The organism is Asticcacaulis excentricus (assembly GCF_003966695.1).
Classification (GTDB): Bacteria; Pseudomonadota; Alphaproteobacteria; order Caulobacterales; family Caulobacteraceae; genus Asticcacaulis; species Asticcacaulis excentricus_A.
Window position 1 is genome coordinate 451,075 of sequence record NZ_AP018827.1, and the last position, 114,381, is coordinate 565,455.

General features: G+C 59.1%; 105 protein-coding genes, 2 tRNA genes, 2 pseudogenes and 1 riboswitch (2 of these 110 cut by a window edge). Of the genes and pseudogenes, 69 read left to right on the top strand and 40 right to left on the bottom strand.

Going from position 1 to position 114,381, the window contains the following annotated elements:
* Window positions 1-395, bottom strand: the 5' portion of a protein-coding gene (locus EM6_RS02225) for a MarR family winged helix-turn-helix transcriptional regulator (protein WP_126419967.1). 55 nt of this gene lie to the left of the window's left edge; only the first 395 of its 450 coding nucleotides appear in the window; it begins with the start codon at window positions 393-395; its stop codon lies beyond the left edge, outside the window.
* Window positions 396-554: 159 nt separating this feature from the next.
* Here EM6_RS02225 and EM6_RS02230 point away from each other — a divergent pair, with 159 nt between their 5' ends.
* Window positions 555-1,013 (top strand): organic hydroperoxide resistance protein, encoded by a 459-nt coding sequence (locus tag EM6_RS02230; RefSeq protein ID WP_126419969.1) that lies wholly within the window; start codon window positions 555-557, stop codon window positions 1,011-1,013.
* A 58-nt stretch (window positions 1,014-1,071) separates the two neighbouring features.
* On the opposite strand, the gene mgrA is transcribed toward EM6_RS02230, so the two are convergent.
* Entirely contained in the window at window positions 1,072-2,136 is a 1,065-nt protein-coding gene (gene mgrA / locus EM6_RS02235) for an L-glyceraldehyde 3-phosphate reductase (protein WP_126419971.1), read from the bottom strand.
* A gap of 70 nt (window positions 2,137-2,206) precedes the next feature.
* Between mgrA and EM6_RS02240 the strand changes: the two genes are divergently transcribed.
* Window positions 2,207-2,872 (top strand): GNAT family N-acetyltransferase, encoded by a 666-nt coding sequence (locus EM6_RS02240; RefSeq protein ID WP_126419973.1) that lies wholly within the window; start codon window positions 2,207-2,209, stop codon window positions 2,870-2,872.
* Here EM6_RS02240 and metB read toward each other — a convergent pair.
* Both metB and metX read right to left on the bottom strand, forming a co-directional pair.
* Window positions 2,869-4,032: a cystathionine gamma-synthase gene (metB, locus tag EM6_RS02245; RefSeq protein ID WP_126419975.1), complete on the bottom strand. Its 1,164-nt coding sequence runs from the start codon at window positions 4,030-4,032 to the stop codon at window positions 2,869-2,871. The two genes, EM6_RS02240 and metB, sit on opposite strands and share 4 nt — an antisense overlap.
* A gap of 36 nt (window positions 4,033-4,068) precedes the next feature.
* Entirely contained in the window at window positions 4,069-5,067 is a 999-nt protein-coding gene (metX, locus tag EM6_RS02250) for a homoserine O-succinyltransferase MetX (RefSeq protein ID WP_126419976.1), read from the bottom strand.
* A gap of 86 nt (window positions 5,068-5,153) precedes the next feature.
* A riboswitch (SAM riboswitch) is annotated at window positions 5,154-5,259 on the bottom strand.
* A 118-nt stretch (window positions 5,260-5,377) separates the two neighbouring features.
* On the opposite strand from metX, the gene EM6_RS02255 reads away from it, so the two are divergent.
* Together EM6_RS02255 and EM6_RS02260 are read left to right on the top strand one after the other, a co-directional pair.
* Entirely contained in the window at window positions 5,378-5,908 is a 531-nt protein-coding gene (locus EM6_RS02255) for a chalcone isomerase family protein (protein WP_232037072.1), read from the top strand.
* On the top strand, window positions 5,905-6,654 hold the full coding sequence (locus EM6_RS02260) for an SDR family NAD(P)-dependent oxidoreductase (RefSeq protein WP_126419978.1): 750 nt from the start codon (window positions 5,905-5,907) through the stop codon (window positions 6,652-6,654). Before EM6_RS02255 ends, EM6_RS02260 begins: the two co-directional genes overlap by 4 nt.
* On the opposite strand, the gene EM6_RS02265 is transcribed toward EM6_RS02260, so the two are convergent.
* A complete protein-coding gene (locus EM6_RS02265; RefSeq protein ID WP_172961107.1) occupies window positions 6,651-7,547 on the bottom strand; it encodes a DMT family transporter in 897 nt (298 codons plus the stop codon). The two genes, EM6_RS02260 and EM6_RS02265, sit on opposite strands and share 4 nt — an antisense overlap.
* Before the next feature lie 162 nt (window positions 7,548-7,709).
* Between EM6_RS02265 and EM6_RS02270 the strand changes: the two genes are divergently transcribed.
* The 4 genes from EM6_RS02270 (at window position 7,710) to EM6_RS02285 (ending at window position 11,366) form a co-directional block, all read left to right on the top strand.
* Window positions 7,710-9,389 (top strand): homoserine dehydrogenase, encoded by a 1,680-nt coding sequence (locus EM6_RS02270; protein ID WP_126419981.1) that lies wholly within the window; start codon window positions 7,710-7,712, stop codon window positions 9,387-9,389.
* A 49-nt stretch (window positions 9,390-9,438) separates the two neighbouring features.
* Complete coding sequence (locus EM6_RS02275) at window positions 9,439-9,795, top strand: MmcQ/YjbR family DNA-binding protein (RefSeq protein ID WP_126419982.1); 357 nt, start codon at window positions 9,439-9,441, stop codon at window positions 9,793-9,795.
* Entirely contained in the window at window positions 9,792-10,646 is an 855-nt protein-coding gene (gene rlmJ / locus EM6_RS02280; protein WP_126419984.1) for a 23S rRNA (adenine(2030)-N(6))-methyltransferase RlmJ, read from the top strand. The genes EM6_RS02275 and rlmJ overlap by 4 nt, the downstream gene beginning before the upstream one ends.
* 120 nt (window positions 10,647-10,766) lie before the next feature.
* Window positions 10,767-11,366, top strand: coding sequence for a hypothetical protein (locus EM6_RS02285; protein WP_126419986.1), 600 nt, complete (start codon window positions 10,767-10,769; stop codon window positions 11,364-11,366).
* Here the strand turns inward: EM6_RS02285 and EM6_RS02290 are convergent, their stop codons facing one another.
* Both EM6_RS02290 and EM6_RS02295 read right to left on the bottom strand, forming a co-directional pair.
* Entirely contained in the window at window positions 11,367-12,287 is a 921-nt protein-coding gene (locus EM6_RS02290; RefSeq protein ID WP_145987676.1) for an endonuclease/exonuclease/phosphatase family protein, read from the bottom strand.
* A gap of 3 nt (window positions 12,288-12,290) precedes the next feature.
* Window positions 12,291-12,608, bottom strand: a complete 318-nt coding sequence (locus tag EM6_RS02295) for a heavy metal-binding domain-containing protein (RefSeq protein WP_013478693.1) — start codon at window positions 12,606-12,608, stop codon at window positions 12,291-12,293.
* An 85-nt stretch (window positions 12,609-12,693) separates the two neighbouring features.
* Here EM6_RS02295 and EM6_RS02300 point away from each other — a divergent pair, with 85 nt between their 5' ends.
* Both EM6_RS02300 and EM6_RS02305 read left to right on the top strand, forming a co-directional pair.
* Entirely contained in the window at window positions 12,694-13,194 is a 501-nt protein-coding gene (locus EM6_RS02300) for a DUF4112 domain-containing protein (protein ID WP_126419990.1), read from the top strand.
* Between the two features lie 64 nt (window positions 13,195-13,258).
* Entirely contained in the window at window positions 13,259-14,722 is a 1,464-nt protein-coding gene (locus EM6_RS02305; protein ID WP_126419991.1) for a DUF2793 domain-containing protein, read from the top strand.
* Window positions 14,723-14,772: 50 nt separating this feature from the next.
* Here EM6_RS02305 and EM6_RS02310 read toward each other — a convergent pair.
* Window positions 14,773-14,847: transfer RNA gene (locus EM6_RS02310), tRNA-Thr, on the bottom strand.
* 117 nt (window positions 14,848-14,964) lie between these two features.
* Here EM6_RS02310 and EM6_RS17280 point away from each other — a divergent pair.
* From EM6_RS17280 to EM6_RS02355, 10 genes are all read left to right on the top strand, one after another.
* The gene (locus EM6_RS17280) at window positions 14,965-15,108 is read left to right on the top strand and encodes a hypothetical protein (RefSeq protein ID WP_172961108.1); all 144 of its coding nucleotides are present in this window, start codon (window positions 14,965-14,967) and stop codon (window positions 15,106-15,108) included.
* Window positions 15,109-15,228: 120 nt separating this feature from the next.
* A complete protein-coding gene (murA, locus tag EM6_RS02315; protein WP_126419993.1) occupies window positions 15,229-16,530 on the top strand; it encodes a UDP-N-acetylglucosamine 1-carboxyvinyltransferase in 1,302 nt (433 codons plus the stop codon).
* Between the two features lie 5 nt (window positions 16,531-16,535).
* A complete protein-coding gene (locus EM6_RS02320; protein ID WP_126419995.1) occupies window positions 16,536-16,988 on the top strand; it encodes a DUF2948 family protein in 453 nt (150 codons plus the stop codon).
* Window positions 16,989-16,990: 2 nt separating this feature from the next.
* A complete protein-coding gene (locus EM6_RS02325; protein ID WP_126419997.1) occupies window positions 16,991-17,446 on the top strand; it encodes a UPF0262 family protein in 456 nt (151 codons plus the stop codon).
* Between the two features lie 293 nt (window positions 17,447-17,739).
* Window positions 17,740-18,267, top strand: a complete 528-nt coding sequence (locus tag EM6_RS02330; RefSeq protein ID WP_126419999.1) for a porin family protein — start codon at window positions 17,740-17,742, stop codon at window positions 18,265-18,267.
* A gap of 259 nt (window positions 18,268-18,526) precedes the next feature.
* Window positions 18,527-18,748, top strand: coding sequence for a translation initiation factor IF-1 (gene infA / locus EM6_RS02335; protein ID WP_041658556.1), 222 nt, complete (start codon window positions 18,527-18,529; stop codon window positions 18,746-18,748).
* Between the two features lie 32 nt (window positions 18,749-18,780).
* The gene (locus tag EM6_RS02340; protein WP_126420001.1) at window positions 18,781-19,353 is read left to right on the top strand and encodes a Maf family nucleotide pyrophosphatase; all 573 of its coding nucleotides are present in this window, start codon (window positions 18,781-18,783) and stop codon (window positions 19,351-19,353) included.
* Window positions 19,350-20,360, top strand: a complete 1,011-nt coding sequence (locus EM6_RS02345) for a ribonuclease E/G (protein WP_126420003.1) — start codon at window positions 19,350-19,352, stop codon at window positions 20,358-20,360. Before EM6_RS02340 ends, EM6_RS02345 begins: the two co-directional genes overlap by 4 nt.
* An 18-nt stretch (window positions 20,361-20,378) precedes the next feature.
* Window positions 20,379-20,627, top strand: coding sequence for a DNA gyrase inhibitor YacG (locus tag EM6_RS02350; protein WP_126420005.1), 249 nt, complete (start codon window positions 20,379-20,381; stop codon window positions 20,625-20,627).
* A gap of 109 nt (window positions 20,628-20,736) precedes the next feature.
* A tRNA-Phe gene (locus EM6_RS02355) sits at window positions 20,737-20,812 on the top strand.
* Window positions 20,813-20,929: 117 nt separating this feature from the next.
* On the opposite strand, the gene EM6_RS02360 is transcribed toward EM6_RS02355, so the two are convergent.
* On the bottom strand, window positions 20,930-22,324 hold the full coding sequence (locus EM6_RS02360; protein WP_126420007.1) for a tyrosine-type recombinase/integrase: 1,395 nt from the start codon (window positions 22,322-22,324) through the stop codon (window positions 20,930-20,932).
* Complete coding sequence (locus EM6_RS02365; RefSeq protein ID WP_126420009.1) at window positions 22,321-22,518, bottom strand: hypothetical protein; 198 nt, start codon at window positions 22,516-22,518, stop codon at window positions 22,321-22,323. The genes EM6_RS02360 and EM6_RS02365 overlap by 4 nt, the downstream gene beginning before the upstream one ends.
* A gap of 467 nt (window positions 22,519-22,985) precedes the next feature.
* Between EM6_RS02365 and EM6_RS02370 the strand changes: the two genes are divergently transcribed.
* The gene (locus EM6_RS02370) at window positions 22,986-23,333 is read left to right on the top strand and encodes a hypothetical protein (RefSeq protein WP_126420011.1); all 348 of its coding nucleotides are present in this window, start codon (window positions 22,986-22,988) and stop codon (window positions 23,331-23,333) included.
* A complete protein-coding gene (locus tag EM6_RS17285) occupies window positions 23,323-23,490 on the top strand; it encodes a hypothetical protein (RefSeq protein ID WP_172961109.1) in 168 nt (55 codons plus the stop codon). Before EM6_RS02370 ends, EM6_RS17285 begins: the two co-directional genes overlap by 11 nt.
* Here the strand turns inward: EM6_RS17285 and EM6_RS02375 are convergent.
* The 12 genes from EM6_RS02375 to EM6_RS02430 all read right to left on the bottom strand — a co-directional run bounded on the left by EM6_RS02375 (window position 23,487) and on the right by EM6_RS02430 (window position 28,513).
* Window positions 23,487-23,942, bottom strand: coding sequence for a hypothetical protein (locus EM6_RS02375; RefSeq protein ID WP_126420012.1), 456 nt, complete (start codon window positions 23,940-23,942; stop codon window positions 23,487-23,489). The two genes, EM6_RS17285 and EM6_RS02375, sit on opposite strands and share 4 nt — an antisense overlap.
* A 110-nt stretch (window positions 23,943-24,052) precedes the next feature.
* Window positions 24,053-24,499 carry a hypothetical protein gene (locus EM6_RS02380; RefSeq protein WP_126420014.1) on the bottom strand — a complete coding sequence of 149 codons (447 nt, stop codon included), beginning with the start codon at window positions 24,497-24,499 and terminating at the stop codon, window positions 24,053-24,055.
* A 3-nt stretch (window positions 24,500-24,502) separates the two neighbouring features.
* The gene (locus EM6_RS02385; protein ID WP_126420016.1) at window positions 24,503-24,712 is read right to left on the bottom strand and encodes a hypothetical protein; all 210 of its coding nucleotides are present in this window, start codon (window positions 24,710-24,712) and stop codon (window positions 24,503-24,505) included.
* 107 nt (window positions 24,713-24,819) lie between these two features.
* Window positions 24,820-25,239: a hypothetical protein gene (locus EM6_RS02390; RefSeq protein WP_126420018.1), complete on the bottom strand. Its 420-nt coding sequence runs from the start codon at window positions 25,237-25,239 to the stop codon at window positions 24,820-24,822.
* Between the two features lie 3 nt (window positions 25,240-25,242).
* The gene (locus EM6_RS02395; protein ID WP_197723582.1) at window positions 25,243-25,617 is read right to left on the bottom strand and encodes a hypothetical protein; all 375 of its coding nucleotides are present in this window, start codon (window positions 25,615-25,617) and stop codon (window positions 25,243-25,245) included.
* Window positions 25,618-25,619: 2 nt separating this feature from the next.
* Window positions 25,620-26,030 carry a hypothetical protein gene (locus tag EM6_RS02400; RefSeq protein ID WP_126420020.1) on the bottom strand — a complete coding sequence of 137 codons (411 nt, stop codon included), beginning with the start codon at window positions 26,028-26,030 and terminating at the stop codon, window positions 25,620-25,622.
* A 98-nt stretch (window positions 26,031-26,128) separates the two neighbouring features.
* On the bottom strand, window positions 26,129-26,377 hold the full coding sequence (locus tag EM6_RS02405; protein WP_197723583.1) for a hypothetical protein: 249 nt from the start codon (window positions 26,375-26,377) through the stop codon (window positions 26,129-26,131).
* Complete coding sequence (locus EM6_RS02410; RefSeq protein ID WP_126420022.1) at window positions 26,361-26,666, bottom strand: DUF6948 domain-containing protein; 306 nt, start codon at window positions 26,664-26,666, stop codon at window positions 26,361-26,363. The genes EM6_RS02405 and EM6_RS02410 overlap by 17 nt, the downstream gene beginning before the upstream one ends.
* 103 nt (window positions 26,667-26,769) lie before the next feature.
* Entirely contained in the window at window positions 26,770-27,147 is a 378-nt protein-coding gene (locus tag EM6_RS02415; RefSeq protein WP_126420024.1) for a hypothetical protein, read from the bottom strand.
* 2 nt (window positions 27,148-27,149) lie between these two features.
* The gene (locus EM6_RS02420) at window positions 27,150-27,377 is read right to left on the bottom strand and encodes a hypothetical protein (protein WP_126420026.1); all 228 of its coding nucleotides are present in this window, start codon (window positions 27,375-27,377) and stop codon (window positions 27,150-27,152) included.
* A complete protein-coding gene (locus EM6_RS02425; RefSeq protein ID WP_172961110.1) occupies window positions 27,377-27,796 on the bottom strand; it encodes a helix-turn-helix domain-containing protein in 420 nt (139 codons plus the stop codon). Before EM6_RS02425 ends, EM6_RS02420 begins: the two co-directional genes overlap by 1 nt.
* Window positions 27,797-27,886: 90 nt before the next feature.
* On the bottom strand, window positions 27,887-28,513 hold the full coding sequence (locus tag EM6_RS02430; protein ID WP_172961111.1) for a LexA family transcriptional regulator: 627 nt from the start codon (window positions 28,511-28,513) through the stop codon (window positions 27,887-27,889).
* Window positions 28,514-28,556: 43 nt separating this feature from the next.
* Here EM6_RS02430 and EM6_RS02435 point away from each other — a divergent pair, with 43 nt between their 5' ends.
* From EM6_RS02435 to EM6_RS02465, 7 genes are read left to right on the top strand one after another with little or no spacing between them, the layout of a single operon-like run.
* Entirely contained in the window at window positions 28,557-28,787 is a 231-nt protein-coding gene (locus EM6_RS02435) for a hypothetical protein (RefSeq protein ID WP_126420030.1), read from the top strand.
* A gap of 22 nt (window positions 28,788-28,809) precedes the next feature.
* A complete protein-coding gene (locus EM6_RS02440; protein ID WP_126420032.1) occupies window positions 28,810-29,370 on the top strand; it encodes a hypothetical protein in 561 nt (186 codons plus the stop codon).
* A gap of 1 nt (window position 29,371) precedes the next feature.
* Window positions 29,372-29,767 carry a hypothetical protein gene (locus EM6_RS02445; RefSeq protein WP_126420034.1) on the top strand — a complete coding sequence of 132 codons (396 nt, stop codon included), beginning with the start codon at window positions 29,372-29,374 and terminating at the stop codon, window positions 29,765-29,767.
* Window positions 29,764-30,108, top strand: a complete 345-nt coding sequence (locus EM6_RS02450) for a hypothetical protein (protein ID WP_126420035.1) — start codon at window positions 29,764-29,766, stop codon at window positions 30,106-30,108. Before EM6_RS02445 ends, EM6_RS02450 begins: the two co-directional genes overlap by 4 nt.
* 44 nt (window positions 30,109-30,152) lie before the next feature.
* Window positions 30,153-30,557: a hypothetical protein gene (locus EM6_RS02455; RefSeq protein WP_126420037.1), complete on the top strand. Its 405-nt coding sequence runs from the start codon at window positions 30,153-30,155 to the stop codon at window positions 30,555-30,557.
* The gene (locus EM6_RS02460; RefSeq protein WP_126420039.1) at window positions 30,541-31,596 is read left to right on the top strand and encodes a DUF7146 domain-containing protein; all 1,056 of its coding nucleotides are present in this window, start codon (window positions 30,541-30,543) and stop codon (window positions 31,594-31,596) included. The genes EM6_RS02455 and EM6_RS02460 overlap by 17 nt, the downstream gene beginning before the upstream one ends.
* Window positions 31,593-33,608 carry a hypothetical protein gene (locus tag EM6_RS02465; protein WP_126420041.1) on the top strand — a complete coding sequence of 672 codons (2,016 nt, stop codon included), beginning with the start codon at window positions 31,593-31,595 and terminating at the stop codon, window positions 33,606-33,608. Before EM6_RS02460 ends, EM6_RS02465 begins: the two co-directional genes overlap by 4 nt.
* A gap of 11 nt (window positions 33,609-33,619) precedes the next feature.
* On the opposite strand, the gene EM6_RS02470 is transcribed toward EM6_RS02465, so the two are convergent.
* From EM6_RS02470 to EM6_RS02480, 3 genes are all read right to left on the bottom strand, one after another.
* Window positions 33,620-33,847 (bottom strand): hypothetical protein, encoded by a 228-nt coding sequence (locus EM6_RS02470; protein ID WP_126420043.1) that lies wholly within the window; start codon window positions 33,845-33,847, stop codon window positions 33,620-33,622.
* A 208-nt stretch (window positions 33,848-34,055) separates the two neighbouring features.
* Window positions 34,056-34,442, bottom strand: coding sequence for a hypothetical protein (locus EM6_RS02475; protein WP_126420044.1), 387 nt, complete (start codon window positions 34,440-34,442; stop codon window positions 34,056-34,058).
* The gene (locus EM6_RS02480; protein ID WP_126420046.1) at window positions 34,439-34,738 is read right to left on the bottom strand and encodes a hypothetical protein; all 300 of its coding nucleotides are present in this window, start codon (window positions 34,736-34,738) and stop codon (window positions 34,439-34,441) included. Before EM6_RS02480 ends, EM6_RS02475 begins: the two co-directional genes overlap by 4 nt.
* Before the next feature lie 715 nt (window positions 34,739-35,453).
* Here EM6_RS02480 and EM6_RS02485 point away from each other — a divergent pair.
* Both EM6_RS02485 and EM6_RS02490 read left to right on the top strand, forming a co-directional pair.
* The gene (locus EM6_RS02485) at window positions 35,454-36,050 is read left to right on the top strand and encodes a hypothetical protein (protein WP_126420048.1); all 597 of its coding nucleotides are present in this window, start codon (window positions 35,454-35,456) and stop codon (window positions 36,048-36,050) included.
* 444 nt (window positions 36,051-36,494) lie between these two features.
* Entirely contained in the window at window positions 36,495-37,844 is a 1,350-nt protein-coding gene (locus EM6_RS02490; RefSeq protein ID WP_126420050.1) for a hypothetical protein, read from the top strand.
* A gap of 33 nt (window positions 37,845-37,877) precedes the next feature.
* Here the strand turns inward: EM6_RS02490 and EM6_RS17290 are convergent, their stop codons facing one another.
* Window positions 37,878-38,033 (bottom strand): hypothetical protein, encoded by a 156-nt coding sequence (locus EM6_RS17290; protein WP_172961112.1) that lies wholly within the window; start codon window positions 38,031-38,033, stop codon window positions 37,878-37,880.
* Window positions 38,034-38,048: 15 nt separating this feature from the next.
* On the opposite strand from EM6_RS17290, the gene EM6_RS02495 reads away from it, so the two are divergent.
* From EM6_RS02495 to EM6_RS02585, 19 genes are all read left to right on the top strand, one after another.
* Window positions 38,049-39,746 carry a portal protein gene (locus tag EM6_RS02495; RefSeq protein WP_126420052.1) on the top strand — a complete coding sequence of 566 codons (1,698 nt, stop codon included), beginning with the start codon at window positions 38,049-38,051 and terminating at the stop codon, window positions 39,744-39,746.
* A 9-nt stretch (window positions 39,747-39,755) separates the two neighbouring features.
* On the top strand, window positions 39,756-40,181 hold the full coding sequence (locus EM6_RS02500) for a hypothetical protein (protein ID WP_126420054.1): 426 nt from the start codon (window positions 39,756-39,758) through the stop codon (window positions 40,179-40,181).
* Window positions 40,174-41,040, top strand: a complete 867-nt coding sequence (locus EM6_RS02505) for a hypothetical protein (protein WP_126420056.1) — start codon at window positions 40,174-40,176, stop codon at window positions 41,038-41,040. The genes EM6_RS02500 and EM6_RS02505 overlap by 8 nt, the downstream gene beginning before the upstream one ends.
* Before the next feature lie 176 nt (window positions 41,041-41,216).
* The gene (locus EM6_RS02510) at window positions 41,217-42,188 is read left to right on the top strand and encodes a phage capsid protein (protein ID WP_126420057.1); all 972 of its coding nucleotides are present in this window, start codon (window positions 41,217-41,219) and stop codon (window positions 42,186-42,188) included.
* Between the two features lie 75 nt (window positions 42,189-42,263).
* On the top strand, window positions 42,264-42,755 hold the full coding sequence (locus tag EM6_RS02515) for a hypothetical protein (RefSeq protein ID WP_126420059.1): 492 nt from the start codon (window positions 42,264-42,266) through the stop codon (window positions 42,753-42,755).
* A gap of 108 nt (window positions 42,756-42,863) precedes the next feature.
* Entirely contained in the window at window positions 42,864-43,454 is a 591-nt protein-coding gene (locus EM6_RS02520) for a hypothetical protein (protein ID WP_126420061.1), read from the top strand.
* A 44-nt stretch (window positions 43,455-43,498) separates the two neighbouring features.
* A complete protein-coding gene (locus EM6_RS02525; RefSeq protein WP_126420063.1) occupies window positions 43,499-45,724 on the top strand; it encodes a hypothetical protein in 2,226 nt (741 codons plus the stop codon).
* A complete protein-coding gene (locus tag EM6_RS02530) occupies window positions 45,724-46,116 on the top strand; it encodes a hypothetical protein (protein WP_126420065.1) in 393 nt (130 codons plus the stop codon). Before EM6_RS02525 ends, EM6_RS02530 begins: the two co-directional genes overlap by 1 nt.
* Window positions 46,109-46,720, top strand: a complete 612-nt coding sequence (locus EM6_RS02535; protein ID WP_126420066.1) for a hypothetical protein — start codon at window positions 46,109-46,111, stop codon at window positions 46,718-46,720. Before EM6_RS02530 ends, EM6_RS02535 begins: the two co-directional genes overlap by 8 nt.
* A complete protein-coding gene (locus EM6_RS02540; RefSeq protein ID WP_126420068.1) occupies window positions 46,721-49,078 on the top strand; it encodes a hypothetical protein in 2,358 nt (785 codons plus the stop codon).
* A complete protein-coding gene (locus EM6_RS02545) occupies window positions 49,078-51,939 on the top strand; it encodes a transglycosylase SLT domain-containing protein (protein ID WP_126420069.1) in 2,862 nt (953 codons plus the stop codon). Before EM6_RS02540 ends, EM6_RS02545 begins: the two co-directional genes overlap by 1 nt.
* Entirely contained in the window at window positions 51,939-52,232 is a 294-nt protein-coding gene (locus EM6_RS02550) for a hypothetical protein (protein WP_126420072.1), read from the top strand. The genes EM6_RS02545 and EM6_RS02550 overlap by 1 nt, the downstream gene beginning before the upstream one ends.
* The gene (locus EM6_RS02555) at window positions 52,232-54,688 is read left to right on the top strand and encodes a hypothetical protein (protein ID WP_126420074.1); all 2,457 of its coding nucleotides are present in this window, start codon (window positions 52,232-52,234) and stop codon (window positions 54,686-54,688) included. The genes EM6_RS02550 and EM6_RS02555 overlap by 1 nt, the downstream gene beginning before the upstream one ends.
* 68 nt (window positions 54,689-54,756) lie before the next feature.
* Window positions 54,757-57,294, top strand: a complete 2,538-nt coding sequence (locus EM6_RS02560; RefSeq protein ID WP_126420076.1) for a hypothetical protein — start codon at window positions 54,757-54,759, stop codon at window positions 57,292-57,294.
* Complete coding sequence (locus EM6_RS02565) at window positions 57,291-57,986, top strand: N-acetylmuramidase domain-containing protein (RefSeq protein WP_126422833.1); 696 nt, start codon at window positions 57,291-57,293, stop codon at window positions 57,984-57,986. Before EM6_RS02560 ends, EM6_RS02565 begins: the two co-directional genes overlap by 4 nt.
* Window positions 57,986-58,291: a hypothetical protein gene (locus EM6_RS02570; protein WP_126420078.1), complete on the top strand. Its 306-nt coding sequence runs from the start codon at window positions 57,986-57,988 to the stop codon at window positions 58,289-58,291. The genes EM6_RS02565 and EM6_RS02570 overlap by 1 nt, the downstream gene beginning before the upstream one ends.
* Window positions 58,292-58,397: 106 nt before the next feature.
* Entirely contained in the window at window positions 58,398-59,378 is a 981-nt protein-coding gene (locus tag EM6_RS02575) for a hypothetical protein (RefSeq protein WP_126420079.1), read from the top strand.
* A 214-nt stretch (window positions 59,379-59,592) separates the two neighbouring features.
* Window positions 59,593-60,021 (top strand): hypothetical protein, encoded by a 429-nt coding sequence (locus EM6_RS02580; protein WP_126420081.1) that lies wholly within the window; start codon window positions 59,593-59,595, stop codon window positions 60,019-60,021.
* Between the two features lie 329 nt (window positions 60,022-60,350).
* A complete protein-coding gene (locus EM6_RS02585; protein WP_126420083.1) occupies window positions 60,351-61,574 on the top strand; it encodes a tyrosine-type recombinase/integrase in 1,224 nt (407 codons plus the stop codon).
* 61 nt (window positions 61,575-61,635) lie between these two features.
* On the opposite strand, the gene EM6_RS02590 is transcribed toward EM6_RS02585, so the two are convergent.
* Complete coding sequence (locus EM6_RS02590) at window positions 61,636-62,142, bottom strand: antirestriction protein ArdA (protein WP_126420085.1); 507 nt, start codon at window positions 62,140-62,142, stop codon at window positions 61,636-61,638.
* Window positions 62,143-62,511: 369 nt separating this feature from the next.
* Here EM6_RS02590 and EM6_RS02595 point away from each other — a divergent pair, with 369 nt between their 5' ends.
* The 5 genes from EM6_RS02595 to EM6_RS02615 all read left to right on the top strand — a co-directional run bounded on the left by EM6_RS02595 (window position 62,512) and on the right by EM6_RS02615 (window position 72,744).
* Window positions 62,512-65,901: a helicase-related protein gene (locus tag EM6_RS02595; RefSeq protein WP_126420087.1), complete on the top strand. Its 3,390-nt coding sequence runs from the start codon at window positions 62,512-62,514 to the stop codon at window positions 65,899-65,901.
* 2 nt (window positions 65,902-65,903) lie between these two features.
* On the top strand, window positions 65,904-69,347 hold the full coding sequence (locus tag EM6_RS02600; protein WP_126420089.1) for an Eco57I restriction-modification methylase domain-containing protein: 3,444 nt from the start codon (window positions 65,904-65,906) through the stop codon (window positions 69,345-69,347).
* The gene (locus EM6_RS02605) at window positions 69,337-69,873 is read left to right on the top strand and encodes a hypothetical protein (protein ID WP_126420091.1); all 537 of its coding nucleotides are present in this window, start codon (window positions 69,337-69,339) and stop codon (window positions 69,871-69,873) included. Before EM6_RS02600 ends, EM6_RS02605 begins: the two co-directional genes overlap by 11 nt.
* Window positions 69,870-70,607, top strand: a complete 738-nt coding sequence (locus EM6_RS02610; protein ID WP_126420093.1) for a hypothetical protein — start codon at window positions 69,870-69,872, stop codon at window positions 70,605-70,607. Before EM6_RS02605 ends, EM6_RS02610 begins: the two co-directional genes overlap by 4 nt.
* Window positions 70,608-71,043: 436 nt before the next feature.
* A complete protein-coding gene (locus EM6_RS02615) occupies window positions 71,044-72,744 on the top strand; it encodes a GmrSD restriction endonuclease domain-containing protein (protein WP_126420095.1) in 1,701 nt (566 codons plus the stop codon).
* A 182-nt stretch (window positions 72,745-72,926) separates the two neighbouring features.
* Here EM6_RS02615 and mobF read toward each other — a convergent pair whose 3' ends face one another.
* From mobF to EM6_RS02640, 5 genes are all read right to left on the bottom strand, one after another.
* Window positions 72,927-75,701, bottom strand: a complete 2,775-nt coding sequence (gene mobF / locus EM6_RS02620; RefSeq protein ID WP_126420097.1) for a MobF family relaxase — start codon at window positions 75,699-75,701, stop codon at window positions 72,927-72,929.
* Complete coding sequence (locus EM6_RS02625) at window positions 75,701-77,533, bottom strand: type IV secretion system DNA-binding domain-containing protein (protein WP_126420099.1); 1,833 nt, start codon at window positions 77,531-77,533, stop codon at window positions 75,701-75,703. The genes mobF and EM6_RS02625 overlap by 1 nt, the downstream gene beginning before the upstream one ends.
* Window positions 77,530-77,931 carry a hypothetical protein gene (locus EM6_RS02630; protein ID WP_126420101.1) on the bottom strand — a complete coding sequence of 134 codons (402 nt, stop codon included), beginning with the start codon at window positions 77,929-77,931 and terminating at the stop codon, window positions 77,530-77,532. Before EM6_RS02630 ends, EM6_RS02625 begins: the two co-directional genes overlap by 4 nt.
* A gap of 237 nt (window positions 77,932-78,168) precedes the next feature.
* A complete protein-coding gene (locus tag EM6_RS02635) occupies window positions 78,169-78,600 on the bottom strand; it encodes a hypothetical protein (RefSeq protein ID WP_126420103.1) in 432 nt (143 codons plus the stop codon).
* Between the two features lie 53 nt (window positions 78,601-78,653).
* Window positions 78,654-78,842, bottom strand: coding sequence for a helix-turn-helix domain-containing protein (locus tag EM6_RS02640; protein WP_197723584.1), 189 nt, complete (start codon window positions 78,840-78,842; stop codon window positions 78,654-78,656).
* A gap of 439 nt (window positions 78,843-79,281) precedes the next feature.
* On the opposite strand from EM6_RS02640, the gene EM6_RS02645 reads away from it, so the two are divergent.
* The gene (locus EM6_RS02645; protein ID WP_126420105.1) at window positions 79,282-79,947 is read left to right on the top strand and encodes an Abi family protein; all 666 of its coding nucleotides are present in this window, start codon (window positions 79,282-79,284) and stop codon (window positions 79,945-79,947) included.
* A 49-nt stretch (window positions 79,948-79,996) separates the two neighbouring features.
* On the opposite strand, the gene EM6_RS02650 is transcribed toward EM6_RS02645, so the two are convergent.
* Window positions 79,997-80,617 carry a hypothetical protein gene (locus EM6_RS02650; RefSeq protein WP_126420107.1) on the bottom strand — a complete coding sequence of 207 codons (621 nt, stop codon included), beginning with the start codon at window positions 80,615-80,617 and terminating at the stop codon, window positions 79,997-79,999.
* 447 nt (window positions 80,618-81,064) lie between these two features.
* On the opposite strand from EM6_RS02650, the pseudogene EM6_RS17710 reads away from it, so the two are divergent.
* The 4 genes and pseudogenes from EM6_RS17710 to EM6_RS02665 all read left to right on the top strand — a co-directional run.
* Window positions 81,065-81,589, top strand: a pseudogene (locus EM6_RS17710) (tyrosine-type recombinase/integrase); the annotation flags it as partial.
* A 45-nt stretch (window positions 81,590-81,634) separates the two neighbouring features.
* A complete protein-coding gene (locus EM6_RS02655; protein WP_232037107.1) occupies window positions 81,635-83,389 on the top strand; it encodes a tyrosine-type recombinase/integrase in 1,755 nt (584 codons plus the stop codon).
* 312 nt (window positions 83,390-83,701) lie between these two features.
* Window positions 83,702-83,959 (top strand): DUF736 domain-containing protein, encoded by a 258-nt coding sequence (locus EM6_RS02660; protein WP_126420112.1) that lies wholly within the window; start codon window positions 83,702-83,704, stop codon window positions 83,957-83,959.
* Window positions 83,960-84,387: 428 nt separating this feature from the next.
* Window positions 84,388-85,341, top strand: a pseudogene (locus tag EM6_RS02665) (DUF932 domain-containing protein); the annotation flags it as partial.
* A 187-nt stretch (window positions 85,342-85,528) separates the two neighbouring features.
* Here EM6_RS02665 and kdgD read toward each other — a convergent pair.
* Window positions 85,529-86,488, bottom strand: a complete 960-nt coding sequence (gene kdgD / locus EM6_RS02670) for a 5-dehydro-4-deoxyglucarate dehydratase (protein ID WP_126420114.1) — start codon at window positions 86,486-86,488, stop codon at window positions 85,529-85,531.
* 296 nt (window positions 86,489-86,784) lie between these two features.
* On the opposite strand from kdgD, the gene EM6_RS02675 reads away from it, so the two are divergent.
* Window positions 86,785-88,125 (top strand): MFS transporter, encoded by a 1,341-nt coding sequence (locus tag EM6_RS02675; RefSeq protein WP_126420116.1) that lies wholly within the window; start codon window positions 86,785-86,787, stop codon window positions 88,123-88,125.
* Complete coding sequence (locus EM6_RS02680; protein WP_126420118.1) at window positions 88,125-89,966, top strand: hypothetical protein; 1,842 nt, start codon at window positions 88,125-88,127, stop codon at window positions 89,964-89,966. Before EM6_RS02675 ends, EM6_RS02680 begins: the two co-directional genes overlap by 1 nt.
* Here the strand turns inward: EM6_RS02680 and EM6_RS02685 are convergent, their stop codons facing one another.
* From EM6_RS02685 to EM6_RS02705, 5 genes are all read right to left on the bottom strand, one after another.
* The gene (locus EM6_RS02685) at window positions 89,967-90,863 is read right to left on the bottom strand and encodes a LysR family transcriptional regulator (protein WP_126420120.1); all 897 of its coding nucleotides are present in this window, start codon (window positions 90,861-90,863) and stop codon (window positions 89,967-89,969) included.
* 157 nt (window positions 90,864-91,020) lie between these two features.
* The gene (locus tag EM6_RS02690; protein ID WP_126420122.1) at window positions 91,021-93,807 is read right to left on the bottom strand and encodes a TonB-dependent receptor; all 2,787 of its coding nucleotides are present in this window, start codon (window positions 93,805-93,807) and stop codon (window positions 91,021-91,023) included.
* 297 nt (window positions 93,808-94,104) lie between these two features.
* The gene (locus EM6_RS02695; protein WP_126420123.1) at window positions 94,105-95,013 is read right to left on the bottom strand and encodes a BadF/BadG/BcrA/BcrD ATPase family protein; all 909 of its coding nucleotides are present in this window, start codon (window positions 95,011-95,013) and stop codon (window positions 94,105-94,107) included.
* 10 nt (window positions 95,014-95,023) lie between these two features.
* Window positions 95,024-95,806, bottom strand: coding sequence for a copper homeostasis protein CutC (locus tag EM6_RS02700; RefSeq protein WP_126420125.1), 783 nt, complete (start codon window positions 95,804-95,806; stop codon window positions 95,024-95,026).
* Between the two features lie 6 nt (window positions 95,807-95,812).
* Window positions 95,813-97,345: a tryptophan halogenase family protein gene (locus EM6_RS02705; protein WP_126420126.1), complete on the bottom strand. Its 1,533-nt coding sequence runs from the start codon at window positions 97,343-97,345 to the stop codon at window positions 95,813-95,815.
* Window positions 97,346-97,746: 401 nt separating this feature from the next.
* Here EM6_RS02705 and EM6_RS02710 point away from each other — a divergent pair, with 401 nt between their 5' ends.
* The 7 genes from EM6_RS02710 to EM6_RS02740 all read left to right on the top strand — a co-directional run bounded on the left by EM6_RS02710 (window position 97,747) and on the right by EM6_RS02740 (window position 113,852).
* A complete protein-coding gene (locus EM6_RS02710) occupies window positions 97,747-100,413 on the top strand; it encodes a TonB-dependent receptor (protein ID WP_126420128.1) in 2,667 nt (888 codons plus the stop codon).
* A 243-nt stretch (window positions 100,414-100,656) separates the two neighbouring features.
* Window positions 100,657-103,338 carry a beta-mannosidase gene (locus tag EM6_RS02715; RefSeq protein WP_172961113.1) on the top strand — a complete coding sequence of 894 codons (2,682 nt, stop codon included), beginning with the start codon at window positions 100,657-100,659 and terminating at the stop codon, window positions 103,336-103,338.
* 23 nt (window positions 103,339-103,361) lie between these two features.
* Complete coding sequence (locus EM6_RS02720; protein ID WP_232037075.1) at window positions 103,362-105,944, top strand: glycoside hydrolase family 3 C-terminal domain-containing protein; 2,583 nt, start codon at window positions 103,362-103,364, stop codon at window positions 105,942-105,944.
* Window positions 105,945-105,961: 17 nt separating this feature from the next.
* Window positions 105,962-107,803, top strand: coding sequence for a glycoside hydrolase family 35 protein (locus tag EM6_RS02725; protein ID WP_126420132.1), 1,842 nt, complete (start codon window positions 105,962-105,964; stop codon window positions 107,801-107,803).
* A gap of 5 nt (window positions 107,804-107,808) precedes the next feature.
* Entirely contained in the window at window positions 107,809-109,239 is a 1,431-nt protein-coding gene (locus EM6_RS02730) for a glycoside hydrolase family 125 protein (RefSeq protein ID WP_126420134.1), read from the top strand.
* A 45-nt stretch (window positions 109,240-109,284) separates the two neighbouring features.
* The gene (locus tag EM6_RS02735; protein WP_126420136.1) at window positions 109,285-111,573 is read left to right on the top strand and encodes a GH92 family glycosyl hydrolase; all 2,289 of its coding nucleotides are present in this window, start codon (window positions 109,285-109,287) and stop codon (window positions 111,571-111,573) included.
* The gene (locus EM6_RS02740; RefSeq protein WP_232037076.1) at window positions 111,459-113,852 is read left to right on the top strand and encodes a hypothetical protein; all 2,394 of its coding nucleotides are present in this window, start codon (window positions 111,459-111,461) and stop codon (window positions 113,850-113,852) included. The genes EM6_RS02735 and EM6_RS02740 overlap by 115 nt, the downstream gene beginning before the upstream one ends.
* A gap of 17 nt (window positions 113,853-113,869) precedes the next feature.
* On the opposite strand, the gene EM6_RS02745 is transcribed toward EM6_RS02740, so the two are convergent.
* On the bottom strand, window positions 113,870-114,381 hold the 3' portion of the coding sequence (locus EM6_RS02745; protein ID WP_126420138.1) for an alpha-L-fucosidase. The gene runs 1,570 nt beyond the window's last position; 512 of the gene's 2,082 nt are visible here — the last part of the coding sequence; its start codon lies off the right edge, out of view — the gene reads right to left on this strand; the stop codon is at window positions 113,870-113,872.

The window sequence follows — 114,381 nt, forward strand, 5'->3', positions numbered from 1 at the left end:
AGGTGCGGCAGGTCCATATTGCCCATGGCGCACAGCATGGCCTGCGGAATGGATTGCCCTTGTTTAGCCAGCGCCTTGCCCTTATCCGTCAGGGTGATGCGGGTGACGCGCTCGTCTCTGGGGTCGCGAGTGCGGTCGATTAGCCCTTGCGTCTGAAGGCGTTTGAGCAGTGGCGTCAGCGTGCCGGAGTCAAGAAACAGCGGCGTGCCCAGTTCGCTCACCGACCGGTCGTCCTTCTCCCACAGCAGCAGCATGACCAGATACTGCGGATAGGTCAGGCCCAAGGGTTCCAGCAGGGGCTTATAGGCCTGTGCAAAGGCATGGGCGGCGCTGTGAACGGCAAAGCAGATTTGATTTTCAAGCCGCATTTCCGCGGGGATGAGGGACGAGGACATGATTTTCTCCTGACTTGGCAAAGGGATAACATAATAATCAATTAAAACCAATTAAATTGTGCACAATGCAATTGACAAAAGATTGTGCGCAATCTATCTAGGTTTCAGACACGCCACTGGCTGTTCTTCATCGACTTCAACCGCAAAGGAAATCTGATCATGACCACCTCGATCACCGCGCTCTACACCGCTCACGCTACGGCCACCGGCGGCCGCGAAGGCACCGCCTCCACCCCTGATGGCCGCCTGTCGGTCAAGCTCTCAACGCCGAAGGAACTGGGCGGCGGTGGCGGGGAAGGCACCAATCCGGAGCAACTGTTTGCCTCTGGCTACGCCGCCTGCTTTATCGGTGCCCTGAAATTTGTCGGCGGTCAGAAGAAGGTCGCCGTTCCCGCCGACGCCTCGATCGACGCATCGGTCGGCATCGGGCAGATCCCCAACGGGTTCGGGCTTGAAGTCACGCTGAAGGTCAACCTGCCGGGCGTCCCGGACGAGGCGGCGCGCGACCTGATCGAAGCCGCACACGTGGTCTGCCCCTATTCGAACGCGACGCGCGGCAATATCAACGTCACCCTGATCCACAAGGCGACGTCTGGCGAAGTCATCGTCGCGCAGTAGGTTTTGCGCCTAACGGATTTAAAATAAAAGCGTCGGAGGTGTCTCCGGCGCTTTTTTTTCAGGCTTTGAAGTGCGGGTTGTCGATCAGGTCCTGACCGGTGGATTTGGGCGGGGCGGTGAAAATGCCGGGCAGGGCGTCGCGGGTTAGATGATCCAGTTGCGTCAGTTCCGCCTCGCTGAAGCTGAGATTGTCCAGCGCGCCGAGGCTGTCGGTCAGTTGCTCGACCGTACGCGCTCCAATCAGGGCCGAGGTGACCCGCGCGTCCTTCAATGTCCAGGCCAGAGCCATGCGCGCCAGAGATTGCCCGCGCGCCTTCGCCAGTTCATTGAGCCGACGGATCAGGGCCAGCTTGGCGTCGGTCAGCCCCGCGCGCACCCAGTCGAGGCGGGCAGCGCGTGACTCTTCGGGCAGACCGCTCAGGTATTTGTCGCTCAGAAAGCCCTGCGCCAGAGGGGAAAAGACGATGGTGCCGACGCCATTGCGCGCATTGGTCTCCAGCAGCGCCGGTTCGATCCAGCGATCCAGCAGGCTGTAGTTCGGCTGGCTGATCAGCAGCGGCACGCCCAGAGATTTGAGACTATCGGTCGCCTTTTGCGTCAGGTCCGGCCCATAGTTGGAAATGCCGACATAGAGCGCCTTGCCCTGCTGGACCAGCGTCGCCAGTGCGCCCATGGTTTCTTCCAGCGGCGTGTGCGGGTCCGGGCGGTGCGAATAGAAAATATCAACATAGTCGAGCCCCATGCGCTTCAGGCTCTGGTCGCATGAGGCCATCAGGTGCTTGCGCGTACCTGTCATGGAGCCGTAGGGGCCGTCCCACATTTGCCAGCCGGCCTTGGACGATATGATCAACTCATCACGATAAGGCTTGAAATCTTCGGCGAAAATGCGCCCAAAGTTCACCTCGGCTGAGCCCGGCGGCGGGCCGTAATTATTGGCCAGATCGAAGTGAGTGATGCCCCGGTCAAAGGCGGCGCGCAGCAGGGCGCGCTGCGTATCGAGGCGGTCGATATCGCCGAAATTATGCCAGAGCCCCAGCGATATGGCGGGCAGTTTCAAACCCGACGTGCCACAGCGGCGATAGGGCATGGCGTCATAGCGCGTGTCGGCGGCGGAATAGGTCATGGGGCGCTCCCGGTTTTCATTGCCGCTAGGGTTAGGATGGTTTAGGGCGGTTGGGAAGTAGGGATAAGCCATGAGTCTTGAAAACTGGACGCCGCGTCCGCGACCGGCGGCGAAGACCTTTGTGGGCCGCTATGGCCATCTTGAACCGCTCGACTGGGCGCGTCACCTGTCGGGGCTTTATGCCGTGGCCGGGGGTGAGGCCAATGGCGACCTGTGGCGTTATATGCCGCTCGGTCCCTATGTGGGTGAGGCCGTTTTTCAACGCGAGTACGAAGCCAAACGCGCTCAGGAAGGCTGGGAAACGCAGGTCATCCTCAATCCGCGCGGGGTGGTCATGGGTATGGCCTCTTTCATGCGTATCCGTGAGGCGCAAGGCAGTGCCGAAATCGGCGCCGTGCTGTTTGGGCGCGCCTTGCAACGCACGGCACTGGCCACCGAAGCTGTGTTTCTGATGGCGCGCTATCTGTTCGACGAACTGGGCTATCGGCGCTTTGAATGGAAGTGCAATGCGGCCAATCGGGCGTCTATGCGGGCGGCGGAACGGTTCGGTTTTACCTATGAAGGCACCTTCCGCAACGACATGGTGACGAAGGGCGAAAACCGCGATACGGCGTGGTTTTCAATCATTGACTCAGAATGGCCGCGCATTCGCTCTGCCTACGAGGCCTGGCTCGACCCGGCCAATTTCGATGGCACGGGTCGCCAGATTTTCCGCCTCAAGACCAAACAGGGTTAGGCCACTCGCAAGGCGCGGTCGAGGGCGGCGATCAGGTCGGACGGGTCTTCGAGGCCAATCGACAGACGCAGCAGGCCCTCGGTGATCCCCGCCGTGGCCTGCGCTTCCGGCGACATGGCCGCATGGGTCATCGACCCTGGATGCACGATCAGGCTTTCGACGCCGCCCAGACTTTCGGCCAGACTGAACAGTTCGATCACGTCAAACACGCGTTTGACGGCTTCAAGCCCGCCCGCCAGTTCGAAGCTCATCATGGCGCCGAAGCCCTTTTGCTGACGCTTGGCCAGTGCGTGCTGCGGGTGTGAGGGCAGGCCGGGATAGAAGACGCGCGATACGGCGGGGTGGGCATCGAGGAATTCGGCAATGGCCTGCGCCGACTCCTGCTGCTGCTTGACGCGCACCAGAAGGGTGCGCACGCCGCGCAGGGTCATGTAGGAGTCAAACGCGCCCGGCGTCGAACCGAGGCAGTTGGCCCACCAGCGATAGGTGGTGACGTCTTCTGCCGTCGTGCAGACCAGCGCGCCGCCGATGACGTCCGAATGGCCATTGATATATTTGGTCGTCGAATGGATGACGAAATCGGCCCCGAAGGCGATGGGGTTTTGCAGGGCCGGGGACAGAAAGGTGTTGTCCACGGCGACCTTTGCCCCGGCGGCGTGGCCCAGCGCGATCAGCTTTTCGAGGTCGATAAGGCGCATCAGCGGGTTGGACGGCGTTTCCAGCAGCAGCAGGCTCGCGGGCTGCGACAGGGCGGCTTCGATAGCGGTATCGTCGCCCTGATCGACATAGACGACTTCGATCAATCCTTGACGATGGCGGGCATTGAGCAGGCGCTGCGTGCCGCCATAGCAGTCGTGCGGCACGATCACGCGCTTATTGAGCAGGTCCTGCCACAGAAGGTCCAGCGCCGCGAGGCCGGAGGCGGTCATCACGGCACCCGCTCCGCCTTCCAGTTCGGCAATCACGTCGGCGATGATGTCGCGCGTCGGATTGCCGGAGCGGGCATAGTCATAGCCACGTTTTTGACCAAAACCGGCGAAAGAATAGTTGGACGACAGGTAGATCGGCGGCATGACCGCCCCGTGCGCGCGGTCGCTGTCGATACCGATGTTAATGACCTTGGTGCCGAGTTTGGCGTCTTTGAGATAATCTTTTGACATTTTCGTTCCTGCCGGCGCTCGCTTTGGGGACGCCGGCTAATCTTTAAGTGAGGTGCGAACTATATCGGACACCAGACGGATTTCTTTCAGGAAAGCATCGTGTCCATAAAGTGAGGGAAAGTCGATAAAGACGCTGTCCGTCAGCGTCTCATGCAGGGTCTGCATGTCCGAATAGGGAACCAGCCGGTCCGTCGGCACGGCGGCCAGAAACACCCTGGCCTTGATCTTTGCCGGATCGACGCGGTGACGATCGAGCGAGTCCGACATGGATATCCAGCGATTGGCGTTCGACGTATAGGCGTCGCCGCGCGCCCGCAGATAACCGCACACCGTATAGTTTTCGCCCGCCCAGTCGGGTGCCGGGCCATCAAAACGCTCGGAAAATTCGGCTTCCGAGCGATAGGTGGTCATGGCCAGTTGCCGCGCCAGTGAAATCCCTTCCTGTTCGCGGCCCGTGTCGAGCCCGAACTTCAGCAGACGGCGTTGCAAGCCACGCATGGCCGTGGCCATCGGGTGCGCGCGGTGCGCCGCCGAAATGCAGCAGACGCGGTCGATATAGTCGGGATAAAGCTCAGCAAAGGCCAGCCCGATCATCGCCCCGTAAGACGCCCCGATAAAGGCAAACACATGAGCCACCTCAAGGTGATCGAGGATCAGCTTCACCAAACGCGCCTGATCGTGCGTGGTGATGGTATAGACCTGAGAGGCGGGCAGGCGCGGCGCAAATTCGATGGACAGGACGCGAAAAACGTTGAGATCGAGCGCCTCATCGGGGCCCGCTACGCCCTCCCACCAGCCGGGGGCGGTGTCGGTCGAATCCTCCTTGGCGAACAGGATGCGCCCGGCGGAAATGCCCCCCGCGGCCACCACCACACGGCCATCGGCCGGGCCGTAGAGGCGCGCCACGACGTCGGTCTGCTCCAGCCTTTGCCCGCTTTGCAAACGGAACTCGTCCGGAATATCGACGCGGATGTCTGTCCCCATAAGATCAGGAACCGTCAGATCGGGCTGGGTGTGCGGTTTGATAAAGCTCATAGCGGTAAAAGCTCGGTGGTCCGGTGCAAAACAGGGGCTCAACGGACCAGTCGGGAGAAGACACGGCCACACCGCCGCTGTCGCTTCTCTCATCTGTCGGAAGCGCACTTCCGCAGGAGTTGGCACCATTCCGAAGGTTCGGCGGTTGCCCCAGCGTCGTCGGGCCTGTCCCTCGGCTGGTCTCGATGAGTTATGTGCGCTTATGCGCCGAAGCCGGCTTTGTCGTCAAGAGGGGGATGGAGATGAGGCGTATCGCATAAGACGCGCATAAACAGGTCATCCGGTTGCGACCTTCGTGCGTAGTGACGTTATGACCCAAATCAAACGTCGCGCCGTTCTGGCCTCTCTGGGTGCCCTGCCCCTCTCGATCACTGCCTTTGGCGTGTATGCTGAGGTTCCGGCAGGCGTGCCTGACGGCAAGCTGGTTGGTAAGGGCCGCTACAGCGTGCTGGGCCTGTCAATCTTTGACGCCAGCCTCTATGCGCCCAATGGCCGCTACGATCCGCAAAAGCCGTTCGCCCTGCGGCTGGACTATCTCCGAAACATCACCGCGAAGCACATTGTCGATCATTCGGTGGCCGAAATCCGCAAGCAGGGTTATTCGGACAAGGCCAGGCTTGAAGAGTGGCGACAGCAGATGAGCGCCATTTTCCCGGATATTCGTTCGGGCGCCTATATTACGGGTGTACGCACCGCCGACGGTCACGCCCAGTTCATTCACAACGGCCGTTCGATCGGCACCATCCGTGATACGCAATTTACGCGCCTGTTCTTCGATATCTGGCTGGGCAGCCGGACCTCGTCGAAAGCGCTGCGCTCCAAACTACTGGGGGATGCATGAGCCCGCGCAAGACACCCAAACGCACCTGGATCATCGGTGCTTCCAGCGGCATAGGCGAAGCTCTGGCCGAACGGCTGGCGGCGCGAGGCGAGGAAATCATCCTGTCAGCGCGCAATGCCGAGGCGCTGGAGACGATCTGCAAGCGGCTTAAAGGCCGGGGGCATCGCGTCCTGCCGCTCGATGTGTCGGATGGTCCGGCGGTGGCCCGCTCAGCCACATGGTTGAAGGACACGGTGGGGCCGCTTGATCGTGTGTTGTTTTTTGCCGGTGCCTACACGCCGATGAAGCTGGGGCAGATCGACCTCGGTGACATGGGACGTATCGTCGATACCAACCTCAAAGGAGCCTTTTACGTCGTGGAGGCCGCCCTCCCGGTCATGGCGGAAAAAGGTCAGATCGCCCTGTGTGCCTCAGTGGCGGGTTATCGTGGCCTGCCCAATGGTCAGCCCTATGCGGCCACCAAGGCGGGTGTGATTTCGCTGGCCACGTCTCTGCGCGCCGAACACGGCGAGCGGCTGGATATCAAGGTGATCAATCCGGGCTTTGTCAAAACGCGCCTGACGGACAAGAACGGTTTTGAAATGCCGATGATGATCACGCCGGAAAAGGCCGCCCGCGCCATTGCCCGCGAACTGGACAGCAAACGCTTCGAAATCCACTTCCCCAAGGGCTTTACGCGGATGGTCAAGCTTCTGGCCTTGCTGCCCGACGGACTTTATTTCAATGCCGTCAAAGGGATGCGTTAGGTAGGTTGCGAGGCTTTCGGGCGGCCCCATTCGGCCAGCACGATACCGGCAATGACCAGAGCCAGTGCCCAGAAGTGAAACCCGTGCAGCGGCTCGCGCAGGATCAGCACCGACAGGATCACTCCGAACAGCGGGATGGTGTTGATGAACAGGCCGGCCCGGTTGGCCCCGATCAGTTCGACGCCCCACACATAGCATACCTGTGCCACCAGTGACGGCAGCAATCCCGTATAGAGTACGATCAGCCATCCGGTGGTATCGGGCCAGACAATGCCGGTGTCGCGCGACATCCACAGCAAATAGGGCAGGGCGGCCCCTATGGCCCCGAGGGTCGGAATGGCCATCAGGCTTTGCCAGTGGATCGCCGGCTTATAGCGCAAGGCGATCGTATAGGCCCCGTAATTGATGACGGCCAGCAGCATCAGGACGTCGCCGAGATTGAGGTCCAGCCGCACAATATTGCGCAGATCGCCATGCGTGGCCGTCAGCATGACGCCGATGGCGGTAACGCCAAAGCCCGCCACCTGCGCCCAGGACGCTGTGATGCGATACAGCGCGTAGTTCAGCCCCATAATCACCAGAGGAATACCGGCGTCTTCGATCACCACATTGATGGCGCTGGTGTGCTCCAGCGCGGTGTAGAGCAGGATATTGAAAGACGCGAAACCGAAGAAGCCATAGGCCAGAAGCAGGGGCAGGTGCTGACGGATGACGGGCCAGTCGCGGCGGAGCGGTTTCACCGAGAGGGCAAAGATCACCAGTGCTGCCAGTATCCAGCGCGCGGCCGACAGCATGGCCGGGCTGATGTGTCCCACGGCCAGCTTGCCCGACACCATATTGCCCGCCCACAGGATCGAGGCGATCAGCAGGCAGGCATAGGCCCTAAGGCTCACGGATGATTTTAGATACTGTTGCAACGATTTCTCTCCGTCGTTGCGCGCTTATCACGAAAAACGGGGCGCGCCTTATCTTTTTTCTTTGAATTCGTTGAAAAGACTTATAACGCCATCCTTACCCGCCTGCCGTAAGGGCGATAGGAATAAGGATCTGAAAACATGTCTACCCTTGTCGTGAAATTCGGTGGTTCGGTTCTGACCTCCGAAGCGGCCCTGCACCGCGCCGTGTCCGAGGTCTATCGTTATGTGCGAGACGCGCACAAGGTGATTGCCGTCATTTCGGCCTTCAAGGGTGAGACAGACCAGCTTATGCGTCTGGCCGTTGGCTATACGCAGGCCTCGGCCTCTTCAGCGACGCCGCACCTGCTGGCGACGGGCGAGATGAAGGCCTCGACCCTGTTCGCTATGGCCTGTGAGCGGTCGGGGATCGTGACGCGCTTTCGTTCGGTGGCCGAAATCGGCCTGACCGCCGAAGGGGACCATTTCAATGCCCAGCCGGTCAGCCTGAAGACCGAGGTCCTGATCAACGACCTGAAGGCCTGCGATCTGGTGGTGGTGCCGGGTTATGTGGCCGAAAATGCCGCCGGTGAGCCCGTGCTTCTGGGGCGGGGGGGCTCGGACCTGACCGCCGTCTTTATCGGCAAGGCCTTGCGTGACGTCGGCGTCGAGGCGCGCGTGCGTCTCAACAAGGACGTCGATGCGGTCTATGATATCGACCCCAATACCTATCCCGATACAGCCAAGCCCTATGCCGCCCTGTCGTGGGATGAGGCCGAAAAGATCGCCTTCCCCGTCGTGCAGGCCAAGGCCATGAAATACGCCCACGAGCACGGGCTTGAGGTCGAGGTCGCGGGCATGGCGCGCGGCTATGAGACCGTGCTGGGGGCCAAGACGGCGGAACGCAAGACGCCGGGCTTTGCGCGTAAGATCCGCGTGGCCGTGATGGGGGCGGGGGGCGTCGGCTCAATGTTCCTGCAACGCTGTCTGGAATGGTCGGACCTGATCGAGGTCGATCGCGTGCTGGTGCGTGATCCGTCGAAGCGCCGCGACCATCCGCTGGCGGGTAAGTTTACCTCGGATGCGCGTAACTTTGCCCGTGCGGATGTCGATGTGTTTGTCGATATCGGCACTGGCGTGTCGCCTTCGGCGGAACTGCTGGAGCAGTTTCTCAAACTGGGCGTCGGCGTAACGTCCGCCAACAAGCAGGCCGTGGCCGCCGTTCAGGGCAAGCTGAAGGACGCGGCGAGGGCATCGGGCGCGGCGCTGACCTATTCAGCTTCGGTCGGTGGCGGGGCCCCGGTCATCGAAGCCTTGCTGCGCGCCGTCAAGTCGTACAAGATCAAGAGCATTGCCGGGGTGGTCAACGGCACCTCCAACTTCGTGATTGATCAGGTCGAGGCGGGTAAGACCTTCGATGCGGCCATGGATGAGGCGCGCCGTCTGGGCTTTGCCGAGCCGGACTCCACGGCCGATCTCGATGGGACGGATGTGGGGGCTAAGCTGCGCCTGCTGCGCGAAATCGCCTTCCCAGGCGTGACGCCCGTGCACGTTGAGGTCGGGGCCATCACGGCGGAGTCGCTGGTCATCCCCAAGGGCAAGGGCCTGCGCTACGTGGCGCGCGCCATCATGACGCCTAAGGGCCTTGAGGTGTCGATGAAGCTGGAGGAACTTCCCGCCGATCACTATCTGGTGGGGGCCAAAGGCGAGCAGAACCGCGCCATTATCGAGCTGGAAAACGGTGAGTTCTGGTATGTGACGGGTAAGGGGGCCGGTGCCTGGCCGACGTCGGAATCGCTGCTGGCCGATACGCTGGAGATCGCCCGCGGTTTGAAGGGGTGATGTTTTAAGCGCCTCCCTTGAAATAGGAGGAGGTGCTATATGTGACGTCATGACCCTCGATGACCTCAATCGCTTCTGCCAGTCGCTCACCGCTGCTACCCATGTGGTGCAGTGGGGCGAACACGATGTGTGGAAGGTGGGGGGCAAGGTCTTCGTCATTGCCGGCACACAACCCGACGGGCATGTGTCGTTCAGCGTCAAGGTCTCTCCCATGACGTTTGAAATCCTGCGCGATCATCCCGATTGCCGCCCGGCTCCCTATCTGGCGTCGCGCGGCATGAGCTGGATACAGTATTATACCGGGGATCAGATGTCCGACGAGGCGTTGCGTGGTCTGATGACCGACTCGCATCGTCTGGTCGCCGACGGCCTGTCGAAAAAGAAACAGAAGGAATTAGGGCTTTGAACTATCGCCACGGCTTCCACGCCGGGAACTTCGCCGACCTGTTCAAGCACGCGGTCCTGCTGAATTTTCTGCGCGCCCTGCGTGAGACGGGGCAACCGCTTCAGGTGGTGGATAGCCACGCCGGGGCGGGCCAATACGACCTGTCTGATCCGACCTTTTCGCGCTCCAAAGAGGCCGAGGCCGGAATCGGCTACCTGCTGGGGCGCGACGTGCCGCCAAGTCTCATCCCCCTGTCGGACTATGTGTGGGCCAAGAACCGCGCGGCCGGGTTCAAAACGCGCATCGGCCTCTATCCCGGTTCGCCGCTTCTGGTGCTCGATCATCTGACGGCGGAAGGCCGCTATATGGGCTGCGAGCTGCGCAAAGACGATTACGAGCGCTTGCGGGAGACGGTGACGCCGCGCGGTAAGGCGCGCCATACGGATGGCTACGAGGCAGCGGTCGAAATGGCCGAACCGGACAAGGATTTCTTTCTGCTGATCGACCCGCCGTTCGAGCAGTTCGAGGATTATGAGCGCATCAATCTGTGCCTGCGCGACGTGCTGAAAAAACAGCCCGCCGCCAAGGCCCTGGTGTGGTTGCCGCTGAAAGACCTTGAAACCTTCGACCGCTTCCTGCGCCATATGGAATGCGAGCTTCTGGAGGACCAGACGGGGGAGGGCGGGCCGGACATTGCCGTGGCTGAGCTGCGTTTGCGCCCGCTGACCAATCCGTTGAAGATGAATGGTTGCGCGCTGGTGACGGTCAATGCGCCGGCGTCGGTGGTCGAGGCCATGCGCGACATTGCTGACGATCTGGCTCAGGTCTTTGCCGAACCGGGCGGCAAGGCGTCGGTGTGGACGTTGGATTAATCACTGATCACGCGAATTTGCCTGCTTAGGGCGATGGGTCGCATAGGCGCCTGTGGATTTCTGTGTTAGTTTTGTGCGCTGCAATATTTTTTGAGCGCACGAGGCCACGAGATGTTGACCATGACGCAATCCGATCTGCCCCCGTTTTCCCTGCCCACCTCCGAAGAGATGAAGAGCGCGACGGAGCGCCTGACCCATTTCTGGATCGGGGCCTGTTCGCCGATGTGGGTGCCGTTTTTTGCGGCGACCAGCTTTGGCGTTTCGGCGTGGATGCTGTCCGGCGTGCCGGCGCGCCGCGCAGGCGGCAGCGACCTCTATAAGGACCTGCCCAAGGGCTTTGTCGATATGATGAGCCTGCGTCAGACCTGGTACAAGGCCAGCGAAGACGCTGCCCATGTGTTGGAAGAGGTCAATGAGGCCGTGCGTGAGGTCGCCGTTGCGCCTGTGATGGCGGCTATCGAGGTCGAGGACGCGGTGGTCGATGCCTTTACCGAACGGTCCGAGGCGACCGGAAGCGAGGCCGCGCCGGTCGCAGAGTTTGCCCCGGAGCCTGCGCCTGAAATGGATGCCGCCGAGGCGGTGGAAACCGAAATCGCATCTGCGACGCCCGAAGCGGAAACCATTGAAGATGTACTGCCGGAACCGGTCGTCGAGCCCGCCTTTGAGCCGGTGCCGGTCGTCAAATCCGCGCCGAAGCGCCGCCCGGTGCCGCGGAAATAGTTATCCTGCGGGGTAAATATCCACCCGGATCGGACGGTGGTCGGAGCCGTAATAGGGGCCGGCCTTGCGATTGCGCAGGCTGAGCGCCTGACCGGCAAAGGCATTGTCGATGCCGATACGCAAGGGGGCGGGCAGGACCGCAGGCCACGTCCCGACCGCCGCTGGGGCCGGCAAAAGACCCAGACTGCGACTGAAATCCATAAGGCCTGAGGCTGAGGGGGTGGTGTTGAAATCCCCGACCAGCACTGTGCGCTCCGGCTGTTCGTCGCGCAGGTCTGCACTCAGTCGCTCCAGTTGGCGCGGTTGGTCGCCCGGTGCGCTGAACGGCCACGGGCGCGTCAGATGCGCCACGGCCAGATGAAACGCCCCGGCAGGTGCCGCGACCTCTACGGTCAGCAGGCTGTAACCAATGGGGCGGGCGCGTGGGCGCGTCAGCGGGTAACGCGAAAAGACGAAGGTGTCGTAGCGGCGGGCCATGTGGGGATAGGTCTGGCGCAATTTCGCGGCCAGTGTCGCTTCGGCCAGAGGCCCGGCTTCGACGATGGCCACGACATCGGGGTTTTCCGTCCTGACCCAGTCGAGCAGTCGCTGCGGCGTCTCGTTCTTGACGTACAGGTTGGCGAAGATCAGCCGCACCGGGGTCGCCTTCGTGTCCGTTGGCGGCTGGGGCGGGTTGATCTGCGGCCAGAAACCCACCCCCAAAAGACCGGCCGCCAGCAGGCTGATGAGGGCCGAGGCACGCTGACGCAACTGAATGAGCACAAAGGATGCCGCTAAGGCCACGCTGAGCAGGGGCGCGGTGAAAATGTCGATCAGATAGCCGCGTGCGCCTTGCGGGTCGAGCAGGCACGTCGCCCCCATACCCAGCAGAGCGAGGCTAAGGATGAAGGACAAAAACGAAAACAGTCTGAGAACCAGCAAGACTTAGCGCAGGACGACGGCGGTCCCGGAACAGGTGACCATCAGCATGGTGCCCTGAGAGACGGTTTCATAGTCGAGATCGACGCCGACAATGGCGTTGGCCCCACGTTGCGCAGCTTCTTCCTGCATTTCCTTCAAGGCGGCTTCGCGGGCGGCGCGCAGCACTTTTTCGTAGGAGCCGGAACGGCCGCCAATAATGTCGCGGATACCGGCAAACAGATCGCGGAAGATATTGGCCCCCAGAATGGCTTCGCCCGTAACGACGCCGATATAGGTGTCGATGCTCCGGCCTTCGACGCTGGGTGTGGTGGTGACGATCATGGTGAATTCCCCTAACGCATGTGATTGACGCATAACCCTGCTACAGGCAATGTCTAGCCATAACGGGCGAAGGGGAGCAAATGACATGTTTGTCAGGTCGGCCTATGACGTGCAGAAGGTTTATGACTCGGTTGGCACAATCAAACGCCTATCGGATCGTATTATCGGTATCGGCCCGTTCAACCTGATCGGTCTTGACGGCCTTTTGGCGTGGCTCCCGTTTCCGATCGTTGGGGCGGTCTATTCGTTCGGGGCCTCCGCCTATATTCTGCTGAGCGGGTTTCGCGCCCGCATCAGTCCAGTCGCCTGGGTGCAGGCGGCCGTTGTTCTGGCGCTCGATCTGGGGATCAGCGGACTGGAGGAGGTGGCGCAACTTATCCTCCCGTTTTTCCCGGTGGGGGCGGTGGCCGATACCCTCTATCAGGGACACCTCTACGCCTCGCACATTGTACAAAAAGATATCGAAAAAACCCTTTATATCGAAGAAAGTGGCCGTGATGCCCACGCTTCGGGCCGCCACAAAGAGCATCTGGCGACGATGAAGGCGACCAAGGGCAAGAAGCGCCTTGTCTATCTTTTGCCCTGAAATCTATCCCCGCCGTGACATTTGGGCGGACACTGACAGGCACCATTGTCGATGAGGCCCGAACGTGTCCCTGCAAAACACCCCCGCCCTTGGCCTGCCCCTGCTGCAAGCGGGACAGGCGCAAAAACATATCACTTTCAATGAAAGCCTGTGGCGGCTCGATGCCCTGATACAGGCGCGCGTCAAAAGCCGCGCGGTGGCCACTCAACCCGCCACGCCGCAGGAGGGCGACGCCTATATCCTGCCCGCAGGCGCATCCGGCGTGGCCTGGGATGACTTCGATGCCGGTGATTTCGCCGTCTATCAGGGTGGTTACTGGGACCTCCTCAGCCTGCCCGAAGGGGCGCTGGTGCACGTGGCCGATGAAGGCGGCTTTGTGGTCCGCGTGACGAGCGGCTGGGTGCGGCTTCAGACCACGTTTGACGCCCTGCAAAACCTTCAGCGGCTGGGCGTTGGCGCAACCGCGGATGCAACCAACCGGTTATCGGTCAGTAGCCCGCAGGTCCTGTTCAACCACGCCGGGGCGGGCTGTCAGGTCTTTGTCAATAAGGCGACCAGTACGGGGGATGCCGCCCTCGTGCTGCAAAAGGACTTTTCGAACCGCGCGATTATGGGGGTGCTGGCGGATAGCCCGGATGCCCTGACGATCAAATGTTCCAGTGACGGCGCTCATTTTGGAACCCTTCTGCGGGCCACCCGCTCGGTCGCCACCTTTTGCCCTCAGGATGAGGGGGGGCCTGCCTTTGTATATATGGGGCCTCATCAGATCGGAACGCCCTTTGTCTCAGGCTATCCCGCTATGGAGGTGTCTGAGGGTATTGCGGGCGACCGCTATGCCTTCTTTGACTTCCACGCCAGCGACGCACAGCCGGATCATTCCAGCCGTTTCATCCGCAATCCCGGTGAGAACGGTGATTTCGTTGTGTCGAACGTCGGTACAGGGAATATAAACCTGCATTCAGGCGGGAATGTATACCTGTTTGCGGCCACGGTTCCGCGCTCCGTGCAAACCGCGTCGGCCTTCATTCCCAATGCCGATAATGCCTACGCACTGGGCGGGGCCAGCAACCGCTGGTCGGCCATATGGGCAGCCAATGGCGTCCTTCAGACCTCGGATCAGCGTGACAAGATTGTTGAAGCGACGCTCGAAGGTCCGCAGGCTCTGGCCTTTGTTGAATCCGTCAATCCGGTCTTTTTCAAATGGCGGTGTGGCGGGCAGGCAGTGGTTGAAACCGGTCGCCATCAGGTCTTGCTGAACCCCGACGATGAGGGCAGCAAAAAGACCTGGGTGGTAGACTCTGAAACCGTAGCCGTAGCGGGTAAACGTACCCATGCGGGCTTTCTGGCGCAGGAGGTGCGGGCGGCGATGAGCGCGCTCGGCCTTGATTTTGGGGCGTGGGGTCTCGAAGATATGGATGACCCCGACAGTCGGCAATGGCTCAGGCCCGATCAGCTTATCCCCATTCTGTGGGCGGCGGTCCAAAGCCTCAGTGACCGCGTGACGAGGCTGGAATATCCGACGGTTTAACGCAGGCCCAGATATGGCGAAGGCCCGGTCGTTTCCGAACCGGGCCTTCATGGTGCCGTATGGCAGGATTGAACTGCCGACCTCAGCCTTACCAAGGATGCGCTCTACCACTGAGCTAATACGGCTGAACCGGTGTGAACACCGGCTGAGGACGGGGCTAATACCCAAACCGGTGCGAAACGCAAAGCGAAAAGTGCATTTTTCGCTCGCTTTTTGTGGATGGAACGCTAAATCACCGCCTTATGAGCGACTCTCCGAATAAAAATCCCAAGGACGAGAAGGCCGAGCGCCTCAATGCCGCCCTGCGCGCCAATCTCCAGCGGCGCAAGGCTGCCGCGCGGCGGCCGGAGCCTGCACCGATCCGTGAGGACGACGTGAAAAACTAGCTGTTGCACCTGCGGCCCGGTGATGTAGAACGCGAAATCCATTTCATTTCCAAAGCCCTGAATCGGGGCGGCCCTGTTGGCAGAAATGAAAGTTCAGAACATTCGGATCAGGCGTACTCAATGGATCGTATTGCGTTGGAAGGCGGCGTGCCGCTCAAGGGGGATATTCCCGTCAGCGGAGCCAAGAATTCCGCGATCAAGCTGATGGCGGCCTCGCTGCTGACCTCTGAGCCGGTGCGCCTGACCAATATGCCGCGTCTGGCCGATACGCGCCTGCTGGGTCGCCTGCTGCAACGCTTTGGCACGCAGATTACCGAAACCAACGGACCGGACGGGCATCAGGAAACCCTGCTGCATACGCCGGAAATCACCTCGGCCTTCGCGCCCTACGATCTGGTGCGTCAGATGCGCGCCTCGTTCAATGTGCTGGGGCCGCTTCTGGCGCGCACGGGCCATGCCAAGGTGTCACTGCCCGGCGGCTGCACCATCGGCGCGCGCCCGGTCGATCTGCACCTCAAGGCGCTGGAGGCGCTGGGGGCCCATATCGACATGCACGAAGGCTATGTCTTTGCTCAGGCACCGCGCGGCCTTAAGGGGGCGGAGATCGAATTCCCCTTCGTTTCGGTCGGCGCGACGGAGCACGCCCTGATGGCGGCGGCTCTGGCGCACGGCACGACGGTGTTCAAAAATGCGGCCTGTGAACCGGAAATCGTCGATCTGGCGAAATGTCTGAACGCCATGGGGGCGAAGATCAGCGGGGCCGGGACGCCGACCATTGTCGTCGAAGGCGTCACTGCGTTGAAGGGCACCGACTGGGCGGTCATCTGCGACCGTATCGAAGCCGGCACCTACGCGCTGGCCGGGGCGGCCATGCCGGGCAGTGAGGTGCGCCTGACGAAGGTGCGCCCGGAGCTGATCGGTATTTTGCTCGACAAGATGCGTGAGGCGGGCTGCGAGATCGAAACGACGGCCGATACAGTGACCATCCGTCGCGGCCAGGGTCGCCTGAAAGCCGTCGATATCACAACCGAAGTCTATCCGGGCTTTGCCACCGACCTTCAGGCGCAGTTTATGGCCCTGATGACTCTGGCCGAAGGCGAGTCCACGGTCCGCGAAACCATCTTTGAAAATCGCTTCATGCACGTGCCGGAACTGGGGCGCCTGGGGGCCAGTATCTCGGTCCAGCACGGCGGCGAAGCGAAGGTGACGGGCGTTGAGGAACTGCGCGGGGCGCAGGTCATGGCGACCGATCTGCGCGCTTCGGCTTGTCTGATCATCGCCGGTCTGGCGGCGCGCGGTGAGACCGTCGTCAACCGCGTCTATCACCTCGATCGCGGCTTTGAGAACCTTGAGGGCAAGCTGTCGGCCTGCGGGGCCAATATCCGCCGTATCAAGGGCAATGACCCGATTGAGGAAGAATAAGCCTCATGTTTGGGTGGTTTCAAAACAAGCCGAAACCGCTCCGTCTTCTCGCGCAGAGCGAAGAGGACGTGGTGCCGCTGAGCGCGCTGTTGCAGGATGCAGCCCTGCGCGGCGAAGACGTGCGTTATGATGCGCGCGCCCGTGCCCTGACCCTGCGCTTCAATCGCTTTTGCCATGAACACAAGAGCCGGACGCCTCTGCGCGCCGCCTGCGCCTTGCAAATCGGTTCGATCACCGGCCTTCAGTCGCGCGGCTTCGACGTGCAGCGCCCGCCGCAGGGCATGACCATCCTGCATCTGGCCACCGAACCGCTCGAAGCGCCGGCCTGCCACCTTTATCTGCGCTTTGCGGGCAAGGCCGCTGCCGAACTGAAGATCGAGGTCGAGGCCGTCGATCTTCTGCTTATGGACCTCGCCGCGCCCCATCGCGCCCGTTCGACCCCCAGCCACCCGGTGTAATCATGAAGCTGGCCCGTATCGACATCGACTCCGACAGCCTGGCTTCGCCGTCGCCGGAAGTGGAGCATGAGCGTCAGGTCGCCATGTTCGACCTGATCGAAAAAAACAGCTTCAAACCCGAAGGTGGCGCGGCAGAGACATACGATCTGCGACTGGCCTATGAAGACGGGCGTCTGGTCTTCGACGTTACGGGCGAGGGCTACGCCAAAAAATTCATGCTGTCCTTCACGCCGCTCAAGCCGATCATGAAGGACTACGCCATGATCTGCGAAAGCTATTATGAGGCGCTGAAAAACGCCACGGTGGGGCAGATCGAGTCGATCGACATGGGCCGTCGCGGTATTCATAATGACGGCGCGGACCTCCTGACCGAACGTCTGGCTGGCAAGATCGAAATTGATCATGAAACGGCGCGGCGTCTGTTTACCCTTATCCATGCCCTGCATCTGCGGGGGTGATGTCGTCTCCTGTGGGGAAAAATCAGAGTGTGGCTAAAAAGCCGCGAAGCACCTAATTTGTTGGAAATGAATGATCGTTCATTTTGAGTTCATCAAGATGGCGGTTTTGCCGCAATCTCCTATTAAATTTATGTTTTTCTTGTAAAAAGGTCCAGAAATGGCCTTTGAGGCGGCCCAATGCGGCCCCTTTGCGGAGCAATTGTATTCGGGTCGCTGGGGCATCTCCCCCGGCGGACAACAACGAGTGCGGTTCATGAAAATCGCACGGCACACGAAGACAATAGGAGTTCACTATGAAGACCATGCTCATGGCTACTGCCGCTCTGGCTGCCGCTGCTTTCGGCGCGTCCACGGCTTCCGCGCAGTCCCTGTCGCAGCCCGAAGTGTATGGCTCGATCGGTGCGACCGCCACGAATAACAACAAGTCCGACTCCAGCCTCAACTCGATGAATGCGCGCTTCGGTACCAAGCTGACCCCGCACTTCGGCGTCGAAGGTGAGCTGGCCGCCGGCACCAACGGCGACACGACCAATACGGGCCGTTACAAGCTGACCAACAAGAAGGCCGCCTACGCCGTGGGCTTCCTGCCGGTGTCGGATCGCATTGAGCTGATCGGCCGCGTCGGTGTTTCGGACACCCAACTGAAGAATTATAACAACTCGCCGATCGCCGAAGACGGCACGGCGCTGGATGTCGGTGTCGGCGCGCAGATGAAGCTCAACGACGCCTACGCCATCCGCGGCGACTATACCCGCTCGGCCTTCAAGGATGACCGCGGTAATGCCGACAACCTGTCGGTCAGCGTAGTACGCAAGTTTTAATCCTTAACTTGCGCTCAGAGGCTTCGCCTCTTGGCGGCCTGAGAAGTAAAAGGACTTGGGCCTGCGCTCCCGCTTGGTCGCTAGTCGCTTCGCTCCGGGAGTGCGTACTGGATCGGCGGAGTTCCGAAAGGGGCTTCGCCTTTTCACGCGCGCTTTCCCTCTTTCCTCTGAACCCGTTTGGGTATAAAGGGAGCGCCACTGATTTTCATGGGCGACATCGCACGACGATTCGCCCTTTTCCCTTTCCATGTGGGGCCGAATGGCAAAAGAAGAACTGTTGGAGTTTGCGGGTACCGTTGTCGAGCTTTTGCCGAACGCGACATTCCGCGTGACGCTCGAAGACTCAGGCCATGAAATCATCGCGCACACCGCGGGCAAGATGCGCAAGAACCGCATCCGCGTGCTGGCCGGTGACCGTATCATGGTCGAAATGACGCCCTATGACCTGACCAAGGGCCGCATTACTTACCGGTTCAAATAAGTGCTGGCCGCTACACGTAAGGGGCGCGCCTGATGCTGCCCCTTATCCTGGCCAGCGCCAGTCCCCGCCGTGTGGACCTGCTGGCCCAGATCGGCCTGAAACCCGATCGTATCCTTCCCTCCGACATTGATGAAACGCCGCTGAAGGCCGAGACTCCGCGCGAACTGGCCGGGCGTCTGTCGCGCGCCAAGGCCGAGGCCGTGGCGGCTCTGGTTACGGAGCCCGCCTATATTCTGGCCGCTGATACGGTGGTCGGGGTGGGGCGGCGTATCCTGCCCAAGGCGGAGACGGATGCCGAGGTGCGCGCCTGTCTGGAGCTGATGTCCGGCCGCAGCCACCGTGTCTATACCGGCGTGGCGCTGGTCTCGCCTAAGGGCCTGTCGGCGCGCGTGGTGGAAACGCGGCTGCAATTCAAACGCCTGAGCGCCGAGGAGATCGACGCCTATATTGCCTCCGGCGAAGGTCTGGGCAAGGCCGGTGGCTATGGTATTCAGGGCCGCGCCAGCGCCTTTGTCATCCACCTGATCGGCTCCTTTCCGTCGGTGGTGGGGCTGCCGACCTATGAGACCCTGCAATTGCTGCGCGGCGCGGGTTACACGGGGTGAAGCTTTACAGCGAACAGCGGTTTGGTCTGGTGCGTGCCTGCGTGGCGCGTGACGGACTGCCACTGCTCTATGCCGAAGGTCCGGCGCTGGATACGTCCCTGACCCTGTGGGGGACGCGCTCGATGGCGCGACTGACCGCCAAATCGGGGCGTATCGGCTTCCTTAAACTGGCCGATGGGCAAGACGCCATGACCGACCTCAGCGATCCCGATGCGCTGAACGAAGGCACGGCGGTCGAGGTCGAAATCGCTGCCGAAGCCCGTGCCGACAAATTGCCGCGCGCCCGCCTGCTGGGTGTCAGCGAAGGCCCACCGCGACGCCTGTCCGACCCGCTGACGCTGATCGAGCGCCTGAAGCAACAGGCGCGGCGTCTGATCGACCCGCAGGTCCGGTTTGAACCCGCCGAAGACCCCGACGCCCTCGATATTGCCGAGGCACAGGCGACCCAGCCCAGCTTTGACCTGCCCGGCGGGGGCTATTTGTCTATCGAGCCGACGCGCGCCTTGATCGCCTGCGACATCGACATGGGGCGAGCGGGGGAGGGGATGATCCACACGCCGCGTCAGGCCGCCAAGCGCCTCAATGAGGTGGCGGTGGAAGAGGTGGTGCGCCGCCTGCGCCTGTCCAATCTGGCGGGGCTGGTGGTGGTCGATCTGATCGGCAACAAGCACAATGGTGAAAAGCTGACCGGGCTAGTGCAGGCGGCGTTTGCGGCTGAGGGGCGCGCCATTGCCTGCGGGCCGATTACGCGCTTCGGGACGCTGGAATTCAGCCGGCCCTGGGGCGCACGTCCCCACACCGAAGACACGCCGCTAAGGGCCGCCCGCAGGCTTCTGTGGCGCGCCGTGGCCGAAGCCCGTTCGGATGCCGGTGGACGCCTCCGTCTGCGCGCGCCGGGACCGGTCGCCGATCAGGTGCGGCAGTGCCTGAAAGACAGCCTCGACCCGCTAACACCCCGCCTCAGCGTCGAAACGGCAGCGATGACCGAGGTTGTTCCGCTGCGATAGTCGTCCTATATGGGCCACATGACCGAACGCACATGTGCCTATTGCCGCCAGACCTATCAGGTCGCTGACCAGACGCTTCCCAATGCGGCGAAGGACTATTCCCCCTTTTGCTCGAAACGCTGCGCCGATGCCGACCTGATGCACTGGCTGAAGGGCGAATACGTCATCAGCGGCACGGGGGCGCTGGCGGCCGAAGCGCCGGAAGAGGAGGGGGCGGCACCGTCAGCGGACTTATCCTCACCTTTTGACGATAATGACGCGGTTTAGACGGGTTTTTTGCGAAATTCAGGCTTTGCGCGCTTGCCAAGCCCGAATGGCTCGCTTATTAGAGCCACCTCCCGAGGCGGCGCACCAAGGTCGTTTCGATGCAAAGAGTGCCTGGATAGCTCAGTTGGTAGAGCAGCGGATTGAAAATCCGCGTGTCGCTGGTTCGATTCCGGCTCCAGGCACCATCTACTCTCTAAAATCTCTTATCTGTTCAACGGTTTGCGAGCCATCCGGCGAAACCTTATTGGAACAAAAGTGGTTCCTGTGACCGCGTTTTTGGTCACAGCAGTGACTTAGGGCGTTTAGCCAAGGGTTCCGTGGTAAACGTCCAGCTTTGCCGCCGCGCGGTCGGCAATGGTTCGGGTGATCTTCCCGTAGTGTTTTTCGATGACCTTCTGAATGTGCGTCAGGCTATGCTGGGTGCGGCTGGCGATTTCCGGAAAGTCCAGACCCGCCTCCCACATGATCGTGATTGCCGTGTCGCGGAAGTCCTGAAACGTCTTCGTTGTGTCCCATGTCCAGTTCACCGAGTTGCGGATGTCGATGAATGTGTGCCGGAAATACTGACTTGACCATTGGTTGCCCACGGCGGAGCGGGCGTTATGGCCTTCGCGCTGATCCACGCGGATGACATAGTCCGACTGCATTTCAAAGATGTTGCCGCCCAACTGCGCATAGTGCGCCCGGATGCGCGCGATCAGGTCGCGTCCGTTGGCCGTCAGGGTGGTTTCGGTTTTGATCCCTGTCTTTTTGCGGGTGTTCAAAACGCGACCGTTGCGGATTTGCGACCATTTCAGGTTCAGGATGTCGGTTTGTGACCACGACAATTCCAGCGCCAGTTCGACGGCAAAGGCCACCGAATGCCAGCCGGAGCGGTGACACGCCTCAAGAAGGGCGGCAATCTCTTCGCGCGACCATATGACGATGCGGCCATCGGGTTCGGTGATGTCGATAAGTTCGACGGGGTTTGGCCAGTTGGCCCGCAGCCGCTTACGCACCCATTCCAGCCACGCGCGGGCGTAGCGCATGATGGCGGCGGCATTGGCGATTTGCGGCTTGCCCGTGCGCTCATTGACCATGCCGGCGAGGATAGAATAGGCGCGTTCAAGGTTCGACGGTTCCGGGACAATGCCGCGTTTGATGTCGTCCTCTACCTCTTCCGGCGTCTTGGGCAGGACGATCAGGGCTTCGATCGGCAGGGCCCGGACCTCAGCCATAGCGTGCCGGTAGCGCGTGAGGGCGCGGGTATAGGCGCGGCGGGGCAGACCGGCGCGTTGTGGTTCGCCGGAATGCAGCCCGCCGAAGATTTCAAACAGGCGCTTAAGCCGTTGCCGGATGTCCTTTTGCGTGTTCGGCTCCTTCGTCGTGAAGGCGGGCGAAGCGATATAGGCGTCCAGCAATGCGCCCAGCGTGCGCCCGGACAGCACCTCCGGGGCCTTACGCAGGGACAGGGGGGCGACGTGCGCCCACGGCATGCCGTGCAGGCTTTCGCCGCGTTCCGCCGCCTGGACAAGGGCGTTGATATGTTCGCAGGCGCGCCATGCGTCGGGGAGGCTGAGGTGTTTGCCCGTGTCCGGGTCTTTGAGCGTCAGGGCCGTCCAGCCCTGCGCCCGGCGGGTTTTTGAGGGTATCCAGCGCCAGATATGCGCTGCGTCCCCCTGTTGCAGGCCCGTAGGGGCCTGTGGGGCTTTGCTCATTGGGTTAACTCCTGAATGAGGTTGGCTTTGTCGGCTGCGTTTTCGGCGGCGGCGGACAGGGTGTGCAGGAAGGGTTTGAGGTCATCCGGCGCGGTACGCGCCAAGATCATCAGGGCAAGGCCGATATTCATGGTTATGGCCGCGACCTGATCGGCATAGGTGTTGATGTCGTGAGCGTTGTTTACACTGTGCATATGCTACCCCTCATTAAGAATGGGATCACAAAAGCACGGGTGAAAAATACACGCATCGCAACTCTATTCACAGGGTAGCACTCGCTTAGCGAGTGAGTCCCGGCGGTTGTATTTGTTTGAAGTGCTACGCTAAACAGTTTAGCCGCGCGGCGCGGGGGATCGGCGGCGGGTAGTCGGCTGGGCATGGCTCGTTTCCTTCTCAGGGGCACCTTTGGTGGCCGGAGGCTGAGAACACGACGAGAGGCGTGCACGCGCGCCTTTAGGCTGACGCCATTGGACATAGCGCGCGTACTCCGGCCATAGGTAGGGAAACGGGTGGTTTCGTCACCTCAGGCCGCTCTCGTCATGTCGGGTTCTCAGGCCCGGTAACGAGAGGGTTGCGCCGTTTCGGTTTCAATGTCAAGTTGCTATCTCGCTTTTAAGGGGAGTTGGGAGTGCGGCCAATTGTAATTGCGGCGGTTTTGATCATGCTGGCAGGACCCGCAAACGCTCAAGGTTTGCTAAAATGTGCTTTCGCCCCCTGTAATGCTGACGAAATGACAGAAAGGGCTTCTGCATTTTTGCCTCGTATGGATGACCCTAAGTTTGTGGAGCTTTTTCCTCAGGCTGTATCGGACTATGAACGTGTCCTTAGAGCCGATAATTGGTCTAATAAGGACATCGCAAACGCCCTTAGGTATGTGGCCTATAACTACCAACAGGCTTTAAAGGATAGGCGTATGAACGTTCAAGGTTTCACCGCGGAAACCGCTAAAGGGGCCATTGCCGTATTGTCGGCCCGCGCAGATTGGCTTGATCCTTCAAATGACCGATAAAGACGCCTTCAAACTTGAGGTCATGGCCGAGGTTCAGGAAGAGATTGCGCGGCGGTGTGCCGAGCGGGCTGATCTTCGGATGTTCGATTTCAAGGCCAAGGCCAAGCGGTTGCGGGATGAAGCCGCCCGCCTGAGAGACGGGCGGCGCGGGGGTTAGTTAATGGTGACCGTATCCCCAAGAGTTGGGGTGTCTTCGTGGCCACAGTTTATGCAGGTCAGCGTGTAGCCCGTCAGCGGCGGTTCGCTGGGATTGGCGTCTGGCATAAAGATGCGTACCCGCCAATTGCGGATAAAGTTGTTCTCAGTGTCCCTGCCGTCGCGGTCATAATTCATTGTGTCGTGCAAAACGTGAGTAATGATCACGTCCGATGCGCCGAGCGCGCTCAGCCATTCGGCCATAAGGCCTGAGTTGTTAAACTCTTCGTCCCAGATGCTCACGTAAAGGTCGAACATGGCTTCGCCTTTCGCTGAATATCCTGTGAAGTCCATAGCTGGACATTCTCCAAGTGAGCCTTCGCCTGGGCAACCGTCACGGCCTACCAGTTTGCGATTTAGTTCTTTAAACAAGTGACGATAGCGGATGTCGAGCGGTTCGGTAGGGGCAATCATAGCATTCTCCTTTTGGGGTAAACGGCAATCGCACACGCCCACGGGCTCAAGGCCCAGCGGGCCGAACGGGCGGGCGTCAAAGCCAGTGTCGTTGCAAATGGGGCAGGGCATCAGAAAGGTATCCCGTCCGAAGTGCCAAAGCGCAGTTCGTTCTGACGCACCTGTAGGCGGCTGTTGCCAAGGTGGTGCATCCCTTCGCGTTCGTGGCGCATCCGCATCGAACCGCCTTTGATGCAGGCATCCACCGGAAGCCGCCAGTGGCCGCGATAGACTTCGTAGCGCCAGCGAAAGTCATGTGTGCCGTCTGACAGGACGGCATGGATTTCGTTCGGATCGGAGTAGTAACCGTAAACGATACTCCCCGGCGGAAAGTCAGCATCGGCGCAGCTTTGAAAATCGGCGCGGTTCACGCGGTAAACGGTGTATTCCGCAATGTGATCGACGTTCGAGAAGTGCCGCACGGGGCGCGGCACGCTGGGAAAGCGGCGGGGATCGGTGTCCAGATTGGCGGCGGTGAAAGCGCGGGGCCAGCCGCGATAGTAGTAAAAGCGCGTCATGGCTCAGGCGTCCGGCTTGTTGAGGGTTGAGCCGTGGTAGAGCCCGGCGCAATATACTTGCGTGATCAGGTCGATCCCTGCAGGGCCGCGCAAGAGGGCGGCAAAAGCAACGCGCTGGGCGAGACGCGCCATCGCCGTGCGCTGTTTGGCATAGATGCGTCGCGGGCCGTCTCCGACGGGAATAGGGGCGAGCAGGTCGATAGGCTCAGTCATCACAGGCCTCCGATGGCTTTTGCGGCCAGAAGGGCGACGGCGAACGCCACCAAGGGGCCGAACATGACCAGATAGTCAGGAAGGGAAGGGCGGTAAGGTTTCATGGCTTACGCCGCCTTCTGACTGTCTGAGGCCAGCCATTCGTAGAATTCCGGCCATTCGGAGAGGTCGCCGTTGCGCCACGCCTCGATAAATTCGCCTATCTCGTGATGGCTATAGTCCCGTGCGAAGGCGAAGCGCACGGCCTGATCGGCGGTGCCGTGGTCGCCAAACTTGCGACCCGTGCGCGGATCGGTTTCATAGGCTTTGATGGTTTCGAGCGCTTTGTCAGTGATGATGACCGTTGGTCGCAACTCGCCACGGTCCCACCGGATACCTGCCTGCTTGAGGAAACCATTAAGGATCAGGGCGTTTTGGAAGTTGTTTTGCGGGTTGTAAAACATGAAGCCGGCTTCGCTGATACTTTTGAGCAAAACGATGGTTTGCCGGTCAATCATGGGCGTGGTGAAGCAAAGACTGTTTTTCATGGCCTATCCGATCTTGCGGCTGAAAATGTGAGTGAGGCGGGCGAGGACGTGTTCGGGGTGTCGCCACGAGTGACGGCCTGCCCGTTTGGCTATGTCCTCCTGGCGATAGGCGGCGCACAGGGCGCAGATGTGCGTCCAGAGGCCGAGCTTTTTGGCAAGGCTGCGTTCAAAGCGCAGGGCCATCATGAGCTGATAGAGGGTTGCGCCGCGCTCTTTGTGGCGATTGTTGAAGGCCGTGTTGCACTCAGGCGAGCAGAACACGGCTTCGGCCCTTAGGGAGCGGAAGGGCGTCCCGCACTCCTGACAGGTACGCGCAGACGCGGCGGGCGCAGGACGCGCCACAGGGCGCGTTTGAGCGGGTTCCTGTACAGGGGTCATAATCACACGCTCCGGTTCATGAGGTTGGACAGTTTGGCCGCCGGGAGGTGGACCGCGGCGGGCTTAGGCGGGCGGGGCGTGATCAGCTTCGGCGGCGGGGCCGGTTCGGCGGCGGGCTGGGCATAGAAGCGGTCCAGCGTTTGCGGATACCAGCGCGGCGGGTTCAACTTATCCGGCTTTGGGATTTTGCCTTCGGCTTCCAGCTTTTTGCGCTTGGTCTGAACGTAGGACACGCTCCAGCCGTTCAGCGCCGCCACGTCCGCAATGAATTTAAACAGCTCAGAGCGGCGGGGTTTGCGCGTCGGGTTGACCGGCTCAGCGCCCACGAGACGCAGGTGCTGATTGACCGTTCGGGCAAGGATCGTCCGTTGACGGCGCGCCAAGCGCTCCGTCCTGATTTCAAACAGGTTCATGTGAGGGGGTTCCTAAGTGGCCCCGCCCGTGACAGGCGGGACGTGGGCCGGGTTATCCACAGACCCTTTTTGCGAGGGGTGGGTGGTCGGGGGCTAAATCAGCCATCGCCAGAGCCAGAGCCAGAGCCAGAGCCATAGCCATCGCCATAGCCATCGCCATAGCCATCGCCATAGCCATCGCCAGAGCCATAGCCAGAGCCATAGCCAGAGCCATCGCCATCGCCATCGCCAGAGCCAGAGCCATAGCCAGAGCCATAGCCAGAGCCATAGCCAGAGCCATCGCTATGGCCAAGGCCATGCTCGGCACTGGCTGCGCCTTCGGCGCGCAGATCAACGAGCTTCGGCAACGGGAGCCTCCTTGATCGAGGTGGCGGCTTCGTCCGTCAGCGGCAGGATTTCGCACACGCCCAAGACGATGTGTTCCGCGACCTCCGGCGCGATCTTCGAGTCGCGTTGGTCGATACCGAAGTTACAGACGCCCGACAGGCTGATCGACTTCGCGGCCTTCCAGTACCAAAGGCGGCGCGCCCCGGTCAGTTGCACCGTGTCGCCTTCAACCGAAGCTAGCGTGCCGTAGTGCACGCCGGATTGGCCAGAGCGGACGAGAACGGGTTTGCCGATGAAATTGGTGAACATGGGTGTTCCTTATGAAGAATGGAAAATGCGGTCTCTGCCTGCTGTCACGCCGTCGTTTGACTGCCATAAGCTGTTATGTCGGGTCGGCGTTCACCAAACTCGGTCAGAGCGCGACGGCGGCGGCGATGCGGCTCAGAAGGTCGCCAATGGCCATGGCGGCGGAGAGAAACGCCATGGCAAAGAGGAACAGCGCGAAGAGGTCTTCGGCCAGTGTGGTTGCCGGGCGGTCATTAAAGGGCAGGTAGTAGCCCTGTAGATCGGACGGCTCCGGCTTTGGTTTGGGGAGCGCCGCGTCATCCGCCTTTTTCATCAGGAGGTCGCGGAATTCCGGGTCTTTGGCATGGCAGGCGGCATTCATCAGGGTGAACTCCGCCTGCTCATGTGGGGCCAGATCGGCGGCGCGTTCAACCGTGCAATCATGGCCCGGCGTCAGGCCGAGGCGGTTGCGGTAGGGGAAGAGCGAAATGACGTTGTCGGCCATGGTCAGTGCCCTCCGTGGATCGTGTAGCCCATGGCGTTCGCCAGCACCGTCAGGAACCAATGCGCCTTTGGATGCTCGCTTTTGGGATAGCTGGCAAAGGTGTAGTGAATGTCCTGTGCGTCGTCGAACTCGTCCCGCAACTTTGCCAGAATTTCGATCAGAAAATCGGGGTCGTTGCGCGCGATTTCTTCGGCGATTTCATGCGCGCCGACATAGAGGTTCAGGCCCATTACGCCGCCTCCTGCCCAAGGGCCACGGCAGCGGGGCGCAGGATGGCGCGGACCACGTTGTCAAGGCTGCGCAGCGCGTCGTCGGGGAGGGCGTGCATACGCTGGATCAGGCCCGGATTGCGGCGGTCGATTTCAACCGCCTGCGCCGTCATGCCGCGCGTGTTCAGGCCGATGACGTGATCCTGAGCCGGGAACAGATCGGCGGGGGCCAGTTGCAGGGCCTTGGCGATGTGAAACAGCTTTGAAGCCGACACGCGGTTTCGACCGCGCTCATACTTCTGGACCTGTTGGAAGGTGAGGCCAATGGCGTCGGCCAAGGCTTCCTGAGACATGCCCAGCGCTTTGCGCCGGATGCGGATATTAGCGCCAACGATCAGGTCAATCTCATCGGCGGCGCGTTCGTTCGGTTCGGTGGACAAGGGTTCAGTCTCCCGTTTGGTGTGACAACCACGGGAGGATTAACGCAGCGATGTTGCATTTGTCAACGCGATTTCGTTGACATGACGTTGTCAGCGGTCGCCGCGAAGTGCAATTCTGGCGACAAAATCAACCTGATCCGATTGAACCAATTCGGTTTTATCAGGGTTCAAGACCGCGAAAAAATATGTCTGATCTTTCTGAGATACAAAGCGTCGTAGCCTAATTTCCCCAGATTTTAACCGGACGACGCATCCTTCCATTGGCTTTGGGCGGCGCGTTTTGTCGAAGAAAACCAATTCGCCTTGTTCGGCATACGGTGACATTTCACTGTTTTCGGCGCGGAATGGCGTCAAATCTTCTGGGAAGCCATCATGCCAGGTGGGGCCTGATAGAGAAAACGTTGTGCCCTGAAATTCAGCAACTCGCTTTGCTTCGCTGTAAAATTGCTCATCTGTGAATTCCAGATAAGCTAATATGCGAAGTAAATTATCTAATGGAATGTCGCTTTTCCCAAGTTCCCACTTGGAAACAACCTGACGGGTAACCGTCAAAAGTCTGGCTATCTCTTCAAGAGATTTGTTGCGGCTGTGGCGAAGATTGCGCAACACTTGGCCGCGAATATGGCGGGGGATTTGGTCATAGGTCTGCATAACCGCAGGGTGAATGTACCCGGCGACAGTGGCAAACGCTGTGTTCAAACTTTTGTGAACGAACATGCGTTGACAATGTCAACAAATCACACACAGGTCAAGCATCGCTATGACACATGCGATGCACACCACACACAAAACGCCGCTGGCTCGTTTTCTGTTCGAGAACGATCTCTCACTGCGTGAGGCCGCGCCGCTTTTCAAGACAAACCGAACCACGCTTGCGGCGTTGTCGCGCGGCGAGAAGGTCCCAAAGGGCGAGACGCGGGAAATCCTTTCCCGCGTCCTTATTGGCGAGCTTACGCTGTCCGACCTGAAAGCGCAGGTTTGTGATGGGTAAGACTGCGCAACTCAGACAGCGGGTGATTGAAGCTGTCATCGAATATTTAAGGGGCGCGGCGGTTGTGCGTGAGGCCGAAGTCTCGACGGGTCGTCGGATTGATTTGCTGGTACGCTGGGAAGGCCAGCGCATTGGCATTGAGCTTAAGCACGCCATAAGCCCGCGCCGTCATCAGGATCAGATTGCGGCCTATGAAGCCGCGGTTGATCGGCTTTTTGTCGTGTGCACGTGGGAAGCCTATTCGGCGCTTAGCCGGGCCGGGCTTCTGACCCCGTCAACCCTGTGTATCAGTGACTTAGACCTTCATCTGATTTCTTTGCGGGACAGCGTTGATCCTGCTGACAATCTGGTGAGGGCAGGGCGCGAAATCGCCTTGAGACGCGCCTTACGGGCGCAGTCTTTTGAACAGCTTCTCGACCAGTGTGTCGAGCTTAACCTTCGCGGTGCGCCGGAGTCCCCCTGCTCCTCACAGGCGTCCGCAAAGGGCCGCGCCCGGCTGGGCGGTCATGGGCGCGGTCAAACTCCGGCGGCAGGCGCGAGGACCAAGGCGCAGCCTGCCGCCGCTTTTTCAGGGGAGGGGTGAAATGATCGGACGTTTACTTTGCTATCTGAACGGTTGGAAGGCTATCGAACCAGACGTGCCAATCCCGGCCAAGTACGGCCAGAGGTTTGACGTTAGATTTGATGACGGCGATGAGATGTGCGGCTTGATCCGTGGCCGGTCGTTTGTGGGAAAATCTAAGCAGGGAAAGACCTTTGAATATAGCGGCGGTGTGCCTTGCTTTTGCATGGAAAACACGAAGACCAATAAGGTTTTCGGGCATCAGTCGCATTATCGGCTTTATGTCATCGACCCAAAGCAAGCCCAGATCGGTCAAACGGTCGCTCAGTTTCGCAATATCGCCAAACAGGCCGAACGCGAAGGCCGCGTAACCGTACCGGCAGGCAAAAAGCGTAAGCGCCAAAAGGAGCCGTCATGACCGATCATGACAAGGCGCTGTGGCTGGCCCTGTGTGAGCTGGTCCTTAACCCCAAGGTCACGGATGTGTCGCGCATCCACCGCGCGGCCAAGCGGCTGAAAGGGCGCAAAGGCGCTATCCCGCCCGGCTGGCACTATGTGGGCTCTCCGTTTCAGTTGCTGTTTAGCAAATCGCAAAAGCTGATCGGCGGGGATCAGGCGGGCCGGGCGCGGCTTTGCGGCTTTGCGTCGAAAGTGCTGGAGGCTATCGGCGGGCACGTCGCGCCGGAGCGCGCGCCGGTTCTGCCTGCGCCGATTGTGACACATGTGCCGCGCCGCCGCCGCGCCGATATTGACGATTAAACGGAGCCACGGGGATGTCAGGTATACCGCAACCGGTTGGCCTTATGACCTCAACCGGTGAACAGTTTCAGCTTGTTTCGCCGCCTGCGGAGCCCATGCGGCCCAAGCGGCGCGCGCGCCGTCCGGCCACCCCCGCCGCGCGGCCCTATTTCAACGAAGAAGATTTCCGAATGGTGCTCGATATTGTGTGCCGATACGCACCGGCGCTGCTTTCGCGCAAGATGAAGCGCTATTTCAGCCGTCCGTTTGAGTTGCATGAAGCCATTCTGATCTATGCGCTGCGGACGGAGCTGCAATGGCCGCGTGAGCAGTTGCGGCGGCCTTTGGGGCGGGGGATCAAGCACATTACTGCCATGACCATGCTGATCGAAGATTTGCGCGACGATCACGACTTTATCGAGACGATTTGCACCAAGGTTGCGGGGTACGCCAATGGCCTACACCTCTAAGACCATTGATTTCAAAGGCGTGAATGACAAGCTCATGAATGATCCGTGGTCGCTTATGGATCGGCTGGGGCTCAAGTATCGCCGCGCGGGCAAGATTGCCTATGTCAAGGGCTATCCGGCCAGCGGGGACAACAGCTTTGTCGTCTTCTGTCAGTCGGGCACGTTCAAGGATTTCAGCGGCGGCAAGCAAGGCGACCTGATCGACCTTATTGGCGTGGCGCTCAATTTTTCCAATCAGCTTGAAAGCCTGAAATGGGCCAATGCCTATCTGGGGCACGGTGAGGTGACCCAGCTTGACCCAGAGGTGGCGCGGCGGGCGCACGTGCGGCGTGAACAGGAGCGCCAGCGCCATCAAGCGCAGCAAGACGAGCGGTCGCGCAAGATGGTGGGATATTGGGCGACCCTGCCCGCCATCGGGGGCACGGTGGTTGAAACCTATTTGAGGGAGGCGCGCGGCATCCCCCTCGACCTTTTGGGTAAGTTGCCGGATGTGCTGCATTACGAGGCGCGGGCCGAACACGCCGACGATGAGACGGGCGAGGTCACCTACTGGCCCGCCATGGTCGCGGCCATTTATCGCGGTTCTCAGCCCCTTGGCATACACCGCACCTTTTTGCAGCCAGACGGCTCCGGCAAGGCCCCGGTCAGGCCGTCAAAAAAGATGTACGGGCAGATGAGGGGCGGGGCCATCCGGCTCACGCGCGGCGCGTCTGGCCTGACGCCCAAGGATGCGCTGCGGCGCGGCGTCAAGACGCCTCTGCTCCTGGGCGAAGGGATCGAGACGGTTTTGAGCGCGGCGTGCGCCGTGCCGGAATATCGCGCATGGGCGGCGGGGAGCCTTGGGAACCTTGACATCGCGTGGCCTGAGTTTGTGTCCGATGTGATCCTGCTGAAAGACAACGACTGGAAGCCGCCCGCTATGAAGCGGTTTGAGGCCATAGAGGCCCATTGGCGCCAGCTCGCCAAGGCGCGCGGCGGTCGCGTCAAAATCGCCAGCGCGGCGGTAGGGTCTGATTTCAACGACTGGATTGTGGCATGACGGATACGCCGACACCTGAGACCCCGCCGAAAAAGCGCGGGCGGCCTTCCAATGCCGAAAAGATGCGCGCGGCGCTGATCCTTGATGACGAAGACGATATTGCGTTTGAGACGGTCAAACAGGCGGCGCGCAATGATCCGGTGATGGGCGCGCCTATGCGGTTCGTGAATGCCAATGGCGACGAGGAGTTTGTGCCCCCGGGTGAATGGATGCGCGACGAATGGGCGCATCTGGACATTGTGGACCCGGAAACCAATCTGCCCCGCAACATGCCGGTTGAAATCCTTGGCATGGATGCAAAGGGCCTCACCACCTATGTGATCAATACCAAGGGTATGGTGGTTACCTTGCCGCCCAATGCAGGCAAGGGGCATTTTGACCTCGTGTTCGCGGGGCGGTCAAACTATCTTACGTGGTTGTTTCCGCGCTACAACAAAAAGGGCACAAAGGTTGTCGGCTGGGAGGCCGATGAATTTAAGCGCGCCGTGGCTGATGTGGCGGGGTGGTCCGATGTGTACGACCCCGACGATAGCCTCAGAGGCCGGGGCATGTGGCGCGATAAGTTCGGCAACCCCGTCTATCATGCCGGCGATGCGATATTGCACGGCGGTCGCTGGAAAAAGCCGGGCCGCCACGACAAGCACATCTATTCTGCCCGCACCCGCACCGGCAGGCCCCGGCTTTATGAAGACCTGAACCCAGCCGGTCAGCGGTGTTACGACATCCTGAGAACGTGGAATTGGGAGCGGCCTGATTTAGACCCTGTGTTGCAATTGGGCTGGGTTATGACGGCCAAGATGGGGGCGTTCCTGTTCCGGCGGCCTGCGGTATGGCTCACGGGGCCGCGTGGATCGGGCAAATCCTATTTGCAGGGCTTCCTCCGCTCTTTGATGCACGAGGCGCTTCTGGCCTCGTCCAATGCGTCGCAGGCCTATATTTATCGCAAGCTGGGGCAGGACTGCGTTCCTGTGCTGGTGGACGAGCAGGAGAGCAAGGCCGATACGGCACTCACCGACCGGTTGCTTGACCTCGTCCGGGCGTCCTATTCCGGGGACGATCTGGGGCGCGCCGATAAGGACGGCGGAACGGTGACGTTCACGCTCAGGTCTTCGTTTCTGGCCTCTTCGATCGCTAAGCCCTCGACCGAGGCGTCGGACGATAGCCGCATGGCGCTTTTGTCATTGCGCGCCACGGATAAAAAGGGGGGAGCCTATACGCACGATGAAGCCTATCGGCTGGGGCAGGTGTTGACCTATCGCGCGATACGCTGGGCCCCTCGGTGGGATGCGTTACTTGAAACCATAGAGAAGGCGCTTGCGCTCAAAAAAGGGCACACGCCGCGCTCTCTGGACACGTTCGCGCCGTTCATGGCGGGGTTTCATATCGCGCTTTATGACCAGATGCCGACCGAAGAACAATGCAGGCACTACGCCGCGCTTGTGGACCCGTCGCAGCTCATTGAGCTGAACACGCAGATGGACGATTGGGAGAAGTGTATGCGGTTCCTGCTGGGGGCCGTGCCGGACCTGTTTAAAAACCGAACCAAAGAAAAGACCATCGGGCAGATTGTCCGCTATTATCAGGCCTGTGGCGACAAAGACGAAACCGATGCGCTGTTTAGAGGGCTTCGGGTGTCTCTGAATTTCAAGAAAAACACGCCGATGGATTGGGACCATGCGCGTCTTTTTGTGCCCAACTCTGACCCGGCTCTAATCGACCTGTTCAACGGGACGAATTGGGGATCACGCAAAGGCAATGCCGGGACGTGGAACGGCGTGCTTAAGCAGGCCCCGCGCGATTTGTACGAAGACGCGACCAGCACCAAAGGCGGTATTGACCCCGTGCGCGGCCTTGCGTTCAGCCTGCCTAAGCTGATCGACTACCTGAACGGCGGCCATGATGAGGTCGAACCCACAGACCCCGGCATGTTCAGCGCCCCGGACCCAGAGCCGCCGGTTTTTGACCGGTTGCAGGGGTTTGAGGATGAAGATGCGTTTGGGGGTGGGCGATGAGTTTTAATCCGCTATGGTGGTTGACAAAAGATGGTGACCTTACCTGTCTCGCGCTCTATGAGCGGCACTACTCCTGCAAAAACAAAAAAAGACGGAAAGCGCAGTTCGTCGGACCGGGCGAAGCAATTGTGCTCAGAACACTGTCCGGCGACGCTGTCTTTGTTTGGCGATACGCCAAATACCGGGCTGATGGACAATCCGGCGTCGAGTGCTCCCTTTTCAGAAACGAGAGTGGCCATACCTCATCTGAGCTTATCCGACAGGCTTGCGCCATCGCTGATAGAGCTTGGCCTTGTGAAAGGTATTACACCTATGTCGATCCGGGCTCAGTGCGGAGTAGCAATCCCGGCTACTGCTTTATGGCCGCTGGATGGCGTCGGGTCGGATTAAATCGTGCTGGTTTGTTGCTGTTAGAAAAAACCCCCGGACGATGATCCGGGGGTTTTGTTATTTGGCGGGTTTAGTGCTTCGAACAGATCGTCTTGATCCGTCCAGGTATTTAGCGACAACAATATCTAACGCCTCCGTAGCATCGTGGGCGCGTACTGTATAAGTGCCATAAATCGTTGCGACCTCCCACTCCGGTTCTGTTTCTCGATCGGCAGGGGGCTCAACGAACCCATATGATAAAGCGCGTTCTCTGAGACGGTCTGCAAACGTGCATATGAGAGTTACGGCAGCGTCAAAGTTGTCCGCATTTAAAACCTCTTTTCTAGGATGATAAAGCCGAACGACAAAGCATTCTGTGTCCACAAGCTTTTTAAAGTCGCCAATCAACGCACGGCCCATGTAGGCGTACGTCCAATCGTCCATCTCGCGCCATTGCAGTTTCATTTCCGGCCGTTCATCATTTGCGCATCCAATGTGCCTTTGATGACTAACTCAGCCTCATTGGCGACCCATTCACATGATGCGGCACATACGATCATAACCGACTGTGTGACAGATGCCTGATTGGACAATGATTTGAGTAACTGAGCCGTATGATACATGACCTCGGAAATCTGTTCTGCTGAGCTATACAGTTCTTTGGTAACGCTCTGATTTGAGGTGATCATTTGTGTTGTTCCTTTCGAAGGGAAGATCTGGTGACCGGAGCTTCGAAACACGCAACACAGACGTGCGCTCATGCCTTTGGGGTTTCCCCTTGGACATAGCATAAGCACTCCGGTCATAGGATAAGATGGTCATAACGCTGCCATTGTCGTGTGTTTGGCTTTCGAAGGCCGTGCGCGGACCTTGCATGTATAAGTCGGTGATGTCAAGACCAACTGTGTGCAAGCAGTCCTGATCTCTTTATTGCCCGACAAACTCATCGGCGCAGCGTAACGCCTTATGAAATAAGGCGGAGCGCGGTGCGCGCCGATGTCCGCTTGATCGTCACAGACGCGCCCGGACCCGTCTGTCAGGCCCGACGCGGCAGGCCTGCGGCGCGTAGCGCCATAGCGGGCCGGTGCGCCGCGTCTCCGCATATCCCAGCCGTTGCCCCAAACCCGGACCCGTCCACGCAGCGCTAATCGTCAGCCCATACCCATACCCTCACCCCATGACTTTCAAAAAAGGTCTAATACGGCGCACTACAGAGTGCTTGTATTGGCCAAATCCTTATAAATTCAGGGTTTCCGAAGCTAATACGCCTAATACGCGCAAACGGAATTGCGTGCCTATGTAAAGGCATCATGTGCGCGCCCATGTATGCACGTATATATAAATATACGTATTAGATGTATTAGATGTATTAGAGAGCTTAAGCCTCAGAAAATGCGGAAAAAATGGTAATACAGGGCGAAATGTGCCATTGTATTAACCGTATTGAGCCGTTTTGATTAAAAAAAGGGGCGAATAATGGAAAGCCTGTTCCCCATGGGTCTCGTGCCCCCCTCCGGCAGCGCCGAAAAAAAACGCGGTCGGCCAAAAGGCGCGCGGAACAAGGCGGGGGGCGATCTGGCGAAGTGGTTTGCCAGCCAGACCGGCACGACGCCGGGGCAGCAGCTCATTGAGCTGGTCGCGGTCACGCCGAGGGATATTCGTCTGGCGAAGGCATGGGCTAAGGACTCGAAAAACCAAGTCTTTTCAGCGGTCGGCGCTGATCCGCGCGCCTTCGCGCCGCGCGTCCTAGCTATGATCTATAAGGCCGATCAGTTCGCCAAGGTCCACCGCTGCACCTTGGGCGAGGCATGGTCGATGATTTTTCGGGGTATCGACATGCTCTTGCCGTATTGCCACCAGAAGCAGGGCAGCGCCGAGGCCGAAAAGCCTGACCTGCGGCCCGTGCTGTTCGTGGATGGTGGCGCGCTGGGCCAGCATGGCAACCCAAGCCAAAGCCTTGATAATCAACAAGATTTGCTATTCGGTCCGATGCCGGTCACAGATGGGGGGTCACAGATACCCCCTGAAACCGTTGCGCGGCAAGGCTTTGCGGCGTCTGGCGAACAGGATTGACAATCCGTTGACCTTGGCCGGGGGATCGGTGACCCCCGGCCCCCCTCGACCCCCCACCCCCCAATTTGACCCCCGGCCCGTCTTCAGAGTGGGGCGCGGGCTCCGCCCGATATTGGAAAAATTTAAAAAGCCCTGCGGGCGACCCCTTGGGTCCCTTTCGGCCCCCTGCCTCTGACCGTGTGACACTGGCCAAAGTTTCCACCGTCGTACAGGGTCGGGGTTCGGGTGTCCGTAGCTATGTCAAAAGGGCCTATACTGAAAGACCTGCGCAACAGCGCGGGTCCGGTGGCCCTTGCGTTCGAGACCAACAACGAAACGGTGTCGGTCATCATCGGCCCCACGGGGGGCGGAAAAACGGAGAGTTCTGTCAGAAGAATTCTTCGGATTGCACGCAGTCAGCATCCTAGCCCAAAAGATGGGGTGCGCAAGTGCCGAATTGTCTGTGTGGGGAGCACATACCGGGACCTGTGGGACAAGGCTATCCCGTCCTATCAGAAGGTGTTTGATCCGAAATGGGGGCATTGGCAGGGCGGTAAAGGTGATCCGGCCAGCCACACGCTTGATTTGATCATGCCCGAGCCTGACGGGCGCGGTGGCCTGGTTCAAGTGCCTATCCACATCGAAGTGTGGTTCCGGGCCAAATCGGGTGAGCAGTCGATCGAAGACTTTGTGCGCGGGCTGGAATGTACCGCGTGGTGGCTGCAAGAAATGGATCAGCTTGATCAGGCTATCCTTTCGCTCTGCGTCAACCGTGTGGGGCGCTATCCAGAGCCGGATGACCGGCATACGCCGGAGCATGTGGCGGCCATGGGCTGGGCCCCAGCCTTCACGGGTGTGTGGGGCGATAGCAACATGCCCGTGGTCGATAGCTGGCTTTACAACATGGCCTTTGTCGAAAAGACCTTCGGCCCCGGCCTGTTCCTGCAACCGCCTGCCATCCTTGAGGACGGGACGGAGAACCCGCGCGCGGAGAACCTGCACAACCTCAGCAAAATCCCGATCAAGGCGCAGTACCGCAGCTATTACCACCAGCTTAGCGCCAATATGGAAGAGTACGACACCAGGCGCCTGCTTAAGCTGGTCAAGGCGTTCGACCGGCGCGGGCAGAAGGTGCACCTGAAATATAGCCCGGCGCGTCATGAGGTCTCCGGGCTTTTGATCGACACCCACCAGCCTCTGATTATCGCCTGTGATACCGGCGACACCCTTAAGCACGCCGCCGTCTTCATGCAGCCGACGGTCAACGGGCGCGTTCGTGCCCTTGACGAAATCAGCCCCAAGGACCGGCAAACGAGCCTTGAGGAATTCGCCTCTGAGATCGTCGCCAAGTATCGGATGCGGTTTGGACGTGTCCGGCACGTTCAAATCGTGTGCGACCCGGCGGCAGAGGCCAAGATGTCCGTGCAGGGGCAAAACCGCGAGGTTAAAATTACCTATGCGCAGTATCTAGCCATGCTCACAGAAATGGATTGTGAGAAGGCCGAGACAAACGATCCGGGCTTTCGCAAGGGGGCGGTGACTGAGTTTCTGGATTTGCATGACGGGCTTCTGATCGACCCAGAGCATTGCCCCGACCTCGTGGCGGCCATGGACGGTGGCTACTGCTATCGCAAGGTTGGGAACAAGGTGTCGCCGCACGTCGAGAAAAACGACTATTCGCACCTGGGCGAAGCGCTGGAGTACGGCTGCCTTAAGCTCAAGCGCGGTGTGCTTTCGGCACCGGGAGGGTCCCAAAGCGCCCCCGACAATTGGGCGGGTTATGATCAGCAACCTAGCTATTCGACGGGTTACTGAGATGAGTTTTTTGACGCCGAAAGCCAAACAGGTTCAGCCCGCCGCCGCGCCCTCGGTGGTGGCCTCGCCTTCCGAGACGCTGAACAGTCTGGCGAGGCTGCGCAGGCTCAGGGGAGGGCGCAACTCATTTGAGGCGTCTTCGGCGTCCAGCGCCGCCACAGGGGGCCAGACGAAGCCCAATACGGTCACGGGGGTACAGGCCTGATGAAACTTCGTCCTGAGCCCAGAGACTTCGATTGGATCATGCGCCGTTGGGCCGACATGAAACAGGTCCGCCAGCATCGGGAAACCGAATGGCAGATGATCGCGGACTATTTCCTGCCGCGCAAAAACTTCCTTGTGCAGTCGGTGAAAGGGGCGGGCGTGCCGCGCCGCGTCATGACGTCCAAGCCGCAAATGGCGCTGGGGCGGTTTGCCGGTATGCTTGTGGGGTATCTGGTTGATCCGACGCGCCCCTTTATCAAGCCGAATGTGTCGCAGGGTCTTGTCAATGCGGGGCGGCGCATCGACCTTGACCGGGACAGCGCCGACTATCTGGACAATCTGGGATGGTCGATGTTTGACCGGTTCATGTTACCCAAGGCCCGCTTCATGCCGGCGCTTAATCAGGTGGCGCTTGAGCTGGGGGCATTTGGCACGGCAGTCATGTGGGTTGGCCGTAAGCGCGGCTGGGGGCCGCGCTATATGAGCCGTCCGCTTCGCGCGTGCTGGATTGACGTTGACGACAATGATGTCGTCGATACCGTCTTTTATGAGTTCGAGTTGCCGCTTGAGCTGCTGGTGGGGCGCTATCCCAAGGCGCTGCAAAATCCTGACCTCAAAAAACTGTATGAGGACAAGGATAAGAAAAACCACACCAAGAAGATCAAGGTGCTGCATTGCATCTATCCGCGAGAGGGCGGCGAGGCGGGGGGCATTGCCGAGCGCAAGCCTTATGCCGAGCGCATCATTGCGCATGAGTACAAGGGCGCGGACCTGTCTGAGAGCGGTTATGACAGCTTTCCCTATGCCGTGCCGCGTCTGGGGATTTCCGAGGGCAATCCTTACGGTCAGGGGCTGGCGTGGATTGCCCTGCCTTCGGCCATATCGCTCAACCGGATGCAGGACCTTGTTGAGTATGGCATCGGCACGCGGGTAGCGCCGCCCATGTTTGTGCCCACGCGCTTGTTTAAACAGCCGTCGCGTGACCTTGGCTATTTCAACTATTACGATCCAAAGCTTTTGGGTTTCAGTTCGCTCAAAGACCTTGTGCAATACATGCCCGCCGGGGGTGATGTCGGTATCGGCGTCGATTGGATGCGCTACCTGTCTGAACACATTGACGATGCGTTCAACATCGACTGGATGAAGCTGCGCGAGGCGGGCAACGTCACGGCGGAAGAAATCGCGGAACGCCGCTCTCTGCGCATGACGGCTCAGACCGGTCTTCTGGCGGCGGTGGATCGTGACCTTATGGGTGTGCTGGGGGACCGCACCTTAGAGGTCATGAGCGAAGAGGGCATGATTGGCGAAGCGCCGCAGCAGCTCAGGGGCGTGGACGTCGATTGGGATTATGCCGGGCCGCTGGCCATCGCGCAGCAACGCAACCAGTATCAGGCGGTTCAGTCGCTCATCGACATCACCGCCAAGATCGCCCAGATCGAGCCAGACGCCGCCGCCGCGCTTCAGGTGGAGGAATGCCTGCGGCTGGCGTCCGAGGCCCTTGGTGCGCCGCCTACGGTTCTGGAAAGCCGTGTCGTCTATCAGGAAGAATTGCAGCGCCGCCGCGCGCTCAGGGAACAGGCGCAGCAAGCCCAGATCGCCCAGGCGGGCGGCGCGGCGATGCGGGATGCGTCTCAGGGCGTGGCCACTATGGCGCAGGCCGCGCCTCAGCCCAGCATGGGCATGGCCATGGCGGCGTAGGGGCACGGCATGAGCGAAAACATTCACCCGTCTATCCTGATCGGCTGGGACCTTGTGGGGGCCGTGCGCAAGGCGCGCGATCAGGAAAACATCCAAAGCGTCTATCAGCGCGTCTTTGCCAATGATGATGGCCGGGCCGTGCTGATCGACCTTATGGCTCGATCAGGAATGATGGAGCGCAGGCCGCCCAGCATGTCCGCCTCAGAGCGGTTTCATGCGGACGGTATGGCGTCCCTCATGATCGAGGTTTTAGACCTTGCAGGGGTTGACGTTTACGAGCGGAGCGCGGCCCTGCAAGCCGCCACCGCTCTTGATAGCCACATGGAGCGTGCACATGGACCAGATTTCTCAAGAGGCGGTTACGACCGAAGCGCCGGAAACGAACCCAATCGATCAGACCTCGACAGCGTCACAGACCCCTTCGCGGATGATTGACACTCTGCCTGAGGCGTTACGCAATAGTGAAACGCTGGCAAAGTACCTCAACAAAGATACCCAAGACCTGAACCTCGAAGCTCTGGTGAACGCGCATACCCATGCGACGGGGCTTTTGGGTGTCCCTGCGGATCAGGTTATGCGCCTGCCTAAAGACGGAGACGCGGAGGGGTGGGCGAAATTCAATGAGCGCATTGCTGATCAGTTTTACGCCAATGCCCGTCCCGCCGCCGCAGACGCCTATGAGTTCAACGGCGTTGATCTCAGCAATCCGATAGACAAAGCCTTCATCGAAGACTTCCGCGGCACTGCTTTTGAAAATGGTGTGTCTCAGAAGCAAATGGACGGCTTCATGAAATGGTTTGGCGAGGCCAATGAGCGCATCAACGCCCAGATCATAGAACAGACAAAGACCGAGCGCGCCGCCAATCAGGCCGCGCTTGATCAGGCGTGGGGTGAAAAGGCGCAGGTCTATAAGACCGAAATTCCCAATGTGGTTGCCAAGCTGGCGGAAAAAGCGGGCCTGTTCGATCCTCAGAACGGAGAGACGGCGGAAAAGGTATTGCAGGCGCTGAACATCGAAGGCGATGCAATGGCTGACAATCCGACGCTGATGCGCCTTCTGGCCGTGGTCGCGGACATGACGGCGGAACCGGAGGTTTTGCCGGGGACGGCCCGCACCATTCCGTCAGGGCAGGGGGCAATGACGCCTGCGCAAGCCAAAGAGGCACTTGACGCCTTCATGGCCAATAAAGACAAAACCGAGCCGTTTTATAATCCCGCTCATCAGGGGCACGCCGTGGCCAAGGCCGAATGGCAGCGCCTGATTAACGCAATGCACCCTTCGTCCGGGGGTTGACAATAAAGCGGTTTCAGGCATCATCCGTAACTGATTTGATCAGGATACCGGCTTAACGCCGCCCGGTGATCAAACCTCATCGCGCCCCGTCCCGATTTCGGGGGGATACCGCAACCCATCCAAACATCAAAAACGTTTTAGCGCTCCCGTCAAACGGGCGCGATGAGGTTGTTATTATGAGCGACAGCACCGCACAATATGTGACGGCGGTCACTACCCAGCTTGGGAATGTGCCGCAGCAAATGCAATCCGTTCTGGCTTCGTGCGTTTCGTACAATCCGAACAACACCACGGGTAAGGAAGCGATCATGTTCGATGATCGCGGTCGTACCGATCCGAAGGAAACCGACACTAAGGGCGGGCGTATCGAACCGCGCGAGCTGAACGGTGAGCGTCGGGGCGGCTACTTCACCGGTGACGACGACTGGTTCTATATCTGGGAAGAAGACAAGGTCCGTATGCTTCTTGATCCAACCTATGCCGACATGCAGTCGCTGATGGCCGGGAAGGAACGCAAAAAGGATTGGGACATCGTCAACAATCTGCTGTTCGGCCTGACTGCCAAATCGACTGGTGGGGTCAATAAGCCGCTGGATACCACGGAAAGTCTGGCCTCCGGCCAGATCATCGCCGCCGACAGCCGACTGCACCTGCACGCTGATGAAAAGAGCCGTGTTGCCGCGAGCGGCCCGCTGCATCTCACCATTGGTAAGCTGATCCTCGCCAACAAGCTGCTTTCGGCGGGACAGGTGCGCGGCAAGAAATACATCGCCGTCGATGAAAACGCCAAGGCCAACCTTCTGGCCTCCATCCCAGTCACGTCTTCGCTCTATACGAAGGCCGAAGCGCTTTATAACGGCACCGTCGATTTCTTCATGGGCTTTACCTTCAAAGAGCTTTCCAGCGACGAAGGTATCATCCCGACCTATACCGAAACCGGCGATCTGGCGGCTTCGGAATATCCGGCGTGGATCGACAGCGGCGTCTATTACGAAGAACGGCCGATTACGAACGTGAGCGTTCAAAAAGACTATGGCATCCGTGGGCATCCGACGCAGGTTTACTACAAGCGCGAACGTGCCTGGTGCCGGCGTTATCGCCGCGCCGTGGTCAAAATCAAGTGCACGAACGCCGAGCAAATGGCGTAAGGCCGTGACGGCGCAAAACGCGCCGTTATCTGCCGCCGTCGTCTCAAGTTTTTCACCCTTCTGGGATTTACGACAATGACTGACCGTTACGGTTCTTTTCGCGGTGCGCCGATGCAAACCACGCCGCCCCGCCCTCCGATTGGTGCGCTGGGTGGTGAGTTCATCAAGCGCCAGTGTATCGACAGCGTCGAGCTTGCGGCGGCCCCTGTGGCTGACCGTATCTTTTTGGGTAACTTCCTTCTGGAAGCTATTCTTGACCCGTATGGGTCCGATTACTCTTACGATGCGCTGGGGGCGAGCACCACGCTTTCCATTGGCGACACCGCCAATCCCGCTGCGCTTGCCGCCGCCGCCTCGACGGCTTCGGCGGGTACGCGCAAAATCATGGCGTCTGTGGGGATTGAAAAATATCCGATGCCGCTGTGGCAAGTGCTGGGTTACGCCTCCCTTGAGGCCGCTATCGCAGCGCAATCGCGCAAGAATGGCACCGTCAACCTTTATGCCACTATCGGCGGCGCGGCAGCGACCGGCACGGTGACGTGGCAGATCAAGGGCTGCGACGCCTAACAGAACGCGCGGGCGAAGGGATTGCACGCAAACTGTCTTTTCCGTCTGCGCTTTGGTGGCGGCCCCGCGTGAGTAAGGGGCCGCCATTTTCATTTACAGGGGGCCGATATGGCGTCGAAAGTCGAAATCATAAACATGGTGCATGGCCATCTGGGGCAGGCGATCATCGAAACGTCTCTGTCCGGTGACATCCGCGAGGCCACCCGCAAGGTTCTGATGTTTGCGGATACGGCCAAAGACCTTGTCCTGTCTGACCATGATTGGAAAAACGCCACCATGGATATTGAGTTGCAGCCGCTATCCGGCGTGGTGGCCGGTCGCTGGACGCATGTTTATGGCCTGCCCGAAGGTTTCCTGCGCGCCTCGGTGATTGATGTTCGCACCGATTGGGAAGTCGGCCTTGTCCTTAAAAACGGTGTGCCGGTGCGGGCCATCAAATCCATGGCGGCGCTATCGTGGGCCAAGGTGGTGGTTTCGGTGCCGTGGGATGTCCTGCCGCTTCACCTCATGCTGGCCACGTCGCTCAAGATTGCCGAGCTGGCGTGCAATATCGTCACGGGTAAGGTGGACAAGGTTCCGTCGCTCAGGGAGGCTTATGCCGCTGCGCTTTTGGACGCGGCGCGCGTCGAAAGCTACAATCACGGCGTGGATCAGCCGGACATTCAGGGTTACCACCTGTACCGCCGTCTGGCGGTCTGAGGTCCCAAAACGCCCCGTGTTGCGCGCGCGCGTAACATGGGGCCATGTTCAAGAATAACTTCACATCCGGAGAGCTTTGCCCCGACCTGTGGGGCCGCTCTGACCTTGCGCAGTTTCAGAACGGCGCGAAGGAAATGCTTAACCTGATCCCGCAGGTCACCGGCCCGGCCCGTCGCCGCGCCGGTTTCTGGTTTGCCGGGGCCACGCGATACGCCGATAAGCCCGCGCGCCTGATCGAGTACGTCCGGGCGCTGGACGAGGCCTATGTCATCGAGATTGGCGACGGCTATACCGGCGTCTGGGGCGTTGATGGCGTTCGCATAAATCTTGGCGGGGAAGACGCACCCTATATTCCCGGGCCGTATGCCGACGAAGATTTAAGCGGGCTGCGCTGGAAGCAAATGGGAGATGTGATCGTCTTTTTCCATGCCGATGGCCGCAAGCCCAAGCGTCTGCAAAAGGTGTCGGAAACCTCATGGAATTGGGGGGATTATGTGTTTGAAGACGGGCCGTGGTTCCCTGAAAACACGGATGCCAGCAAGACGATTTCTGCCTCTGCTGAAAAAGGCAGCGTGACCCTTACGGCGACCTTTCCCGCCTTTCATGCCGGGATGGAGGGTGCGTTTTTCAAGTTGCGTTCGTCAACCGGCCTGCCCGGTATTCAGACGTGGCAATCCGATTATGACCCCATCGGCAATGAAATGCGATTGTCAAATGGCCGTGTCTATTACGCGACCAACGCCGCCTCTGGCGATAAAACAGGTAATACGCCGCCGCAGCATGATCGCGGCAACGGGTCCGATGGCGTGGTGGATTGGACCTATCTGCATGACAATTCCGGCGTGGTTCAGATCACAAGCGTTCTAAGTGCGACCTCCGCCACGGCAACCGTGATCCGCACATTGCCGACGCTAGGCGCGCTCAACGCCGGGAAGCGTGAGTACAAGCCCGTCAATACCTACGCCATTCCGGACACACCGGCATGGTCTGAGAGCATGTATTCCGATTATCGCGGATGGCCGAGTGCATGGCCTGAGTTGCGCGAGGAGCGCCTGATCGTCGGGGGCAGCGCCAGCGCCAAAGACCGCTTCAACGCCAGCCAGAGCGCGGGCTACTATGCCGATAAGGCCACGTTCACGCCCGGCCTTGGCACCGGCACGGTGCAGGATGACGACGCCATTCAGGGCTTTGTCGGTGACGACAGTTTCAAGGCGCAGGCCTTTGTGTCCACGTCGCTCCTGATCGCCCTGACGCACGGTGGCGAAGGCGTGATTGTGGGGGATACGGGCGAAGCGCCGTTGACGCCGGGCGGAGCCAAGCCGCGCGCCCTCAGCCGTTTTGGCTGCGCCGATGTGCGCCCGGTCAAGGCGCAGGAAAGCGTCATTTGGGTGACGCGCGGTAGCCGATCCATCCGTGATCTTACCGTGTCGGCCTATGACTATCCCGGTGTTTCGACGGACCTCAGCTTTATTGCCAAGCACATAGCCGACAAAAAGTTTGTCGAAATCGCCTATGCCGCCGCGCCGTATTACCAGCTTTGGACGCGGCAAGCCGACAACAGCCTTGCCAGCTTTGTCTATAACCGCGAACAGAACATCAAGGGCTGGACGCAGCAACAGCTTGCCGGGGGTATGACGGTCGAAAGCCTCTGTGTCGTACCCGATGCGCTGGGCAATGATCGGCTGTGGATCGTGGCCAAGCGTCGCAAGGGCGGCGCGGATCAGCGGTTTGTGCTGTGGATGTCTGATCCGGATGATCGGATGCGCCTTGACCTTGCCGGGCGGCGCTATGACGCCACGCCGACGGGCACGGTAACGGTTGGCGCGCACCTGAACGGAGAAACGCTTACCGTGTTGATAGGCGACGGCGACGGGCGGTTTGCCAGCGCCGGTCCCAACATTGTGGTCAGCGGCGGCAGCATCACCTTGCCTATGGAGCAGACGGCCAAAGAGATCATCTGGGGCCTGCCCTATACCTGGCGCTATCGCAGCCTTCCCTTCACGGCTGACGATCGGCAGGGCCGCAAGTTCAGGCCCACCGAGGTCAGTGTCGCCTTTGAGGGCGTATTCGTCCGGGCGTCTGTTGAGGGCGTTGACCGTTGGGATTGGGATGTGTCGCGCGACCTTGGCGACACAGAGGCTTTGACGCCCAGACACCGGGTTGAAACTCTCAACCTTGGCGGCGCGGATGAGGAAGACCCGTGCATCGTCATCGAAGGCGATGACGGCTTCGATTTCATACTGAAAAGCATTCAGACGGTGGCGCAATAATGGGAACGTGGATCAGACCCTACCGCGACGGGGACGAGGCCCGTTGCTATCTCAGGGAAGACATGCAGGCCGAATTTGATGCGCTGCAACGGCGGGTGCATGGCGGCCCGAAATGGACGCTACAGGCCGGAACCCGCATCCTTGGCATGGGTGGCCTTATTGATGATCCGGCACGCGGCACGCTCGATCTTTGGGCGCTTGTCGGTAGTCAGATGACCAAGCGGCATTGGGTACTGGTTTATCGCCACGTCACCGAAATGATCCTGAACGCCAAGATTGCCAACCCGGATAAGCAAATCTGGGTCAATGCATCCCGCTGTCCGGGGGCCGAAGCGTTTATTCTTAAGCTCGGTTTCCTGCCCAGCGCCAATGAAGGGGAATTCTATGTCTAGTGCAGCCTTGGCGTCTTCGGCGGGCGGATCATCGGGCGGCGCAAAAGGCGGCGGCGGTGGCGGCGGATCGTCTTTGGCCGGATCGGCAATCAATGCCTTCGCCTCGCTTTTGGGCGCGTTCAACGCCAATAACGCGGCCAAGGCCCGCGCGCGACAGCTTCGCATGGAAGCCGACCGGATCAATATGGAGGCCGGGCGCAGCGCCATGGAAGACATGCGCCAGTCGTCGAAAGCCGAGGCGTCTGGGTTTGTGAGCGCGGCGGCGGGCGGCGGTTTCACCGGATCGGCCATTGACGTGATGAATGAGTTTGTCGGGGACAGCCTCTATAACGCCCGCGCCCTGATCTATCAGGGCCAGACGCAGGCCCGGAACGCCCTTTATGAAGCCAATGTGGCGCGGGCCGAAGGCAAGAATGCGCTGATCGGCGGTGTGCTTAATGCCGGAGCCTCGTTGTTGGGGGGATATGGGCAGTACCGTGAAAGTCGCGGCATGGCCTCCACCCGTGGGTCTGAGGGTAACCCTGCCTCAGCGCCGTCGCTTACGCCGCGCCCGTCATGGAGTGGGGCGGGGTATGGCGGCTACAATAACCGGAGGATGTTCTAAATGGCCAAACTGCCCGGTGTGGCGCGTCGTGACCTAAATGGCGCGTCGATTTCAACAGATGTGGTCAGGCCTACGGATTTCGGTCTTGGGGCGCTTGGCGATGCCATGGAACGTTTCAATGCGTCTGAGGACCGCATAGCGCAGGAAAACGCGCAAAGAGCGCTGACGGGCCTAGATACGGCCTATAACGACACCTATGGCCAGCTTGAGGCCACGCGCGACACGACGCGCCCCGGCTTTGCCAAGGCGGCGACCGACAGTTATGACGCGCTTTCCGCCGGTACGCGCGCCATGTTGAATGAGCGCGAGCAGCGCTTTTTCGATCAGATGAATGACGCAAACCGCGCGGGCCGTGTTCAGCGGGCGGCGGATGTCGAGAACGCCGACATAGGCCGCATCGTTCAGGCGCAGCAAGAAGCGGTGCGCGCGTCCGAAACGTCCAAAGTCCTCACCGGTTTCAACATCGACATCATGCAGCAGCTCAAGGATGATGAGCGCGGCGATGTGATGTTGCAGCCGGATTATGAGGCTACGGCCACGGCGCGATTTGATCAGCGGGCGCAATCGCTGATCGACGCCGCGCCGGAGTGGCAAAAGCCAATCCTGACGCAACAGGTGGCACAGTTGCGGTCTAAGGTTCAGCTTGACCTTCGCGGGACGCTTATGCGGGTGAATGAAACCCAGATCCGCGAAAACTCGAAACAGGTCATCGGCAACCTTGTCAACGCGGTGCGCCTGAGCCCTACAAAAGACGCCTATCAAACGGCAATGACTGAAGGAACCAAGGCAATCAGCGCCTTGCCGCCAGAGCAGCGGATACAGGTTATGGCATCCATGCCGACCACCTTCCTTGGCGCCATGGCCGATAGCTATGTCGATAATCAGGATGCGGCGGGCCTTGAAGCCTTTTTGCAAAGTCCGGATTTTGAAGCCGCCAAGGTGATGCAGCCGGAAGTCTTCGCGCGGTTTCAGGGGCAGGTCGCCACGATCCGCGCTTCGGCGGCGCAGGCGGCGGCGGCGCAGGCCTTAGAGCAGGACATGCAGGATGAATTGACGCGAATTACCGTCACGGGCGAAGGCGCGTCTTTGAGCCAGGCGCAGTTCATCAAGGCCTATGGCCCGGTTGAGGGGCCGGTGCGATTTAAACAGTACGGGCAGGCCGCGACGGAAGCCAAGGCAGACTTTGGCCTTACCAAGACGGCCTTGACCCAGACCAGCGCGCAATACGCCGAAACCATAGCGGCCATGAAGCCCGCCGATAATGACCCGGATTATGCGCGTAAATATGCACGGTGGCAGAAAGCGCGCGAGGCGGGTGATAGGGTCTTTGCCGCGCGTCAGGCGGATGGGGCCGGTGCGGCACTGTCTATGCCAGACTATAACGCCAAGTGGCAGGCGGTGCAGTCCGGTCAGCCGGGGGCGGGCGAACAATGGGCCAATGGGGTTGTGGCGCTGCAAAAACAGTGGGGGCATTCCGATGCGCAGCTCAGTGTCCTGCCCGGACGTGCGGCCAGAAGCATCGTGAACGCCATCAAAAAGGCCCCGCCGGATCAGAAGGACGAACGTCTTCTTGAGGCGTGGAATACGCTGGGGGGCTTTGGCCGCTATGGCGGGCTGGGGCTTCGGGATTTGCAACGTGCGCGCCTTGACGGCACGGATGCGGCCATATTGAACCAGACGCAGGGTGACCCGGTCGCGCTGGGGCAATATGCCTATCTGACGGGACGTGCGGCGCAGATCAAGCTGAATGAAAATCAGACCGCGTCTTTGAAAAGCGCAGTCGATGAGGCCATGGACGATTATGTCGGCACATGGGCCTATTCCCCCGCCGGACAGGGATTTGGCGGCAATCTTAAACAGGCGGCCTATCAGATGGCCAGAGGCCTGAAAGCCGATGGTAAGGGCGATGATGAGGCGGCGCGCGACGTGGCCAAGCTTCTTATTGAGCAGCGCTACGCCATAAGTGACCGGCTGAATATCCGTGTGCCGCGCGCACTGGCTAATCAGCAGCGCGTACAGGTGAAGCTGAAAGGCGGACTGTTCGCGCGTCCGGCGGAAACCGATGGATTGGGGGCCGTCACGCTTGGGCTGCAATACATCAAGACAGACCTTGAATTGGGTCGCCGGGCGTTTCAACCGCGCCAGACCTCACCGGGCCTTACTGCGGATCAGGAGCGCGAGCGCGAACGGTCGCAAATCAAAGACCGGGGTGTGTGGATCAATACCGAAGACGATACGGGCGTCATGTTGACCGTGCCTTCGGCCACCGGCGGGTTTCGTGCCGTTTTCGGTGAGGATGGCAAGCCGATTGTCGTGACGTGGGAACAGGCGCAACGCCATGCGTGGGAGGGTCTGTAATGCCTTTGCCGGGATATATTGACGGGCCGGTCACCGATCAGTCCGAGGCCGACCGTCAGGCGGCATTGACGCCCGCCACGCAACGCGACGTGCGCGGCGTCATGTTTACGGGCGGTGAGGTGGGTTCATTGACCGGCCTGACCGGGGGCTTTCTGGGGCAGGTGTGGGATCAGGCCAGAGGCCAAAATCAGCGCATGTTGACGCCTGCCGAAGCCAATAGCCGATATGGCATCGACGGCGAACTGAGTTTCACCGGGCCGGTCACCGAAAGCGATGCGGCCTATAAACACCGTAACAAGCGCGATGAAATCTATCGCCGCGATGTGTTGAGCCGCAATGACAGCGTCGGCGGCCTTGAAGGCTTTGCGTTGTCCCTTACGGGCGGCATGGTTGATCCGGCGGGCATGGTGGTCAACCTTATCCCTGTGGCGGGCGAAGCGCGCATGGCCGGAACGGTGGGTAAGGCGGGCCTTGCCACGCGGGTGGCGCGCGGTGGCTGGGCCGGGTTCAAAGGCGGCGCTTTGTCGGGAGGTCTCACCTATGGATTGTCCAGCTATGCGGGCCGGGATTATGGCCCGGAAGATGCGGCCATTGACATTTTGGGCGGCACCATTTTGGGCGGCGGTATTGAGGGCCTTTCCTATGGTTATGGGGCTTTGCGCCGTGCCACGCGCCCCAACTATAGCGATGCGGCGTTTGACGCCCTCATTCACCGCGAAAGCCGAGGCCAGCAATTCGGCGCGGATGGCCAGCCGTTACGGTCGCCGAAAGGGGCAATCGGTGTTGCTCAGGTCATGCCCGGCACAGCCCCGGAAGCGGCGCGTCTGGCGGGGCTTCCCTTTGATGAGGTGAAGTATAAAACCGATCCGGACTATAACCGCGCGCTGGGGCGGGCCTATTTTGACAAGCAGCTTGAAACCTTTGGCGGTGATGTGGACAAGGCATGGGCGGCCTACAATGCCGGGCCGGGACGTGTGCAAAAGGCGATGAACACGCACGGGGCCGACTGGCTTAGCGCCATGCCCAAGGAAACGCGCGATTACGTAGCCGCCAATCGCGCCAGAATGGCCGAGAACGGATATGAGGCCGATGTGCCCGCCATGCCGGAAACGCCGATGGCAAGGCCGCGCGCGCCGCTCCCTGTACAGGCTTTGGACGCCATAGATCAGGCCGGGGCCACGGCCAAGGCGATTGGCGATTTTGCCGATGATGGCCGCGTCGATGTGGCGGAATTGGTCCTTAAGGCCGCCGACCGTCCGCGTGCGGCGCGATCACTGGACGAAGCCGGTGTGGATTTGCAAATCCCGGCGCGCGTCTATGACGCCGATGTGGCGGCCACGGTGCGCGGCACGAATATTCCGGTGCGCTTTGCCGTGGTCGAAGCCCGTGATTTGATGACCAGCCATGATGATGAGCTAAGCCGCAACCTGATGTATCCCGAAGAGATGCAGCCGCGCGAACGCGACCGCGCGGGATCACAGGCGCGGTTGCAGCGCATGGAGCGTGAATTCAACCCCTTACGGCTTTTGACGTCACGCGAAGCCGAAGGCGGCGCGCCGATCATTGCCCCCGATGGCACGGTGGAAAGCGGCAATGGCCGAACCATCGTGATCCGCCGTGGCTATGCCAAGGGGGCCGATTATGCCGCCAAGTATCGTCAGGCGCTGATTGACAGCGGCTTTGACGTGAAGGGCATGGAAGCGCCGGTTTTGGTCCGCGTCCGCACTCAGCCGATGGACGGGCCGCAGCGCGTGCGGCTCAGCCGTGAAATGAATGCCGACACATCCGAACGCATGGGGGTCACCGAGCAGGCCTTTGTGGACGCCGAAGCGATGCGCGCCGAAGACATCGGCCTTTATCAGGGCGGCCTGATCACGCGCACGCAAAACGATGCCTTTGCCCGCCGGTTCCTTGAACGCGCAGGCGCGGGGCAGGAAAACGACCTGATCGACCCGCAGACCAAGCGGCTCAGTCAGGCGGGGATTGAGCGGATGCAGGCCGGCATGGTGGCCAAGGCGTTCGGTGACCGCGATTTGGTCTTCTCAATTTTTGAAACCGGCAACCCGATGATGAAGGCGCTGGGGAACGCGCTTTCGGACGTGGCCTCGACCTGGGCAAAGATGCGGTCCATGGCGCAGGCCGGAGAATTGACGCCGGGGGCCGATACGACCGAAGCGTTGAAGGAGGCTTTGGCCTTTGTGCGCCATGTGCGTGATCAGCGGCTCAACATGGCCGAGACGATTGAGAAGTGGGCGGATCAGCCGGTTTTGTTCGGTGGCGATGCGCTTAGCCCGGAGGCGCGTGATTACCTTGACCTGTTTTTCAAAGACAAGGATTACCGGGTTCAGCGCCGCGCCGACGATATTGCCGCCGACCTGAAAGACCTTGCCGAAGCCGCCATGGCCAGAACCGGCGGGGTTGATTTGCTTGGTGACGTGCCGGATTTTGATGTAAAAGCGCAGATAGAGGTTTTGCGCGCTAAAGCCGTGAGGAATGGACGCGATGGCGTTGAACAGTTCGCAGATGAGGGCGGAGGGCCTGAGGGCAATGGCCGATGGTTTTCAGCGGATCGCCCAGCGCCGGGCGAAAATGCCGGACCCGGACTTATCCCCGATGCAGGCCAAGGCGGCGGAAAAGCGGCTGAGGGCACTGGCGGAACAACTGAGCCCGGCAACGCCACCGCCGCCGAAAAACCCATAAGGCCCTACGTCCCGCAGGACGATGAAACCCGCACACTTATGGCCGAGGTGGACGCGCTAAGGGCCGAAACCGCCCTTACCCCTGAGCCGATTGATAATCCTGATTTGCTGGCCGAAGCCGTGAGGGCGGCGGCGTTTTGCGTGAGCCAAGGGATCGTCTGATGTTTGATATCCGAAAGAAGCATGACCCTTGGAATGTTTATCGGATAGGCTTCATAGGGCTCACGCCTGTCTATCCCGATGATTTCAAATGGCGGGATGGCGCGACTTACGCCCTTGCTTTGGCTGGGGGCACACTTGATGCGCCGTTCCATTCCGAAGCCGATTTCATGGAGAAGGTGAAGGATGAGCCGCCGGAGCCTGAGTGTCATTTTATTATTGTTTTGCTTGATGCGCCTGACCTTACGCAGGCTCAGCGCCGTCTGATCCGTGCGCAATTTGGAAAGATCGTCTGATGGCCAAAGACCCTCGTTTGTGTCATGCGCCGGTCAGAGCGGCGGTTAAGGGCGCGTTTTCGGATGACGAAATTGAGCGCATCGTTGAGCGGTATATCGCCAAGAAGTTAGCGAAAAAAAACGCTAATCCTATGCTTACGGATGCCGATGCGGCCCGTGAAGCCGCGCGTGAACTCACCAAAGAAGAGGTTATTTCTGGCCTTCAATCGACGCGGGCGCGGGCTATGTCTGAGCGTGCCAAGGCCGCGCGCCGCGCCGATATGGCGCGTATGACGGGTAATGAGGTTGACCGTCTTGAGGCCCTGACCATCGGTTCGGAAAAGGCCGGTTTCGGCGGGCTCAATAGTGTGGACGCCATGGGTGGCGCGCTACAGGCCGAAATCATTGGCGACATCGAGGAGGGATTGCGCGCGCGCGGCGTGTGGAAGCGCGTCACTTCGATACTCAGGGACCGTGCATGGGAAGGCCGCGTGGCGCAGGACATGGCGCATCTGAACGGCGGTAAGGGTGGCCCCAGCGGCGATGATATGGCCATGGCGGCGGCCAAGGTGTTCAACGCGGCCTTAGAGCGCGTGCGCCTGATGCAGAATGACGCCGGGGCATGGATCGGCAAGCTGGACGGCTATGTCGTTCGGCAGACGCACGATCCGGTCAAGGTGTCGGGGGGGTATTTCAACCGCGCGGATCAGGAAGCCGCGCAAAAGGCATGGGCGGATTTCATCACGCCGTTGCTTGATCCCGCGACGTTCGACGGCGTCGATAATCCGCGTCAGATGCTGAACGACATATGGTTCAATATCGTGGCGGGTAAGCACGATGTGTCCAAAGGCATTGACGAAATCGAAGGTTTTTTGCCGAAGGGCGGCGCGGCGCGCAACGCTTCGGGTGAGCGGGTGTTGCATTTCCGGTCACCCGATGCGTGGATGACGTACCACGACGCCTATGGCCGGGGGTCTTTGTTTGACGCCATCACGCAACAGGTGCGGCGCGGCGCGCGTAACACGGCGCTGATGCGTCGTTTCGGGCCAAACCCGGACATAGCGTGGCAGAACGAAATCACCGAGGCGATGAATTCGGCCAAGGCGCGCGGCGACGGCAAGACCGGGGAAAAGCTACAGAGCCGGCGCATGGCGGCCGCCTATGAGGCGATCACGGGTGCGGCGGATGCGCCTGAAAACCTCCGCCTGGCTATGGCCGGTTCGCTGTTGAGGAAACACCAAAGCGTGGCCAAGCTGGGGGGCATGGTGCTTTCGGCGTTCGGTGACCTTCAGGTTGCCCACTATCAACTTCACCGTGCCGGTGTGCCGTGGTTGCAGGCGTGGGGCGGTGTGCTGGGTGGTATAACGCGGCTTGGCGGCACGCGCACGCGCGAAGCGGCGGCATTGCTCGACGCCGGGGCGCGAATGGCCATCGGTAAGATGGCGTCCGGCGTCAATATGCGCGACGGGGCGTTGGGGTTTTATACCGCCGCCGGTCGCTTCAATATGATGGCGCAGGGCTTTGAATTCTGGAATGACGGGTTGCGGGCCGGTGTGGCGTCCATCTATGGCCGTCGCATGGCGCAGCTCGCCAACCGGTCCTATGACGATGTGCCCAAGATGTTCCGCCGCACGCTGGAACGATACGGGATCGACGCCAAAGATTGGGACAAAATCAGGCTGAATACTCAAACCATTGAGGGCGAAACCTTCATTGTCTTTGATGGCCTTGACGACGCGACGGCCACCAAGGGCCGGACGATGATGCAGGACATTCTCGATAACGCCACGTCCGAAGCACGGGGCCGTGAAAACCGCGCGCTTAGTTTCGGTGGCTTGAAGCCCGGCACGGTCGAAGGTGAGGCGGTGCGCGCCTTCCTGCAATTCTGGTCCTTCTCGACGGCCTATATCAATCGCTCTCTGGCCCCCGCAATCCGCGATGCGCGCGACGGCCACGCGGTTGCGCCGCTTGTTCAACTCATCCTTGGGACCACGCTTTTGGGCTATGCCAGCATGAGCGCCAAGGATTTGGCCAAGGGGCGTGAACCGCGCCCGGTCAATACCAAGACCGTTCTGGCGGCCATGGTGCAGGGCGGTGGCCTTGGCATCTATGGAGACTTCCTGTTCGGAGAGAAAAGCCGATACGGCGGCGGGCTTCTGGAAACCTTTGGTGGCCCAGCCGTCAGCGACTTTGCCGCCCTGTATAATCTGGCGGGGACGTTGCGCGGCGTGGCCACGGAAAAGGACGCGGCCAAACGTCCGAAGGGCCTGAAAAACGCAGGCGATCAGGCCTATTACATTTCCAAGTCGCAAGTCCCTCTGATCAATCTGTGGTACACGCGCGCGGCGCTGGATTACGCCTTGTTCTGGCGGGTTCAGGAGGCGATGGACCCCGGCTGGGCCGCGCGATATGAGAAGCGCGTCAAGCGCGAAAACGATCAGGAATTCTGGCTTAAGCCCACCGAAGCCGTGCAATAAGGTCCCAAAACGCCCGCCCTTTGGGGTGGGCTTACACTCGTCTGGAGTTTGTTTCAGACGGGTTTGCCATGACCACCCCCAATGTCGTTCCGGTCACAGTCTATGACCTTACGGGTACTGCCGTAGGGCCTTTTGCCACGTCCGGCACAACGCCGAAATGGGGTTATGACGATCCGGCAGAAGTCAGGGTCATTATTGAAGCCGATGGCGTTCAGACCGTGTTGACGTCCGGTTCACAATACACGCTTAGCGGTTCCGACACCCTGGTTAATGGCGGATCAGTCACGCTCAATTCCAGCGTGGTCCCGGTGGGCGGTTGGGGGGCCGGTGGCGTTGTCCGCAAACTGGCTATCGCCCGCGTCACGCCGATCAATCAGGAACAGCCGTTTGGTGCAACGGCGCGCTTTGTGCCGGGGGCCTCAGAAGAGGCCTATGACAAGCTGACACGTCAATCGCAGGAGCACCGCCGCGATATTGAGCGAGCGGTCAAAGCGCCATTTGGCGTCACGGGCGAGCAGTACAAGGCGCAGTTTGACGCCGATGTCGCTCAGGTGGCTACGGATCGTGGGGCGGTCGCCGCCGACCGGTCTGCCGTTCAGACCTTGCGCAACCAGACGCAGACGGACCGGGGGGCGGCGGAAACCGCGCGTGAGGCTGCCCAAGCCGCGCGCGACGTGACGATCCAGACGCGCGACGCGGCGGTTATCGATATTGAGGCGGAGCGCGAAAACAGCCTTGGGTCTATCAGAAACGAGCGAGAAAATACGCTTGGTTCGATCAACACGCGGCGCGAGGAGGTTTTGTATGATTTTGCCTCCGCGCGTTCAGCGACATTGGCGGATATTTCCGAGGACCGCGCAGCGGCGCTTGCCGCCATTGCCGCAGATGTGGCCCGCGCTGAGACCGCAGCGGATGAGGCCGATGAAATATTGGCGCATTCCCTGCGTAGCGACGTGGATCAGGAGTTTTCGGCGGCGGCGCTGAAAAAATTCTGGATCAATATTGGCCTTGATCTGGACATTGAGAAGTTCGGCGGTCGTGCGGACGGCATCTTCGATAATACCGCAGCCTTCAATGCGATGAAGGCTTATGCCGCCGACATCGGTAAGGGGTTTTATTGGAAAATGCGCAGCGGCAATTACCGCTGCAACAGCCCGTTGCAACTCTTCGATCAGCCTTTTGCAATCTATGGTGAAAGCGAAGAGATATCGCGATTGGTTGCGCCCAGCCTATACACCAAGATCACAGACAAAGAGCATACGGGCTATCTGGGTTATTTCACCCTGGCTTACGGCGGTGTGGGGGAGACGGCCCTTACCTCCGAATATACGCCTACCGGGTTTGATGAGCGTTCGGCCATTAGGTTTCGAACCGAGCATCTGCGTATCAAGGGGCTAAACGAACAGACGCAGGGTTTCGACACCCTGATGCAATTGATCAATATTAACGGTTCGCTGCATTCCGGGCTTGGGCTTGAGGGCATTATGCCGAATGGCACCAGCAGCCTTGCCGAAGCGGACAACACCATCACCTCGACCGGCGTCAAAATAACCGGCGTGATGTATCCCACGGACCACCGGTTTATCGATCTCACGGCTGTGGGGATGGACGATGTCATTTATTCATTCGCGGCGAGCGAGGGCATCATCCTAAATCAGGCCACCGTGTTCAACATTGGTCGCGTGATGAATGTTGAATTTCCGGAAGGCTATGCCGGAAGGCCGCATTTCTCGATCATCAACTGCCACGGCAATAGCTACAAAGGCGTGTTTCGAGCGGATAAAGCACAACAGATTTTTTTTCAGGGCAACAATGTCTATCACAACGCGGGGGCGACATCCGCGTGGGTCGGCGTTGACCTGATCGATTGTTTTGACGTGACCATCACCGATAACAAGCTCAATCAATACCCCGACGATCCTGAACCGCCCGCGACACGCCCGCCATCTACGGGCGTAAAGCTATCAGGCACAAATGCGGATTATCTGAGCCGCTCAAGCGTGATCATCGACCGTAATGATTTCGGTGGGTCATATACCGAAATGGACTATGGCGTGCACGTCGTGTCGTCTCCGAAGTATCTGATTTGGGGCGGAGCCAACCATTTCAACGGTCGCTATCGTCAGGCGGATGTGTCTCTGCCTGCCGGGGCCGCGCCGATCTGGTACTCAAAAATCTCTAAATTCCGTCTGGCTACCAATTTGCTGATGACGTCCGGGACCGAATATCCGGTGCCGCTGGAGCCGGAATACGACACATTTGGCATGTGGTCCTCAGCGAACCCGTCACGCCTGACGATCCCGGCAGGCCGAAATATCAAGGCCATTTCGATCCAGTTTTACGGTGAGTTTGACGTTAACGCTTATGGCTATCGCCGGGTCGAGTTGCGACGCGATGGCGGCGCCTTCCTTGGGCGTTTCAATGTGGCGCTGCCCGGCAACGCAGATGCCGGGGGGCTGAACGCTTTCAGTGGCGCGCTCAGCGTCGCAGCGGGTCAGTATTACGAGCTGATCGTCAAGCACACGGCCACCGATGGCACGAACCCGGTCAACCTGAACCTTCAGGGGTTTGGTCTGACGCACGTAACCGTAGAGGTGCTGACATGATCGAATTTCAACAATACCTCAAGGCGCGCGGCTTCGATCCGGGGCCGATTGACGGTGTGTGGGGTCGGAAGACCGAAGCCGCGACTGAGGCGTGGTTTAGGGCCGGGCCGGACACAAAGTTGTCTGAGGCGGATTTCCGGGCCTCTGCGCAGCGCCTTGGCGTCAGTGTCGAACACGTCAAGGCGGTGCGTCAAGTCGAGGCGTCGGGCGATGGCTTTTCAAACGGCATGGCCAAGAAGCTGTTCGAGCCGCACCGGTTCAGCAAATTGACCGGCGCGCGGTTTGATGAGCGGTGGCCTTCGATCAGCTACCCTAAATGGGACCGCACGAAGTACCCCAAGACGGAGGCCCTTCGTCATCAGCAACACCTCCGGGCCATCGCCCTTGACCCCGAAGCGGGGCTTAAGGCGGCGTCCTATGGCCTGTTTCAGATCATGGGTGAAAACCACAAGGCGGCGGGATTTGAGGACGTGTTCGGATACGTGCAGGCCATGAACCGGGACGAGGCGGCGCAACTGATCGCCTTTGAAAATTTCATCCGGAATTCCGGCCTGTTGCCCGCGCTCAAAAAGGGTGGGCGCATGGCCGATAGCTGGGTCGCGTTCGCGCGCGGCTATAACGGGTCTGCGTTCCGCGAAAACCGCTATCACGAAAAGCTGGCCGCCGCGTATTGCGGCTTTGGGGGGAGTTGATGGACACGCTGGATCATGTGTTTGCGGGCCTTGCGGCCATGGGCGGCGGGCTCGTCTCCGCGCTTTATGACTGGCATGACGTGAAAGGTGCGGCGCGCAAAACCGCCGTGGGTTTCATCACCGGCTTTGTGGGGCATCCGTGGCTTGCGCCCTTTCTGATCAATGACGGGATCACGCCGCAGCAAGCAAGCTGGGGCGCGGCCTTCCTGATCGGGCTCACGGCCATGATCATTGTGGAGGTCATCATAAAGATGGCCAGCACAAAGGCGCGTCAGGTTGAAGGGAACGGCGATGAAACGTCTTAAGCAAGCCGCACACACCGAATTGAGGTCCATTGTCGTTCTCGTGATTGTTACGGCTGTCGTAATAATTGGAAAAATGTCCTGATTTTTAAGTGGAGCCGAGAAAAAAATGTTGTTTTTCAGGTCAACCCAAGACAATCGTTTTGGAATAGCTACAAAATGGTTGTTCGCAAAGCCGACTGGTGATGAGGCTGATGGTTTAATTTCGGCAACCTGTCTGGTAGGGGCTGATGGCAATGAACTGGCGTTGCCGAATGAGGCAGATGTCGGAAATAAGACCGATCCGGCCGCAGTGTCCGACACTGGCGATTTTTCGATAATTGCCTTTTTGAAGCGCATATCGTTCAACATCTCAGGGGTCCTTTCACGGGTGCCGGCCTTGGGGGTTGGCACCTTGGGCGGGAGCGTGCCAGTCAATATGGCGTCGTCTGTGGCGGTTCAAACCGTCGAAGTTCAAGGCGGGGCAATTACGACGACAACGACCAGTTCGGCGATAACGCCTGTTTATGGCGGCGCTGGGAGTTATCAGTGTATGCTGGCGGTCACCTCTGTCAGTGGCACCAATCCGACGCTGGACGTTGTGATTGAAGAGAGTGAAGACGGGTCTAACTGGTATCACGTATATCAATTCGAGCGCGTCACCGGTGCGGGGATTTACAGGTCGCCCCGCCTGCCTATGCGCGGCCTGTTTCGTCGTTTTGTTCGGACGGTCGCAGGAACAACGCCGTCGTTCAATTGTTCGGTTCGCACCATCGAGCGGCCATTTGATCGTCCGCCGACGCGGTTTCAGGCGATTTCGCGCGTGGTTGATCCGACCGTGGTCAACTCAACGACGCCGACGTACAACATTGAGGGCTGCTCACGTATCCAGATATCGGTACAGGCCACGCTTGGGGCTAATTTTACAATAGCCCTGGCAGGGTCTCAAAATGGTGCAAATTTTGCGATCATCGGCTCTGTCAACGTGACTGGTTCGGGAGCAACGCCGCTCTATCACACGACCGGCCTGTGGAAGTTTGTTCGGGTTTTTGTCCAGTCGGCTGGCGCGGGCAGTACAATCGACAACATATCAATCGCGGCACAGGAGTAAGCGGCAATGGTGACTGATTACAGGTCGCACCCAGAATGGCAACTCGTCGGAGAGTGCTGGGCGGATGCCAACACGAAAGTGCAGACATATCGCCACGATGGCGTTGAGACGGGCGAATATGACCCGGACACCTTTCAGGTAATCCGTGAGGGTGGCACCGGTGAAACGGTTACCGTATCGGAAGTTTTCTGACCTCAGGCAAAGGAGCATGGTCATGGTTAAGAGTAAAGCGGGTAGCGCCGTCGCGGGCGCGGTAGTGGCGGCAGCGGTCGCCACGGTAGCCAATCAGGCCGCCGAAGCCGTCACCGACGCGGTGAGCGGCGACGATGCGCCGGAGACGGGTGACGATACCCAGCCGGAGGGCGATAAGCCGGGTCTGATCGAAAGCGTCATTGACGCGATCATTCCGGATCAGGTGCAGGAAGCGGCGGCGGATACGCTGGCGCTGGCGGGTCTTGCCGTCGAAACCTTCACCGGCATTCCGGACGGGACGCCCGCCAACAAGGTGCGCTTCCTTCTGGAGAAGCTGGGCGAGGCGCTGGAAATCGTCCTGACCGACAGTGACGCCGACACCCACGCCGTCATGAAGCGCTTCGGCCAATTGCAGGCCGCGTTCGAGCAGCACCCTAAAGCGGTGGCCTGATCACATCTGTGACCAAAAGGCTAAAAAAAGCTAAAAAAGACTAAAAAAAGCTAAGGTTTCGCCGGGTGGCAATCCCGCAAACCGTTGTAAAATAAGGGTTTCATAATAGAGTAAATGGGATTGAAAATCCGCGTGTCGCTGGTTCGATTCCGGCTCCAGGCACCATTTCCCTATTTCCTGACATACGCCGAAGACTAGAAAATCCTGTAGATTCATGCTATTGTGCGGCTCTCACCTCCGCAGGTGACCGCTCGTATTCGCCGGTATTCGCGATAAAATGGGTTATCCTGCGGGTTATCTTCGCTTGCCCAAAATCACGATAACCCACGATGCCTCTTTCCGACGCTACCGTCCGTTCTGCAAAGCCAACAGGCAAGGCTTTTACGATCTACGATGAGCGGGGACTTTTCCTTCAGGTCTCTCCATCCGGCGCCAAGCTGTGGCGTCTAAAATACTCGTTCGGCGGCCTCAGGAAGCTTTTGGCTCTGGGACGTTACCCTGAAACGGGCCTGAAAGACGCCCGCACCAAGCGTGACGAAGCTCGTGAGCTTTTGGCAAAGGGGATTGACCCAAGCGTAGACAAGAAGCGCAAAAAGGTAGCCGCCGACATTGCCAATGCCACGACATTCAAGGCGGTGGCCGACGAGTATATGGACAAGATCGAGCGCGAAGGGATTGCCGAGGCGACACGAAAGAAGACTCGCTGGCTGGCATCCCAATTGGAAAAAGACATCGGAAGCCTGCCGATTGCCGACATCGAGCCCTACGAGGTCCTGGCGGCGTTGAAAAAGATCGAGCTTCGGGGCAACCATGAAACCGCCAAGCGCGTCCGCTCTTTTGCCAGCCGCGTCTTTACCTATGCTATCATCACGTCTCGCGCACGGATTGATCCAGCGGCCTCCCTAGGCGGCGCACTGATTACGCCTAAGGTCAAGAACCATGCGGCCATCGTTGATGCAAGAGGGGTCGGGGGGCTGCTCAAAGCGATCGAAGGATATGAAGGGTATTTGACGACCAAACTGGCTCTCAAGGTCATGGCGCATCTGTTTGTACGCCCTGGAGAACTTCGTCACGCCGAATGGCCAGAGTTCGATTTTGAATCCAAGGTCTGGCGCATACCCGCTGCGAAGACGAAAATGCGCAGCGAACACGTTGTCCCTTTAAGCGTCCAGGTGTTGGACATACTCAAAGAGGTCCAAGGTCTAACGGGCGACGGGCGCTATGTGTTCCCATCGGTGAGGTCCGGCAACACACCAATGTCAGAGAATACACTAAACGCAGCTTTGCGAGGCATGGGCTACGGGCAAGATCAAATGACCTCCCACGGCTTTCGCAGCACGGCCAGCACCCTGTTGAATGAAAGCGGTAAATGGTCGTCTGACGCTATTGAACGCGCGCTCGCCCATAAGGATAGTAACAAGATACGGGGCACCTATCATCGCGGCACTCATTGGGATGAGCGTGTCAAGATGGCGCAATGGTGGTCCGATTATCTGGACATTTTACGCGACGGTGGCAAAGTCATCGCCTTGCGACGCGGGGCTCAAGGATAAAAGCCAATTGTCTCGCCACTAGTGCGACAATTGACCGATCGCCCCCTAACTTCGGCGAGGCTCACCCGCATCTGTAAATGTATCGGGTGCCGCCAAGTAGAATTTCTTCATATTCAACGCTGAGGTCGCGGGCGATGGCCTCATAATCGATGTAGTTTCGCAATGGCTCAGGTATCTCGCCATAAAGCCCCTCTTCGATAAACTGCGCGGCCAAGTCGGCTATGCTATCAGCTGGGTATAGGTTAACCTCGTACTGATGGGGCGCGTCGTCGCCGAGTGTGAATTTATAACCGGCCTCGCCCACGGCGATGATTACCTTGATTTTGTCGTCGTCGCTCCAGTCGGTCACGGCTTCAAGGAAGGCCGCATGGTTCGCTTGATTGACGCCCAGGGCCTCGAACATCTTGGCGTCTAGGTATTCGCCTTCGATGAACTGGATTTCAAACTCTTCGACGGGCTGGCTATAATCGTTTTTCAGCTTCGCGGCCTTTGCGGAAAATTCCGACGCAGTGTTGAAATAGAACCCTGACGCGGTGATGTCGTAGGGCTGGGCAAACAGTGTGGTCATTGAAAATCCCTCTTTGGCTTTGGGTTGCGCATAGCAACCCTTGGCTCCCGCCGAGGGTGGGGGTAGCAAACGCAAGGGCGATCAAAGCCGAGGGGTATCACCCGCCTGCACAGAGCGCAGCGAAGGAAGGCAGGGGATACGGCCTTGGTCGTTCATCGAAGACCCTTGCTTGCGCGAGGGGCAACGCCCCTTAGGTCTATCCGCGAGACGCTCTATGCGTGTAGACTCGATCATCGACACCCTATAGGCTTTGGCTCCTATGAGGGTTCGCGTGGATTCGCATTGGGGGTAGATTTCGAGACAACATTGTTCGCTCTGAGTATAATAATTCAAATGAACATCATCAATCGTTCTTTATAGAGATCAACTTTGCCGCGTATATTTGATAATATTGATAAAACCCTTCTGCCAGAATTAAAGAATATTCTGGATGTTTCCAATCGCGCCGATTTTTGTGTTGGATATTTCAACTTGCGTGGTTGGCGTCAAATTGACGATAAAATCGAAACATGGTCTGGGCAAGGCGGTAATGCGTGCCGATTACTCGTAGGTATGCATCAGTCACCCGAGAGAGGGCTTCGCGAGAAACTTACAGCCGCCATACATGATGATGGCATCGATAACGCGCGCGTTCTTGAGCTAAAAAAGGGACTTGCAGAGGAGTTTAGGGCACAACTGGCTCTCGGAACTCCAACCAACGCCGACGAGGCAGGTCTACGACGTCTCGCCCGCCAGATTCGGGCTAAGAAAGTCGTTGTTAAGCTATTTCTTAGGCACCCTCTTCATGCAAAGCTATATCTCCTTCATAGACCCGACCCCGTGAACCCTAAAGTCGGATTTGTCGGCAGCAGCAACTTGACTTTCGCTGGCTTGGCGTTTCAGGGGGAGCTGAATGTCGATGTAATGGATCATGATGCCTGTGACAAATTGGCGACGTGGTTCGAGGCGCGGTGGAATGACCGCTGGTGCATTGATATATCGGATGAACTTGCCACAATCATTGAGGAGAGCTGGGCTGGCGAAGCATTGGTTCCGCCCTACCATGTCTATCTCAAGATTGCCTATCATCTCGCCCAAGAGGCACGACTTGGGCAATCGGAGTTCAGGATACCTGCCATTTTTGGCGATAAACTATTTGATTTTCAAACCAGCGCCGTAAAGGTTGCGGCCCATCATCTAAACAAGCGCGGCGGCGTCGTGATTGGCGACGTGGTCGGTTTGGGCAAGTCGATCATGGCATCGGCGCTACTAAAGATACTCGAAGACAGCGATGGCCGTAGCCTTATAATTTGCCCTAAAAACCTTGTCGAAATGTGGGATGATTATGTCGAAACCTACAATCTTTCTGCCAAAATAGTCTCGCTTTCCCGCGTGGAAAGCGAACTACCGGAACTTCGCCGCTATCGAACAGTTCTGATCGATGAAAGCCATAACCTGCGCAATCGCGAGGGTAAGCGTTACAAGGTAATTGAGGATTACATTCGCTCCAATGATAGCCAGTGTATCCTGCTATCCGCTACTCCATACAACAAATCGTTCATCGACCTTTCCTCCCAACTTCGACTTTTTATCGAAGATGATCAGGATATTGGCATCCGACCGGAAGCGATGATACGCGCTATCGGTGGTGAAACCGAATTCGTCCGCAAACACCAATGCGCGGTACGCTCAATTCCGGCCTTTGAAAAAAGTGACCAGACTGATGATTGGCGAGAGCTGATGCGCCTCTATATGATCCGCCGAACACGCGGCTTCATACTTCAGAACTACGCCCAGACGGATGACGTCAGCGGGCGAAAATTCATCACCTTCTCCGATGGCCGCCGTTCGTATTTTCCTGTGCGTCAGCCTAAATCTGTCAAGTTCGCAATCAATGACTCCGACCCCAATGACCCATACGCGAAAGCCTATTCCGATGCAGTGGTGTCGGCAGTGGATGGGCTCAAGTTACCGCGCTACGGGCTTGCCAATTACCTGAACCCAGACCCTGCACATCCTCCGACCCCCGCTGAAGATGCAATCATGGACGGGCTCGGGCGTGCCGGAGTCCGGCTAATGGGCTTTTGCAAAACCAATCTGTTCAAGCGGCTTGAAAGTGGTGGTCCGGCGTTCATTCAGTCGCTGCAACGCCACATAATGCGCAATCTTGTCTTTCTTCACGCGCTAGAAAATGAATTGCCCGTGCCAATTGGAACCCAAGACGCAGAGTTGCTCGACGTATCGGACGAGGACGCAGATTCCGAGGCTGCCGATACGCTGTTTGCCAACGGTGAATATGGCGAAGAAGGAGTAGAAGCAGAGCCGACATTCGACGAGTTGGAAAAATTGCGTGAGCAGGCCGCTCTGATCTACGGCGTTTATAGCAATGCAAAGAAGCGTCGCTTCAAATGGCTGAAAGCCTCACTCTTTAAAGGGAGTTTGCAAACCGCCTTGCGAGCAGATATCGACGCCCTGCGCGAGGTGTTGCGTGTTTGTGGGACCTGGGACGAAGCTCGCGACAGCAAGTTAAAGGCATTGATCGACCTCGTCCGCGTAGATCACCCAACCGGCAAGTTTCTGATATTCACCCAATTCGCTGACACTGCGCGCTATCTTGAGGCCGCACTGCGGAAGGCTGGAGTTACAGCCGTTTCCGCAGTCACCGGACAGTCCGAAAACCCTACTCGCCTTGCATGGCGATTTAGTCCCAGGTCAAACAAAAAGGAAAAGGTCGCAGAGGCAGAGGGGGAATTGCGCGTGCTTATTGCCACCGATGTGTTGTCCGAAGGCCAGAACCTTCAAGATTGCGCAACTATCGTCAATTTTGACCTGCCCTGGGCGATCATCCGCTTAATCCAACGTGCGGGCCGAGTGGACCGAATTGGCCAACAGGCCGACACTATCAATTGCTACTCGTTCCTTCCGGCCGATGGTGTTGAACGGATCATCCGACTTCGCGCACGCGTCCGTGAGCGCTTGAGGGAAAATCAGGAAGTTGTAGGTTCGGATGAGGCGTTCTTTGAGGATGATAGCAAGGAGAACCCGATCCAAGACCTTTACAGCGAAAAATCAGGTGTACTCGACGGTGACGACGATGGCGAAGTCGATCTAGCATCTTATGCGTTTCAGATTTGGCAAAACGCGATTACCGCAGACCCCAAGCTGAAGAAGTTGGTCGAGGATTTGCCCGATGTGGTTTTCGCGACCAAGGCCGTGCCGCCGGTTGCCGACGCAAAAGAGGGCGCGCTAGTTTACATTCGCACCCCTGATGATAATGACTCACTTGCTTGTATGAGCCGAGAAGGTGAGATTTTGACCCAATCGCCGCTTGCCATCCTGCGGGCCGCCGAATGTTTGCCCGACGAGCCGCCGCTGGAACGCTCCGATTTTCACCATGAAATCGTGCGCAAGGGTGTCGAGCACTTGATGCAGGAAGAGCGCACCACTCATGGCGCACTTGGGCGCCCGTCCGGCGCGCGATTCAAGACGTATGATCGCCTCAAGCGGTTTCTTGAGCAACAGGGCAATGAACGCAACCTGTTTTTCACCGATCATTTCGTGCGCGATGTCGAAAAGGCCATGGGCGACATTTACGAATATCCAATGTTCCAATCGACTATCGACACTTTGAATCGGCACTTAAAATCCGGGATCAACGATCAAAAGCTTGCAGAAATGGTGGTGGCTCTCCGCGAGGACGGGAGGCTCTGCATGAAGCAAGACAAGGACGAGGCGTCCAGTGAACTTCGAATTATCTGCTCAATGGGCTTGAAGGGTTGAACATGGTAATCGACAGGCCCCGCGCCACCATCCATCTCAAAGCTTTCGACTTCGCAAAGTTGTTCATCGAAGAACTGGGCTGGGATCGCCCGTCATCCCGGCAGCCAGAAATGGTCGAGGCTGAAGGTCTCCAATTCGCTCTCGCCCCTGTGGCAGACAAACGTGGTGTTCGCATTTTCCATTGCCCCGCCATACCCGAGCGCAACACCCGCCAGCGCATTGAGCGCGAGATCACGAAGCGCGCCTACGAACACCTGATCATTTTCACCGACCCGGCGAAGACCAAACAAGTCTGGCAGTGGGTGGCCCGTGAAAAGGGCAGGCCAGCGGCGTTCCGCGAACATACCTGGCTTTCAAGCAGTGCACCCGATGCGCTGATCCAGAAGCTGGATCACATCGCCTTTGCTCTCAGTGACGAAGAGGGTCTAACCCTTGCCGGGACCACGCGGAAGCTCGCCGACGCATTTAATCGCGAAACAATCACAAAGCGGTTTTACGAAGCCTTCAAGAAGCAGCACGACCAGTTCCTTGGCTTCATCGATGGGTTGGGCAGTGTTTCAGACCGGCAGTGGTATGCATCGCTGATGCTCAACCGCTTGATGTTCGTCTATTTCATTCAGAAAAAACGGTTTCTGGACGGCGATATCGACTATCTGAAAAACCGCTTGGCACAGGTTCGCGCGGCCAAGGGCACCGACCAGTTCCACAGCTTCTACCGAGCGTTCCTGCTCAAGCTGTTCCATGGTGGCTTGGCAACCGCTGTTCATTCACGCGATCCGGAAACGGCCAAATTGCTGGGCACCATCCCCTATCTCAACGGCGGGCTATTCGAACCCCACGCGCTGGAGGCCGATGGCAACACTATCCAGATTGCCGATGCGGCATTCGAAGGCGTGTTCAACTTCTTCGATCAGTATGAATGGACCCTCGACACCCGTCCCATCGAACAGGCCGATGGCAAGGAGATCAACCCGGACGTTCTGGGCCATATCTTCGAAAAATACATCAACCAGAAGCAGATGGGGGCCTACTACACCAAGGAAGACATCACAGATTACATCACCAAAAACACGGTGGTGCCTTGGCTGTTCCAGAACGCCATCTCCAATGACAAAGTGGCGTTTGAGGCGGGCGGCTATGTCTGGCGGCTTCTGTCTGATAACCCCGATGCCTACATCCACAAGTCAGTCCGGCATGGCACCGACAGTGATCTTCCGGCAAACATCGCGGCGGGCATCGATGATGTTACGCAGCGCATGGATTGGAACAAGACCGCACCGCGCGAATACGGCCTGCCCACAGAAATCTGGCGTGAAGTTGTCGTGCGCCGCGGACGCTATGAATCCATCCGCGCCAAGGCCGCTGGCGGAGAGATCACGCGGATTGAGGATTTCATCACCCACAATCTGGATATCCGGCAGTTCGCCCGCGACGTGATCCAGTATGCCGAAAGCCCAGATCTGGTGCGGGCATTCTGGAAAGGCATTTCGTCGATCAAGATTCTGGACCCCGCCTGCGGTTCAGGCGCGTTCCTATTTGCCGCGCTTAATATTCAGTATGACCTGTATGACGCCTGCCTTGAGCGCATGGAGCAATTCGTTGCCTCTGCACCTGATAGCGGCGGCGGACGTGGGCAGGTCTATTCTGATTTCCGCACGGTTCTGGCGCAGGTGGCGCAGCACCCTAATCGCGACTATTTCATCTACAAATCGATTATTATCGCCAATCTTTATGGCGTTGATATCATGGATGAGGCGGTCGAGATTTGTAAACTCCGTCTTTTCCTGAAACTGGCCTCGCAGCTTGAAAACCCGGACCAGATCGAGCCGCTGCCGGACATCGATTTCAACATCAGGGCGGGCAACACCCTAATAGGCTATACCTCCATAGCCGATGTGAAAAAGGCGACCGAGGCCACAGGCTTCGATTTCGATGATCGCGCCGGGAAAATTGAAGCAGCGGCGCAAGACCTTGATCAGGCATTCCGTTTGTTCCGAGAGCAGCAGACCACGCTGCACGGCGGCATCCAGGTCGAGCACAAAACTGAACTGCGCAGGCGGCTTGGAGCACTGGAGAGCCAGCTCGACCGGTTTCTGGCAAAGGATTATGGCGTTGACGTTGGCGACGACCTCGCCGCTTCGGCCAAATTCCTGACTTGGAAAGCCAGCCATAAGCCGTTCCATTGGTTGATAGAGTTCTACGGCATCATAGACGACGGTGGCTTTGATGCAGTCGTTGGCAATCCCCCCTACATCGCTTCGAATAAAGTTGGCTATCTTTCCAAGCTAGAACAGGGGGAGCGCTTTCCAGACATTTATGCTTACATCTTATTGCGGGCACAGGATGTGACGGCAAAAGATGGGCGATGCGGAATGATTGTCCCTCTGTCATTAACGTTTAGCGAGGACTTTTCGGGCTTGCGGGATAGACTGCGCGGTTCGGCTTGGTATTCATCTTTCGACAATATTCCTGCGGCCGTTTTTACTGGCGTAAGTCAACGATGCACGATCTGGATTTCCAGTCCGGATGGCACCGATGTTTATGTCGCGCCGATGTATCGATGGCGGTCCGCAGCGCGCCCTCATCTCGTCGATACAATCACATTCACCCAATTGAAAAATTTGACGCCCGGAATACGAGGCATTCCGAAGGTAGCATCGACGGGTAGCCTTACGACACTGAATGCAATTTGCGATTTGACACGCAAGCGGAGGCGCGAGATTTTTGCGAGTGGTCGCGTCGGGGGGGCACGTCTTGGATTTTCTCAAGCTGCCAGAAATTTTGTGTCAGTTTTTCGCCAAGATCCACCTTGCCTCGATGCGAACAGTTATCGTCCGATTGCCTCGTCAGAAATTGGGGGTCTGAAACTAGCTTCTGAAGAATTAGCTTATGCATCAAAAGCGGCGCTACTTGGAGAGTTGTATTTTTCGTTTTGGCTAAGCCAGGGCGATGGATTTCATGTTACGGTAGGAGTTATAAAAGACTATCTGAATTCACTTGCTTTCGTCGAAGATCAAGTGATTTCCGACCTGGCCTTATTAGGCTTGGCGATGCACGAACAGCGAGGTTCCGCGCTAGCATTCAAAAAGAACGCGGGAAAGTTTGTAGGAAACTACAATTTTCGCTCCCTACACGCCCTGACACGGCGCGCCGATCTCATATTGATGCAGGGATTAGGGTTAACCCCACAGGTCTCGTTGGGAACCTTCGACTATGTGCAACGTGTGCTGGCCACCAACCCTTTCGCAGGGGAAAAGGGCATACCGGATGGACTTCGAGATTCACTTGACGAACTGACCGTGGTCGCTGTGGATCGATCAGACGACTTGCGGCGGATCGATAACGGTCTTCGCGACTATTTGAGTATGTCGCAGGCTTCATACGACTTCCTATTGAACCGTGATGTTGTGCTGATCGAGGGCGTAGACGAGGCCGATGCCGAGTGATCCGCCCTCCCAGCGCGGCAATGCGGCGTTGCTGGCGGGCCAGCCCATCGCCTTTTTCTGCTCGCAGTCCTGCCCCGGCGACTTGATTCTTAAAGCGCAGGATTGGGCCAATTCTCGCGGGCCAGATGCCACACCTGTGGTAGGAGGCTTGCAAACAACAGCCGAGCGTAACGTGCTGCGCGTCTTGTTGCGCGGCGGCACGCCGATCATTCAAGTGCTAGCCTGGGCTCTTAATGAGGCGCTCGTGCCTGCAACACTCCGTAATGCCGAAAACGCAGTGCGCGCGCTGATCGCTTCCTCATTCACAGTCTCCTTTTGTCAGAACACTGCCCGGAACGCTGACCCGCGCAACCGCTACATCCTAAGTTTCGCCGCCATTATTCTGTCCGCCCACGCCTCCCCCGGGGGCAAAGCTGAAACCCTTGCCACTAGGGCGATTGCTCGAAGCATCGCGATAGAAACCCTCAATTCTCCCGCCAATACCAACAAAGTGGTTCTATGCGCGTTGATAGGAACGGTGCAATGAGCGAGAAAGCCGATTTCAACGCAATCCCAGCCGAAATCCTTACTGACATCCGCAAACGCGCAAAGCTCTTGTGGCCAGATGATCGCGAGTGGCAAGAGGATTTCATCACGCTGGAGGCGAATAGCTACGCGGCGTTTCAAGAAATGGATTTTTCCAATGCAGCTCTGGTAAAGGACGACATAGTCACCCAAGCAATGGAATATTTCGAAAGCTGGGAAGAGCGGGCATCGCACGTTGAGAGCGAGATAGACGCTTATGCTCAAATCGCCACGACAGCACCGGACGATATCCCACCGGATGTAATCAGCAAGATGAAGCAGGACATTGCGACCGAAGACGATTGGTTCGCTATGCAGTTGGACAGCTTGCGCAGGGCCATCGACGGCTATCGCTACGTCCGAGACACCCGTGAAAAGGTCGGGCCGATCCGTGAGTTGCTGGTCCGCATGGAAGGGATCATCGGAAAGGAATGCTATAACGGCAATATCCAGAACTACAGCTCTTGGGGTGAATGGGATGGCGAAGGTCGCTCGTTCCGCTACCCCGTTACATTCATCCGTAAAGGAGTTGCAGAGAAATGCCACACCGGTTTCGCCGCTTTGACGCACGAGGAACTTATCACCGGCTACTACAAGTTCGGCGCGAATGAATTGAGCATTTATCGTGCGCTAATGCAGGTCATCGAGATGTTGGAGTCCGAATACGGATTTGTGCGGCCCGATTCGCGCGGTTGAAGGTAAAATGGGGTGGCTTGGGGAAGCGTGGTTCCGGGAATGAGCAAATCGGCCTGTCCAGAGCCTATATAGAATTGCGCCCAGTACCATTTCAATCGGCACGATTGCGCAATTGACAGCATTAACCTAAATGCGGCGCTCGACTGTTTCGAAAAGAAGACGTGTTCTTTGATCGTTTCCCCGTTCACTGCCACGGTGCGGAAGCCCACCCGCCCGCATAACTGCGGAGCCAAACAGGTATACCCTCAAGCTTGGTGCCAGCGTCGTCCTCGCTCACGCATCATTGGACGGAAAACCGCAGCTGGCGTACGAGGCAAAATCGCTGGGCCTACCCATCTTTACCTTGCCATCGCCATCCAAGTCTAATCTACTCGCCGTAGGGCTGAAATCTTTTCCGATGAGCGGCAGTAAGAAAGCAAAGATATAAGGGGGCCGTGTGGCAAAAGCAGAAGCATCAGTTGAAGAACTTGTAGGCATGGTAGAGCGCGGGGAGCTGCGTTTGCCAGAGATGCAGCGGCAGTATGTCTGGCGGTCTCCGCGTGTTCGCGATCTCCTTGATTCATTATATCGCGGTTATCCATCGGGTGCGATTCTGCTATGGGAGACAGATGAACCTGTTCCACTGCAAGATATGGCAATTACACAGGCAGCTAATCCCTATGCCGCCACGCGCCTGCTGTTGGATGGTCAGCAGCGGCTGACGTCGCTTTCAGCGGTCATTCGTGGCGAACCTGTGAAAGTCAGGGGGCGGGTCAAGCCGATCGAACTGCTGTTCAACCTTGAACACCCAGAGCGGCAGGAAATCATCACGGAAGTTGATGAAGACGCCGACGACGAAGCGACCGAGATGGACGAGGCAGATTCGACCGAGGATGAGCTTCAGCGCCGGTTTGAGCGAATGACTTTTGTTGTGGCCACCAATAAGCTCGCCGCTCTACCTCAGTGGGTGAAGGTTTCTGAGGTCTTCAAGAGTGACAGTGATACGAGCTTTTTGAAGGGGGCGGGCATCGTTGGTTTCGATGATCCGCGCTATGAAAAGTACAGCAAGCGTCTCGCCCAGCTTCGCCGTATTCGCAAATACGTTTATCGGATGGACGTGCTAGAAAGGTCACTTACCTATGAGGAAGTGACCGAGATATTCGTGCGCGTAAACTCGTTGGGCGCGAAGCTGCGCAGTTCCGATCTGGCGCTGGCACAGATCACGGCCAGGTGGCGGCACAGCCTTGAAGTTTTCCAAAAATTTCAGGCTGAATGCGCCAAGTTGGGTTTCGAACTGGACCTTGGCATTCACCTTAAAACCCTCATCGCCTTCGCCACCGGGCAGTCACGGTTTCTAACCGCCGGGCGGCTTTCGCTCGATGTGCTGCAAACAGCCTGGAAAGTGGCAACCGAGGGAATGCGGTTTGCCATCAACTTCCTCAAAAGCAATGTTGGGATCGACAGCCCGGCTCTGCTGTCTTCCCCTTTCCTGATGATTGTTGTGGCCTATTTCGGCCATGCTAAGGGCTACGCATTATCACCCGAAGAATCGGACCGTTTGCGACAGTGGGCATTGTTAGCCAATGCCAAGGGCAGATTCTCACGCGGCTCCAGTGAAACAATTCTCGATCAGGATTTGAGCATCATCTCGAAGGGCGGATCAGCCGATGCGCTCATTGACCGGGTACGGCTGCAATTTGGCAGGCTTAACATTACGCCCGAAGACCTTGAGGGTCGCGATCAGCGAAGCTCGCTATTCAAAACGATGTTCCTTACCTTTCGGGCCCTCGGTGCAAAGGACTGGACGTCAAATCTACAAATCTCGCTAGATCATTCTGGCTCACAACATCGGCTCCAATTCCACCATTTCTTCCCAAAGGCGCTGCTAACCAAGAACGGATTTTCGTCTCGTGAAGCAGATGATATTGCCAATTTGACTTTCATTGGTGGTCGCACCAATCGTAAGATCAGCGACAAGGCTCCATCTGTTTATCTCGCCGATTTTATGGCCAAGCAAGGGCCTGGGTTGCTTACGTTACAAAGCATTCCCTCGGACCCAAAATTGTTCGATGTAGGAAGATATCGGGAATTCCTTGCTGCGCGCCGCGTGCTTCTGGCGAAGGCCCTCAATGAATTTCTTGGCGTGTCGGGCGAGTAAGTCTGTCGTTGCCAAACCTTTCTATTTCAATCGCCGTGCCGCTGCACAAAACACCTGGTTCGTTGAACATTCGCGTTTGATAGCAACAATGCTCAAGCACCGTGTGCGGCAAGTTCGAACTTAAAAATTCTCGCTCGACGTGTAGCGCTTAGGAGGTGATGGCACTTGGTTACATTCGCAACCTACATGGATAGGCCTTTCGTCGTGTGAGTTGTCGCAATGCCTGCGTCTGGGTTGACAACCTGGCTCAAGGAGCTCTGGGCCTGGCCTGACCGTTCGTGTATGCCGCGTATCAGCTTATCGCGGTCGTCGGTGTAAATCACGGCCTCAGCCTTGGCGCGGGAAATGCCGACATAGAGGACGCTCTGGTCGATCAGGTTCGTCCGATTGCTTTCAAAATGGATGAAGGCTCGTTCCGCCGTCTGTCCCTGGGCGGCATAAGCAGTCTGCACATAGGCATGGCGTATATGCTGGTCGGACGCCTCATGGATAAACAGGGTGACGGTCTTCCCGCGCTCGGTCTCGATCGTGACGGTTTCCTGGTCGGGGTCCACCTTCGTCACCTCGGCCTTCAGACCATTTATACGGGCCTGGGCGGCATTGTTGCGGGTGAACTCGATCCTGTCCCCAGCGCGCAATTCGCGTTGCTGGCCCTGGAACACTTCGACGCTGCCCCATGATTCAGGCAGCCAGTTTCGCTCCTGGCCGTGTCTGTCTCGAAGCGCGACTGTCCCTTTGTCGGCATCAACCCGCGCCACATCAAACGCAGCACCTCGCTCGATGCCATGCGCGCGTTCGGCCTTGTTGAATATCACCACGTCGCCGGTTTCATAGGCCTTGGCTTGCATGATCTCGGCCTTGGTCATGTCCTTTTGGTTCAAGGTGCGCATGGTTATGGCCTGACTGCCAAACTCACCTTTGTCTGCCAAGGCGGTTCTGATCCGATCTGTCAGCAGGTCGCGGCCTTCGCGGGATGGGTCAATGACAATGGTCTTGCGCCGCTCGTTCGGGGCCAAGCCTGCGTAGGCGCCAGCTATGGCCGCCATACGGTCGGAGGCGCTGGAGTGCTCCATCACACGGCCACCGCCGCGATCAAGCGCATCAAGAGCCAGTTTCGCTTGACCCTTTATGGAATGCTCGACGGCCTCAAGCGTCAGTTCGTTGGTCTGGCGTACGATCTTTTCCAGCTTGAACGTCGGCATTCCGGCCTCCTGTAGCTGTCGGAAGGCCGCACCCGCACCGACGGAGTTTAACTGTTTGTAGTCGCCGACGAGAACCGTCTTTGCCCCTCGCTGTTCGGCGGCCTCCAGTAGACGGGTCATGTCCCGCGCCGAAATCAGGCTGGCCTCGTCAACGAGCCAGATTTGCCGGTCATTAGTTTTCGGCTCAGTTTGTCGCTCCATCAAACGTAGATGACGCTCAACAGTAACGGCGGGCACGGTCAGGGCATCGCCAAGCGTCTGTGCTGCCGACGCGGACGGGGCCATTGCCTTGATGTCAAATCCCGCTGCCTGCGCCGCGTCCGCGAACGTCGTCAACACCGTCGTCGTCTTCGCCGTCCCGGCATAGCCCTGGATGGCGGTAACGGCATGGGTACTTGTCAGCAACCCTTTGGTTGCCTGCCTTTGGTCATCCGTCCAGCCAAAGCCCTGATCCTCAGAAGATCGGGCGGCGGTCGCTACGAGCTCGGCGGCCTTGATAGGGGCGGCGACTGCCTCGGCCCCGTGCCTGCCGCGCATTTCGGCGTTCAACACGCGCTGCTCATAGTCGAGATTGGCGCGGGTGGTGTAGCCTTGACCCTCGCGGCCCTGGCGGTTGACGAAGGTGCGAGGCACGAGCTCGCCGCGCTCAACGGCCTGCGCCATTGCCCCGCGAATGACGGCATTGTCCACCTTTCCCATAGCGAAGCGACCAGCCTCCTTCTGGAGGTCAACACTGGAAAACACCGCTTGGCGCTCACCCAATTTGTTGTGGGCGAATGCCACCGCAGTATGCGCCAGGGCTTCGGCTTCGCCCTTTATGAGGAGTGATCGCCGGTCATCTTCGGCAAGATGCTCCGCCGCATGGACAAGGCCCTGGCGCTTGGCCTGGTCGAAACCAAGTTCACCGGCCCTGTCGCGCCAACCGTGCACCAGACCGGCGCGGTCGATCTCGCCTTTGGCCTCGCGGGTGTCCAGGGCGGCGATCTGCTTTTCCTCGGCGGACGCGGAAGCGCGGTCCTTGCCGCGCGCTCCAAGATGTTTCTCGATCTGCGACGACCGCTCGCTGAAAGCCAGCAATAGGTCCCGGCTCAAACCCTTGATCTCAAAATTCGAGTCCTTGCCGACCTCGATCTTGTAACCCAGGCGAACAACCCGGTGTGCCAATTCCTGTCGGTAAATCTCTCCTGCGGCTTTCTGGATTTGGTAGAGGGGACGGGATTCGAGACTACGCCAATTGCCGCCCTCGTCCTGGGTCATATTCAATATGACATTATGGGTATGAAGTTGCGGGTCTTCCTCCCGGCTGGTCTGGTGCAGGAAGGACCCTATGACCAAATTGCCTGTTTGGACGTGCTCCACGCCATCTTTGCCCCGAACGCGGGCCTCGGCGGCGAACTCCTCGATGAACGCTATCGTCACTGAGGCGGCCTTGGCATGGGCTTCAACAAGACGTTCGTCTCCCGCCACCAAGGCCATGACTGAAACCGATTTCGGTGCCGAAAGGGTCAAGTCCCAACCAGGTCGATGCTCAAGCACATCGGACTTGTTGGTCCCCAAGGTCGTGCCATCGGTCAGCTTGCCTTCCAGCAACGCCTTGAACCTGTCGCGGTCAACTTCGCCCTTCAGGTCAAGCGCTTTGGCCCCTTCGCCCTGCCATTCAGACGGCGACACTCCGCCCTCGGTATAATAGTCGTCGGCTTCAAAATAGGTGGCGGCCTGACCCGAGCTGCGGATCGCGGATACGGTCGCGACCATCAGACCGGCCCTCCGGTAGGCAGAATAGGCGAGCAACTATGGTCTTGCTTGGCTTGAAGCTTCTTCTGGCCCCAGTGGGTTTCTGAGATATCACCTGGGATGAAAGCCGGGTGCTTTGGCTCTCCACGAGTAATGATATGTACATTTCGCAAGCGGATCAGGGCAATCGGCAGACCGTCCGGGAATTGCAGATATCCGCTGTGCGGTGGAAGCCTCAACTGAGACTCGATTACAGCGGGCCTGAGCTGTCTAGTGGTGCCAAGGCTGGTGCGGCCTTTGCCATGCTCGAAGTCCAAGTTGTTCGTGGTGCCGTGGATTTCAACTTCTACATCGCCAAGGGTCTTGCTGATCCAAAGCCGTGTGTCGGAATCTATAGTTTGCAAAAACAACTTGGTATTGACGCAACCCAGCATGGCCTCTGCTCCTTCGCGTCCGTAGCGCTCGTGCATCTGGCCGATACTCTGGAGGGTGATGACGACGGACGCGCCGAACTTCCGACCTTGCGGAAGCAATCTAAGCAGTTGATCTACTTTCGGAATATCTGGGAGTTCGTCCAGCAGCAGCCAGACGCGGCGGCTATTGCTCGGCTCCAAACCCAGAATTGAAGTCGACGCGCAATCGAGCCACGTGGACATGAGTGGCTTCATCGCTTCAAAATAGTCTTCTTTGCGAGCCACGAATATCCAAGGTTTCCGGCCTTTGACGGCGTCGAGCCCTTTGAAAAACTCTCTAAAGTTGAATGCCCCGCCAACTCGAGGCCCTGTACGAAGATATTGCAGAATGGCGGCGGCTTTCGTCAGCATGAAGAGGACGGAACCTGTGGCCCGATCCGCGTCTTCGGCGAAAATTCGCGATGAGGATGTGTGCTCGAGCCACTCTTTGAGGTCGTTCTTCGACAGCGATTGCACTGCCTCAATCAGGTCACCGATATTGGTTCTGCCCTCGCGCCAAAGCTCACGGATCATGTTGGCTAGAAGGTTTCTACTTGCTGTCGTCCAAACGCTGTCCTCGTTGGAGCCGGAATCGGGAACCAATTGCCCGGCAATTCGATCGGCATCTGCTGGATGACATATTTCATTGAACGGATTCCAATACACCCCGCGCGCGTCGAACGGATTCAGAATAATGTCGTGGCGGGAAGGGTCGAAATAGTGCGCTACGAATTCCCCGCTGGTGTCATACACGATGGCGCACTCGGCGCGCTGCTCAATTACGTCTAGCAGTTGACGCAGGACGGTCGTCTTCCCTGACCCGGTTGTGCCGATGAGTGCGGCGTGGCGAGTCTCCATGTGTGCCGGCCAGGCTACCGTGCCGATCCTGACTGGATGTGGTCCGGCGAGGCCCCGGGTGTGGCGCGAGAGAACCTGCTCACTTACAATATGCGTCCCGCGCAAAACGTCGTCCCGGGCAATTTCTTCACCTTTCGCCGACAACCACCGAGTCCAGCCGTAGCATGCACCCAAGCCGATGAAAAAACCGGAAGAGGCGCCTAGGCTGACGAACAGTTTAAACCGTCGAAAGCTCTGCTGATATTCGGCGATTTGTAAGATGGTCGTTGCCCTAATCGGGACTTGCCGCCCCTCAATTGAGATGTTGATTTTAGGAGGCTCGGCGGCATTGCCGCTCAGCCACTTCGTAAGACCAGCATAAGCGTACTCGCCGCTGAGGACTTGGTCGTCATGTGACACCAATAGATTTAGGCTGGCCCAACAGCACAGGCCCGTCGAAGCCAACAGAATAATGGCATAACCCCTAAGGCGGTGCGTTGCGGCCGCAAGGTTGAGGTTTTGCAGCCCCTGGCCGCGTTGCAAATTTTCGAGTACGTTTTTCATGATTGACCGCTTACCTGCGTTTTCTGGGCCAGCGTCCTTTGGCGCTGGTACGCTTCGGCGGCCTCTGCCGCTAAAGCCTGGTTGATTTTGGAGGGGTCGGCTTCACCCTTGAGGGCGGTGCGCTGGGCGTAGACATAGGCACAGACCGCCGTGAACAAGGCGCGGTCGGTCATGGCCTCCATGCGCCTGACGGCGGCACTGATGTCACCCAGGGCGTCGATGAGGTCATTGCCGGTACTGGTCGTCACGGCTCCAGGCATGACCAACGATGCCAGGCCCGCCTCAAAAACTCGGACACCGGCCTGGTACAAATCAAGGCCAAGGGCGGCTCCGTAGGCCTCGATCATCGCCTTTTGGCTGAGGCTTATGCGGATTGAGAACGGATGTCGGGAGGTCATGACAGGCCTGTCATCCGTATGCGCAACGCATACGCCCAACACGTTGCTATGCCTGGCATTTTTAAATATGCCACTTGACCGTAAGCTCTGCGCATACGCACAACGCATTGTTTTCTATAGAAACACGCGTGCGTAGGGTGTGTACTTCCTTTCCCCCTATTTGTTACAGATGGTTTTGTCGTTTCGTTATTGAGCGATGAGTTTTGCTCGCAAAGGTGGTCACAGCGCGTAGCAAGATTAGAGGCCATTGTTTGCGACCTCTAAAGCTTGTCCCGAAATCTCACGCTGGAGGCGGCGGGCGGCGGGCTTGATAAGTTTGGCAAGGGCGATAGGAAAGAAGAGCACTGGGAATAGGTAGCCCACCTCCCGGTGCGCACCGATGACCTTGAAACGAGACGCCCGGCCAGCGTCATCAATTTGAACTGCAAAGAACTGGATGCGCTTCAAGTCTGAGATGTGAAGTTCGGCGCTTGCCCAAGACCTGAAGCAGAAGAGAAGATTGTCGCGTAAAAAGCGGTCGTTTTGCAGGTGCCAAACAAAACATGCACGCCAACGTCCGCAAAGTGATTTGGAGGCGGTGACGATATAAGGCGCGGTGTAGTCTAGGGACCTAAATTCGTAGGCGGCTATAGCGGTTTCAGGCATGGCAGTGCCTTGAGGATTTTCCATCGGATGATCCTTTGCCCGAAAGGGCGACTTAAAGTATGGGAGGAGAGATTGGGTTAGAGGCTGTTCAGCCAGCGCTCAGCTTCTGCCTGCGCGATCAGGGTCCGACGCCCCATTTTCAATATGGCCAGCTTACCTAGCTTGACTTGTGCGTAAAAGGTGGTCGGACTTATCCCGTAATCGCGGCAAAAATCGGCGACAGACAGAGCCTGTCGTCTTTTAATTTCATCCTTATTATCAATCACTTGAGTCTCCTTTATGCTGGGGTGGTTCAGCGCCTAAAGGAAACCACAGGCGGATATTCTCGTCTGTATCCAGGCAGTACCGGATCGGAAACTTTTGAGCTTCCGAACTCGTACATGTGAAGAATTGAATTTGCGTGGTCGCGGTACGCCTGATCCATAACAACTTTGCGGAGGGTCATAACATCTTGCGCATGTCGCTAGCGAACTCGGCTGGCGTTTCAAAAAGCGCGGGGAAGTACCGAAGGTTATGGCAACTTTCGACGCTTTAGGTGTGCCACAACACGCGCGCTAATTAGAAGCGTGACATAAACGCCGAATAAGTTCTAGAAAAGGTTGAGGGCGGCGCCCTTTCAGGCCCGCCCTCCGATCTTGTCCACGGGAGGGGCTTTCGCAACCTATCCGCAGCTCACTCAACATTCTTACAAAATAAGTTGTAAAGATGCAATTAACAAATTTGCCACACACTAAAGATTTTGCATCTGTCGAGAGATTTTTACAAACGGAACGTCTATCTAGGTACTATGCTGCGTCAAAGGGAAATAAAACTAAAGCATTTGCTCATTATATATGGAATTGTGATCTATCTCAATATTTCTATATACCTCTTCACTTCGCTGAAATAGGGAGTAGGAACGCAATAAATCTGGCTCTAATTGCGAATCTTGGGCCCTTATGGTTTTCAAATTCAAATTTTGTGGCGATGCTCGATCCACGTTTTAGCACTGAGCTTGGCAAAGCAATTCAGGATGAAACGAAACAGCACGGCGCATCTCTCACCGCACATCACATCGTTTCCGCCTTAACATTTGGCTTTTGGGAGCACCTCCTGACAAAACGATTTGACCGTTTACTCTGGAACAAAGGCATCGCGCTGTATTTCCCCGGCGCCCCCGCCGCCCTTTCAAGGGAGGATTTAAGAACAAGCATTGAGGGTGTGCGGAGATGGCGAAACCGGATCGCTCATCATCGCGCGATTTTCGATAAATCGCCTTCTAGAAAATACCAACAGGTCGTCGAGCTCATAATGTGGGCTTGCCCAACGACGTGTGCTTGGGTGAAATCAGTGACGCCCGTCCACACGATTATAAACCAGCGCCCTAAATGAATTCCTAGATTTCAAACTGAGGAAGGACCCAAGTGGCCATTACGTTGGATTATTCTTTTTCCCATTTTAAAACGAGGTCATAAAGTGCGCCCGGCGTCATTCCTGGGATTTTGTAACTCGCGTCAATGGCGTCTCTGATTTGTACGGATGATGTGAGTTCTGGTCTGTTGGCTTTGACTTCGTGATAGGCATCCTTGGCGGGCGCGTGCCATGCCGTAGTTTTGGCGGTCGTTTCGGCCTGCACCCTTTGGCGTATAGCCTTATTCTCTCGCCCCTTTTGAATAAAATTATGCTCGAGAACAAACGCAGGATTGAGATAGCCGAATGTCATCCCCATGAAGAATGCTTGATAAATGATTTTGTTTGTTCTGTTCAATCGGTCTGGCATCAATACTGAAGAATTCAACTCTTCGTTTAATAAATTGATCGCATTTTTCATATGCAGGACATTGGCAATATTTTCATTTTTTCGTTTCAAGACTTCGACTTCATCAAGGAATGCCTTGGACGATGGATTTATTTTAAATTCTGAAAGCCACTTGTCACCTAGTATATTGGCAAGTTGAAATAGAGCTGAAACACCCTTAGCGTAGCTCTCGTCGTCCCCGACATCTTCGTTGAGCGCGGCCATGGCCTGGTTGACAAGTTCTGAATTGTCTTTTTTGCTCATAAAGTGCTCCTCACTCACTTACTCGATTCCACAGGCGGGCTTAAATTACGGATTACGTTAGGTAAACTTAAATCGCGTAAATGGGCTGGTTTTGAGACGCTCGCCGATCGATTCTGTTGCCCAAAAGGCGGCTCTATTGGATTCCCAAATTGCACGCATCTAGCCCTTTTTTTTATGTTCCGGGGACGGGGTTACCCATTGGGTTATGCAGCAAAATCACATTGGTGATTACTGTGTTAAATCAATAACTTGCTGTCTTAATGCGATTCCGGCTCCAGGCACCATTGCGCCTTCCGTCGGCGTACGTCGCGTTGAAAAAATCCTTTAAAATTGATAGTTTAGGGCCTCAGTGAGGTCCGCCGAAGTCCGACCCGTTCCGCCCGCATCCGGGCGTTTTTGGGGTCTTTTTGGGGGTCTCGCGACGAACCTCAAAAGCGAGACCCCAAAATGTCACTTTCGGACGCCGCAATCCGTTGTGTTAAAAGCAAAAATCAGGAATTCAAACTATTCGATGAAGGCGGACTTTACCTGCTCATAAAGCCCTCTGGTTCGAAGCTATGGCGGTTCAAATATCGCATCCACGGCAAGGACCGGGCTCTAGCCCTCGGGAGCTATCCCGCAACCAGTCTCAAAGCGGCACGTAAGGCGCGTGATGAAGCCAGAGAACTCCTGGAAAAAGGTGGTGACCCTGGCACGGAAAAGAAGCGCCAGGCGGTGGCCGCCTCAATCGCCGCAGCAAGCACGTTCAACCTCGTCGCCGAGGAATACGTTCAGAAATTGCGGGACGATGGCATGGCCCCCGCAACTGAAAAGAAGACTCTTTGGCTTCTGAAGCAATTTGCTGACAACCTCGGCCCGCGCCCGATCTCCGATATCGAGGCATTCGAAGTTCTGCATATGCTTAGGAAGGTGGAGAAGAAAGGTAATCTGGAGACCGCCCACAGGCTTCGTTCATTTGCGGGGCGGGTCTTCAGGTATGCCATTTGGACGAGCCGCGCCAATACAGATCCTACGGCTATGCTGGCGGGTGCTCTTCGCACCCCGAAGGTGACCAATCACGCCGCGATCGTGGAAGCCAAGCCACTTGGAGGGCTCTTGAGGGCGATAGATGGCTTCGAAGGCTACAAGCCCATCGGATACGCACTCAAACTCTCACCCCACGTCTTTGTGCGTCCATCAGAGCTGCGCAGAGCGGAATGGACAGAGTTTAATCTGGACGAGGCCTACTGGCGCATCCCCGCGAATAGAATGAAGATGGGGCGTGAACATTGGGTACCGCTCTCCCGGCAGTCGGTCACTCTCTTGCTAGATTTGAACGAGATTACCGGCAATCACGTCTATTTGTTCCCTTCGATACGTACCTGGCAGCGACCGATGTCCGAGAACGCGGTGAATGTGGCCCTGCGCCGCCTCGGATATGGTCCCGATGAAATGACCGGTCATGGATTTCGTAGCACGGCCAGTACGCTTTTGAACGAAAGCGGTCTTTGGCAGCCGGATGCCATTGAAGTCGCGCTGGTGCACAAGGATAAAAATAAGGTCCGTGGTACGTATAATCGTGGCCGATACTGGAGTGAACGGGTTGAGATGGCCCAATGGTGGTCCGACCACCCCTATGCGCACGGTTGGGGGCGCGTCTATCCGCAAACCGTGCCCCTATCCCCTGAGGCCGCAGAGCAGCTTCAAACGAAGCAACAGGCGCTTGAGGACCTGTTAGTGCCTTTTGAGGGGGCCGACGAACTGCCCGACGAGATCGATCAGGCCGCAGGCGTCCTCGAAGCCGAAATCGCCACCCTCGAAGCGCCTCAGGACGTCTATGACCCGCAAGACATCGCCCGTGGCGGTGTCTTCGTCACCCTGCTGAGCGACGGCGGCGCGGCCATTCATCGGGGGCTGATCCGCCCCGAGGACGCGCTACCCGAACCCGAGACCCCCGAGCCGGAGACCGAAGACTTCGCGGCTCACCCGGACGATGCGCCGGAAGACAGGGTGGGTGAAGAGGAGGCCGAAGGGGCTGGCCTGCACACCGAGGATACCGAAGACGCCTCCGAAGCCGCGCCTGTGTCCGATCTTCTGTTGCGAGACCTGACGACCCACTGGACGCTGGCGCTGCGCTATACACTGGCCGAACAGCCGGAACTGGCCGCGCGCTATCTTGTCCATAGGCTGGCGCTCGACACCTTTTATCGTCAGCGCAGCGTCACCTGTCTCGATATCACCGCGCGCAGCGCGTCGATTGAAAGCTTCGCCGAAGGCTTAGACGACAGCCCGACCGCCGCCGCGCTCGCCGCTCGTCACGAAGCATGGGCGGCGGGTCTGCCCGACAACCCCGCCGATCTGTGGCCCCATCTTCTGACGCTCAACGCCGAAACGCTCGGCTCATTGATGGCCCATTGTACGGTCCTGACGGTCTTTGCCGTGCGGCAGGCCTATATGCCTGCGGCCCCCTATGTGGCCTCGCTCATGATGGCGCGTGATCTGCGGCTGAACATGACCGACCACTGGACCCCTACGGCGCGCAGCTATTTCAGCCGCGTGACCAAGGGGCAAATCCTCGCGGCGGTGCGTGAAGCCGTAGGGGATGAGGCGGCCCGTCGCCTCCACAAGCTGAAAAAACCGGAAATGGCCGAAGCCGCAGAGCAACTCGTGCAGGGCACGGGCTGGCTGCCCGCTTGCCTGCGCACACCCGCACCACCGGAAGAGACGGCGCAGGCGCCACTGGCCTTGCCGCTGTCGGAGCCAACGCCTGACCTGCCGGAAGCGGCGGAGTAGGTCCGACCGGGGCCGCGTCAGCGGTCCCGGTTTTGATTTGTGCCCGTCACTGAGGGGCACGGGGTGTCCCGTCTGAGGCGGGCCGACGCAGGGGCGACCGCGACGATGGAGGTCTGAACGCAACCGGACCTTGGGCGCGCAACGGGCTCTGGGCGCTTTTTTCCGCCGCGCTTCGCGCTTTGCATCGCGAGGCAAAAAAGCGCCCCGCCGCCCGTCCTTCGGCCCTGCGGGTGCGCGCGGTCCGGCCCCGTTCCCAGCGACCCCATCGCGGTCGCGATTGGCGCGGCCCCGACCTCAGAAAGGAACACCCCTATGTCCATCATCGGCACGTTTGTAAAATCTGACACCGGCTTTACCGGCACCATCAAGACCGTCTCGCTGAACTTCAAGGCTAGGCTCGTTGAAACCGAAGGCGGCGCCGGCTGGAAACGCACCGCCGAAAACAGCCGCGCCTACATCTCGATCAAGCTCGATGATCCCTCCTTCCCCCATCCGATCTATGCGAGCCTGTTCGAAGGCGAAGACCCCGACACCTTCAACCTCCTCTGGTCGCGTCCGCGCAGCCAGTAGCTGACCCCAATCGGTCTCAATCGGCCTCGCCGCACACGCGGCGGGGCCTTTTTTGTGCTGTCAAAGATAAGGAAGGAGTGAGCGGCCCCGGTCCCGGGAGCCGCTCGGGTCACCGGAATCGAGGGGGGGGGGATGAGCCCGGCGACAGGGATGACGCTAATGGAAGGCGGGCGCTGTTACCACACACAGGCCGTGAGGTCCCCCTCTTAGAAAAGAGCTAAGGGCTCCGCCCTCGCGCCGGTCAAGGGGGTGTCCCTTCGGTCCCGATGGCAGCGGCCTCCCCAACCTTCCTTGGCTTCGCCTGCGTGCAGGTTGGGTGATCCCCCACCGCCGCCATCGCCCCTGACCGTTGCGACCCCGCTCTCGCCGAGGGGCAGGGTTTCAGCGCGGTAAAGGCGCTGCAACCCAAGCCCAAAGGAGACTTTTCCATGATGAATGATACCCCCATTGAAGCCCCCGTCACCCAAGCTTTCAAGGTCAATCCCCATCGCGGCACCGTCAATAGCCGCGTCTCCGGTCAGTGGTTTTCACGGCCTGAGGACCAGCGGTTTCTCAGTCTCGATGACCTCTTTGCCCATACCCGCCAGCGCCGCGACACGGCCCATGTGCGCACTGTTGCCTCCGACGCCGTGCGCGTTATCGCCGAGCGCGACGATCTTGAGAGCCTGCGGCTGGTCTGCCCCGGACGCGACACCCCGACGGCCCCCACCCACTGGTCATTTGGTCAGTTGTGCGGGCTGGTTGGCGCACCGTCGGGCTATCTGCGCCAGCTCCCGGCCCCTCTGGCCGCCATTAACCTGCAGCATGGTCTGCTGAACCACCGCGCCGAGTTGATCAAGACGCTTGAGACCGACACCGGCGGACTTGAATTGCGCGCGGTCACCGGCCCTGACTATGGCCGCATCTGGGATTACGAACTGGTGCAGGCCGTGCAAAAGATCGCCGGAAATGGTCTGGGCGATACGCGCTGGAAGGTCCCCGGGGTGCTGGACTGGGGCACGATGACCCACAATCCCTTTGTCGATGTGACGAAGGAAACCACGACGCTTTATGCCTCAGATCGTGACGTGTTTTTGTTCCTCGTCGACGACACCCAGCCCATCGAAGCCGGGCGTCTGCCTAATGGCGAGCCCGATCTATATTTCCGGGGCTTTTATGCGTGGAATTCCGAAGTGGGCTCAAAAACGCTTGGGATTGCCTCGTTTTATCTGCGTGCCGTGTGCCAGAACCGCAATCTCTGGGGCGTCGAAAACTTTCAGGAAATCAGCATTCGCCACAGCAAAAATGCCGCCAGCCGCTTTGCGTGGGAGGCCGCCCCGGCGCTTACAAAGTTTGCCAATTCCTCGCCCGCAGCCTTTATTGAAGGCATCAGGGCCGCGCGCTCCCTCTCTTTTTGAGCGGATGATGGGGCTGTCCGTTGAATATGATTACGTCACCGGGGACGATTCACGCCGATCTTACGGACGCCTTGACACCCCGTTTGGTTGCGGCGCGCGGATGTCTCGACGGCTGGAATCTTCACGCAGATCGGTCGCGTCAATGTATCGAAGCCGGGGGTTCGACTTGAGTTTACGCTAGCCTCACGATGGGATGGGGTTCGTCTTTCAAGGCCGTTGGCTGCACTTTGGCAATCAGGGCCTTAAGTTCAGCCATTTCCGCCTGACTGAGATCGGTCAAAGGCGTGCGCACCGGACCGGCCGGGCGGCCAATCGCCTGCATCCCCGCCTTGACGATAGAGACGGCATAGCCTTTGCCCTTATTGCGCAAGGCGATGTAGGGCATGACGAAATCGCGCAGCCCGGCCAGAACCGCCGCCTGATCTTCGGCCCGCACCGCCTTGTAGAAGTTCAGGGCCCAGTCCGGCAGGAAGTTGAAAATGGCCGAGGAATAGGTGGTGACACCCATCTTGAGATAGGGCGCGGCAAAGGTTTCGGCTGTGGGCAGGCCGCCGATATAGGTCAGCCGGTCGCCCAGACGGGTATAGATGCGCGTCATCAGTTCGATATCGCCGACGCCGTCCTTATAACCCACCAGATTGGGGTTGTTGTCGCACAGGCGCGCCAGCGCCTCGTCCTCAATGATGCCGTTGTCGCGGTTGTAAACGATGACGCCCAGTGAAGTCGATTTACATACGGCATCGATATGGGCTTCGAACCCATCGGACTTGCCACTGATCAGATACGGCGGCAACAGCAGAAGACCATCCGCACCGGCCTGCTCGGCCGATTGCGCCAGTTCGATGGCGATCTGGGTGCCGTAGCCGCAACCGGCCACGACCGGCACCTTGCCATTGGTTTCTTTGACCGCCGCGGCCACCACGTCGCGCACCTCAGTCAGGCTGAGGGAAAAAAACTCCCCCGTGCCTCCAGCGGCAAACAGACCGGCCAAAGGCTTTTCCAGCATCCACGCGCAATGTTCACGATAAGGGCCTTCATCGAAACGGTTGTCGCTATCGAAATGTGTCACAGGGAAAGACAGCAGCCCCGTGCCAATCGTTTGCGCCATATCCTTGGGGCCAATGCCAGCCATATTGAGACCTCCGTGCATACCGAACTTTATAGGGAACAGGCCGCTTGCGCACGCAAGATCAGCCGCTTTTGGGCGCAGTCTGGCCGCCTGTCGATGTTGCGCTGACGCTATCGGCCCACCACGCAGGCGTCCAAGCCAAAGGCGGTATTGATCCATGCGTGGAACGCAATGAACGAGGCGTCGAAACCCTCCTCAACGGCCTAAAACTATGCGTAACTATGGGGAATAAAAGCACGTTCTGTCTGGCAGTCGCGGGTTCGCCATGCGCAGACGGAATGAATACAGAGAGTGACCCCATGCCAGACCGTACCGCACGGCCGCCGGAGGTGACGCCAGCCGTCGCCAAGCCCAGCCATATCCGCTATGCCCTGATCGTCTTTTTGTTTGTCATCACGACGATCAACTACGCGGACCGTTCGACCTTCTCCATAGCGGGTTCGGCGGCCTCGGAAGCCCTGGGCCTCAATCCTGTGCAGATGGGCTTTATCCTGTCGGCCTTCGGCTGGGCCTATGTGGCGGCGCAGATCCCCGGCGGTGCCCTGCTTGACCGGTTTGGCGTCAAACGGGTTTATGTCGGTGCGATTGCTCTCTGGTCACTATTCACGGCGTTTCAGGGCTTTGTCGGGTTGATCGGGGGCCTGTCCATAGTCGGCTCCTTGTTTATTTTACGCTTTCTGGTGGGTCTGGCCGAAGCCCCCTCGTTTCCCGGCAACGCCCGTATCGTCGCGGCGTGGTTTCCGGCCTCCGAACGCGGCACGGCATCGGCCATTTTTAATTCGGCGCAGTATTTTGCACTGGTGGCCTTTGCCCCCTTGATGTCGTGGCTGGTGCATGAGCACGGCTGGCGCATGGTGTTCTGGTTTATGGGCGCGCTGGGCCTTGTCGCCGCCTTTGTCTTCGCGAAATTCATCGCCAGCCCGGACCGGCATCCGTGGGTCAATGCCGGTGAACTGGCCATCCTGAAAGACGGCGGTGCCGTCAGCATGGAGGCGCGGCCCAGGGCGAACGCGGGCGGCTTCAGCCTTGCCCGGCTCAAGGTGCTTCTGACCAACCGCATGTTGGTCGGCATCTATCTGGCGCAATACTGTATCAACGTCCTGACCTATTTCTTTGTGACGTGGTTTCCGATCTATCTGGTCAAAGAGCGCGGCCTGAATATCGTGCAGGCGGGTTTTGCCGCCGCGGCCCCGGCTTTGTGCGGCTTTATCGGCGGGCTGGTCGGAGGTTTCCTGTCGGACTATCTGCTCAAAAAGTCTGGCGACATCAGCCGCTCACGCAAGATTCCGATCTTTGTCGGCATGACTCTGGCTCTGTCGATCATCGCCTGCGCCTATGTCGATCAGGAGTGGCTGGTCATCACGCTTATGGCCATCGCCTTCTTTGGCAAGGGTGTGGCCTCGCTCGGCTGGGCCGTGGTCTCAGACGTCGCACCCCGCGAATATATCGGGCTGGCGGGCGGCGTGTTTAACATGTTCGGCAATACGGCCGGTATCGTCACCCCCATTGTTATCGGGTATATTGTCGCGGTGACAGGCTCGTTTGATGGGGCGCTCATCTATGTCGGAGTCCACTGTCTGATAACCCTGCTGGCCTTCGGTTTTATCACCGGCAAGATTGAGCGATTGAAGATCGACTGATGAACCGCCGCCATTTCCTTCTGTGTGCGACTGCCGGTGCGGCGTTTAGCAGTGTCCCCGCTCTGGCCAGAACTGCTGACGCCACGCTCAGCACCCCCATGAGCCCCCCGGAATGGGCGCTTTTGCAACGCGAAGTCCTGCGCGTCGAAAGCGAGGCGGTCGAAACCTTCTACAACCGCTATTTCGATGAGCGCGGCTATTTCCAGTGCTTTGAACGCTGGGGGGCCAATGATGGCCCCGACGATGCAATCGAGAATTGTAACGACTGGCCGCATCTGCACGCGCTTGGCGGATCGGACACGGTGCTGGACCTCTATACACGTGCTTGGGAAGGGCACCTGAAACAATACACAGCCGCCCGAACGGTCGAGACCCCGGCAGGGCGTGACGGCATGTATTACCGGGAATTCCCGGTGATGAACGACTGGCAGCACCTGTCCGAAGGGCTGTCTGTGTTTAATCTGATGGGGCTTTCCAACCCTTATGATCCGCGGTTTCAGGCGCGCGTGCGGCGGTTTTCCGGCTTTTATACGGGTGAAGACCCGACGGCCCCCAACTATGACCGCAAACACAGAATCATCCGTTCGATGATCACGGGGTCAACAGGCCCGATGCTGCGTAAGGCAACACCGCTCGACTGGGCCGGTGACCCGTTCGACCCGACCGGCTTTTTCATGGAGCACGGCGAATCCACCTATCAGGAGACGCTCGACCACTATGCGGAATATACCGACATTGTTGGCGACAGTCCGTTGAACCTTCAGGCGACCAGTCTGGTCATGAACGCCTATATGCTGTCGGGGGAACGCAAGTACCGCGACTGGATCATCAGCTACCTCGATGTCTGGATCGAGCGCGCCAAAAAAAATGGCCATGTCCTGCCGAGCTATGTGGACCTGAAGGGCCGCATCGGCGGGCCGCGCAAGGCATGGTGGGGCAATGTCTATGGCTGGGGCTTTTCCCCGGTCGATCCGGTCACCGGCAAGCGCGAGGATCGCAACCGCGTGCCGCGCGCCATCGTCGCTTTTCTGAATGCCTACCTGCTGACCGGTGATGACAAATATCTACAGGTGTGGCGCGACCAGACCGACGCCATCAATGCGCAGTCAAAAACCATAGATGGCGTGCTTTGCGCCCCCACCATGTATGGTCCGGACGGCTGGTACGGCTTCAAGCCCGGCCCCTATCGCACCAATGGGCTCGACATCTGGTATATGTCCATGCGCGATGACGATTATGCGCGTGCGGATACCGATCATCCCTGGGTGCAATATCTGGCCGGAAAGAACCCGACCTATCCGGTCACGGCGCTGCGTGCCACGCTGGACAGTGTCCGGCAAAAGATGGCCGCCCTGTCGAAAGACACCACGACCAAAGACACCCGTCTGGCCGATGCGCTGTTGAAGTTTACCCCGGCCGTTGTCACGGCCCTGCTGCATCTGATGTGCGGCGCGATCCATATTGCGCGGCCCACCTGGTCGAAAACCTCCCCGTCTCAGGGGGGCGCCCTCCTTTATGCCCGGTTGCGTTATTTTGACCCGGTCAGGCGTCGCGCCGGCCTGCCCGAAGACGTCGCCGCGCTGGTCAGTGCCCTGAGCGATACCGCGACAACCCTCACCCTAGTCAACACACACCCGTTCCGTCCGCGTCGTGTCACGGTTCAGGCGGGCGGCTATGGTGAGCATCAGTTTACCGGCATGACGTTTGCCCAAAAGACAACGGCACTTAACAGCAATCAGGTGACGTTTGATCTGGCACCCGGTTGTGGCGCAGAGATCCGCTTTACGCATAAACGCCACGTCAATGCCCCGACCCTGCGCCACCCGTGGGATAGAAGCTGATTAAACCGTCTTCGGTGCCACCTCTGAACACAGCTCACGGACCGCCCCCAGCGCCGGGTTGGTGTTGGCGCGCCGCCAGACCATATAAAGCTCGACGGGCTTTTCCGGTACGGTGACAATGTTGCGGTAATGAACGCCGGAAAACTGCAAACTCATGGCCGTGTGCGGGACGATAGCGACCCCAAGCCCGGCCCGTACAAGCCCCAGCATCGAATGGATCTGCGTCACCTGCTGCACATAGTCAGGTCGCACATCGGCCTCAGAAAACAGGCCCATCAGCATATTGTGGAAGTAGCTGGCCCCTTCCCGCGAATACATGATTAGGGGTGAGCCATCAAAGGCCTTGAGGGTGAGCTCCGGCGTGGTCAGTCGCGTATCCCCCGTCGGCAGGGCCGCGATCAGGGCCTCACTGACGACCCGTTCGCTTTCGAATTCGTGACGGTCCAGTGGCTGTCGCAAAAAGCCGATGTCGATCAGCCCCGTTTGCAGGGCCTCCACCTGCTGGCTGGACACCATCTCCCGCAGATCAAGCTCAATATTGGGCAAGCGCGCGCGGGCCTGTGCCACGATCTGCGGCAGGAAGCTGTAACCGGAAACCGCTGTAAAGCCGATGCCGATGCGCCCGGCGTCGCCCTGAGCCACCTTTCGGGCCGCCAGCGTGGCGCTTTCCGCCAGCCAGACGATACGACGGGCTTCTGGCAGGAAGACGCGGCCGGCTGGGGTGAGTTTGACGCTGCGACTGGTGCGTTCAAACAGCGGAACCCCCAGAATGCGCTCAAGAACCTGAATCTGGCGGCTGAGGGGCGGCTGGGTCATGTTGAGCCGTGCTGCTGCCCGCCCGAAGTGCAACTCTTCGGCGGCAGTCACGAAACAGCGTATCTGGCTCAGTTCAAACATGTACCCCTGCCTGTGATCAGTTTGGTCAAGGCTATGACGATGCGAAGAAAAAGAAAAGGCACGGCTGTAGGGAACAGCCGTGCCCGAAGTGTGCCGGTCCAAACGGGGAAGAATGACCGACGGCTTGGCGCAGGGTGACGCCCGCACAAGGTGCGGATCAGAAGCTATAGCGGGCGCTGAGGAAGAACTGCCGTCCGGTGTGTGAACGCACATTCAGGCGGTTGGTGGCATCGACGTACTGATCGTTGAATTCATCGGTCAGGTTGATGCCTTCGAGGCTGAGCTTCAGCTTAGGCGTCAGGTTGTAGGAGGCCTGCATGTCGAAATTGGTCGTCTCATTGGTGCCGGCGACCGTGTTGCCATCGTTGGACGGAACGGCCGTCAGATAGCCCTCCCGATAGGCAACCGATCCCCGGATCGAGAATTTTTCGGTCTCATAATACAGGGTGAGGTTGGCGGCATTTTTCGACAGCCCGACAAGCGTCTCTGAAACGGTCAGTGCGCCAGGTGTGGTGGAGGTCAGGTAATCAATCGTAGAGTCTACATAGGTATAATTGGCCAGCACACCAAAATTACGCCAGAAGCCCGGCAGGAAGCTCAGTTGTTGCTGCGCATTGACCTCAAAGCCTTTCAGATCGCCGCCCGGTGAATTGACCGGCTGGCTGACAGCGAAGATGTCGGTCGCTGTCGCGGTTGTCCCGTCCAGCAGCGAATTCGGCAGACCTAACTGATTGAACGGAATGTCCTGACGCAGGGTCTGCACGAAGGTATCAATTTTCTTGTAGAACAAACCAAAAGCGTAGATCGAATTGGGAGCCGGATACCATTCCAACGACAGGTCCAGATTCTTTGATTTGGTCGGATTGATATAGGGATTGCCGCGTGAATAGGCGCGATTGGCCCCCTGAATGGCCACATCACCGCCGGGCGTCAGGCCCGCGATCGACGGGCGGGCAATGGTTTCAGCGGCGCTGACCCGGAAGACGATATCGTCAGTGACGTCGGCCGCCAGATTGAGCGACGGGAGCGTCATGTCATAGCTGCGCGACGCTTCGACCAACTTGATCACCGCCCCCACCGCGGCATAGCCAGACGAGCGCTGATCGGTCTTGAAGTAGCGCAGACCGGCATCGCCTCGCCACGGCACACCCAGCGCCGTAAACTTAAAGTCCGCTTGCAGGAAGGCACCCGTGTCGGTCTCATCAACCGTGATCCACTGCCCGCGCGCCGACGAATTGTTGATGTCGGTCAGGGCATAGATGCCGCAATTGCAATAGATGTTGTATTTGGCGGCAAACTTGTCGAGATCAGGGGCCAGCCACGCCGTGGCATTGCCCGACGGCTGATCCAGATGGCGACCGAAACCCGAATAGACGCTCGACACATCGGCCAGTTCGGCGGCCGTCAGGGTCTGCACCACGGTTTCCGAGGTGCGATAATAGCCCCGCGAGTCGAAGCTGAACTTGCGACTATCCAGCCCGCCCTTGATCGTCAGGTTTTCGTTGGCATCGAACTCAAGATAGGCCTTGGCCGTGGCAAAAGCATTGGTCACGAAGTTGGGGCGGATACGCACCTCGGATGTGCCATTGATCATCGACCAGTTGGCCGGGTTGGTGGCATCGAAATTGAGCCCGATAGCCGGCAGTCGAGAACGAAAATCGTAGCTGTAGCCCTGCGAATTGGCGCGATCAAAGGTGATTATGGTCGAGACCGGGTTGGAAAATTCCGACCGCGAATAGCCGCCGATAAAGCCGCCGCGCAGTTTATCCGAGAAGTTATGCGTTACGGTCAGCGTGTACTGGGTAAACTCGGTTTCCATCTCGTCCCAGGCCGTCTGGGTACGCAGATCGACATTATCAAACACACCCTGAACGATGTTTTTCCCCTCAACCGTGCCGCTACGGATGATGGTCTGTGGCTTGCCGGTGCCAGCCCGGCTGAAGCCAATGGCCTGAAGCTGATGCTCGCCACGGGTGGTTTTGACGTCGGAATAGAGGATATCGAGCGTCACCAGCGTCGCGTCTGACGGGCGCATCTGGAACGATCCCGTCAGGCCCAGACGCTCGGAGTTGATGTCATAACTGACATAGGAGGGGATGCGCGGGTGATAGAGGGCCGTCGCCGTATTGGTGTCGTTGATCTGAGCGATCGTATAGCCATTGAGCGTCGAAGCCGTATTGAAACCGCTATTGGCCCCGCCATAGGTCCAGCGTGTAATATTGGCCCCTTCCTCCAGCAGATGCCGCTTTTCATAGGCCAGAGAGAACAGCGCCCCCAGTTTGCCATCCGCCCAGCGCCGGCTGGCCATCAGGGTCACGCGCGGGGTCACTTCGCGCGCCAGATCATTATAGCTGGCCTGCGCCGACATGACGAACTGACCGGTTTTGTAATCGAAGGGCCGAGCGGTCTGAAGGTCAACCGTCGCCCCCAGCGAGCCTTCCTCGACCTCGGCTGAGGCGGTCTTGCGCACGCTCAAACTATTGAACAGCTCCGAGGCGAACATGTTGAAATCGAAGCCACGGGTGCGGTTGGTGCCCCCGGAATTGACCGTGCCGCCCGTGGTGGCGATGGCTTCCATACCGTTGACACGCACGCGGGTGTATTCCGAGCCTAGCCCGCGCACCGAAATCTGGCGGCCTTCGCCATTGACACGGGTAATGGCGACGCCGGGGATGCGTTGCAGCGATTCTGCAAGGTTCAGATCGGGGAAATCCGCAATGTCTTCAGCCTTGATCGCATCGACGACACCGCTTTCGTTGCGCTTGGTACGAATGGCGCTTTGTAACGAAGCCCGAAAGCCGGTCACGACCACTTCGACAGGCGCCTCGGAAGCTTCCGGAGCCACCTGCTGCGCCATGACCGGCGTGCCCAGCGCCAGAAGCGTGAGAGTGGAAACCCCGCACGCCAAACGGCGGCGCGCCGTGTAGGCTCGTCTTGTGTGCATGTCTTTTTCCTCGCCTGTATGAAGCTGCCTTTGATGCCGTAGCGGCATCCGCTTCTGATTTTGTCCAGATATTAGGCAGCTTTCACAAAGGCGGGCGAATCCCAATCGCGCATGAATCAATGCGCGAAATGAATTGAAGGGATCAGTTCATTTTGGGGCTTCCACCAAACCTGGCGGGTTCAATGCGGGCAAAAAGGGGCAGATATCTCGTCAGGTGACCGACCCTGTCGCATCTGCTCCCAGAACAGGCGCAAAGTTTAAAACGCACACTTTCCACAAATAAGGAAACAAATCAGGCTAACATGCGGAAAATGCACTGTCGTTACAGGGGTTGAGTTGCCCCTCGCTGGCACCCGCACACATCAGAAGCGCACCGTCCAGCGCATCGCCTTGCGCTGTGGCAATGAAGGGGCGCGTTGCGTCTGACAGATAGGGTATATAATGCGGTGCGACGCCGCCCAGCAGACAGACCTGCGGGGCACCCAAGGCCGTCAGACGCTGCACATAGGTTTCCAGCCAGCGCACGGCGGTCTTGATGATTCCGGTCGCCAGTGGGTCTTCGGCCTTGGCCAGTTCCACCACGTCCGGCGCAAAGGTGCCGAAATCGGTGGGCCGCGCCTCAGCCAGCCAACCATGCAGGTCGATACCGGCGCTGGTGAAAAAGCGAATAACGCGCTCGGTCAAGGCCGAACCTTCGATCAGACCATCGCTGGCCATCAGGGTAAGCCTTAGGGCCTGACGCCCCAAAGTGGCCCCTGAGCCTTCATCACCCAAGGCGAAGCCCCAGCCGCCGACCTGATGGCTCTGACCCGACAACCAGGCATAGCCGACCGACCCCGTGCCGCCGATAAAGATGGCCCCGTCGCGACCCTCAAAGGCCCCAAGGCAGGCCGTATGGGCATCGGTGGCCACCTTGACGCTGTGAAACGCAGCCGCTTTGGCGGCCACGCGCTGACGGTCCGCTTCGGTGACCACGCCGGCCAGTCCCAGCCCCAGCCGGCACTCAGGGAAGATGTGCGCCTCGAGCCCTGCCTGATCCAGCGCGCGGTCGATGGCTTCGCGGATATTGCCCCAGCTATAGTCGAGACCCAGTTGAATATTGGCTGGCCCCGACAGGCCCTGCCCAAGGATGCGACCGTCTGAGGTCGTCAGTCGCGCGCGGCAGCGCGTGCCGCCGCCATCAATGCCGATGAAGTATCCTGACATGAACCTTGCCTCAGCTTTGCGTCAGCAGGGCGTCGCAGATCGCCCGGACCAGCGAAGCCTCAGTGAGGCGGTAGGAGTCGCTCGACAGGCCCAGCTCCAGTTCGGCGGGACCGACCTCCTGCAGGCGCGAGCAGGACCCATGCACCCAGGGCACACCGGTGGCGCTGATGATCTGGCCGATCTGCGCGGCATTGACACCGCCACCGGCCATGATGTCGATGCGTCCGGCCGCAGTCTCGACCATCGCCCTCACGGTCTCAAGCCCTTCGATAGCGCGCATGCGGGTCCCAGAGGTGAGGACCGTGTCAAAGCCCAGTCCGATGGCCGTTTCCAGAGCGTCAAGCGGATCAGGCGTCAGATCGATGGCGCGGTGCAGGGTCATTTTCAGCCCCTTGGCGTGCGCGCACAGCCGGGCGAGAAAACTCTCATCCAGATAACCCTCTTCGGTCAGCGCGCCCATCACCACGCCTTCGAGACCGTGATCGGCCATGGCGTCGATGTCGCGACGCATGACATCGAGATCGTCCGGCCTATAGACAAAGCCGCCTTCGGTGGGGCGGATCATGGCACGGGTGGAGTGGCCGAGCGCCTGCGCCGTGCGCACGAGGCCGGGCCCCGGTGTCAGGCCACCCAGACTAAGCGCGCTGCACAGTTCAATGCGCGCTGCCCCGCCTTCGACTGCGGCATAAAGCGAGCGTGGACTGTCCACGCAGACTTCCAGCTGGCAGGGTGGGGTGGGGAGGCGCCGCAGAGCGGGCTCGGCCAGCAGGGTGGGGTGTTTGGAAAGCGACATCTAACTTTATTCTCCGGCCACGATCGTAAGGCCCAGCTTTTCGAGGTAGCGGGCCTGCGGTGGCATGGTGTTCGCGTAATCGGTGATGGTGTCCTGCATCTGGTGCAGTATGGCGGACAGGTCCTGCGGTTCGATCAGATCGGCCAGCGGGTCATAGCGCCTGGGCCTCAGACCCTGACCGAACAGGACGGCCAGCCAACTGGGGATCTGAAACAGGTCTCCGCGGGACATGATGACGCGCCCGCTCTCATTGAACTGATCCAGCTTGTACTGGAGCGAAGCGGGAATGCTCATTTCGCGGCAGTATCGCCAGAAGTCGGAATCGTCGCGCTTGGTCAGCTTGTAATGGGCGATCAGGAAATCGCGGATGGTGTCGTAATCCATGCCGACCGCCTGATTATATTGCTGGGACAAAAGCGGATTGAAGTCCGGGTCCGGGAAGAGGTCCATGAACTTGATCAGACCCGAATGGATCAGGTGGATGGAGGTGGACTCCAGCGGCTCAAGGAAGCCGCCGGACAGGCCGATGGCGACCACATTCTTGTGCCAGAATTGTCGGGCGCGGCCCGTGCGGAAGCGAATCAGGCGGGGATCAGCCAAGGGCGGGGCATCGAGGTTGTCGAGAAGTATCCGCTGGGCCTCGTCCTCGCTCATGAAGTCTGCGCTGAAGACGTGGCCATTGCCGGTACGGTGTTGCAGCGGGATGCGCCATTGCCACCCTGCGCTGTGGGCCGTGGCCCGTGTATAGGGCAGGGGCTCTGAAATATTGGCGCAGGGCACCGCCCAGGCCCGGTTGGCGGGCAGCCAGTGGCTCCAGTCCTCAAAGCCCGTCTCCAGCGTCTTTTGCAGCAGAAGCGCGTGCATACCGGAACAGTCGAGGAATAGGTCGCCGTCGAGGGTGTCCCCCCGTTCGGTTTGCACGCCAGTGATAAAGCCGTCTTCGGCACGCTGGTTCACCTGCGTAATACGGCCTTCGTGACGCACGACGCCGCGCGCTTCGGCATAACGGCGCAGGAATTGCGCAAACAGGCCGGCATCAAAGTGATAGGCATAGCCAAGCGTGGAATGTACACCGGTGTCATGGCGTGGCGCGGGCGCAAAACGCCCCTGCCGCGCGGCGACGCTGGCCAGGGAATAGGCTTCGAAAGGGGTGGTGTCGCCGGACAGGGCGGCGCGTATATAATAGTGGTGAAAAGCCGCCCGCCCGATCTGCGCCCCGATGACGCCGAAGGGATGGATATAGCTGTCGTCCTTCTGGTGCCAGTTGCGAAACTCGATCCCCAGTTTGAAGGTGGCCTTCGTTTCGCGCAGAAACGTCGTTTCGTCTATGCCCAGAAGCCGGTTGAAGTCCTGAATCGGCGGGATCGTCGCTTCACCGACGCCAATGGTGCCGATGTCTTCCGACTCAATCAGGTGGATTTGCCCTAACTTGCCTTCGGTGAGTCGCGCCAGAAGGGCCGCCGTCATCCAGCCGGCTGTCCCGCCGCCAACAATGACAATTTTACGAAAACCCGGTTGCTTCCGAGGTAAATCCTGCATGGGGGAGCCTGATCGAAGAGGGGGTATTTCAAAGATGAAAACACAGGGTCACAAAGTTTGCGGAACGGCGCAATGCCAATTTGGTATTTTAGTGGTTATGTTGCCAATTTACATCAAGGTCTATTATTGGTCCTATGGCTAGCTGGCTCTGTGGAAAATTTATATACCTGAAATAATTCAATAAAAATCTACAGAAATCGAAATTCTGGTTTTATGGGTCTATTTATATGGCAAATTTGGTCCCCAAAACGTACAATAATTAAATCAAATATATGAATTATCGTTGACAGAGATCAAAGTTGTCATACGCTCGTTATACGAACGCCACTCTCGTGTCACACAAGCGACGCGAACGGCGTGCGAGCCACCATGGATTTATGACCATTTAAGGGGACGAAGTGATGAGTTTGAAACGCTCTGTTTTAATGAGCACGGCGCTCGTCGGGGTGATGCTTTCGGGCGCCGCCTACGCACAGCAAGGCAACGACGTACAGGAAGTTGTTGTTGTCGGTATCAAGGGCAGCCTGCAAAAGGCCGCGGCTATCAAGAAGAAGACCGACGCCATTGTCGATGTCATCTCGGCTGAAGACGTCAGCAAGTTTCCCGACACCAATATCGCGGAATCGCTGTCGCACCTGCCGGGCGTCAGCGTTGACCGTAACTTCGGCGAAGGCGAAAAGGTCTCGATTCACGGTACCGATCCGGCTCTGAACCGCATTCTGGTCGATGGCCACTCGATTGCCTCGGCCGATTGGGGCGGTAATCCGAACGACCCGACCAGCCGGACCTTCAACTATTCGATGATGGCGCCGGAAATCGTCGGTCAGCTTAAGGTTTACAAGAACCCCGAAGCGTGGATCGACGAAGGCTCGCTGGGTGGTACGGTTATCCTCGAAACCCGCAAGCCGCTGGACCTGAAGCCCGGCACCATCACCGGCTCGCTCGGCTATAGCTATAATGACCGCTCGGAAAAGGGCGATGTACGTGGTTCGGCCCTGTATAGCTGGCGCAACGAAGCCCGTACCTTTGGTATCCTCGTTGCGGCCACCTATGACAAGCAGCAACTGCACCGCGCCGGTATCGAATACTTCGGCTATATGGGTGCTGGTGCTTTCAACAGCGCCTTCACGGTGTCTGGCAACAATGTCACCGGCCCGAAGATCAACGGCGCGGCGCCGACCCTGGCGTCCTACAACCAGTTGGCGGCCGCCAATGTGCCCTGCTGCTTCAACTGGGCCTATTTCGACCAGACCCGCCAGCGCACCGGCGTCAGCACGGCCATACAGTGGAAGCCGAATGATGACACGCAGTTCGACCTGACGGCCCTGCACATCGAAGGCGACTACACCAACTACAATCAGTCGATGTACGCCGTTCCGGTGTGGAACAGCTCGAATGCGCGCGACTTCACCGTCTCGAATGGCCTGATCACCGGGGCCTATATCCCGGCAAAGGCCGCTGGCACCGGCAGTCTGACGCAGTATGACGCCATCCTGCGCACCACGGTTGTCAAGACGGACAGTGTCAACCTGGCCGGTAAGTGGAATGCCGGTGACTGGAAAATCTCGGGTAATGTCGGCTGGACGCAGGCGACCGGTGGTAAAGAGCCGGAGCGCATGATCAGCTTCGATCTGAATTCGGGCTTCCAGTTCGGTTTCACGGCCAACAGCACCTATATCAACTACGATACGTCGCCCACGACGCCCAAGTCGTTTTTCCGTTCGCCGTCGTCTTCGACCAGCACCATCAACGGCGTGACCGGCAACTATGTCCAGATGGGCGGCATGGAACGCAGCCGCACCACCGACAAGGAAACCTATGGTCAGATCGACTTCCGTCGCAATCTGGACGGTTTCTTTGAGACCGTGCTGTTCGGCGCCAAGCTGACCAAGCACGAGAACTCGCTGGATGCCGAGGGCTGGGACTATTTCGCCAACAAGACCCTGTACCTCAGCGACTTTGCTTCTGCGGTTACGCCGAACAGCCTGTGGGCTGATATGGGCGGCAGCGGCAACGCCATGCAGTATCTGGGTCTGACGCGCGACGGCATTTTCGGTGTCATCAATGCCAGCATCACCCGCTATAACGGGCCGAAGTACGGCATGGAATTCACCGTTAAGGAAAACATCGCCGCCGCTTACCTGCAAGGCAACTTCCGTCACGACAAGTGGCGCGGTAACGTCGGTGCGCGTCTGGTTTCTACCGAAGACATCTCCAACTATTGGGAGACGACGGATGGCGGCACTACCTACACGCCCAAGAGCGTGACCCAGAAGGAAACCAAGCTGCTCCCGAACATCAACGTCGTTTATGAAGCGACCGATGATGTGCTGATCAAGGTCGGTGCGGCGCAGGTGATCGCTCGTCCTCGCTACAGCCAGTTGGCCGGCACGGTGGAACTGAATGACCGTCAGCTGACCGGCGGTGGCGGCAACGCCAACCTGAAGCCGTATGAATCGACCAACTTCGGTGCCTCGGTAGAATGGTACTTCGACAAGACCGGCCTTCTGGCGTTGGAACTCTTCCACCGCAAGATCAGCTCCTACGTCGTCAGCGATACGCAGGAAAAGGTCTTCTTCAACAAGCTGACCAACGCCAACGCGACCTATTCCTTCTCGTCGCCCTTCAATGCTCAGGAAGCCACCGTCACCGGCTTTGCGCTGCAAGGGCAAAAGGATATCGCTTACGGCTTCGGTGTCATCGCGAACTACACCTTCGCCGATGCCGACACGGGCACGACGGCCTACAACATGCCGTACCTGTCGCGTGATACCATCAGCTTCATCCCCTATTACGAAGAAGGCCCCTGGCAGGTTCGTCTGAGCTACAACTACCGCTCGCAATACTTCACGGGCATCGGTCGTCGTAACTCGAAGGACTTCACCGACTCCTACAAGCAAGTCGATCTGTCGGCCACCTATAAGGTCAATGACAAGGTGTCGATCTATGCCAACGGCCAGAACCTGCTCGACGAGATGTACTACTCGTTCAGCTCGTTTGCAGACGCGCCGACCGCCTTCTACAAGAACGGCCGCCGTTTCTTCGTTGGTGTGAATCTGAAAATGTAATTTTTCAGTATTTGCGTTTTAGTATGAGTATTTAAACTATCCTGACTGTATTATTGGTGCAAACTGGCCCGCCCTCAATTGAGGTGCGGGCCTTTTTTGCTTTTAACTGATTTGGTTTTTAAAATTAAAATCGTTTGCAAAAACTTATTTTAGTTGATTGAATTTTTTGAATTGCTATTAATTTGGCGCGCCTCTTGCGGGGCGGGTGGCCAGAGGGCTGTGCAGAACAAGGGAGAACCATTCGTGCATCGGGCAGTGATTTCGAAGGGGCGTGTGGTCGCCGGGATGGACGGGCTGATCGCTTTTTGTCTCTGGCTGATTATGGCTCTCTCTTTGGTGAGCGTGCCGGCGCGGGCGGAGATCCTGAAAGGGCCTGAGACGCGGACCCTGGCGGAGGGGTGGCGTTTTCGCATCGCTGAGGGCGACCCCAATCGCGCGGCCCATCCCGAAGTCGCAAACTGGATGACGGCCACGGTGCCGGGTACGGTGCAGAGCGACCTGATCGCGTCGGGCAAGCTCAAAGACCCCTATGTCGGCCTGAACGAGGCGGCGGCGCAGTGGGTCGGTCTGTCCGACTGGGAATACGAAACGTCGTTTTTGCTGGATGAGGCGACGCTTAAGCGCGGTCATATCGACCTTGTATTTGACGGGCTCGATACGTTTGCCGAGGTGACGCTGAACGGTAAGGCTTTGCTGTCGACGGATAACATGTTCCGCACCTGGCGTGTGCCGGTTAAGGATATGGTAGTGAACGGGGCCAATCGCCTGCATATCCGTTTTGCCTCACCGATCAATAAAATGTGGCCCTTTATGCAGGGGCTCAGCTATTACCAGCCGGGGGCCTATGACTCGGCCTTTGGCGATGAGCCGCTGGGGCAGAACAGTTCGGCCTATGTGCGCAAAGCCGGGTATCAGTACGGCTGGGACTGGGGCCCGCGCATCGTGACGCTGGGGCCGTGGCGACCGGTGCGGCTGGATATTTATGACGGGGTGCGCCTGTCGGATTTTTATGCGCAGCAACAACACCTTGACGATCAGGTAGCCGCCCTGGAGGCTCGGTTCGAGATTGTCGCCGACGCCGCGCGCAACGCCACGCTGGAGGTTACCGTCACTGATCCGGACGGCAAGACGCAGACCCAGACACAAAATTTTCCGCTCTATGCCGGTAGCAACAGCCTCAGCCTGCCTGTGCGTATCGACCATCCGAAACGCTGGTGGCCGGTGGGCTATGGTCGCCCGGACCGCTACACCGTCCGCGCACGTGTTCTGAGCGACGGCGTGGTGATGGGTGAGCGTGTGCAGCGCATTGGTCTGCGCACCTCTGAAATTCGCCGCCAGAAGGACGAATGGGGGCGCAGCTTCGACATACTGATCAATGGCGTGCCCATTTATATGAAGGGCGCCAACATGATCCCGCTCGATATGATGCCGCCGCGCGTCTCTGATGCTTATCGTGATCGCATCCTGAAAACCGCCATCGACGCAAACATGAATATGCTGCGTCTGTGGGGTGGAGGGCACTATTTCGATGAAGGCTTATACGACTGGGCCGACGCCCACGGCCTGATGCTGTGGCAGGACTTCATGTTTGGCGGCTCCATCCCGCCATACGACGAAGCCTATCGCGAAAACGTGCGTCAGGAGGCCTATGATCAGGTGCGTCGCCTGCGCCACCATCCGTCTATCGTCATCTGGGGTGGCAATAATGAGGTGCAGGTCAACTGGGATAACTGGAGCGACAGTCAGGCCCTGAAGGACAAGGTGGGCCGTAAGGAGGCCGAGCGCATCCATACCGGTCTGGTTCGTCTGTTCGATCAGGTGCTGCGCGGCGCGGTCGATAAGTATTCACCGGGCGTACCCTATTGGCCGGGTTCCCCCACCGCTAACTATGACGGGCCGTCGAATGGTGACCGCGACGGGAACGTCCACTACTGGACGGTCTGGGGCGGCAAGCAGCCAGTGGAAACCTATCTGACGGTAACGCCGCGTTTCATGTCGGAATACGGGCTGCAATCCTTCCCGGTTATGGCGACGATCAAGACCTTTGCCGGCCCAAAGGATATGGCCATTGATGCCCCGGTGATGATCGCCCACCAGAAGTTCGACAAGGGGCGCGGCAATCAGCGCCTTCTGATGTACATCAATAACAATTACGGTCAGCCCAAGCGCTTCGAGGACTTCGTCTATCTGTCGCAGGTGATGCAGGCCGAAGGCATTGAACTGGCGGCGCGTCACCTGCGCGCCTCACGCCCGCAGAATATGGGCGGCCTCTACTGGCAACTGAACGACGTGTGGCCAGTGGCGTCTTGGTCGAGCGTGGATTATTACGGCCGCTGGAAGGCGCTGCACTATTCGGCGCGTCGCTTCTATGCTCCCGTCTCCGTATCGCTGCTGCGCCGCGACGGCGTGACCGAGTTGTCGGTGGTATCTGATCGCCAGAGCGAGGCGCGCCTGCACTGGCGGCTGAAGGTGATGACTCTCGACGGCAAGCTGTTGTCGCAATGGACGCAGGACCTCAACGCCGCCCCACTCAGCGCACAGGTCGTCACGCGGCTCAGTGATGCCGACCTGCTGAAAGGCGCCGATCCCAAATCGACCTTGGTCAGCGTCGAGCTTCTGGAAAACGATCGGGTTATCTCGCGGCATCAGAGCTATTTCGTCGCCTCCAAGGCGCTGGCGCTCAGCGATCCGAAGATCAGGTCGCGCCTGACCCGCACGGCGGACGGCTATCGCCTTACCCTGTCGGCGCGCACGCTGGCGCGGCAGGTCTGGGTCGACACGGACGCGCTGGAGGTGAGCCTGTCCGACAATGCGTTCGATCTGCTACCCGGTGAGACCGTCACCCTTGATCTCAAAACTTCAGCTTCCGAAGCGCAACTGCGCCGGGCGCTGACCATCCGTTCCCTCTATGGTGCCGCGCAATGACTTCCCGATCTGTTTTTTCCGCTGTGAAACCCCTTCTGCTGACCGTTAGCCTCAGCGCCCTGTCCTTTGGTGCGGCCTTGGCGCAAACGGCTGAGCCACCGCTTGACCCGCGCATTGCCCGCATGACGGTCGAGCAGAAGGCAGCGCAGATGCAGAACCGGGCGCCAGCCCTGCCATCGGCGGGCCTGACCGCCTACGAATGGTGGAACGAAGGCCTGCACGGCGTAGCGCGGGCGGGCGAAGCCACCGTATTCCCACAGGCCATCGGGCTGGCGGCCACCTGGAATCCGGCCCTGCTGAAACAGGTGGGGGATGTGGTCTCCACCGAGGCGCGCGCCAAGTTCAATTCGACCGATCCGGCGGGGGATCACCAGCGCTATTTCGGCCTGACCCTGTGGTCGCCCAATATCAATATCTTCCGCGATCCGCGCTGGGGGCGGGGGCAGGAGACCTATGGCGAAGACCCCTTCCTGACCAGCCGTCTGGCGGAAGGCTTTGTTACCGGGCTTCAGGGGCCGGACCCGCAGCACCCGAAAGTTGTGGCCTCGGTCAAGCATCTGGCCGTGCATTCGGGGCCAGAGGCCGGGCGGCATGGCTTTGCGGCCTCGGTTTCGCCCTATGATCTGGAAATGACCTATCTGCCGGCCTTCCGCTATTCGGTGATGACCACAAAGGCGCAGTCGGTCATGTGTGCCTATAATGCCGTAGCGGGCGTGCCGGCCTGTGCCTCGGAGCTGTTGCTCAAGACCTATGTGCGCGAGGCCTGGGGTTTCAAGGGCTACATCGTCACCGACTGCGACGCCATTTACGACATGACGCGCTTCCACTTCTATCGCCTCAATGATGCCGAATCCTCGGCCGAGAGCCTGAAGGCTGGTGTCGATCTCAATTGCGGCAATGCCTATGCGGCCCTGCCTGAAGCCGTGAGCCGGGGTCTGATCCCTGAATCCCTGATGGATCAGTCGCTGAACCGCCTGCTGGATGTGCGCAAGCGTCTTGGCATCGATGGCGCGCCCAGCCCGTGGTCGAAGATCAGCCCGGACGCCATCAACACGCCGCAGGCGCAAGGATTAGCGCTACAGGCGGCGGAACAGTCGCTGGTTCTGCTCAAAAACAACGGGGTCCTGCCGCTTAAGCCGGGTCAAACCGTCGCGGTCATAGGCCCCAATGCCGACACGCAGGAGACTCTGCGCGGCAATTATAATGGCATAGCGCGTCAGCCGGTGACGCCGCTGGCTGGATTGCGGGCGCAACTGGGGGCCGCGAAGGTGCTGTATGCGCAGGGCGCGACCTTGGCCGAAGGGGTGCCGACCACGGTGCCGGAAACCGCGCTACGCACACCCGAAGGCCTATCGGGCCTGACAGCCAGCTACTACGCCAATGCCGACTTTGCCGGTGCGCCGGTCGAGACGCGCACCGAGCGTACGGTGAATCTGGAGTTCATGAACCGCCTGCCGGTCAAGGGGCTGAAAGACGGCCCTTACAGCATCCGCTGGAGCGGTCAGATCGTACCCCCGGCGGCGGGCACCTATCGCCTGAAAGTGTTCGTGGATCGCTGCTGGTCCTGCGAGGCCAACCAGCACGATGAGGTGCGCCTCTATCTCGATGACAAGCCGGTCATCGTCGATACGGGCGACGGTAAGTCTCTGGAGGCCGAACTGACCTTCGACAGCGCCGCCGCGCGCCGGTTGCGCCTTGAGTACCGCCATGTGGGCGGCGATTGGGGCGTGCGCCTGCAATGGATCGCCCCGGCGCAGCCGCAGATCGACGAAGCGGTCAAGGCCGCGCAGGCCGCCGATGCCATCGTGGCCTTCGTCGGCCTGTCGCCGGACATCGAAGGCGAGGAGCTTCAGATTCTGGTGCCGGGCTTTGACCGCGGGGATCGCACCGACCTCGGCCTGCCGCGCACGCAGGAGGACCTGCTGAAGGCGGTCAAGGCCACGGGTAAACCGCTGGTCGTGGTGCTGCTGTCTGGTTCGGCGGTGGCGCTTAACTGGGCCGACGCGCATGCCGACGCCGTGGTGGCCGCCTGGTATCCAGGCGAGGCGGGGGGCACGGCCATTGCCCGCACCCTGACCGGCGAGTCTAACCCCTCCGGTCGCCTGCCCGTGACCTTCTATCGCTCGGTGCAGGACCTGCCACCCTTTATCGACTACCGCATGGAAGGGCGCACCTATCGTTATTTCAAGGGCAAGCCCCTCTATCCCTTCGGCCACGGCCTGTCTTACACGCAGTTCAGCTATAGCGATCTGAAACTGGACACGAACGCTCTGAATGCCGGCCAGCCGCTGCGCCTCAGCGTCCGTGTGCGCAATACAGGCGCGCGCGCGGGCGACGAGGTGGCTCAGCTCTATGTTAAGCGCCCGGATGCCTTTGGCCTCAACGCTTCGCTGGCGGCGTTTTCGCGCGTCAGCCTGAAGCCGGGCGAAAGCCGGGTCGTTTATATGACGATTGACCCGCGCGATCTGAGCACGGTCACGCTTGAGGGTGAGCGCGCCATCCGCGCCGGGGCCTACAGCCTGTCGGTCGGCGGCGGTCAGCCCGGATTTGCTCAGACGCTGAGCGCCGATTTTTCGATCACCGGCCAGATGGCGCTGCCGAAGTAAGACAGGATACGACGCTTATGATTGATCGCAGACAGATTCTCGGCGGGCTGGCCGCTTCGACGGTGACGCTCGGTTTTTCAGCCGGTGACGCCAGCGCGGCCTCGTCGCGCTTTACGATAAAGGATGATGAGTTCCTGCTGGACGGCAAGCCCGTGCACCTGATGGCAGGCGAGATGCACTATCCGCGCATCCCGCGCGAACTGTGGCGTGATCGTCTGCGCAAGCTGAAGGCGCTGGGGCTGAATACGCTCTCGACCTACACCTTCTGGAGCGCGCATGAGAAAAAGCCGGGCGTCTATGATTTCAGCGGCAATCTCGATGTTGCCGCCTGGGTGAAGATGGCGCAGGAAGAGGGGCTGCACGTCCTGTTGCGGCCCGGCCCCTATGCCTGCGCCGAGTGGGACAATGGCGGCTATCCGGCGTGGTTTCTCAATGACCCGGACATCCGCCCGCGTTCGCTCGACCCGCGCTATATGGGCCCGGCGGGTCAGTGGCTGAAGCGGCTGGGGCAGGAGGTGGCGCACCTTGAAATCGACAAGGGCGGCCCGATCCTGATGACGCAGGTCGAAAACGAATACGGCTCCTACGGCAATGACCTCAACTATATGCGCGCCGTCCGTGATCAGGTGCGCGCCGCGGGTTTCATCGGTCAGCTCTATACGGTCGATGGGGCGGCGGTCATTGAAAATGGTGCCCTGCCGGAACTGTTCAATGGCATCAATTTTGGTACCTATGACAAGGCGGAAGGCGAATTTGCGCGCTATGCCAGGTTCAAGACCAAGGGCCCCCGCATGTGTACTGAGTTGTGGGGCGGCTGGTTCGACCATTTCGGCGAAATGCACGCCAATATGGAAATCCCGCCTCTGATGGAGAGCCTCAAATGGATGCTCGACAATCGCATCAGCTTCTCCTTCTACATGCTGCATGGGGGCACCTCATTCGCCTTTGACGCCGGGGCCAATTTCCACAAAACGCATGGCTATCAACCGGATATATCGAGCTATGATTACGACGCCATGCTGGATGAGGCCGGGCGCGTGACACCGAAATACGAGGCGGCGCGCGAACTCTTCCGTCGCTATGTGCCGGCAGAACGCTTCACCGCCCTGCCGGAACCGGAAAAGGCGCTGAAGATTGAACGCTTTGCGCTGCGCGAAACGGCCCCGCTGTCACAACTGTACCCCGAGGGTGTCAGCCATGCGCAGCCCAAAACCTTTGAGCAGATGGGGCAGCCCCATGGCTTGATGCTCTACAGACACACCGCCAAAACCGCTCTTTCGGGGCAACTGCGTGTGGGCGAAGCGCGCGACTATGCCCTTGTCAGCGCTGGACAGGCGCGCGTCGGTACGCTGGATCGCCGCCTGAAAGAGACCGAGATAGAGGTCTCACTGAATGTAGGTGAGACTCTTGAGCTGCTCATCGATGCCATGGGACGTATCAACTATGGCGACCAGATCGGCAAGGATCAGAAGGGCCTGATCGGGCCGGTCACGCTGAATGGCAAGCCGCTCACCGGCTGGACGCATCAGGGCGTACCGCTCGATGACCTCAGCGCTTTGCGCTTCAAGCGTCAGCGCGTCGATGGACCGGCCTTTTATCGCGGTACGTTTGAAACCCCTGAGGCGGGCTTCACCTTCCTCGACCTGCGCGGCTGGGGCAAGGGCTATGTCTGGGTCAACGGGCACAATCTGGGCCGCTACTGGTCCGTTGGGCCGCAGCGCGCCGTGTTCGTACCGGCCCCTTATCTCAAGGTCGGCGTCAATGAAGTCGTCGTGCTCGACCTGCACGATCAGGGTGAACGTTCACTGGCCGGTTCGGGATCGCAGATCTGGGACCTGCCGGGTCTGGTAAAAGGATAGGGCCAATGCAGCGCAGACAGTTTCTCACCGCTTTGGGGGCAACCACCCTGGGCGTATTGGCGACGCCCGCTCTGGCCGAGATTCCGCCCATGTCGCCTCAGGTGGCCTCAGGCCTGCGGCTGCCGCCGCAACAGCGCGGTTTCCGCTCGGCGGCGGTCGAAGCGACCATCGCCAAGGCCCGCCGTGCTATCCGCAACCCGGCTCTGGCGCGGCTGTTTGAAAACGCCTACCCCAACACGCTCGATACGACGGTTGAGCTGGGGGAGGTGGATGGCAAGCCCGACACCTTCGTCATTACCGGCGATATCAAGGCATTGTGGCTCAGGGACTCGTCCGCGCAGGTGACACCTTACCTGCCACTGGTGGCCGAAGACAAGGCGCTGCAACGCCTGTTTGTCGGTCTGATCCATCGTCAGTCGCGATGCATCCTGATCGACCCCTATGCCAATGCCTATATGCACGACCCCAAGGCACGCACCGACCTGTCGTGGTCGCAGACCGACTTTACCGACATGAAGCCGGGCGTGGCCGAGCGCAAATGGGAAATAGACTCGCTGTGCTATCCGGTGCGCCTGTCCTATCTGTACTGGCGTCAGACGGGAGATGTCAGCGCCTTTGACGAGACCTGGCGCGCCGCCATGCACACGGTGGTCGATACCTTCCGCGTTCAGCAGCGTAAGGAGGGCAACGGTCCTTACCGCTTTCAACGCACGGCGTCCGAACCCACCGAGACGCTGGCGCGCGGCTATGGGGCCCCGACGCGCAAGGTCGGTTTGATCCATTCCGGCTTCCGCCCGTCCGACGATGCCTGCCTCTATCCCTTCCTCATCCCGGCCAATCATTTTGCGGTCGTGAGTCTGCGGCAACTGGCTGAGCTGGCGCAACCGTCAGGGCTGGGGGCAGCGTTCGCGCAGTCCTGTCTGGCGCTGGCGCAGGAGGTCAGCGACGCCTTGAACGCCTATGGTCGCCTCAGCGCGCCAGACGGTGGTGACATGTGGGCCTATGAGGTCGATGGCTTCGGCAATGGCCTGTTCATGGACGACGCCAATGTGCCAAGCCTGCTCAGCCTGCCCTATCTGGGGGCCTGTCGTATCGACGACCCGCTATATCAGCGCACCCGCCGCGCGGTTTTGAGCCGCCGCAACCCCTATTATTTCGAGGGCAAGGTCCTGTCCGGCGTCGGCAGCCCGCATTCGGAGCCGGACACGGTGTGGCCCATCGCCCTGATGATGCAGATACTGACCACTCAGGATAAGGCCGAACAACGCGCCTGCCTTGCGGGCATTGTGCGGGCCTCGGCCCCACGCGGCTTCGTCAATGAATCGGTGCACAAGGACGATGCCAGCCATTTCACCCGCTCATGGTTTGCCTGGGCCAACAGCCTGTTCGGAGAGACGGTGCTGACCCTGATGCGGACTGCCCCTGACCTTCTGTGATCCGCTAACTTGCCGCGCTAACCCGCGAACTTGGAGTGCCTTTCGATGATCAATCGCCGTTCGCTTCTGGGGGCCGCTTCGGTGGCCTCCGTCCTGCCGGTTCAGTCTCTGGCCGCTGAGGACGACCTGTGCGCCCATGTCGATCCCTTTATCGGCACCGGTGGCCACGGCCATACCTATCCGGGGGCGACCCTGCCTTTTGGCATGGTCCAGTTGTCGCCGGACACCAGCAATAATGGCTGGGATTCCTGCTCCGGCTATCACGTCAAGGACGGCTCGATCATGGGCTTTTCGCACACCCACCTGTCGGGGACGGGCTGTGCGGACATGCTCGACTGTCTGGTCACACCGCGCACCGGAGCCGTCGTGCTTAACCCCGGCGAACCGGGAAAGATCGAAGGCAGCTACCGCTCCCGATATACCGATGAGGTAGCCAGCCCCGGCTACTACGCCGTCACCCTGACCGACAGCCGCGTGCGCGCCGAACTGACGGCCACCTTGCGCACGGGGCTGCACCGCTATGTCTTCCCGGCAGGCGAGGCGGGGCACCTGTTGATCGACTGGGCACACGGGCAGCGCAACTGGTGGGAAAAGTCACCCGCGACCAAGCTCGACAATACCAGTCTGCGCCTGATCGGCAATGACACGCTGGTGGGTGGGCGTCAGGTCTTCATGTGGGCCAACGGGCGTTGGATTTTCTTCGCGCTGAAACTATCGCGTCCGTTCAGCCGTGCCGAGCTGTATCAGGACGACGCCCCGATCGGGGGCACGGAGGTTGCCGGTGGCAAGCTGAAATGCGCCCTGCATTTCGATGACGCCGGATCGGCCCCGTTGCTGGTCAAGGTGGGAATTTCGGCGGTCGATATTGACGGGGCCCTGAAAAACCTTGAGACCGAACAGCCGGGCTTTGATTTCGAGGGCACGCGCCGGTCAGCGCATCTGGCGTGGCAGGGTGAACTGTCGCGCATCCGCGTGGACCTTAGCGATCCAAATGACCGTAAGGTCTTCTATACGGCCCATTACCACAGCCTGCTGGCGCCGACCCTGTTTTCCGACGTTGATCGTCGCTATCGCGGCATGGACAATCAGGTGCACAGCCTGAAACCCGGTGAGGAGAACTATTCGACTTACAGCCTGTGGGACACCTATCGTGCCGCGCACCCGCTCTATACGCTGACACAGGGGCCGCGCCTGCCCGGCATGATCGGCGGTCTGGCGCGCATGGGGCAGGAAAGCCCGGCGGGCGCACCCATCTGGCCGCTTCAGGGGCGTGAGACCGACACCATGATCGGCTATCACAGCGCTGCCGTTTTGGCCGAGGCCTGCGTCAAGGGCGTGCCCGGCGTCGATTACAAGGCCGCCTATAAGGTGATCCGCAAACGCGCCTTTGATGACGATGTGCACGGCTTCGGCCTCTATCGCCAGCTAGGCTATATCCCCGCCGATAAGGTTGATGAGTCCGTTTCACGCACGCTGGAATACGCCTATAGTGACTGGTGTGCGTCAAAGCTGGCTGCGGCAGTGGGCGCGCATGAAGATGCGCGTAAATTGCGAGAACGTTCAAGAAATTATCGCAATCTCTTCGACTCTTACATCTACTTCATGCGTGGCAAAAAGGCCGACGGTTCCTGGGTGACGCCCTATTTCCCGCAGTCTCTAGGCCATGATCAGAAGCGCTGGCGCGACTATACGGAAACCAATGGCTGGCAGGCGACCTTCCTCAATCAGCACGACCTCTATGGCTATATGAGCCTGTTCGGCGGTGACAAGGCGTTTGAGGCCAAGCTGGATGCCCTGTTCAATGCGCCGTCTGAGCTTGATCACGGCTCTCTCGACGACATCAGCGGGTTGGTGGGGCAGTATGCGCACGGCAATGAGCCCAGCCACCACGTCGCCTATCTCTACGCCTATGCCGGTGCCCTGCCCAAAACCCAGTCGCGTGTGCGGATGCTGATGAAGGCCATGTACCGTGCCGAGCCCAATGGACTGGAGGGCAATGAGGATTGCGGCCAGATGAGCGCCTGGTACGTGCTGAGCGCGCTCGGTCTGTACACGGTTGATCCGGTCAGCGGCGTCTATGTCTTCGGCTCGCCCCTGGTCAATCGTGCCCGTCTTGCACTCGGTAACGGGCGGCATCTGAGCATTATCGCCGAAGGCAACGGGCCGGATAAGGTCTATGTCAGCGGGGTGCGCCTGAACGGCAAGGCGTGGAGTCGGTCGTGGATTTCGCACGACACCCTGATGCGCGGTGGCGAATTACGCTTCCTGATGAGCGCCACGCCGAACCCGGCCTTCGGGGCGCGGCAGGCCGACCGGCCGCCATCCTTCGTGTGATGGCACGGCTCCTGTGTCTGTGTCTATGGCTGTGCCTGTGCCTGTCGGCGCAGGCGGCCAACCTGATCACCGCGCCTGACGCCAGCCCGCAGGCCCAGACCACGGCGGCGTGGTTCCGGGAAGAGCCGGTGTTGGGTGCCTTAAAAGGGCAGGTGGTGCTGGCGCAGCGGTCGCAGGTGGCCGCGCTCTTGACACCCAGGGTGCGTGCCGCGTGGCAGGACTGGAGCCAGACCCTGCCGGCCGCGCGATCCGAAGCCTATGCGCTGTTTTCCAAAGACAACTGGCTGATTATCGCCGGTGACGATGATCGCGGTCTGATGTTTGGTATGGGCCATGTGCTGCGCAAGGCGGAGCGGGGGCGGGGGCGGGGACGGTTGCGCGGCTTGCCTCTGTATGTCACCCCCGATAAGGCCATCCGCGCGCATCAGATCGGCTACCGCTTCAAAAACAACAGCTATGATGCCTTTACGCTGGCCATGTTCGAGCGGCATCTGCGCGACCTTATCGTGTTCGGCACCAATGGCCTGCAATGGATCGCCCCGATTTCGGATGATGCCGCCGAAAGCCCGCTGTTTCCGGCCCCGCCGCTCGACACCCTGATCGGCGTGTCGCGGCTGGCGGAACGCTATGGGGTCGATTTTCACCTCTATTACCCGCAGATGATGGCCGACTATGGCGACCCGGCGCAAAGGGCGACGGAGCTTAAGCGCTTTGAAGCGCTGGTGCGCGCCACACCGCACATAAACAGCCTGTTCATTCCGGGTGGCGACCCCGGCCATACCCCGCCGGATATCCTCTTCCCCCTGATCCGCGATGAGGCGGCGATCCTGCGCCGCTATCACCCGAAGGCGACGGTGTGGGTGTCGGCACAGGGCTTTGACAAGGCGCAGTATGAGCGCTTCTACGCCCTGATGGCAGAGGAAAATCTATGGTTGACGGGGGTCTTTGTCGGGCCGCAGTCGCGCGATGGCCTACCGGTGCAGCGGGCGCGCATTCCGGCGCGTTATAAGGTACTTTTCTATCCCGACATCGCCCATACCCTGCACGCGCAGTTTCCGGTGCCGGGCTTTGATGCGGCCCTTGCCCTCACCGAAGGACGCGAACCCATCAACCCGCAACCGCAGGCCCAAAGCCATATCTACCGCCATTTCGCCGCGGATTTTGACGGCTTTGTCACCTATTCCGAAGGGGTGACGGATGATGTAAACAAGATGTTGTGGGTCGGGCTCGGCATTGATTCCGCGCAAACACCGAGGACGATGGCGGCGGACTATGGCCGCTATTTTCTGGGGGATGCGCGGTTCGGGGCGGTGCTGGAAGGACTGGAGCGCAACTGGCGCGGGCCAGTGCGGCGAAACGGCGACATCCCGCGTACCCTGGCAATGTTGAAGACCCTGCCGCATCGGGATAACTGGCGTTACGACATGCTGGCCTATCGCGCCCTCTATGACGCCTATGTGCAGCGGCGCGTTGTGGCGGAGACGCAACGTGAAGAAGCCGCCTATAAGGCGCTGTCTGAAAACAATTTTCAGGCAGCGCGTTCAGCGCTTTCCACTCCCGATGACGCAGACACGCAGGCCTTACGCACTGAGATACACGCTCTGGCCGGGCGGCTCTATACAGCCATCGGCCTGCAACTGAGCGTGCGGCTCTATGGGGCGTCCAACTGGGAGCGCGGGGCCAATCTGGACCGGCTTGAGGTGTCGCTGAACGATCGGGTGTGGCTGACCCGCCAGATGGATGAGATCGAGGCCCTGCCGGAACCCAATCGCGCTGACCGTCTGGCAGCGCTGTTACGTCGCGATGCGCCGCCGCCCGGCGGATTTTACGATGATCTGGGCGATCCGCAGGCCTCACCGCATCTGGTACGCGGCACTGACTGGGCCACCGACCCGCAGCGAATGGCGGGGGTCATAGAGAGCATTGCCGACCGCACGCCGGATGACGGCTGGCGTCTGGCGTGGATCACCTATGCCGAGGCGCTGTATGAAACCCCGCTGGAACTGCGCTACGAAGGGTTGGATCGCTCACGGACCTATCGGCTTAAAATCGTCTATGCCGGCGAAGACTATGCCCTGCCGCTGACTCTGATCGCCAATGACACGACGACCCTGCACGCGGGCCGCGCCCGCCGCAGCAATCCGGAGACGGTAGAGATGGACCTGCCGCCAGAGGTCACAGCTACAGGCCGCCTCAGCCTTAAATGGTTCCGTCCGCAGGGCTTGGGTGGCTCCGGGCGCGGGCGGCAGGTGGCGCAGGCCTGGCTCTATCCGCGATAGGCCGCCTGCGCCGTCCGTTACCGCGTAATAACGCCTACGCTGCTAAAGGCCACCGTTGGCTTGTCCTGCACGGCGCGCGGCAGACGCAGTTTCAGGTAGCGCCCCTTATGCGGCGCATCAAAGCGGATGCGCTGCTCGCTGCGGCTGTTGGCGATGTTGGAGAATTCGCCTTCGCCTGCGGGCGCAAAGGTTTGGCCGTCAAGGCTGACAGAGGCGATGTAACCCGCCGGCGCCCCCATCTGAGCCACCGTGTTCACGTCCAGATAGATGTCCTGCACGCCGGGCGTCAGGGTAAAGCCCTTCAGGTCATAGACCTTGCCCAGATCGAGGATCAGTTCGGCGGGTTGGCCCTTGCGGCCCATAAAGCCCTTGCCATCGAGAAGCGCGTTCGGCGTGTCGCTGCTGGCCGAGACCATCCGCCAGCCAACCGGGGCGACATCGAATTGGGCGACCGAGGCGGCGCTCAGCGCCTTGCGCGCCGGGCTGAAGGCCACGGCCCGCACTTGACCGCCTTCGGGCAGGGGGAAGG

What these genes read in the sequence shown, in the direction of transcription:
- EM6_RS02230 (WP_126419969.1), top strand. Translation starts at nt 555, where the DNA reads ATGACCACCTCGATCACCGCGCTCTACACCGCTCACGCTACGGCCACC.
- mgrA (WP_126419971.1), bottom strand. Translation starts at nt 2,136, where the DNA reads ATGACCTATTCCGCCGCCGACACGCGCTATGACGCCATGCCCTATCGC.
- EM6_RS02240 (WP_126419973.1), top strand. Translation starts at nt 2,207, where the DNA reads ATGAGTCTTGAAAACTGGACGCCGCGTCCGCGACCGGCGGCGAAGACC.
- metB (WP_126419975.1), bottom strand. Translation starts at nt 4,032, where the DNA reads ATGTCAAAAGATTATCTCAAAGACGCCAAACTCGGCACCAAGGTCATT.
- metX (WP_126419976.1), bottom strand. Translation starts at nt 5,067, where the DNA reads ATGAGCTTTATCAAACCGCACACCCAGCCCGATCTGACGGTTCCTGAT.
- EM6_RS02255 (WP_232037072.1), top strand. Translation starts at nt 5,378, where the DNA reads ATGACCCAAATCAAACGTCGCGCCGTTCTGGCCTCTCTGGGTGCCCTG.
- EM6_RS02260 (WP_126419978.1), top strand. Translation starts at nt 5,905, where the DNA reads ATGAGCCCGCGCAAGACACCCAAACGCACCTGGATCATCGGTGCTTCC.
- EM6_RS02270 (WP_126419981.1), top strand. Translation starts at nt 7,710, where the DNA reads ATGTCTACCCTTGTCGTGAAATTCGGTGGTTCGGTTCTGACCTCCGAA.
- EM6_RS02275 (WP_126419982.1), top strand. Translation starts at nt 9,439, where the DNA reads ATGACCCTCGATGACCTCAATCGCTTCTGCCAGTCGCTCACCGCTGCT.
- EM6_RS02285 (WP_126419986.1), top strand. Translation starts at nt 10,767, where the DNA reads ATGACGCAATCCGATCTGCCCCCGTTTTCCCTGCCCACCTCCGAAGAG.
- EM6_RS02295 (WP_013478693.1), bottom strand. Translation starts at nt 12,608, where the DNA reads ATGATCGTCACCACCACACCCAGCGTCGAAGGCCGGAGCATCGACACC.
- EM6_RS02300 (WP_126419990.1), top strand. Translation starts at nt 12,694, where the DNA reads ATGTTTGTCAGGTCGGCCTATGACGTGCAGAAGGTTTATGACTCGGTT.
- EM6_RS17280 (WP_172961108.1), top strand. Translation starts at nt 14,965, where the DNA reads ATGAGCGACTCTCCGAATAAAAATCCCAAGGACGAGAAGGCCGAGCGC.
- murA (WP_126419993.1), top strand. Translation starts at nt 15,229, where the DNA reads ATGGATCGTATTGCGTTGGAAGGCGGCGTGCCGCTCAAGGGGGATATT.
- EM6_RS02320 (WP_126419995.1), top strand. Translation starts at nt 16,536, where the DNA reads ATGTTTGGGTGGTTTCAAAACAAGCCGAAACCGCTCCGTCTTCTCGCG.
- EM6_RS02325 (WP_126419997.1), top strand. Translation starts at nt 16,991, where the DNA reads ATGAAGCTGGCCCGTATCGACATCGACTCCGACAGCCTGGCTTCGCCG.
- EM6_RS02330 (WP_126419999.1), top strand. Translation starts at nt 17,740, where the DNA reads ATGAAGACCATGCTCATGGCTACTGCCGCTCTGGCTGCCGCTGCTTTC.
- infA (WP_041658556.1), top strand. Translation starts at nt 18,527, where the DNA reads ATGGCAAAAGAAGAACTGTTGGAGTTTGCGGGTACCGTTGTCGAGCTT.
- EM6_RS02340 (WP_126420001.1), top strand. Translation starts at nt 18,781, where the DNA reads ATGCTGCCCCTTATCCTGGCCAGCGCCAGTCCCCGCCGTGTGGACCTG.
- EM6_RS02350 (WP_126420005.1), top strand. Translation starts at nt 20,379, where the DNA reads ATGACCGAACGCACATGTGCCTATTGCCGCCAGACCTATCAGGTCGCT.
- EM6_RS02360 (WP_126420007.1), bottom strand. Translation starts at nt 22,324, where the DNA reads ATGAGCAAAGCCCCACAGGCCCCTACGGGCCTGCAACAGGGGGACGCA.
- EM6_RS02365 (WP_126420009.1), bottom strand. Translation starts at nt 22,518, where the DNA reads ATGCACAGTGTAAACAACGCTCACGACATCAACACCTATGCCGATCAG.
- EM6_RS02370 (WP_126420011.1), top strand. Translation starts at nt 22,986, where the DNA reads ATGCTGGCAGGACCCGCAAACGCTCAAGGTTTGCTAAAATGTGCTTTC.
- EM6_RS17285 (WP_172961109.1), top strand. Translation starts at nt 23,323, where the DNA reads ATGACCGATAAAGACGCCTTCAAACTTGAGGTCATGGCCGAGGTTCAG.
- EM6_RS02375 (WP_126420012.1), bottom strand. Translation starts at nt 23,942, where the DNA reads ATGATTGCCCCTACCGAACCGCTCGACATCCGCTATCGTCACTTGTTT.
- EM6_RS02380 (WP_126420014.1), bottom strand. Translation starts at nt 24,499, where the DNA reads ATGACGCGCTTTTACTACTATCGCGGCTGGCCCCGCGCTTTCACCGCC.
- EM6_RS02385 (WP_126420016.1), bottom strand. Translation starts at nt 24,712, where the DNA reads ATGACTGAGCCTATCGACCTGCTCGCCCCTATTCCCGTCGGAGACGGC.
- EM6_RS02390 (WP_126420018.1), bottom strand. Translation starts at nt 25,239, where the DNA reads ATGAAAAACAGTCTTTGCTTCACCACGCCCATGATTGACCGGCAAACC.
- EM6_RS02395 (WP_197723582.1), bottom strand. Translation starts at nt 25,617, where the DNA reads ATGACCCCTGTACAGGAACCCGCTCAAACGCGCCCTGTGGCGCGTCCT.
- EM6_RS02400 (WP_126420020.1), bottom strand. Translation starts at nt 26,030, where the DNA reads ATGAACCTGTTTGAAATCAGGACGGAGCGCTTGGCGCGCCGTCAACGG.
- EM6_RS02410 (WP_126420022.1), bottom strand. Translation starts at nt 26,666, where the DNA reads ATGTTCACCAATTTCATCGGCAAACCCGTTCTCGTCCGCTCTGGCCAA.
- EM6_RS02415 (WP_126420024.1), bottom strand. Translation starts at nt 27,147, where the DNA reads ATGGCCGACAACGTCATTTCGCTCTTCCCCTACCGCAACCGCCTCGGC.
- EM6_RS02420 (WP_126420026.1), bottom strand. Translation starts at nt 27,377, where the DNA reads ATGGGCCTGAACCTCTATGTCGGCGCGCATGAAATCGCCGAAGAAATC.
- EM6_RS02430 (WP_172961111.1), bottom strand. Translation starts at nt 28,513, where the DNA reads ATGTTCGTTCACAAAAGTTTGAACACAGCGTTTGCCACTGTCGCCGGG.
- EM6_RS02435 (WP_126420030.1), top strand. Translation starts at nt 28,557, where the DNA reads ATGACACATGCGATGCACACCACACACAAAACGCCGCTGGCTCGTTTT.
- EM6_RS02445 (WP_126420034.1), top strand. Translation starts at nt 29,372, where the DNA reads ATGATCGGACGTTTACTTTGCTATCTGAACGGTTGGAAGGCTATCGAA.
- EM6_RS02450 (WP_126420035.1), top strand. Translation starts at nt 29,764, where the DNA reads ATGACCGATCATGACAAGGCGCTGTGGCTGGCCCTGTGTGAGCTGGTC.
- EM6_RS02455 (WP_126420037.1), top strand. Translation starts at nt 30,153, where the DNA reads ATGACCTCAACCGGTGAACAGTTTCAGCTTGTTTCGCCGCCTGCGGAG.
- EM6_RS02460 (WP_126420039.1), top strand. Translation starts at nt 30,541, where the DNA reads ATGGCCTACACCTCTAAGACCATTGATTTCAAAGGCGTGAATGACAAG.
- EM6_RS02465 (WP_126420041.1), top strand. Translation starts at nt 31,593, where the DNA reads ATGACGGATACGCCGACACCTGAGACCCCGCCGAAAAAGCGCGGGCGG.
- EM6_RS02470 (WP_126420043.1), bottom strand. Translation starts at nt 33,847, where the DNA reads ATGGCCACTCTCGTTTCTGAAAAGGGAGCACTCGACGCCGGATTGTCC.
- EM6_RS02475 (WP_126420044.1), bottom strand. Translation starts at nt 34,442, where the DNA reads ATGAAACTGCAATGGCGCGAGATGGACGATTGGACGTACGCCTACATG.
- EM6_RS02480 (WP_126420046.1), bottom strand. Translation starts at nt 34,738, where the DNA reads ATGAGCGCACGTCTGTGTTGCGTGTTTCGAAGCTCCGGTCACCAGATC.
- EM6_RS02485 (WP_126420048.1), top strand. Translation starts at nt 35,454, where the DNA reads ATGGAAAGCCTGTTCCCCATGGGTCTCGTGCCCCCCTCCGGCAGCGCC.
- EM6_RS02495 (WP_126420052.1), top strand. Translation starts at nt 38,049, where the DNA reads ATGAAACTTCGTCCTGAGCCCAGAGACTTCGATTGGATCATGCGCCGT.
- EM6_RS02500 (WP_126420054.1), top strand. Translation starts at nt 39,756, where the DNA reads ATGAGCGAAAACATTCACCCGTCTATCCTGATCGGCTGGGACCTTGTG.
- EM6_RS02505 (WP_126420056.1), top strand. Translation starts at nt 40,174, where the DNA reads ATGATTGACACTCTGCCTGAGGCGTTACGCAATAGTGAAACGCTGGCA.
- EM6_RS02510 (WP_126420057.1), top strand. Translation starts at nt 41,217, where the DNA reads ATGAGCGACAGCACCGCACAATATGTGACGGCGGTCACTACCCAGCTT.
- EM6_RS02515 (WP_126420059.1), top strand. Translation starts at nt 42,264, where the DNA reads ATGACTGACCGTTACGGTTCTTTTCGCGGTGCGCCGATGCAAACCACG.
- EM6_RS02520 (WP_126420061.1), top strand. Translation starts at nt 42,864, where the DNA reads ATGGCGTCGAAAGTCGAAATCATAAACATGGTGCATGGCCATCTGGGG.
- EM6_RS02525 (WP_126420063.1), top strand. Translation starts at nt 43,499, where the DNA reads ATGTTCAAGAATAACTTCACATCCGGAGAGCTTTGCCCCGACCTGTGG.
- EM6_RS02530 (WP_126420065.1), top strand. Translation starts at nt 45,724, where the DNA reads ATGGGAACGTGGATCAGACCCTACCGCGACGGGGACGAGGCCCGTTGC.
- EM6_RS02535 (WP_126420066.1), top strand. Translation starts at nt 46,109, where the DNA reads ATGTCTAGTGCAGCCTTGGCGTCTTCGGCGGGCGGATCATCGGGCGGC.
- EM6_RS02540 (WP_126420068.1), top strand. Translation starts at nt 46,721, where the DNA reads ATGGCCAAACTGCCCGGTGTGGCGCGTCGTGACCTAAATGGCGCGTCG.
- EM6_RS02545 (WP_126420069.1), top strand. Translation starts at nt 49,078, where the DNA reads ATGCCTTTGCCGGGATATATTGACGGGCCGGTCACCGATCAGTCCGAG.
- EM6_RS02550 (WP_126420072.1), top strand. Translation starts at nt 51,939, where the DNA reads ATGTTTGATATCCGAAAGAAGCATGACCCTTGGAATGTTTATCGGATA.
- EM6_RS02555 (WP_126420074.1), top strand. Translation starts at nt 52,232, where the DNA reads ATGGCCAAAGACCCTCGTTTGTGTCATGCGCCGGTCAGAGCGGCGGTT.
- EM6_RS02560 (WP_126420076.1), top strand. Translation starts at nt 54,757, where the DNA reads ATGACCACCCCCAATGTCGTTCCGGTCACAGTCTATGACCTTACGGGT.
- EM6_RS02565 (WP_126422833.1), top strand. Translation starts at nt 57,291, where the DNA reads ATGATCGAATTTCAACAATACCTCAAGGCGCGCGGCTTCGATCCGGGG.
- EM6_RS02570 (WP_126420078.1), top strand. Translation starts at nt 57,986, where the DNA reads ATGGACACGCTGGATCATGTGTTTGCGGGCCTTGCGGCCATGGGCGGC.
- EM6_RS02575 (WP_126420079.1), top strand. Translation starts at nt 58,398, where the DNA reads ATGTTGTTTTTCAGGTCAACCCAAGACAATCGTTTTGGAATAGCTACA.
- EM6_RS02580 (WP_126420081.1), top strand. Translation starts at nt 59,593, where the DNA reads ATGGTTAAGAGTAAAGCGGGTAGCGCCGTCGCGGGCGCGGTAGTGGCG.
- EM6_RS02585 (WP_126420083.1), top strand. Translation starts at nt 60,351, where the DNA reads ATGCCTCTTTCCGACGCTACCGTCCGTTCTGCAAAGCCAACAGGCAAG.
- EM6_RS02590 (WP_126420085.1), bottom strand. Translation starts at nt 62,142, where the DNA reads ATGACCACACTGTTTGCCCAGCCCTACGACATCACCGCGTCAGGGTTC.
- EM6_RS02600 (WP_126420089.1), top strand. Translation starts at nt 65,904, where the DNA reads ATGGTAATCGACAGGCCCCGCGCCACCATCCATCTCAAAGCTTTCGAC.
- EM6_RS02605 (WP_126420091.1), top strand. Translation starts at nt 69,337, where the DNA reads ATGCCGAGTGATCCGCCCTCCCAGCGCGGCAATGCGGCGTTGCTGGCG.
- EM6_RS02610 (WP_126420093.1), top strand. Translation starts at nt 69,870, where the DNA reads ATGAGCGAGAAAGCCGATTTCAACGCAATCCCAGCCGAAATCCTTACT.
- mobF (WP_126420097.1), bottom strand. Translation starts at nt 75,701, where the DNA reads ATGGTCGCGACCGTATCCGCGATCCGCAGCTCGGGTCAGGCCGCCACC.
- EM6_RS02625 (WP_126420099.1), bottom strand. Translation starts at nt 77,533, where the DNA reads ATGAAAAACGTACTCGAAAATTTGCAACGCGGCCAGGGGCTGCAAAAC.
- EM6_RS02630 (WP_126420101.1), bottom strand. Translation starts at nt 77,931, where the DNA reads ATGACCTCCCGACATCCGTTCTCAATCCGCATAAGCCTCAGCCAAAAG.
- EM6_RS02635 (WP_126420103.1), bottom strand. Translation starts at nt 78,600, where the DNA reads ATGGAAAATCCTCAAGGCACTGCCATGCCTGAAACCGCTATAGCCGCC.
- EM6_RS02645 (WP_126420105.1), top strand. Translation starts at nt 79,282, where the DNA reads ATGCAATTAACAAATTTGCCACACACTAAAGATTTTGCATCTGTCGAG.
- EM6_RS02650 (WP_126420107.1), bottom strand. Translation starts at nt 80,617, where the DNA reads ATGAGCAAAAAAGACAATTCAGAACTTGTCAACCAGGCCATGGCCGCG.
- EM6_RS02655 (WP_232037107.1), top strand. Translation starts at nt 81,635, where the DNA reads ATGCTGGCGGGTGCTCTTCGCACCCCGAAGGTGACCAATCACGCCGCG.
- EM6_RS02660 (WP_126420112.1), top strand. Translation starts at nt 83,702, where the DNA reads ATGTCCATCATCGGCACGTTTGTAAAATCTGACACCGGCTTTACCGGC.
- kdgD (WP_126420114.1), bottom strand. Translation starts at nt 86,488, where the DNA reads ATGGCTGGCATTGGCCCCAAGGATATGGCGCAAACGATTGGCACGGGG.
- EM6_RS02675 (WP_126420116.1), top strand. Translation starts at nt 86,785, where the DNA reads ATGCCAGACCGTACCGCACGGCCGCCGGAGGTGACGCCAGCCGTCGCC.
- EM6_RS02680 (WP_126420118.1), top strand. Translation starts at nt 88,125, where the DNA reads ATGAACCGCCGCCATTTCCTTCTGTGTGCGACTGCCGGTGCGGCGTTT.
- EM6_RS02685 (WP_126420120.1), bottom strand. Translation starts at nt 90,863, where the DNA reads ATGTTTGAACTGAGCCAGATACGCTGTTTCGTGACTGCCGCCGAAGAG.
- EM6_RS02690 (WP_126420122.1), bottom strand. Translation starts at nt 93,807, where the DNA reads ATGCACACAAGACGAGCCTACACGGCGCGCCGCCGTTTGGCGTGCGGG.
- EM6_RS02695 (WP_126420123.1), bottom strand. Translation starts at nt 95,013, where the DNA reads ATGTCAGGATACTTCATCGGCATTGATGGCGGCGGCACGCGCTGCCGC.
- EM6_RS02700 (WP_126420125.1), bottom strand. Translation starts at nt 95,806, where the DNA reads ATGTCGCTTTCCAAACACCCCACCCTGCTGGCCGAGCCCGCTCTGCGG.
- EM6_RS02705 (WP_126420126.1), bottom strand. Translation starts at nt 97,345, where the DNA reads ATGCAGGATTTACCTCGGAAGCAACCGGGTTTTCGTAAAATTGTCATT.
- EM6_RS02710 (WP_126420128.1), top strand. Translation starts at nt 97,747, where the DNA reads ATGAGTTTGAAACGCTCTGTTTTAATGAGCACGGCGCTCGTCGGGGTG.
- EM6_RS02725 (WP_126420132.1), top strand. Translation starts at nt 105,962, where the DNA reads ATGATTGATCGCAGACAGATTCTCGGCGGGCTGGCCGCTTCGACGGTG.
- EM6_RS02730 (WP_126420134.1), top strand. Translation starts at nt 107,809, where the DNA reads ATGCAGCGCAGACAGTTTCTCACCGCTTTGGGGGCAACCACCCTGGGC.
- EM6_RS02735 (WP_126420136.1), top strand. Translation starts at nt 109,285, where the DNA reads ATGATCAATCGCCGTTCGCTTCTGGGGGCCGCTTCGGTGGCCTCCGTC.